The organism is Paenibacillus sp. FSL R5-0470 (assembly GCF_037975205.1).
Taxonomy (GTDB): Bacteria; Bacillota; Bacilli; order Paenibacillales; family Paenibacillaceae; genus Paenibacillus_AQ.
The window spans coordinates 3,748,078-3,863,420 of the sequence record NZ_CP150238.1 but is presented as its reverse complement, the minus strand read 5'-3'; the positions used below and the strand labels follow the sequence as shown (position 1 = coordinate 3,863,420).

Here is a 115,343-nt window from a genome sequence, read left to right as displayed (position 1 = left end):
AACAGAATAACGCGCAGTATGAAGCTTTTGACAACCTTTGGTAAGACCTTCTCTGCATCCTGTGTCTCCGTCAAGGTTAGCCCAATCAACTCTGACCCACCGTAGGAGAACATGACGACAAGAAGGGCAGAGAAAATGGGGGCCCAGCCTCTCGGGAGAAATCCACCATAGTCTGTAAAGTTGTGTAAGTAAGGCGTAGCCTCAGACATAGGCAACAGTCCAAAAATTAATGAGCTTCCTAAGATAATGAAGATGATGATCATTGCGATTTTGATCCCGGCTAACCAAAACTCCGTTTCTCCATAACCACCTACACTCATCATGTTGATTCCGATAATTAGAGCTCCACTTGCAAGACTGAGCAGCCATAAAGGAACATCCGGTAACCAGTATTGCAAGAAGCTGCCCGCTGCCAGCACTTCAATCACACAAACGGTCAACCACATGAAGCAATATAACCAGCCCACGATAAAGGAGAGTCGTTCTCCAAAAGCCTCACGGATGAAGTCCTTCATATTCCTATTCGGGTACACCGTAGCCATTTCGGCTATTGCCCCCATGACCACTAAGAGTAGCAGGCCTGCTAATACATAAGTAAGAATTACCGCAGGTCCGGCAATGCTTATGGTCTCAGAACTTCCTTTAAAAATCCCCGTACCGATTACTCCGCCCATCGCCATAAAGCTGATATGCCGAGGAAGCAATTTCTTCTGTAATGATGCTTCGTTTGACTTCACAATTAATGCCTCCTAAGCTGTCTTCGAAAAATTACACCAAGCATCAGTTTATCCTGAAACGGACTAGTTGAAAAGTAAAAATAACACACATTTTTATGAAGAGACATGACTTTTCACTGGAGTGTGATATTTATCATGAAGAATGTGATGAATTTAACATCTTAATTTTTAATTTTATTGCTAAATAAAAGTAGCTAAATAAGCTTAGGTAACACATGGAAAATGCAAGATTTGTCACTTCGCGACTTGCAAAATCAAGATACAATCGTTGAAAAAGTCAAAAGGATATTATACTGATGACATTCTGAAAGGGGCTATGTCGGTGGTACAGTTACCAAAAGTGAACGAACTCGGATTTTTTGAGATTCGTCTGGAATCAATTGGAGGGCTAGGCGCGAACTTAGCTGGTAAAATGCTTGCAGAAGCAGGCGTTGTCGGTGCTGGAATGAATGGAGTGAGCTTTTCATCCTATGGTTCTGAGAAAAAGGGATCAGCGGTAAAGGCACATATCCGTTTTTGTGATTTGAACACACATATTCGTGACACTTCACCGGTAGAACGACCTCACGTCGTAGGCATATTCCATGAAGCGTTGGCAAAGACCGTCAACGTGACTAGCGGAATTTATGATCATAGCACGGTGCTAGTGAACTCGGCTAAGTCGCCAGAGGAATTGAAGTCCTCCCTGAACATGATGGCAGGAACTATAGCTGTCGTTGATGCTACATCGATCGCATTAGATGAGAAGAACCGCGTAAACATGGCAATGTTAGGTGCGTTGTTCCGGATGTGTGATTTCTTGGATCCTGAAATTATGAAGGGTGTTATCGAGAAATCACTTGGCAAAAAATATCCGCAGGCTGTTCAGTCCGCACTAACTACTTTCGAACGTGGATTTAATGAAGTTACCTTCATGCATTTCCCATTACCAGAAGGTGCGATTATGCCTGAGTTCGTTCGGTCCGATATTTCGGCCTTAGGTTATGAAACTCAGCCTATTGGTGGTACCATTACGAATCCTGGCAGCAGCTTTTTAAAGAATCTAAGCATTTCAAGATCCGGTTTATTGCCTCATTTTAAATTAGAGGATTGTATTCATTGTGCGCAGTGCGATACGGTTTGTCCTGATTTATGTTTTGTTTGGGATGAGCAGCCTGATAAGAAGGGACGTCCGCAAATGTTCCTGCAAGGTATTAATTATCAATACTGCAAAGGCTGTTTAAAATGCGTAGAAGCTTGTCCTACAACGGCTTTGTCTGGCGAACGCGAGGAAGATGGCTACGCTGAGAGCCATACAGTCCGGCATATTTTTGATCTTGTTACTGAGGCTTAATTAACGGAGGAAAGGTGGAACACATGTGGCTATTGATTATGAAAAAGAAGTAGGCTCTACGAAGGTAGAGCAGAAATTCCTATATGAATCCGGTAATGAAATGGCGGCTTATGCTGCCCATCAAATAAATTATCATGTCATGGGTTATTTTCCGATCTCCCCATCGACAGAAGTCGCTCAATTTCTTGATACCATGAAAGCGAACGGTCAGCATGATATTATGCTTATTCCATCAGATGGCGAACACAGTTCTGCAGGAATCTGTTATGGAGCTTCGACGGCTGGTGGACGTGTATTTAATGCTACCAGTGCTCAAGGTTATATGTTCATGCTAGAGCAATTGCCGGTACAAGCTGGTACACGGATGCCTATGGTAATGAATTTGATCTGCCGCTCGATTTCCGGTCCGCTTAATATTCATGGTGACCATTCTGATTTGTATTTTGCGCTAAATACGGGCTGGCCGATTCTGATGTGCCGTGATCCACAATCCGTTTATGATATGAATCTGATGGCACTTAAGCTTGCTGAGCACGCCAAAGTGCGTCTTCCAGTAATGGTAGCATCAGATGGGTATTTTACTTCTCACCAGAAACGTCGCGTACAGGCATTTACTCACCGTGAGGATGTTCATAAATTCGTTGGCCCACAACCACCGGTAGGCTTCACAGATACACTAGACCGCAATAATCCAGTTACCGTAGGTCCTTACATGAACGAACCTGATTATATCAACAACCGTTATCAGCAGTCGGTAGCGATGTATAATGCGGGTGAAGTCTTCGAAGAAATTGCTAAGGAATTCGCTGAATTGACTGGACGCCACTATCCAATGATCGAAGAGTACCGGATGGAAGATGCGGAAGTAGCCGTATTCTTGATGAACTCTGCCTCAGAGATTATTAAAGATGTTGTGGATCAGCTTCGTTTGCAAGGGATCAAAGCAGGTGCAATTTCGCCGAATATGATTCGTCCTTTCCCACAGAAGCAAATGGCTGAAGCGCTGAAAAATGTTAAGGCAATCACCGTGGGCGACCGTGCGGATTCGGTTGGTGGTCACGGCGGTAATATGGTAAATGAGATCAAGGCAGCCTTGTTCACCTATGGTAACACTACTACAAAGGTAATTAGCCGTATTTACGGGTTGGGCGGTAAGGACTTCTACGCAGAAGATGGTCATGCATTCTTCCAATTAGCATTGGATGCCGTTGCTGCAGACCGTGTTGAAGTTCCATTTGACTACTATGGTCACAATCCAGGTGCTCCGGACAAAGCGCCACAGCGTCTATTGAAGCCGATGGACTTTGATTCGCTGAAGACAGGATTAATTACGGTTAAACAGGATGAAGCAACAGGGAAACTAAGTGTGCGGATACCCCCACTGCGCAGCTTGACGAAGAAACCTAAACGGCTTGCACCAGGTCATGGCGCTTGTCCAGGCTGTGGAATTTTCTCAGGACTGGAGACGTTCTTCAAAGGCATCGAAGGGGATATCGTAGCGCTTTATCACACGGGCTGTGCGATGGTAACAACTACGGGCTATCCATATTCTTCTCATAAATCTACGTTTATTCATAACCTGTTCCAAAATGGTGCAGCTACCTTATCCGGTGTCGTAGAAATGTTCTGGGAACGCAAACGCCGTGGTGAATTGGACGGACTTGGGCTTCAAGACGACTTCACATTTGTAATGGTAACTGGTGATGGCGGTATGGACATCGGAATGGGGCCTGCAATTGGAGCTGCACTACGCGGTCACAAAATGATTATCGTAGAGTACGATAACGAAGGTTACATGAACACAGGTGCACAGCAGTCCTATTCCACACCACTGGGTCACCGTACATCTACATCAAGCATTGGTAAGAATCAGCAAGGTAAAGTTACACAGCATAAGGATACTGCGCAAATCATGGCAGCTACTAACATTCCATATGTCTTCACAGGTTCCGAAGCTTACCCGCAGGATCTTGTGAAGAAAGCGGCAAAAGCACAATGGTATGCTCAGAACGAAGGACTTGTGTACGGTAAAATCCTGATCGCATGCCCACTGAACTGGATGTCTGAGGATAAAGAGGGTACCAACATCGTTTCGCTGGCTGTTGAATCTTGCTTCTTCCCTCTATATGAAGTGGAGCACGGTTCTACGAATATTACGTACAATCCAGAGGATAAGGGCAAACGCGTTGAGCTCTCCGCTTGGTTGAAGACAATGGGCAAAACCCGTCATTTACTGAAGCCTGAGAATGAGCCGGCTTTACGCAGCTTCGAGGCAGAAGTGGAGCGTCGCTGGAATCGTCTGAAAGCGAAACATGAGCATCCTGATTTGTAAAATATAATGATTCATAACCCGGCAGTTTAGTCTGTCGGGTTATTTTTTAATTAACTTTATAGAACAGATTTGTCATTGACATTAAATACGTCAAAATTATCGCTAATACTTCGTATGTGGATGCTGTACAGGAGATTCAGGGGGGGTCAAGGGTTCGGAAGATCGGAATGCTTATGAACAGAATTCACAAAGCGTCCTTTTTTAGATGGGAGATCTCTGATGTCATGATTCAATTTGTAGCCAATTATCCGGATTCTTTTTTAAGGACTGAGTAACAATTTTGGTTCGTAAGACATGCTGGGAGTCCTCTTGGTGCCACCTTGGATGTGGTATTATATGGAGAATGTAGGAGGGAGGAGGACTGATTTTAATGAGCTGGATCTTTTGAATTTGTTTTATTGTTTCTTTACTAGTTTCCTATTGGGATCAGCGAAAAACATTGAGATTAAAGGATTGGGCGTTAATTATTGGGGCTTTTTTACTTTGTGAGTTCTACGTCAATTTCTTTGGGTTACTGATTCCTGTAGGTTTTATCATTGGATTGATTGTTATGAAAAAAAAGAAGCAGTTTCTTTTTTCTAAAGCACTTATTTTTGGGTTGATTAGTGTATGTGTTATTTTCTATGGTCCTAAGATTAGTTTAAGTGAAATCCATGAGCTAACGAAGGCTAATAAATATACTGAGCAATTTAATCAGATTAAGTCCGTTTCACAATTTTCCATCGAGTCAGATATTAATGAAGTTCTTAAGGCGGCTGCGAGTCATTTGAAAGAAAAGAATCCAAAGTCAGAAATACCTGTAGAGGAACCTCATGTAGCCTTCAGTATATGGGTTCTCCAGCATAGAAATGTAGCAATTAAGGATTTAGATTGGTTACGGTATGAGGCTCCGTTAGAATTACATTATTATTGGCAATCTAACCGCCCAGATCAGCGGGTTACATTGGAATACGTTTTTTTTAATGAGGTTGGATACATGGGTGTGTTTGAAAGAGAGAATGAGAAGGAACCCTACTATCTGCGGAAGATATATGAGTTTGATCGGTTGAAAACATTTAATCCACAGATCCCTTGATCATATAAAAAAGAGTTGATCACCAAACTACGTCTATTTAGGGATTACTTGTGCGTAAAAAGTGGCTATCGGACACAGTTGGCCTTAAACGCAGCTTTTTCACACATTTCAAATATTAACGGACCCCAGTACAGCTATTAGCATGAAAAACAACAAAAAAGAGCCCTTTTCGAAGGAGTAGGGACACTAAAGTCCGAAACTCTTCTAAAAAGGCTGAAAACTAGCGAATAATGTCAACTGGGTTCGACAGCCTCTGGGAATATAACCTAAATAAACAGAGCAGCGAATCTATGAAAATAGAATAATACACAAGCAGTCAAATGTTTTCTGCAGAAAAAAGCGAGAGAAGACCCAATGCATTTAGCACGAGTCTGTCTCTCACATATAGGGGACTTTTAATAGTGTTGTGAAGTAGAGTTATCTTCCGCCTCTAGGCATCATGGTGTTATCCACGAATACATCTTTAACAGAATAGGTGTAGCAATGGCGAGGTACGGGTACACAGTGGTGACGTCTTACGATTTCAATTGGATGAATCACATTTACTACTTGTGGGTGGAAGTGATCTTGATAAACCACCTTAGGTGGGTCAGTAACCGTTTGGGCTGGGCATTTTGGACATTCAGACATTTCCTTCAGCTCCTTTTGTGTGTGGACTTACCGTATTATACGCACAGAACAAAAGCCTGCTTGGTTGTTTGTCTATTGTATTTAAAAATGGGTATTTGCTTAACGCTTGTAAATTTCACGCATTACATGCCGTAATTCCGGGATAATTAACCGTTCCATAGCCAGTTTTACGGCTCCAGTAGAGCCAGGCATAGAAAAGATAGCGGTCTTTCCCATGGTGCCGGCAATGGCTCGACTAAGAATAGCTGCCGAACCGATGTCCTCTGTAAAGCTTAGCATCCGAAAAATTTCACCGAAGCCAGGTAATGTTTTATCTAGCAAAGAGGCAACAGCTTCATACGTCGTATCCCGTGGAGAAATCCCTGTTCCACCTGTCAGGAGTACAGCTTCTATTCCGGCGTGGTCAACACATTTATACAATAGCTCACGAATATCCTGATAATTATCTTTCGTAATGGTGCTGCCTATCACTTCATACCCGGCTTCTTCGAGCATAGATTTAATCAAAGCTCCTCCGGTATCTGTTTCAATAGTTCTGGTGTCCGAGACAGTAATGATATAGCAGGAAACGGTTTGAGGCGCTTCTTTCCGATGTTCTTCAACAGATGACAAATGGCTCAACTCCTAGATTAGAGATGTTATCATGATAGGGTATGGCAGAAGTAAAGACAAGCTTACTTGTACTCACAGAATTCAGCAGGAATTTGGGGTGCCGCTTGCGTGCTTCGCGCGCATGTAGTACACTCGCTACACATAACTGTAATTTGCTGGGGAGCGATGAAACATGGAACAGGTCGTACCTGTGTATATATTGTCAGGATTTCTGGGGAGCGGCAAAACAACACTGCTGCAGCGCCTACTAGATCATTGGAAAAATCAGGGTTTACGCCCTGCAGTCGTGATGAATGAACTGGGTGAAGTGAATTTAGATGGATTGCTAGTTGAGCAAACTGTCCCTATGGCAGAACTACTTGGTGGATGCATATGCTGTTCTATCCGAAGTGATCTTAGTACAGAACTCGCAACACTGATCAAGAAAGAGACTCCGGATGTCGTAGTGATCGAGGCAACAGGCGCTGCCAATCCGCTGGAAATTGTGGATGGCGTAACCGAGATTTCGTTGTATCAAAAAGTAGAACTAAAAAGCTTGATCACCGTCGTTGACGCCGCGCATCTTCTTGAACTGTATCGCGCACAACAGGGGGCAACTTATCGTTTGATGCAGGAGCAGATTCGCTGCGCTTCTGTCTTGCTATTGAATAAAATTGACCGTGTAACCGCTGAAGAGGCGGAGGAGGTTAACGCTGTACTGCGGAAATGGAACGCTTATGCACCCATTCTGCCAACTGTGCGTTGTGAGGTGAAACCGGAGGAACTGCTGCGTGATGCAGGTGGAGTTCTTACGGATAAACAGCTGGAAGAAGTTGAGGACGCGAGCGAAAGCTTCATGCATGATGAAGATGAACACACTACTGGTGGCACACATACTAGCCACGATCATGTGATGGCGTACACACATTATTTTAAACGTTCAGTAAACAGTGAAGAATTCGAACAGTTCGTTAAGGAATTGCCGCGTGATGTTTATAGAGCTAAAGGTATTGTGACCTTTAATGACACCTCCAGCCGGTTTCTTTTCCAATATGCCTATCGTGAAGCTGATTTTATGAAAATCACACCACAGGGCGAAGTGCCTGACGTTGCCGTATTTATCGGTGAACATTTCTCATCAAATGAACTGCGCACTAGGTTACTGGAGATGGAGGGACGTACCTTCGTTCGTCCTAGTACAGTTAAGAGAAGTCTATAATCAGATCTCCTTGTCAGAAGTTGTAATGGTTCATTCCTAATCTTGTAGGTTAATAGTATCGCATACCCTATAAAAATACAGGAGGTTTAAGGCTATGACCCGAATTCAATATCAGGAGTGCATTGACGCTTGTTTAGAAAGTATGAATGCCTGTAATTATAGCTATGTCTCAAGCCTAAAAGAATATGATCTTGCTTCTCTGCGTGAAAGCATGCGGCTAGATCGTGAATGTGCGGATATTTGTTCATATGCCGTACAAGCGATGACTCGCCAAAGTCCGTTTGTAGCCGGAATTCTCCGTCTGTGTGCCGAAATTTGTGAAGCCTGTGCAGATGAAAGCAGCAAGCATATACATACACATTGTCAGGAATGTATTGATGCCTGCCGTAGATGTGCTGAGGCATGCCGTTTGATTAGCGATGCGGTTGAAGTATACGCGTAAGGTTGTATACCCAACCTAACTATATAATAAGCAAATGACCAGACCATTGCTGTGGATGTACAGCATGGTCTGTTTTTCTTTTTAGCACAAGGCTAGATTAAATTTCGTTTCTAGAAGAGGAAATATGTAGGGAACTGGAGAATTAACAGTAGATATGAAGCGAACATAAACTTCTCCGAATCACCTGGATGATATCAGTTTATTATAGCTCTGGCAGGCCGAACAGAAGTGGAGGGGAAAGATGAAGCATACACAAGTACCAGAGAGTGAACAATCCAAGGAGTTATTTGCGTATTTTGGACTAGCAGTTTATTATGGTCAAGCTCTAGAACAGCAGTTGACCAATTTGTTATTGCTCACCAAATTATCACAAGGGAAGACGCCCACTGAAGCAGATCTGACTGATTTGTATCAGCGAAAACTCAGCAATTCACTCGGTCAACTCATCAAAGAAATCCAGCATCACTTTCCTTTCTCAGAGCAAGAAACCGCTCAGCTAGAAGAAGTGTGGAAGCAGCGTAACCATATCGTTCACGATTATTTCAAGGAACGGATACAAGAAACGTTCACCCCCGCTGGAAGGGCGAAAATGATTGAGGAGTTAAAACGATTCAAAAATAAAGCAAGAAGGCTAGAGATCAAATTACAAGGCTATTGTACAGAAATGTTCACGAAACTGGGGTTAGAAGAGGAGACTTTACACTAATAACCCTTCTAATCCACACTCCTCAACAACCTCGGGTCTAAAATGAATCTTAGAAGCTCTAACGCAGCGTGACAGTGCAGATAGAGCTTCGCCTAATGCCGGAAGCATCTCTGGCGTTAGGTGTTCACCCGGTTCCCACCACCAATTCATAATGTTCAATGTTTGGCTCTTCTTATCCATCACCGGTTCAAATCTCGCAATAAAACGATCATTATATAATAAAGGCAGTACATAATAACCATACTCCCGTTCCAAGGCTGGTTTATAGACTTCCCAGCGGTAATGAAATCCAAATAATTGTCGGATCAGCTCTCGATCCCATATCAAGTTATCGAGTGGAGCTAAGACAGCCGCAAACGAATGACTTGAATGACTCTCAGCATCTTCAGACTCCTGCTGTATTACAGCTTCTAAAGTTAGAGCGTCCATGCTACGGATGTAGAGTGGAAGCTTAATACCCTCCACTAGAACTTCTCTGAGATTGTCCGCCATTAACAATCTTTGAATCGCTTCACTACGTTCCTTGCTCTTTAGACCAGAAATTCCAAGCCATCCGTCGCCAGATTTATTCCATAACAGTCCGATGCTACCTATTCTACGCAGCACATACCAATCATTAAATTGTTCATCAGTGGGGTTAGGGTCTTCAATGTTTAAAAGATTATGAGGAAGCAGGCGTTCAGTGAAATCATAATACCGACGGGTATGAACACGATGATGAACGACTACTTCCCCCCAAAAGTACATACTTTCCAAAGCGGCCCGGGTTAATCTAGCCGGAGCCCATGCCCAATCCACCTTATCCTTACCATCTAGATCCAGAGAGGAGAGGGGGCCGCGCTTTAATAGCTCTTCACGAACCTGTTCTACTGTAGCCATTACTGGCTCATTGGCCCGATGACGTGTGGCTGATGCCTCTCTTCTGCGTTTGAAATAAGGCCAGTCCTCTGTACAATAAATGGACATGTTCTTGTCCCAGCCATCTATTAGAAGTCGGTCTTGATACAGTAGCTCTTGGGCTTGCTCAGGTGTGAAACCGGGAACTCGTGCTTGGAGGACAAGCTCATGGTTATGGCCTGCGATGTTAAGTGGATCATATTGGATACAGCCTACGTGACGAACGTAATCATAAACACTAAGTTTACCGGCAGGAAGAGCGCCCCTAGTTAACTTTTGGTGAGCCAGGAGAAAAAGTCGAGCTTGCTTCTTAGTTATAGTGTATGTACGCATCAAAAGCCTCCTTCATCTATATGTATTATTTTTCATTTTACAGAACAAACGTTCTAATATCAAGTATAGAAAAACCCTGAATCACAGGATGTGACTCAGGGGATCGATTACATCTTCTCTAACGATGGTTGCAAGCTGCCTAACGAAGGTCGGGAGGGTGCACCATTGTTATTGTCTATGCTGTTAGAACCAGCACCTACTTGTAGCTGGTACATCCGGAAGTATCTACCTCCGAGTGCCATCAGCTCATCGTGGCTACCGCGCTCTACAATCTCACCATGATGTAGAACAAGAATCTGATCTGCACTGCGTATCGTGGAAAGACGGTGTGCGATGATGAATGTGGTGCGTCCTTTTTTGAGGACTTCTAATGCATCTTGAATGACGCTTTCTGTCTCCGTGTCGATATTGGAGGTAGCTTCATCAAGAATCAGAATAGCTGGGTCGAAGGAGAGCGCTCTGGCAAACGAAATCAATTGCCGCTGACCTGCAGAAAGGGTGCTCCCTTTTTCAATAACCGGTTCATCAAAACCTTGAGGAAGGTGGGCCAGCAATTTATCTGCTCCGACTTCCCGTAAAGCCCGTTCAACCCGTTCGCGTGAGATTCGTTCATCCCCCAGGCTGACATTGGAAGCAATAGTACCAGTGAAGAGGTAAGGGTCTTGAAGAACAATCCCCATGTGATTGCGTAGCCATTGCTTCGGAATATCTGTAACCTTCTGGCCATCAATCGTGATTTCACCTTTCTGTGGATCATAGAACCGGAATAATAAGTTGATGATCGAGCTTTTTCCGGAACCGGTGTGACCTACTAGAGCAACAGTTTCGCCTGGACGTGCTTCAAAGGAAATATCGCGAAGGACGAAGTCTTTTTTATAAGCAAAAGATACGTTCTTAAACTCCACTTTTCCTTTATAGCGCGGCATGGAACCATCGGTAACATTCTCCCCAGGCTCATCCATAAGAGTAAACACACGACCCGCAGACACCATAGAAGTGTCGAGATTTGCAAGCTGATTCACCATACCTGTAATCGGTTGGAACAAACGTCCAAGCACATCGACGAAGGCGTATAGAACACCTAAAGATACAAATGTAGAACCCGTAATACTGCCATGTCCGAAATACCAAAGCACCATCACAAAAGAGAGACTGCGTAGAGAGTTCACCAGGTTGTGGGAGGTGAAGGCATTCAGATTCAGCATTTTATTCTGATATTTCAAGTAGTCATCGTTCAGATGCTCAAATTCTTCACCAAGCTGCTTCTGACGGCGGAATATACGAACAATGGACATTCCTTGAATCGATTCATTAATGATAGCGTTGATCTCACTCAGACGTGAGCGGATGATCGTATTGTATTTTGTAGCGATTTTGCGGTAGAGCACGATCCAAAGAATAAGAATCGGGATGATGAACAAGCTGATCAGACCTAGCCGAACATCGAGCAAGAACAAGGCGATGTATACACCAGTAATATTAATAATACCAGTACTGAAATTAGAGAGAACGGCAATAAATAGATCCTTAATCGCCTCGGTATCATTAGTTACACGTGAAACTACCTTACCTGCTGGCAAGTTGTCAAAAAAGTAAACCGGAAGTCGCTGGATATGCGCATACACATCTGTTCGTAGTTTTCGGATTACCTGATTCGCCGAAGATTGCAGCCAATAGGTTTTACCGAATTCGGCAAAGATCGAGATGACCAGGAAGATAGCGTACAAACCGACCAGCTGATAAATACCAGGGAGCTCAGGTTTGTAAAAATCAAACAGTTCATCCGCTGAAAGTTTAACAGCAGGATAGATGACTTCGTCCTGGCCGCGCGTGATATGCATTTCACCATTACTGAACTTTCTCTCACCATCGGATTGTGTTACGGCTTCATTGATAAAGTAGAAACTTCGTCCCGATTGAAGAATGCGAATTTCTTGACCCTTAGCTTCCCCGGGTTCAAAACGGTCTCCGCGTTTGTAATAAGCGTTGTTATACTGAACTGCCTCATCTGGTGATGCAGTACTAAAATAAGGCTTTTCGATGGCCAACATATGATTGTCAATCATGCTTTTGGCAATAAATGGACCTGCCAGTTCAGCCGCTACCCCGATGGAGAGGAGTAGAAGGGCTGCGATAAAGGTTTTTTTTGCGGTCAATGCGTATTCAAGCAGGCGTTTGCCTGTACTCTTTGTCAACGGTGACACCTCCTAAAAGTTTTGCTTAGTCATAGCTAGTATGTCTTTTAATCATTCGATAAATTATTCTCTACTTGCTGCCGGTCATACTGCTCGCGGTACCAGCCATTCAGATCCAGCAGTTCTTGATGCGTACCACGTTCCACGATATGTCCGTTATCAAGTACGACGATCATGTCGGCATGTTGAACAGCAGAGAGGCGGTGCGTAGAGATCAATGTAGTCTTTCCCGCACGCTCTTGGCGAATATTCTCAATGATCTGAGCTTCAGTACGAGCGTCAACAGCGGATAAGGCATCGTCCAGAATCAGTACATCTGGATTTGCGATAAAGGCTCTGGATAAGGATACACGTTGTTTTTGTCCACCGGATAAGGATACTCCACGTTCACCAACCAACGTATCTAAACCATCGGATAATGTTCCTAAGTCATTTTGGAAGGCGGCAGCTGTGATAGCTTTCATGATCGTATCGTCATCCGCGTTGTCTAGACCAAATTGAATATTCTGACGTACTGATTTGGAGAACAGGATCTGTTCTTGAGGAACATAACCCATCCAGCTGTGTAGCTGATCCAATGAAATTTGTTGAATCGGAACTCCAGAGATGAGAATTTCACCATTACCTGTCGGATATTCACGAAGCAGCTGTTTGAGGAGCGTTGATTTACCGCTTCCCGTACGACCGACTACACCTAGTGTTTGCCCTTGGTTTAAGGTCAGACTGACATTGCTTAGATTGTCAATCGTCGATGAGGGATAACGGAAGGTCACATCGTTAAGTTCAATTCGGGTAGGATTAGCAACTTGAACCGGATTGGCCGCACTTTGAACATCCGCTTTGGAGTTTAGCGTCTCATCAATACGTTCGAGAGAAGCACCACCACGTTGCATGATGTTAATAAGCTCTCCAATAGCGAACATCGGCCAAACGATCATTCCGAGGTACATGTTAAAGGAGACAAGATCCCCTAGGGTGATCTGATTACGGAACACAAGATATATCCCATAGGTAAGACCGATAATGTAGCTGAGCCCTACGCAGAACCGAATCGTCGGTTCGAAGAAGGCATCGACACGGGCGACGGCCATGTTCTTGTTGTATACATCTTCTGTAATATCCGAGAATCGTTTCTCATCAAGTCTTTCTTGTACATAAGCACGGATAACTCGCACACCTGAGACAGACTCGAGAACCTGATCATTCATATCTCCGAACGCATCTTGTGCTAAGCTGTAACGATCATGAATCGCTTTACCATAAAAAATCATAGCTATTGCAATTAGTGGTAATGGTAAGACTGCTGCAAGTGTCAGCTTCCAGCTGACAAGAAAACCCATTGCGAATAGTACGACAGTGAGGTAAATTGTAGAATCCACCAGGGTGAGCATCCCGAATCCAACGGTAGCTGAGACAGCTCTGATATCATTGGTTGCCCGAGCCATCAGGTCGCCGGTTCTATTGCGTTCGAAAAACGACGGGGTCATGGTCATCAAATGATTCATAAATCTCGAGCGCAGCAGGCGCTCTACGAGGTTTGAGCCTCCGAATAATTTGTGCATCCATATGTAGGTAATCCAATAAATGACTAGCAGTAAAATGAGGATCATACCGATGTACTTGGCTAACGATGCTGTAGTAATAGAACCGCGTACTATGTCGTCAATGGCATTGCCTAGCAGACGTGGGGGGAATAATTCAAGAACACCTACACCAATAAGTAAGATAAGGCCAATCAGGTAACGCCTTTTTTCTCGGCGAAAGAACCAGCCGAGATTACGGAGAACGGAGAACAAGTAAATCCCTTCCTTTCGAGTTAAAGTACTAGCTGTGATGTTGGAAAAAAGCGCAAGTGGTTATCTCAACAGCAACGAAAAAACGACGTTGTCGTCCTTCAAAGATGACAACCGACAAAAAAGGCATATCATCCGAAAACGGACGATATGCCTGTAATTTACAGCTATCATGCGCACGGTGCTATACAGCACCAGGCATGTGAGAGACCTTTAAGAACTAAAGTTATACGATCAATTACACTCGCAGGGAACTTCAGGATGGTTTCACCACTTGGGCTGCTTCGGTATTCGGTTGATTGGAAATTCCAACAATAGTTATTTGATATGGCTGTAACTTCGTAAACACCGCGCTCACCCCTTTCATTGATTTAATAATAACTTTTGGTAATAACTAGTAGACCGTTAGTTATGTTCAGAGTTTATCACTCGCTTCGCAAAGTTGTCAAACTAATTTTTGAGGAGCTTGGGAAAACATTAATTGTATAAAGGTATTTGAATATCGATTCATTTTCAGTATGATTAGACTATACAAAGGAGCTGAGAGAGATGAACATGGAAATTAGTCAAGCAGCGGCAGCTTGGTTTAAAAGAGAACTGGATCTTAAGAATGGAGACTATATTCGTTTATTTCCCCGCTATAGCTCGGGAGGTGGACTTCACCCTGGTTTCTCACTGGGTATCGGGACGGAGGCACCAGGACGTCCGGCAATACAAGTTGAACAAGACGGTATTGTGTTCTACATGGAAGAGCAGGACTTATGGTATATGGAAGGTTACGGCTTAACTATTGTGTATTCTGAGGCAGACGATGACATTGAATATAAGTATGAAGCCAAATCGGTGCCTGGCGGAGTACAGGTTTAAATGTCTTAATTTTGTTTTTTTACTAATGTGAAAAGCCCTTGCCAAAAGGCAGGGCTTTTTCTAGTGTTGATTTAATCAGTGCGAATTGCGAAACGTTTCTTCCTCCATAGCAAAATCGAAATCGTCAATGTCGTATACTTGAACAGGGACTCCACCTTCAATAATGCGTTGAATCAGCTCGAATTGATCTGTAAGAATAGGCACCTTCTCACGTTGTGAGGACAATAGAAGCTCCGTTTCGATAGGATCAAACGTTTCGCCGTAGACAGCGGTATCCATGCTGTTAATGATGGTAATCTTAGATTGTCCGCCTAGTAGAATACCAGAGCTTTTTGCCCAAGGAACGGCCAGACAGCGGTTGATTTTTTTAGCATTAAGTGGCTCTTCAAAATAGGCAATGAGCTCACCAATCTTGAGTTTAACATGCTTGTCATCATCTGGACGGTTCATTAACGGATCATCACTGTCCCGCAGTTCGTATAATTCCATCACGGTCGTATAAGGCACTATATATTCTACAGGGCTGCTCGATATGAGAAGCTGGCCGTAAATCGCCATCATGACGGCTTCCGTCACAAATTGTCTAGACATCTTTATCCTCCTGAAGTTCGGGTACTGCTATCGTACTTATGGACTTAAAAATATAAAAACACTGTAGAGCGCAAAAGTCAACTGTACTTAGCAACTCAGCAAAGAGAAAGGACAGAATATCCCTGTGAAGCAATGGAAATCATATTTTACTTTTGTACGGCCTTACATGAAATGGATTGTGTTTACGCTCTTTATAGGTATGATCAAGTTCAGCATCCCGTTGACACTGCCTATGATTCTGAAATACGTAGTCGATGATCTGCTGATGAACCCTGCCATGAGTGCCCAGGAGCGGGTATCGCAATTGATGCTCATCCTCGGAGGCGCTTTTGTTTTATTCGTAATTGTAAGGGGACCGGTGGAGTATTACCGGCAGTATTTTGCACAGCTGATCACAAGTAAGATATTGTTCGATATGCGGAATAAGCTATACAGTCACTTACAGCGGTTGTCGTTGCGGTATTATCAGAATACAAAAGTGGGCGAAGCGATTTCAAGATTTATAAATGATGTGGAACAGACCAAAAATTTAGTAGAAGTCGGAATGATGAATGTATGGCTGGATTTATTTACGCTAGTGTTTGCGCTTGGTTTTATGTTTTATTTGAATCCAGTGCTGGCGCTAGTATCTATCGCTGTACTTCCGTTTTACGCCTTTGCGGTAAGTAAACTATATAAACGACTTAAGGTGTTAACGAAAGACCGTTCACAGGCTCTGGCTGGCATTCAAGGCTATCTTCATGAACGGATTCAAGGAATTTCGATCATCCGCAGCTTCACCATGGAAAAAGTGGATCAGAAGCAGTTCGAAGATATCAACGGTAACTTTCTCAAAAAAGCGATGGCTCAAACTCGTTGGAATGCGATTACCTTCGCGATTATTAACACACTAACGGATATTGCACCACTGCTAGTCATCGGATACGGTGGTTATCAAGTGATTCATGGCAATTTGACTGTGGGAACCTTTGTTGCTTTCTTCGGCTATCTGGACCGGATGTATGCGCCTCTGCGTCGATTGATTAATTCCTCGACAGTGCTCACGCAAGCCTCGGCTTCCCTTGAACGGGTGCTTGAGCTGCTGGACGAGCCTTATGATATCGTGGATAAACCGGGAGCAAGACCTCTGACGAATGCACGTGGTGAAATTGATTTTCATAATGTTTGGTTCAAATACAACGAAGAGAATGATTGGGTACTGAAGGATATTAATTTAAGTATCAAACCTGGTCAGACGGTCGCTTTTGTTGGAATGAGTGGTGGCGGGAAGTCCTCTCTCATAAGCTTGATCCCGCGATTCTATGACATAAGCAAAGGTAGTCTCCAGATGGATGGTCAGGATATACAGGGTTTGACGCAGGAGAGTTTGCGAAGAGCCGTTGGGATGGTGCTTCAAGATAATTTCTTATTTAGTGGGTCTGTACGAGATAATATCTTGTTCGGCAATCCTAATGCTACAGAGGAGCAAGTCCTCTCGGCGGCGAGAGCTGCCAATGCGCATGATTTTATTGAGCAGCTGCCGCTAGGCTATGATACAGAAGTGGGAGAACGTGGAGTGAAGCTGTCCGGTGGGCAAAAGCAACGGGTAGCCATAGCAAGGGTGTTTCTTAAAGACCCAAAAGTTCTTATATTAGACGAAGCTACGTCAGCACTGGATCTGGAATCAGAGCATTTAATTCAACAAGCGCTGCAATCCCTCTCGTCGGAACGTACTACACTCATTGTTGCGCATAGACTGTCTACCATTACACATGCTGATCAGATCGTGGTGCTTGAGAATGGTGAAATCACAGAACGTGGTACACATGAGGAACTAATGGGACTGGACGGAAGTTATGCGAGATTGTTTAACGTACAGCATTTGGATACATGATAAGATCTAACATTATAATAAATTACTTAGGTGGTCTTCTCGGGAGAGAGGGCCATTTTTTTAAATCCATTTGAGTCTTTTTGAATATCACGTGCGTCTAAAAAATATAAGCAACATGAAAGGTAGTGAGAACTTGAATACAACAGAGCTGGAGGAAAAGGCGATAGCGGGTGATGAAGACAGCTTTACTGCATTGATAGACGGGATGCAAGAGCGTCTTTACCGTATGGCGTACTCCTATGTGAGGAATAAGGATGATGCGCTGGAGATTGTACAGGAGACCGTTTATAAAGCGTTCATCTCAATTCATAAACTGCAGCAACCTCAATATTTTAAAACTTGGCTCACAAAAATAGCCGTCAATTGTGCCTTGGACTTTATCAGAAAATCTAAAAAAATCGTGTATATGGAGAAAGATCCCGAAGGCAGCTACGCTTCAGAACCCATAGAGGATGTCATTGATCTTCAGGAGGCGCTAAGAGTCCTTGATAAAAGATCAAGAATGATCATTGTGATGAGGTATTTTGAAGACTTGCCCATAAAGGAAATTGCCGGGGTATTGGACATGCCAGAGAGTACAGTGAAAACCGTCATCTATCGGGGATTAGGGAAATTAAAAATTAATATGAAGGGGAGTGAGTACTTTGGATAATCAACTTGAACGTTTACAGAAAGCATACAACGATATTGAAATCCCCGAAGAACTATCACAAGCTTCTCGAAAAGGTATTGAAAGAGGAAAACGCTATAAACAACAGAAAAGAGGAATAAAAATGAGCGGATTAAAATGGACAGGATCAGTTGCAGCAGCAGTTATCATTTCTTTTACAGTGGGTGTAAATACGGTACCCGCCTTCGCGGATAGTATGAATCAAGTGCCCGTTCTAGGTAAGCTGGTAAGTGTATTGAAATTTACGGATGGAAGTGCAGGCGGCGGCACGATTCAGGATGGAGTAGATGTCAATTTCATTTCGTTGAAACATCAGAAGAACAGTGATCAAATGATTTTAAACTTTGCAAATTCGGACAATACACAAGACCTTGCAAGCTCTTATAACGTAAAATTCACTGACAATCCTTATACAATGACCGTAACCGTGAGTGGGGCAAGGAACTTCTCAGCTGTTAAAGATCTTGAGACATTAAAAGAAAGCAAGTATGTTCAAGATGCTTATCCTTTAATTACATTGGATGACTCGATGATACGTTTCAATGTAACCTTCAAAGAGCCAGTTGCTTATGAGGTAAAGGAATATAAGGATCCGGCACAGGTGGCGATTACATTGAAGGATAAGAAGGGTGACGTGGAAGAAGGAACTTCTATCTATTCACTTAGAACAAGCTCAGAGCCTTCCGGCGAGAGTCAAGGTATGGCTGAAGAGATGTTATACGGGTTAGAGAACGTGCGCGTATTAAAGGATCAGAAGGGATTATTCCTAGTGGAAGCTGGGTATTTTAATACAGAAGCAGAAGCTTTGGCCCAACTGAAAAAAATTCAAACAGAGCATGGGGTTGGTGATCTATTGTTTGTAGAAAAACGATCGTCTCAGGAGATTCCACAATCCATTTCTCAGGCTGAATAAAAATAAAATAGAGCAGCGATTCTCTCGATAGTGGAGAATTGCTGCTCTATTTTTGTGTTGAATGGTTGCTCCACCTTTTACATTTTGCCAATCAAGAGCGACAAAATACCGGCTGCGATAAGCGGTCCTACAGGGACACCCTTGAACAATGCAACGCCAATCACTGTTCCGATCAGGAGACCCGCAACAACTGTGGGCTGGTTGGTCATAAGGATGGCTCCGCGCCCACCAAGATAAGCGACGAGAATGCCGATCGCAATCGCAAGAAGAGACTTCCAGTGGAGGAAGGACTGACCGACCATCTGCAGCGATATTTTTCCGCTGGCCAAAGGCGTCATGACCCCGATCGTAAGAATGATAATCCCGATAGTTAAACCATATTTCTCAAGCCAAGGGAAGGTCTGCTGCAGGCCAAGAACTCTTAGCAGTAGTAGGACGACCATTGCTATTGTTACAGGGGAATTACTGCTTATAATACCGAGCGCAGCAAGACCAAGCAAAAGCAAAGAGGTCATGTCCATCTTAAACGTTCAACTCCTTATTGTGAGAACTGCGCTTCGCAAGAATGTGATCTGCGATAAGTTTACCATGCCCACGTCCTGTCTCAATAAATACTTCATTCGCATTGCGGCCTGAAGCGATTACTCCTGCAACATAAAGACCTGGAACATTACTTTCCATAGTTGAAGGATTAAAAGCTGGCTTATCCATATCGTCATCCATAACTACGCCGGCAGAAGTGAGAAGCACCCGGCTAGGCCGGAAGCCAGTTAAAGCAAGGACGAAATCATTATCTATGGATTTCTTATCTCCATTGTGACTGGTAACGATGACCGAATTAGCCGTAATTTCAGTAACACGTGATTCCAGATGTAGAGTGATTTTACCCTTTTGTACCATCCCTTCAAAGATTGGCCGAACCCAAGGCTTAATATTCGAGGAAATGCTCTCACCACGATAGACCATATCGACTGTAGCTCCAACGCGCATAAGCTCCAGTGCTGCATCTACCGCGGAATTACTGCCACCAATGACTGTAACTTTCATCCCTGTATATGGATGGGCTTCACCGAAATAGTGGGTAACTTTAGGAAGTTCTTCCCCTGGAATACCGATCATATTCGGTTGATCAAAATAACCTGTAGCGATAACGACATTTGCAGTGATTCGTGTGTGATGCTCACCACGCATATTGGACGTATGTACAGCATAGGTTCCATCTTCCAGAGGCTCAATGGATAACGCTTCTTCGTAAGCGGCGATATCTAGACCATACTGCTTCGCAGCCCGGCGGTAATAGACAAGAGCTTCATGGCGGTATGGTTTATCATTGGTCGAGGTGAAAGGAACGTCTCCGATTTCTAATAACTCAGCGGTACTGAAGAATTGCATATTTGTTGGATACAAATAAATGGAGTGAACGATAAAGCTTTTTTCAATAATGAGACTGGACAGTCCTTGGCGCTGGCATTCGATAGCTGCCGAGAGGCCGCAAGGACCTGCACCGATAATAATTACATCTTTCATACAGTGGGTTACCTCCTGATCGTTACTATCTTTTCTTTAAATCCTACCCTAAATTCATTCATTTTGCCATAAGCATAAGATTAAACACAATAACCATTGCAAGTATAATGTTGATTGTTATATAATTAGATATATATCTAATGTGTATCTAGCTTATGAAGGTGAAGGAGTGTGATTCCAATGCAGTTAGAAAAAATAGTGAACTATCATAAAGCTTTGGCTGACCCAACACGTCTTCGTTTATTGTTGCTTCTGTCACAAGGAGAAATGCACGGACAAGCGCTGGCTGAGAAATTGAATTTATCACAACCAACGGTAACTCATCATGCAGCGAAATTGCGTGAAGTAGCTCTAATAAAGGAACGACGTGACAAAAATACAGTTTATTTTAAGTTGAATCCAGATTTCATTAGTAGTGGCGCTGAGGCTTCACTTCAGTTTATTTTTTCGAAAGGAGCGAGAAATATGGAAGAGAAATCACCTGAAAATAGTCTAAAGGAGTCTGTGCTGCGTAACTTTTTTTCGAAGGATGGGCGGCTTCGGCAAATCCCGGCACAATATAAGAAGAAACTGATCGCACTTCAGTACATGGTTGAGAAGCTAGAGCCAGGGGTAGTTTATAGTGAGAAGGAAATTAACGAGTTTATTAAGCAGTTCCATGAAGATTTTGCTACCATTCGGCGTGAATTTATTATGCATCAGTTTATGTATCGTGAGAATGATAAATATGAACTTAATCCCCAAGAAATTTGGACACGTTGGGAAGATGTCAAATAATGATCATAAAGTTGTTAACAATTTGTGTCTGTTGGAAATATGCTGATTAAGAGGGAGGAATTCGAATATAATAGAATTGTAAGCGTTAACAAAGATAGTTTTTCGAAAGGAGACTTGTCTTATGTTTTTCAAACGCGCAAAAAAACAATCACAATCCGATCACGTCACCGTTACCTTAAATCAAGTCAAGCAGGCGATCAGACAGTTTGAAGAAGATATGCCTGCGCTAATTAATAGAACAGCCTTAATCCTTGAAGACAAAAGAATAGATTTGAGCCGACTACAACGATATTTAGGTGGAGTTCCAGACCAGAATTTCTATATGTCACGTGAGACGTATGAAGTTTTCGAGGAACAAGATAAGCTAGTTCCGTATTACCTTGATATGGTTCAGTCCGCTGTCGACAATTACATCAGTGATACAGGTCAGCTGCCACTTGTTGAAGATGCTTGGTTACCTGAAGTCCATTATCGATTGCTAGCCACAGAAAGCTATCTCAAAGAGACCCCTCCTTTCCCACTGTATATCACGGAAGAGGAAATGATGCTGACACATCGAGCGGAGCATTTTGAGTAAATGAATAAATCAAATAAAAAGCCTATAAAGACTGTTCGGTAAAAGGGGAGACAGCTGTTCCTTTTTACAGAATGGTCTTTTCATTGTCTCCAAAGGCATAGTACAATAGATTACTGAAAGTTCAATTCTGAAAATCAACAGCATATAAGGGGAATCGCTTGATGAAAGAAGTACAAGCCGTATTATTTGATTTGGATAATACTTTAATGGATCGTGACCATACATTTCGCAGTTTTAGTACTCAGTTTGTTCAGGATTTTCTAGGACATTTGGAAGCTGAAGATGCGCAGAAGGTAGTAGAAGATATGATTCACAGAGATGCTGATGGTTACCGTGATAAGGACGGATTCTTCGTAGAGCTAAGCGAGGTACTGCCTTGGGAAACACCAGTTACGGCTGAACATATTCGTGCATATTATGATGCAAGTTATATCAATCATGGTGCTACGATGAAGGATGCTGTGGACGTTCTGAAGTACTGCAAAGAGCGCGGTTATATACTTGGTCTGGTTACCAACGGCAAAGTAGATATCCAGAACACCAAAATTGATACCCTTGCCTTGCGAGAGTACTTCAAGGCTATTGTCATTTCTGGAGAAGTAGAAATCGCTAAGCCTGATCCTAAGATTTATCAACTTGCATTAGACAGATTGGGAGTTACTGCGGATCAGACATTGTTTATTGGAGATCACCCGGTGAATGATATCTGGGGTGCAGGGAAAGCAGGGCTACAAGGCATTTGGCTTCAAAGAAAACATGCCTGGGACGAGCAATTGGACATACAACCTTGGAAGATAATCTACGAGTTGAATGAGCTTAAGTCCATTTTGTAATTTTATCAAAATTTATAGTTGACATTATACGGCAGCGCCGTTTATGATAACAGCATCTTATTTCGGAAGGAGACGATGTTTTATGACAGTTTTAAATGTAATGAACTCAACTGTTGTGGATACGTGTCTTCCGGGAACAGCGGCTGCCGAATAAGTTATTCGTGCAGTTTAGCAGGTAAGCTCTATTACGCTTATTAGAGCCGCGGGAACCGTATTGGGTCCGGCGGCTTTTTTGCGTATATAGAATCGATAGGAATTGTAGTTAATTGTCTATTTCTCTATATATCGCACGGGAAAATGAACTTATCCTTGTTTTTAGGATGAGACATTTTCCTGATTCTGTGTACACTTTTTGTCCTTTTCGTCCTAGAGGAGTTCATGAAGTGTGACCGCCGCCGGAGTCTTAAATTCCGACGGCTTTTTGTGTTCTCGGAAAATGCTAGCAGTACATGGTAAATAAAAACAAAAACTTAAACAGATCTTTAGGAGGATTCAAATGACTAACATACAGCAATATGGTTGGAATGAAAATTGGAGTTCAAAATGGGATGAACAGTGGAAGGAGACGGAGGATAAACGGCTTGTTCCCGGAAGAATTGTAGGCGATTTTGGCAGTAAGTATAGGGTGATGACTGATTTGGGAGAAACATGGGGGGAGCTATCAGGCAAGCTGAGACATACGTTTGTCGCTTCTGGTGATTTTCCTGCGATCGGCGACTGGGTGGCTCTTTCAATGCAGGATGGTGGCGAACATGCGATTTTACATGGGATATTGCCTCGGCATAGTGTCATCTCCCGCAAGGTAGCTGGTAACACACAAGAGGAGCAGATTGTTGCCTCGAATGTAGACACTTTATTTCTGGTCAGTGCTTTGAATGATGACTTTAATGTTCGGCGGATGGAGAGATACTTAATCATGGCTTGGAACAGCGGGGCTAATCCAGTCATTCTACTGACCAAAGCAGATCTTTGCCTAGATGCAGAGAGTAAAATTGCCGAAATGGAAAGCGCCGCTCCAGGTGTGCCTGTTCATGCGGTTAGTGCACTGCAAGATAATGGCCGTGAGAAGTTGCTGCCTTACATTGGGAGTGGACAGACAGTAGCTCTAACGGGCTCATCAGGCTGCGGCAAATCTACGATGGTCAACTGGTTATGTGGAAAGAATCTTCAGCTTACACAGGATGTAAGAGAAGGAGATAGCCGTGGACGTCATACCACTACCCACCGTGAACTGTTTATTATGCCGGACGGAGGAATCATAGTAGACACACCAGGGATGCGTGAGCTGCAGCTGTGGGAAGATGAGGGTGGATTAGATCTGGCGTTCAGTGATATTAGCAGCTTAGCTGCTGCATGTCGGTTTAGTAACTGTAGACATGAACGTGAGGAGGGCTGTGCGGTACTTGAAGCGGTTCATAACGGTGAGCTCGAAGAGAAGAGACTGCTGAACTACCGAAAGACACAGCGGGAGCTGTTGTACCAGAGCACCAAAGAGGTGAAGCTCAAGAGAAAAACTGCAGCTTCTTCTAAAGTTCATTCGACAAGGACTAGAGGGTACGGTTGGCGTAAAGAACTTGATGAGTATTAGAAGAACTTTATAGACAGCGACGGAGCCAAGAGTAGTGTTCCAATAGGCTAGATAGTCAAAAAAAGGGTGACCCTGAGCTCAGGGTCACCCTTTTTTATTAAATTCTCTTATAGATTATATTAGAACGATGCTGCAGTTTCCTTAGCCAATTGCAATCCGTTCTCAATAATTTCAGCGGATTGTGCAGGAAGTTGGTTGTGACCTTCGATGATTACTTGAGTAATATCTTTGATACCCCAAAGGTTAAGGTTACCAACGATGAAGTTTACAGCCATTTCAGCACTTGCTGCAGGACCTTCGGAATAAATGCCACCTCTAGCGTTCAGTACGATTGCTTTTTTACCTGTCAAAAGACCAACTGGACCTTCAGCAGTGTAAGAGAATGTTTTGCCAGCTTGGCAAAGGTAATCGACATAAGTATGCAATACAGCTGGTACAGTCATGTTCCACAGTGGGAAACCGAATACTACTTTATCAGCAGCGATAAACTGTTCCAGATATTTATTAACTACAGCAGCACCTGCTGCTTCTTCAGCTGTTAGTTCGTAACCTTGAGCAGCTTTGTACATACCAGTGATCAGGGTATTGTCGTAGTAAGGAAGTTGCTCTGCGAACAAATCAAGTTCAGTGATTTCATCTTCTGGATTGTTAAGTTTGTAGTTCTCCAAAAATTCATTGTAAAGCTTAACACTTACGGATTGTTCTGCTGGACGGTTGTTTGCTTTGATAAATAAAACATTAGACATTATGATTGCTCCCTTGGATGTGTGTATTTAATATTAACTATAAATAATATAGCATGTATTTTTTTGTTTGTAAATTATTTTTTTGTGATTTTTTTTGGTGGGGAAAGAGTATTTTATAAAGGAACAAGAGTTTGAAAAATAGAAATCCCGGTTAATAAACTTACAAGGAAACAGGAAAATATTCCCTATATTCATAAGGATCTGAATGAATTAAAAGGAGCGATGGACATGTCCATTGATCGGTTTATCATTAAGAAATTGGATAGCTGTCACGAAGAGCATACACGCCAAAATTTAGTGAGACTCTTTAAACTTCGAATACAGAAAGCTGAAAAAGCAGAGAATAAGAACTATAAGATTAGCTGATATTGTCCCATACTGGTGTAATCATTCATTACTAAAGCTGCAAAACTTAAAAACAGCAAGTCTCTTTCAGAGACTTGCTGTTTTGTCTGCCAAAGGATAAAAGAAACTTTACAAAAAAACTACCCCTCTATTAATAGAGGGATAGCGCCAATGAATCATTCTCACTATAACTGTGCAATATAGCCTCAGAGCCTTTAATTTCGATACTAATTAATGAATTCAGGCATTTCTGGATAGCATTCTTGCCCTTTTGAATTTTGAGCTCCAACGTACTGTTAAGTAATCTAAGTACTTTTTGAGTGGGCTGTTTATTTTCTGTTGTGAAATACACAGGTACAAGTTTGTTCTGAAATGTGATGAGCATTCTCATTTTGAAGACACCTCGCTAAAAGTATTTCATGTTAATGATAATACCCTTTGTTTCTTAATTTTACCTTAAAATTAGCTTATGATAACATAAAGATTGTTAGATTAATATACATATATATGAAATACAGGAAGGATACAATGATGTGAATGACAATGGATTGGCCGATTTAACGCATTTTTTATTTCCAGATGAAGTAATGGGGCAAGCAGTTCTGGATCAGTTACATACAGGTTTAAACGCAGAACGGATCTGTAGATTGAAATATAAAGAGAAGGAGGAAATGAAGGATCTGTGTCTGCAAATACATAAAGACCGGATACTAGTAATCTGCAATAGTAACCCGGAAACCCTGCCCTATGAATTAAAGGATGAAAGTGAAACGGAGAGCTTTTGTCTTCAGCTGTTCGAATGTGAGAACATGAAGGAGCTCTTTAATCACGGGATTCCGGCATTACTAATGTCAAAAAGAAAATTTGAGGAGCTGAAAAAAAGCTCATGCTCATCCACGCTGCAAATGCTCTCAGATTGTTTAGCAGCAGAGACAGGGGATGATGTACATTCCATCCAACTAGCACGGGTAATGAAGTGCTTCATGGCGGAAGGAGAATTACGACTCTGTACGTCCAGTGACAGTGGATGGAGCTTCCAGAAAGCACGCTTCTTAGGCGATCATTCCAGTGGCTGGTTGTTACGAATGAGCAGTGATCCATCCAAAGACTGGCTTATAGCCCTCCCGATTACAAAAGCTCAATTATGTGGGTCAGTAACAAAGTGGGTGTTACATTCTTCCGCATTTCTCACTCCACAATAGCAGTTGAATAAGGAGGGAGGGTAAGTTGATCTGAATTCAAGATCGATTTGACAGCAATCGTCTTTAGGATCTTGGAGTAAGAGAAACCCTCGACATTGGGTTGTAGTACAATAGTTTGTTCTTCTCCAGTAAGGTTATGAACGACGAGCACCTGATCCTGTGTTGTTAGTCGTTCGTAAGCCATAACCCCGGGATTGCCAGAAGCAAAGTCACGGATTCCGCCATCCCGGAGCGCAGGAATCTCATTTCTTAGCGAAATAAGCTCGCGATATCTTTCTAGCATTGAACCACTGTCATTCAGCTGGCTCTCAACATCAACGTTTATCGCACCCGCATTATTACTTCCGGCCTCCCAAGTAGTCTGCCCCTCTCCTTGATCAGCTGCACTCCATCTCATAGGCTCTCGAAGTCCTTCATCTGGCTTCACACCGCGCATTCCAATTTCTTCACCATAATAGATAAAAGGATTCCCAGGCAAAGTTAATAGTAGGGCTGCTGCCATTTTTGCATGATTCGGGTTATTGTCTAATTGACTCATGACTCTGTTTTGATCATGATTCGTCAAGAAAGTAGCATCGGTAAATTGGTTAGCGGATATTTTGGAATACAATTTATAGGTTCGTTCCAGCGTAAAGGCCGTTCCGCTGTCTTTTTCAGTTTTTACAGAGTTCACCAGTGTTTCTGCTAAGCCAAAGTTAAAGCTTGAATTAAAAGCTTGATCTAAATAAGCTCCGACAGTGACAGCAGAATTCTCCCAGACCTCGCCAACTATATATGCCTCTGGATTTACTTCATTCATAGCCTTGCGGAACTCCTGCCACCAGGATACATTTTTAGCGGTAGTAGCCTCACTTTTATCACTCAAAAGATCTTCGTAGATATGCTTCGCAGCATCTAGTCGGAAGCCATCCACACCTTGCTCCAGCCAAAATTTTCCGATGTCCTTCATTTCAGTACGAACTTCTGTATTATCGAAATTCAGATCAGGCATGCCTTCCCAAAATCCGCCTAGATAATGACTGCCAAGTATAGAATGCCACGCACTGCCACCGCCAGCAGCGCTGGCTCCATTTGCGGGACGACCTTGATCTTCAGCCCAGACGTACCAATCGCGATATTTGCTGTCACTGTTTTTAGCCGAGTCTACGAACCATGGGTGTTCTTTGGAGGTATGATTCACAACCAAATCCATAATTATTTTTATTCCTCGTTTATGTGCTTCTTTAATTAGCTCCTGCATATCCTCAATCGTCCCATAATCAGGATTAATTGCACGATAATCGGTTACATCATATCCATGATAGCTTGGTGATGGGTTGATGGGCATGAGCCAAATCCCGCCAATCCCCAAATCAGTCGTGGTTTCAGGATTCCCATCATTTAAGTAATCCAGCTTTTGGGTGATCCCTTTTAGATCTCCAATGCCATCGCCGTCTGAATCATAGAAGGAACGAACAAATAATTCATAATAAACAGCGGAAGGTTGTTCATCCGTCTTATTTATCAATGCTTGAGGTGTAGCGGTGCTCTGAATGGAGTCTGCTTTAGGGGAGGGCGTGGCAATGGATGTTTTGTTGCTTTGATTACCAGAACAACCGGACAGCAGTAATGTCGTTAGACTGATGCCCACCAGAGAGCATATTGTGATTTTTTTGGTTTTGAATGTAACACCTTTATACATATGTAATAACTCCTTCTATTGCAAATTTTCTAATTCTAGAAATGGAAAGCGCTTTATTTCCTATAGTACTCGAATGCATCCCCATGGGTAAAACGTTTGCACAGATACAAAAACAGCAAATTAAACGATATTTATCCATTCCTTCAATAAAAGTCGCTAGTATCATGGTTATTCTTGGATTTCCCTAGGTTATTGGAGGTTTTAACCTTTTCATAGGCATCTGCATATGCTTTAAGCAAGGGCGAAGGACCCGGTAAGAAAGGAGAATGAAGAATGAAGATTAGGAAAAAGCTGTCATTGTCGCTCATGATCATTACTTTATGCTTTTCAGTGCTTGCCGGTTGCGGCGGAAAGTCAGAGTTGGTAAAGGTGAAGATTGGTGAAGTCACCCGTTCTGTCTTTTATGCACCCGAATATGTTGCCTTATCACAAAATTTCTTTAAAGACGAAGGACTTGACGTAGAGCTACAGACGATCCCCGGTGGAGATAAAACCATGACTGCACTCCTCTCAGGTGCCATCGATGTTGCATTGGTAGGTTCTGAAACCTCCATTTATGTGTATCAACAGGGTTCGGATGATCCGGTCATTAATTTTGCACAGCTGACTCAGAGGGATGGAACGTTCCTGTTTGCCCGTAAAGCTGACGGAGCGTTTAACTGGGATAAAGTGAAGGGTTCTACCTTCCTGGGGCAAAGAAAAGGCGGAATGCCACAAATGGCAGGTGCGTTTACTTTATCTAAAAAAGGAATAGATCCTACCAAAGACATTACCTTGATCCAAAATATTGACTTTGCTAATATTGCCGGTGCTTTTGCTTCAGGTACAGGCGATTATGTGCAGCTGTTTGAACCACAGGCTTCAATCTTTGAACGTGAGAACCGAGGGGCAGTAGTGGCTTCGTTTGGTGTGGAAAGCGGCTATTTACCGTACACCGTGTTTATGTCTAAGAACAGCTATATTAGTAAAAATGGAGACACGGTACAGAAGTTCACAAATGCGATCCAGCGTGCTCAGCTTTGGGTGAAGGAACATAGCCCTGAAGAAATTGCGGATGCGATAATGACTTATTTTGATAAGACAGATAAAGATATCGTGGTTTCTGCAGTCAAACGTTATAAGGAACAGGATACCTATGCGGTTAATCCAATTATAGATCAAGAAGAATGGAACAATTTGCTTGATGTGATTGATAATGCTGGTGAGCTTAAAGAACGCGTTCCCGCTGACAAAATAGTGAATAACAGTTTTGCTGAGAAAGCTGAGAAGAGCATAACGAGCAGCACTTCAAAATAAGAGAGAACCAAAGATCCTAAATAAGATGTGTAAATTGAAGGAGGGGCTGACAATGCTTCCAGTAGTGCAATTAAAGGGAGTAACGCATGCCTATCTTGGCGACCGTGAAGCTTCACTGGCCGTTGAGGACCTGAACCTTAATGTCGAGCAAGGAGAGTTCGTTAGCTTAGTCGGACCAAGTGGTTGCGGTAAGACGACTCTTCTATCGATTATTGCAGGACTGCTGCAGCCATCTCAAGGCGAAGTGTTCGTAAATGGAGAGCCCATTATGGGACCCTCACCAGAGGTTGGGTATATGCTGCAGCAGGATTATCTTTTTCCTTGGCGGAGTATTCTGGATAATGCCATTCTAGGACTAGAGCTGACTGGAAACTTGAACGAGGAGAGCAGAAAGCGGACGTTGGAGCTGCTTCGAGAGATGGGCTTAGAGGGCAAAGAGCACGCCCTTCCTACTCAGTTATCAGGTGGGATGCGGCAGAGAGTGGCTCTGGTACGCACCTTGGCAACGAATCCTGGACTCCTTCTACTAGACGAGCCGTTCTCGGCACTTGATTACCAGATCAAATTACAGCTGGAAGATTTGGTCTCTGAGACCTTACGCAGCAGGGGGACAACTGCAATATTAGTTACTCATGATCTATCTGAGGCCATTGCGGTAAGCAGCAGTGTTATTCTTCTACAACGAAATCCAGGGAAGATCCGAAAAGTATTTTCAGTGCCAGAGCAAATCCGGTCAGCACCTCCGCTATTTGCACGTGATCAGCCAGGCTTTTCGGAGCTTTTTCATGAAATATGGAAAGAGATGGAGATTGCAGGGAGGGAAAGCTAATGAAGCATACGGAGCAATCGGGGTTATTAGCTTCCCGTGAACAGTGGCTACAACAATTGCATGGCGATTATAAAAAAACGAAGCACCGCTGGCGCAATCAGGTGATTGTTGTAAGGAGCAGCCTGTTACTGCTGTTTTTTGTTCTCTGGGAAGCTGGCGCAAGAATGGGCTGGATTGATGAGTTATTATTCAGCTATCCCACAAAAATCTTCCGGCAGATCTGGGGAGATATGGTCAGTGGAAGCTTGTGGCCGCATCTGGGGATGACGGTAGGTGAGACTGCGGTAGGCTTTGTACTAGGAACGCTATTAGGGACACTTCTTGCTGTGATCATTTGGTGGTCTCCTTTTTTATCAGCAGTGCTTGATCCGTATATGGTCGTATTTAACAGTATGCCGAAGGTGGCGCTGGGGCCGATTTTTATCGTCATGTTCGGAGCCGGATTCACTGCTATCGTTGTTACTACTTTATCTATAACGGTGATTATAACGACGCTTGTTGTGTACAATAGTTTTTGCAGTGTGGATCCGAATCTGGTCAAGGTGGTTCGTTCCTTCGGAGCTTCTAGAGTTCAGGTGTTCTTTAAAGTAATTCTTCCAGCCTCGTTCCCGACGGTGGTCTCCACCTTAAAGGTGAATGTGGGGATGTCATGGGTAGGAGTTATCGTAGGGGAGTTCCTGGTCGCTAAATCGGGTCTGGGTTATCTGATTATTTATGGTTTCCAGGTCTTTAATTTCACGCTAGTGATGTCCAGTCTTTTGATTATCGCGGCCGTGGCTACAGCAATGTATCAATTAGTGGTATATCTTGAGAAGCGGCTGTTATCCCGGCGATGAACCTTATGTAATATTGTGTCCGTACACAAAATCTTGTAACATGTCTATATCTTTACCTATTTATTGGGTTAGTGCTTGTAAGGAGAGATAAGGCTTATGGGATTTCGTGTGATAAAAACAGCAGCAGCTACGTTATTATCCGTACTAGTTGCGTCTGCAGTGGGTATACCTAATGCGCAGAGTGCAGGCTTGCTGGCAATTTTGGGTGTAGAGGTTACTTTGAAAAGGAGTTTCCGAACGATAACGGCTCGTTTTTTAGCCTCGCTCGTGGGACTCTTTTTTGGCTGCATCCTATTCTGGCTTCTAGGGTTCCATTACTGGGTGCTCGGGCTGTATGTACTCGTGGGCTTTCCGATGATTGTAAAGTCTGGCTACAAAGAAGGAATTGTCACCAGCTCGGTTATCGTGTTTCGCGTGTTTGGACAAGCTGAACTATCGCTCCATGTCCTGTTGCAGCAAATAGAGCTTCTGGCTATTGGGCTCGGTTCAGCAGGGCTGGTAAACTTGATTTACATGCCTCAGACTGGTGGGGTCATTTATGGAATCCGTAAGGAAGTGGATCGCTATTTTTCGGTTATTTTTACCCAAATGGCCCGAACGCTTCGAGATCCTGCGTATATTTGGGACGGCAAAGAATTAATTGACGCAGATAATACAGTGCAGCGGGGATTAACGGCAGCTACCCGTGAGATGGAGAATCATGTTATTCATCCTGATGAAGCATGGAATGTTTATTTCTACATGCGGAAGGAGCAACTGGAATCGATTCAAAGTATGATGCAGCTGCTTTCTCAAGTGTATCGCCATTTACCGCATGGGGAGATGGTTGCTGAGTTATTTGACCAGCTTAGCGGGGATGTGCTTGCGGAAGAATATACTGGACGAACTGAACATTTACTGGACGAACTAACAAGAGAATTTGAAGAAATGGATCTGCCAGAGACACGTGAGGAATTTGAAGTGCGCTCAGCTATTCTTCAGTTATGCAGGGAACTGGCACTTTATTTAAAGATCGCTAAGCGGCATAAAATCCCGGTCAGTTACAAGCCGGAGAAACGTTTGAAGATTCGAAATAAGGCTTAAATTGAGGCTTTAATAAACTGAAGTATTAACTATCTCTGTCAAAATCACGATAAGATATGTATGAGCTAAAAGTTGATCACAGGATATGATTAACGATTTTATGGTGAGTTCAAATAATAGCAGGAAGTTCGGTAGTCGAATTTTCCGCATTGGCAGGTGAGGCGTATGGACAAAGTTATGGAATCATTTATAGGAAAACAGCTTATAGCTAACCTTTTTAATGACAAAGGAGTATTTGTTTTACCCGCATTGACTTTATTAAGTGCTGAGCATATACGATTAATCAATCAACATAAGATCACCCTAGAGTCTCATGACGTCGTACAGCTGGATAGCGCGGAATTTTTCCAACTTGCAATCGATGATTGCACAGCTGCGATAGAAAATATTTTTGAACAGCTTCGTCATAACAAAAACAAACGAATTCCTATGCTTGAAGTTAGAAATGAAGTCATTCCGTTTATTCAGCAGGTAAGCGAAAAGAATGACTTCTACGGCGTATTGGCTGCACTGCAGTCCAAGGATGATTATACATACAGACATAATGTAGCGGTTGGTATTTTATCTACGTTGCTAGGTAAATGGCTAAAATTAAAGCCTGAGGATTTGAGTATGCTGACGATCGCAGCGACCCTTCATGATATCGGAAAAATGAGGATTCCGGATGAATTATTAACCCGGCCGGGCCCGTTGACCGCTGAGGAGTATCAGCTTATGAAAAAGCATACGACCTATGGATACGAGATGATCCGGGACACTATTGGAACCAATCATTTGCAAGCGCTCGTCGCCCTGCAGCATCATGAAAGAATGGACGGCAGTGGTTATCCATTCGGCGTACTTGGGAATCGGATCACTGATTTCAGTAAAATTGTTGCAGTAGCAGACGTGTTCCATGCGATGACATCCGACCGGTTTTATCGTAAAGCTTCACCTCTTTATGAAGTGTTGCTGCAGATGGAGGAAAACGTATTTGGCAAGCTTGACCCTTATATTTGTAGAGTCTTTATTAATAAGTTAATGCAGTCAATGATAGGGAATGAAGTGGAATTGACAGATGGACGGACAGGAAAAATCATTATGATTCTTGCTACTGATCCACTGCGTCCCCTCGTGAATATTGATGACGATTTTATTGACCTGAGCAAACATAGATCTATTGGAATTGTGCGCGTAATCCCGCAATAGCGGGCTTTATAAGGTTTTTTTAACGTTCAGAATGGATATGTATCAGGCTGGACCATTTTTATAATCTACTCATATCTGTACAAATTTTGAAATAAAATGAACTATAAGTCTTCTGATAAGACCCTCTGGAGGGCTTACTCAAATTTATTTATAGACTAACAATCAACAAATGCCTAGAACCTGCATACACTTGATAGTGAATGATTGTATGGAGGAGGTTTAAAGATGTCATTAAGCCATAAACGTCAAACAAGGGAGATCATTACGAAGGCAATTTGCGGCAAAGGTCGTAAGTTCTCTACAGCAACCCATACCGTGACTCCGCCACATCACCCGACTAGTATTCTGGGGGCTTGGATTATCAACCACCAGTACGAAGCGGTTGCCGCCGGGAACGGAATCGAAGTAATTGGTACTTACGATGTAAACATCTGGTACTCGTACGACAAGAACAAGCAGACCGAGGTAGCTAAAGAAACGGTCTCCTATGTGGAGCTCATTCCGCTCTCCTACCTGGACACGAGACACCGCACTTCTACCGTTGAGGTCTCTGCGGAGGCAACGCAGGAACCCAACTGTGTAGAAGCGGGCGTATCGCCAGGCGGAGGCAGTGTGACACTTCGCGTAGAGCGCGAATTCGAAGTGGAGTTGGTGGCTGAGACCAAAGTCCGTGTGTATGTCACTGAGCAAAGCGATGATCCAGAAGACAAGGATTATGATTTTGAAGGTGATAGCTTCGATTACGATGATCTAGACCCTGACAATCTGGATGATGAACTGTAAGGAAGGATACGCCGCCGTTAACTGAGTACTGATGGGTTATGGTCCATTATATGTAGGGAGGGCGGCGGCGTAGAGGGCGAATGCCCTCCTTTTTTTTATTTATTTTTAGAATTAAAAATGGAACCTGAGTGGATTAAGAACAACCTGGTTCGTATGAATGGGCAAGAAGTGCTACTGCAGGGCTTTCAATCTTGGGCTGCGATGGATGGAGGGGCAGGAGAATGAATGAGGGGTTTAAGGTGTATTCGGGATTGTCATCAGCACAGAGAGAGTCCAGATTATTTCGGAGCGGGATTGAAGCGATGCTCACTTCGTCTAGTAAGCAGGAACTGTTGCGAATGAAGGGCTCAGAAGCATCTCTGCGGAGAAACCAGACCTCTGGTGAAAGAAATCGCTTAGAAGATACATATGATACTCTGCCTTCCGATAAGGCCCATAAACAGTGCTATAACATACTCGTGTATAATTTGAGCGTTCTGCAGATCACTCCACAAGGAGCAGGCCCAGGTATGCGCGCAGCCTCCGATTTGCTAGCCGGGGCTGTGCGAATGGATAGTGTCGATAGCAGCGTATCAATGGGGGCTGCACCAGGAGTATGGCGTGGAGTAATGAAATTACTTCAGCGTATTGCTGTTCGGACTTTGTACAGCTTGGGGCTGGATAGCGGTGAGGTCATGCTGAGGGCAATGGGGAACCGGAGGTATGTCGTGGAGGGAGTCACTCCACTACTACAGAGTTCCGGCAAATCATTGCCAGAGCCTTATCGTTCCGCAGCATTAGCGCTGGAACGGAGCCTTGCTCTGGAGCAGCCAGGCCGCAGCGGCCTGCTCATGGGCATGGACCCGGAGTTTATCATCCTCCGGGAGTCCACGGGCCGCGTTGTGCCTGCGTCGCGGTACCTGCCCACGGACGGCGTCGCAGGCTGCGACGCCGGCCCTCCCGGGACGCGCGGCGCGCGCCGGCTCGCCGAGCTGCGCCCCCAGCCGCGCGGGGAACCACGCGCGCTGCTGGCGCAGCTGATGTCCGCCGCGGCTACGGCGGACCGGCTCATCGCCGACCGCACGCTGCGCTGGCGGGCGGGAGGCATGCCGCTGACGGGCTGGGCCCTCGGCGGCCATTTGCACTTCAGCGGCGTGACGCTGACGGCGCCGCTCTTGCGCGCGCTCGACAACTATCTCGCGCTGCCGATGCTTTTGCTTGAGGACGTCCGCGCGGGAGCGCGTCGTCCTCGTTACGGCGTGCTCGGCGATTTCCGGATTCAGCCGCATGGCGGCTTTGAGTACCGGACTTTGCCGAGCTTCCTGGTATCCCCGGTCATCGCTAAAGGCGCGGTCTATCTGGCTCACCTTATCGTGAGCCATTATGAAGACCTGACGCTGCGCCCGCTCGACCTAGAAGACCTGCATATCGCCTACTATGACGGCGATAAATCCCCGCTGCGCGACGCAGTACCCCCTCTGCTGGCGCAGCTACGCTCTCTTGGCGGCTACGAGAAGGCCGCCCAATACATAGAGCCTTTATTTCAGTATATCGCCTCTAAACGAACGTGGGATGAATCTCGCGATATCCGTGAGCTGTGGTGCAGCAAAGTTAAAGCTTGAACTTATATTTCAAAATATTAGAAAGTATTAGTTTTTCACATATCCCTCATATCTAATATTTCTCGCATAAACGCTTACCGTCCTAATAAGGACACCGAAGGCGTTTATGCTTGTCTATATGTACATGATGCTCCAAGAGCCGATATCTTGAAATCCAAGTCGTTTGTAAATGACCCCAGCATGAGGGTTGTCATAAAAGAGGCATAAAGATTTCCCTTCAGAGAGTAAGTCTGTGCATAGCTGTGCAACTACGCTTGTAGCTAATCCTTGCTCTCTGAATGCTTGATGAGTGGCAACCCCTACGATCATAGCTGACATGGAATTTTCCGCTGATGTTGAGGCCGTTGTAATCACCTGATCTTCACGTTTCATATAATACGTACGGCCAGTGCCAGTCGCCAATGTTTTACGTAGGCTAGTTCTCGATCCATCCCGACTGCTTTCAAACTCTTCTATTGTATCAGTAAGCGAACAAATCGCTTCCACATCCTGGATGGTTGCTTTATTAATGTTATCAACGGAAGAAGAGTACTGTTTAATTTTGGTATTCATTTCCTTAAGCTCAGCAAAGTACAATTGCTTTTCTTGTTTAAAGTTAATTACTCCGTCAAAAGCTTTTACCACTTCGGTTACACCAGAAATCATATGAATTTCGTTATCTTGTCGCATGATTGTAGCGAATCCTTCCACATCAAACGGCCCATCCGCGTAAGGAAGATAGCTTCTATAGAAACGTAATAGAACGGCTTTTATAAGGCCGTCAGATGGATCTATCTCTCCCCACAATGCCATAAAATCCTGTTCAAACCCGAAATTCTCTACATCTCCAATGATGAACAAATTAAGAGCAGGCTCTTTCTGTAGCAATGCCATTAGAAGTTCCCGATCATCCTCCGTAAGTCTTCGTATCATTTGATATTCTCCTTTTATTTTCTTATGATCTAACGCTCTGTGTTAAGATTTTACAATATTAAAATGCAGAAGAATACACCTCTTTCTAATGAACGATGGATGCTTGAAATATTTACAAAAGGTACTACCCATTGAGCTTCAGTAATAGTGTCGGATTTCGTGATTTTTTGTCTGAGGATCGAGAAGAGTGAACTTCTATGCGGTTGCTGGGTGACCTTGTACGCCAATTTTCTGTTATAATGAAGGACAGCAATAAATAGGCATGGAGGTTGACCATGGCACAATATACGCCGATGATTGAGCAATATTTAAAAGTGAAGGAAGGGGCAAAGGATGCCTTCCTATTTTTTAGACTGGGCGATTTCTATGAAATGTTCTTTGAAGATGCCATTTTGGCTTCCAAGGAGCTTGAAATTACGTTGACAGGTCGCGAAGGCGGGGGCGCAGAGAAGATCCCGATGTGTGGAGTACCTTATCACGCCGCCGAGGGTTATATTCAACGCCTGATTGAAAAAGGATATAAAGTCGCTATTTGTGAGCAATTAGAGGATGCTTCTGTCACAAAGGGAATGGTGAAACGGGATATCGTACGTGTCGTGACACCTGGAACAGTTATGGATGGAAAAATCATTGCCGACAAAAGCAACAATTATCTTGTTTGTGTAACCGAAAGTGATGGGATGATGGCATTAGCTGCATGTGATTTAACTACAGGTGAATTGTATGTTACTTCAGTGTTATCTGGTGCAGAGTGGCTGCGCGATGAGATTGGCATTTATGAACCGGCTGAGATCATCGGAGACCCGACGTTATTGGAGCTTTTACGTAGTGAAACGCCTCTGTTGGCGAAACCTGTTGTGTACACACCTTGGGAGAAACGTGAGGAGGAGCTGGCACGTCGACAATTCGGTGAAGCCGCATGGGTTCGTCTGGAGAAAGAACGTGGACAATGTCTAGCACTGCTAATCTCCTATCTAAACGAGACACAACGGCGTTCAATGGGACAACTTAGTCAAATTTCTCCTTATGAACCAGGTAATTATATGATTCTTGATCCGTTCACACGCCGAAATCTGGAGCTAACAGAGACGGTCCGAGAACGTTCTAAAAAAGGATCTCTTCTATGGCTACTAGACCGTACCGAAACATCCATGGGTGCGCGATTGTTACGTCGCAGAATAGATAAACCGCTATTGCAGCGCGCTCCGATCGAACGTCGTCTAGAAGCAGTTGATTATTTGTACAATCAGTTTATTGTTCGAGAGGACCTGCGTTTAGCGTTGAAGGAAATTTATGATTTAGAGCGGCTGGTAGGTCGTATTGCCTTTGGTAGTGCGAATGGTCGTGACATGAATGCCTTAAAGCTATCACTGGCACAAATCCCTGCTTTGAAGGAATTATGTATGACTTCGGGATCTGCAACCCTACGCGAGATCGGTGCTAGCATGGATGAATGTGCCGAGATACGGGAGGATATAGATCGAGCAATTGTCGAAGATGCGCCGGTGTCCGTGAGAGACGGAGGAATTATCCGTTCTGGTTATCATGCCCGGTTGGACGAGCTGCGGGAAGCTAGCAGTAATGGTAAACGTTGGATCGCCGAACTGGAAGCGAAAGAACGCCAAGCCACTGGCATCAAATCACTGAAGATCGGATATAACAAAATCTTCGGTTATTTCATAGAGATCACCAAATCCAATCTGTCTTCGTTGCCGGAAGGGCGTTATGAACGTAAGCAGACGCTTGCAAATGCAGAGCGATTTGTTACACCTGAGCTTAAAGAGAAAGAGGCACTGATTCTTGAAGCGCAAGATAAAATGACAGATTTGGAGTACAGCCTGTTTACTGAACTGCGTGATCGAATCAGCGGCCAAATTCCGCGACTGCAGAATCTTGCAGAAAAGGTAGCTGAGATTGATGTGTATCAATGTCTGGCAGCCGTCAGTGCCGAGCATCGCTTCGTAAAACCCGTCCTATCGGATGGGTACGATCTTCGACTTGAAGGTGGTCGTCATCCTGTCGTGGAGGCTGTGTTAAAGGATTCGGCATTTATAGCAAACGGAAGTACGCTAAGTAAAGAAGATGGAAATATTCTTTTGATCACTGGTCCTAATATGGCTGGGAAAAGTACCTATATGCGGCAGGTTGCACTCATTTGTATTATGGCTCAAATTGGCTGTTTCGTTCCGGCCACCAGTGCAGAAGTTCCGCTAATTGATCGAATCTTTACTCGTATTGGGGCAGCTGATGATTTGATCGGAGGTCAGAGTACATTTATGGTAGAAATGGCCGACATACAGGTCATGACAGAAAAAGCAACAGCCCGGAGTTTAATTATCATTGATGAGCTTGGTAGAGGAACATCGACGAGTGAGGGCATGGCGATTGCACAAGCGGTAATTGAGTATGTGCACGATACCATTTCTTGCAAAGCTTTAGTTTCGACGCATTTTCATGAATTGGCCCACTTAGAAGAAAGCCTTAAAGGGCTTAAAAATTATTCTATGGCCGTACAGGAGAGCGGGGATAAAGTAAACTTCCTGCGTAAGCTTGTTCCGGGAGCAGCAGACAGTAGCTATGGGATTTATTGTGCACGCCTAGCAGGGCTTCCTGAAGGGATCATTGATCGTGCTTACGGTCTACTTCAGAGTATCGAGCAGGCGGCTCATCCAGGTGGTTCCTCTATTCATTATGGGGGTGGACTAGAAAGTCAGGCCGCTGCAAAAGAGGTCGCAACTACATCTATCCAACAACCCGATAGTGTCATCGCAGAAACTTCGGGGATTCCTGGAGACTCCTATTCATCAATAGCAGATGAAGTAGTTCAACTGTCTATCTTTGGCGAGGAAGAACCACGTAAGCATCGGAAGGGTAGTGCAAATCAGTCGGCTGTAGTAATTGAAGTACAAGAGAATCCTGCGATAAAAGAATTCATCACTTCTGTGCGTAACGCAGATCTTATGAATATGACTCCGCTTCAGGCTATGAGTCTGCTGAACGACCTGAAGATGAAAGCAAAGGATCTTTAATTATTGATTGCCTAAATAAGAGGTGAATGAAATTGGCCAAAATTCATATATTGGACGAGCATATTGCCAACCAGATTGCTGCGGGTGAAGTTGTAGAGCGACCAGCTTCTGTTGTGAAGGAGCTAGTTGAGAATGCTATTGACGCAGGAAGCACAAGGATTGAGGTTTCGGTGGAGGAAGGCGGTTTACAGAGCATCCGAGTGAAAGATAACGGCTCAGGGATCGAGCCTGAGGATTGCGAGACCGCTTTTTATCGCCATGCTACAAGTAAAATCGCTAATGGGCGTGATCTATTCCAGATCACTAGCCTAGGGTTCCGTGGTGAGGCGCTCCCCAGTATTGCTGCGGTATCCAAAGTCTCTCTTCTAACGGCTACTGCCGATGACGGCAAAGGACGCCTGATTGATATTGAGGGTGGTAATTTAATTCGGAATGAAGATTCCCCTTCGGGCCGTGGGAGCGATCTAGCGGTGCGTGAATTATTTTTCAACACACCGGCACGGCTGAAATACATGAAGAGTATCCAGACGGAGCTTGGTCATATATCGGATGCCATGTATCGAATGGCGTTAGCCCATCCGGGAATCTCTTTTACCTTGCATCATAATGGCAATCAGCTGCTGCACACGCTTGGTAATGGTGATCTGCTGCAAGTGATCGCAGCGGTGTACGGAACCTCCGCAGCCAAGGCTATGTTGCCGATTACGGCAGAGGACTTGGATTATCGTATTTCTGGTTATATAAGTCGTCCGGAATGGACACGCTCAAATCGAAACGCAGTGACTACCATTGTGGGAGGACGATATATTCGCAGCAATGGTCTAAACGCAGCGATCATGCGTGCTTATCATACTTTACTTCCTATTAACCGCTATCCACTGCTGGTGCTCGAACTGGACATGCATCCTTCACTTGTGGACGTCAATGTTCATCCAGCTAAGCTGGAGGTTCGGTTTAGTAAGGAGAATGAGCTTTACACGTTTGTTGAACAAGAAATTCGTAAAGTGTTGTTAGGGCAAAGTTTGATACCGCGTCCAGGTAAAGAAACCATTGGGCCAAAGGGCAGCAGTTCATTTATACAGGAGCAGTTTGCTTTTTCTAAAGGGTCAGTTCCGGCACCCCCACCGTCTGAGGTGGGCAAGGATCCAGTTCCTCAGGGATCTGGTAGTTCCTTTAGTAGACAACAACCATCAAATGTTGAACAGAGCGCCAGTGAGTTCAGAAAAGAGAGGCAGATTGATACTCCGATGACCCGTGAAACGGCTCCATCCTACGGGTCAGGATACCAGTCTTCCTCTTCACAAGGACGTCAAAATAATGTGAGCAACAACTATGCTAATGGGTATCGCCCGCAAGAAGCTTCATCCCTGCAGAAGCAGATTCCTTCTGCCCAAGCGTTATGGGCACCGCCAGTCGATGAAGAACCTGGGCTTCCTGCCTTCCCGGAACTAAATTATATCGGACAGCATCATGGGACTTATATTATCGCTCAGAATGACGGCGGGCTGTATCTCATTGATCAACATGCGGCTCACGAACGCATAAATTACGAGTTTTTTTATGAGAAGTTCGGTCGTCCTGAAGACGCTTCTCAGGATCTGCTTTTGCCAATTACGCTTGAGTTCACGCCTTCGGAAAGTCGTCAACTTAGTGAACGTTTACATTGGTTTCAGCAGGCTGGAGTGTACCTTGAACATTTTGGAGGACAGACTTTTCTGATTCGATCTTTGCCGTATTGGTTTCCTGAAGGCGAGGAGAAGGCGATCGTTGAAGAAATGGCGGAGTGGGTCTTGAGTGAACGATTGATTGACCTAGCAAAGCTACGAGAGAAATCGTCTATTCTATGCTCGTGTAAAGCCTCCATCAAAGCCAACCAGAAACTAACAGAACAGGAAGTCGAGGCCTTGTTGTCTCGTCTGGCAGCATGCAGACAGCCGTATACTTGTCCACATGGGCGTCCGATTGTGATTTCTTTTTCATCCTATGATTTAGAGAAATTGTTCAAACGGGTGATGTAATTGTACGATTAGAAATTTGTTGTAAGTATGACTGGAGGCAACATGATTATAACTACGGGTTATAGCCCGATAATGGATATTGTAGAGCGAGCTCAGAATCTCGCAGAAAGAACGGGCTGTAAATACGCTCCACGCGAGAAATTCTCTATACCCAAGATGGTGGAACACTATGGAGATGAGGATATACTAATTCTTTCTCAAGAAGCCGTTCGTTTACACCGATTAGGGATGGAGCCAATGGAGTTTCACCCAAGCATGGGCTTCGTTCGTGCGAAACGGATTCTGAAGGGTGATATAGAACCGATGCTTGTCGCTGCTCGAATGCTTCCCGGAGATAGCGTACTAGATTGCACAGCGGGTCTAGGTGCTGATTCGTTGCTATTTGCTGTGCATGGTGGTGAGTCCTCAGAGATTACCGCTCTGGAGAGCTCATTGCCGCTGTTTGCACTGCTCTATGAAGGGATGCGGCATTATACCTCTGGGCAAGTAAGGGTTAATGAGGCCTTGCGTAGAATTAATGTCGTTCATAGTGAACATTTGGACTACTTACGTGCTCTACCGGATCGAAGTGTAGATATTGTGTACTTTGATCCTATGTTCCGAGTGCCGCTGACCGGTTCTGCTTCGATTTCCCCCCTGCGGCAGTTTGCTAATCGTGCAGCATTATCACTAGAGAGTGTAGCTGAGGCGGTAAGAGTGGCCCGTAAAACTGTTCTTTTGAAAGAAAAGGCTCTGAGTGGCGAATTCGAAAGGCTTGGCTTTACAGAGCTGCTCCGGAGCAACTCCAAAACATCGTACGGGGTGATACACATTGACAACAAAAGAGAGACATAAGGTTCTAGTCTTATTAGGACCAACAGCTGTAGGTAAAACCAGGTTAAGTTTGGAGCTTGCGGCTGCATATAACGCAGAGATTATTTCTGGCGATTCGATGCAGGTTTATCGTGGTATGGATATTGGTACAGCTAAGATTACTCCAGCTGAGATGATGGGAATTCCTCACCACTTAATCGACATTCATGATCCACAGGACCCATATTCTGCTGCTGAATTTCAGGAACAAGGTAGCAGACTTATCGAAGAGATAAGCAGTCGTGGGAAACTTCCATTTATTGTTGGGGGAACGGGTCTCTATATTGAGTCCTTATGTTACGGTTTTCAATTCTCTGAAGCTGTGGCTGACGAAGCTTTCCGTAAAGAACAGGATCAATTTGCAGAAGAACATGGAGCGCTTGCATTGCATGCCAGACTTGAAGCCGTTGATCCGGTCAGTGCAGCGAAATTGCATCCGAATGACCGTCGTAGAATTATACGGGCACTGGAAATTCATCACCAGACAAACACTACACTTTCCGCTTCTCATGCAGCTCAAAAAAAGGAGTCGCCCTATGACTTATGCCTTATCGGTTTGACAATGGACCGGAAAATACTATATAAACGTATTGAGGACCGAATTGATAGCATGCTTGCGGATGGTCTTGTTGCTGAGGTGAAGGGACTGCTGGAAAACGGCTACAGCAGAAGCCTTGTGTCCATGCAGGGACTGGGCTACAAGGAAATTGCCGCTTACCTCGCAGGGGAACTGACGCTTGAGGAAGCTGTGATACTGCTTAAACGCGATACTCGCCGATTCGCCAAAAGACAGTTGTCATGGTTTCGCCACATGAAGGAAATCGAGTGGATCGATGTCGAAGGTGAGCAAAACTTTTCTGAGAATTTCTCGAAAATACGTGCTATAATAGCAGGAAAGTTTCTCTCAGGTCTTGAATATACTTCTGAACAATATAATTGAACCATTGGGGGTACGTCATATGAACAAGTCCATTAACATCCAAGATACATTCTTGAACCAACTACGCAAAGAAAATATCCCTGCTACAGTATACTTGACCAACGGCTTTCAAATCCGGGGAATTATTAAAGCATTCGACAATTTTACAATCGTTATTGACAGTGATGGACGCCAGCAAATGGTGTATAAGCACGCGATTTCCACTTTTACACCACAGCGCAGTGTGTCACTTATGCAGGACAATAGTAACGAAGAATAACATTAACAAAATTGAAGTGAAACCTTTCTTGTTAATAAATCGTTTGAATAGAGTGTGAGAGAGCAACCTGAGAAGGTTGTTCTTTTCATTCAGAGAAGTCCATACATGATTTATTCAAGGAAGGGAGTCAGGAGGCATCATGTCTAGAGATGATACATCAAGGACGAACAACAATAGAAATAGAGGATCGTCCAGTTCCAATTCAAAACCAAAACCGAAAAGTAAGAAGAAAAAGAAGTTTTTGACTAAAAAGCGTGTGCTGTGGAGCTTGTTCTTTGCTACAGCGTTGGCCATTTTCTGTGCGCTTGGCGGTTATCTGTTCATTATGCTGAATGGGCAAAAACTTCTCCTAGAGAACCAAGACAAGCTGACCGTAAATGAAACTACAAAAGTATATGACCGCAATGCTAATTTAATCGGCGAATTATCGCTTGAGAAAAGCGATCCTGTAGAGTATGAGAAGATTCCACCGTTATTGATCAATGCCTTTGTGGCCACAGAAGATAAACGCTTCTTTGAGCATTCTGGTGTGGATTTATGGTCAATCGGCCGGGCAGCGGTAAAAGATATTGCTGCACGCAGCATGGTAGAAGGTGGTAGTACCATTACTCAGCAGCTGGCCAAAAACATCTTTTTGACACGGGATAAAACATTTTTCCGTAAAGCGACTGAGGTATCCATTGCTGTAGCATTGGAGAACCAGAAATCTAAAGAAGAGATCATTACGATGTACCTGAACCGAATAAACTTTGGGGGTACGATCTACGGAATTAAAGCAGCATCGGAAAGATATTTTGGTAAGAGTGATCTGAATGATCTGAAGGTTTGGGAAATTGCAACATTGGCTGCGATGCCTAAGGGACCTTCTCGTTACAACCCTCTGCGTAACCCAGATCTTTCAAAGGAACGTCGTGCAGTAGTACTTCAGCTCATGTACGAACAAGGTTATATTACGGAGCAAGAGAGAGACGAAGCACAAGCCGTGGATTATAATTATAAGCCACCTGAAAAGAAACAGCGTTATCAAGCTTTTATTGACTTCGCAGTGGAAGAAGCAGAAGAGAAGTTTGGCTTATCCGAGGATGATCTGAATATTGGTGGTTACAAGATTTACACCACGATGGATAAGCACGCTCAAGAAACCGTAGAGGATGCTTTTGCAAACAGTGATAACTTCGAGAAGAGTGTAGACGATGAGCTGGTACAAGGTTCTATGACCATCGTGAATCAAGAGAATGGCGGCATTGTCGCACTTCTAGGTGGACGGAATTACGAGAAAAAAGGCTACAGCCGTGTAAATGGCAGCCGACGTTCTCCAGGTTCAGCCTTTAAACCAATCGTTGCTTATGCTCCAGCACTGGAAACTGGAAAATACGACATGAATTCTACACTTAGCAACGAGAAGCAGTGTTTCTCGAACTATTGCCCAACTAACCTTCACGGATATTCGAAGAGTATCAGTATGAGTGATGCTATACAGAAATCGGAGAATATTCCTTCGGTCTGGTTGCTTAATGAAATTGGAGTGAATACCGGATTTAAATTCGCCAAGAAATTGGGGATTGGTCTGGAAGATGAAGACAAGAACCTCTCACTGGCTCTCGGAGGTATGAGCAAAGGAACGAATACACTGGAAATGGCGCAAGCCTACAGTGCTTTTGCAAATGGCGGTGAACTACGAGAATCCTATTCCATTAAATCGATCTCGGATAGTAGTGGAGAGACCGTCTTCAAGGCTAATACAACGCCTGACCGTGTTATGAGTAAGGAAACGGCTTATCAAATGACCGAGATGATGCAAAGGGTTGTAGAGAGTGGTACGGGTAGAAAAGCAAGGATTGACCGTCCTGTTGCCGGTAAGACCGGTACGACTCAAAGTGGATATTCTGGAATCAGCTCGAACCGCGACGTATGGTTCGTAGGTTACACACCAGAATGGACAGCAGCGGTGTGGATGGGTTATGACAAGCCAGGCAAGAAACATCTGCTTAAGAATAGCAGTGGGCTTGCCGCAGCATTCTGGGGTAAAGTGATGGAGGAAGCGTTAAGGGATGTTCCTAAGAAGTCCTTCCCACAGCTAGATAATGAAATCGCTCCTGCACCTACAGAAACACCTGAACCAGCTAAGAATGTTAGTGGTCTTACTGCAGCTTATGATCCATCTACGATGACAGTAAATCTGGGCTGGCAGGCAGTTCCTGTTGCGGGTGTAGAATATCGTATTTATCGGAGAGAGACATCCGAGGCTGATTTCGGTCTACTGTTAAATACGGTCACGACTAGTGCAGGAGACTTTAGTGCAATGCCTGGTCTGGTTTACGAGTATTATGTTACTTCCTACGATCCTGCAACCCAAGTAGAAAGTGAACCATCGAATGTGGTTACAGTCTCTGTGCAGGATGAGATGCCAACACCTGAGCCAACCATTGATCCTAATCTCCCGACACCAACCCCTGAGAATGGTGGAGACAATGGCTGGGATAATGGCAACGGTGGTAATAATGGTGGTGGCAACGATGGAAGTGGGAATAATGGTGGAACAGGAACCTTGCCTGAATTCACTACGCCTCCACCGTCAGCAACACCGATACCTACCGCTCCGCCAGATGTACCTTCTGGAGGCGGAAGTTCGGGGAATGACAGTGGTAATGCAACACAAAGCCCTGATCAAGAGGCTAGCAATGTGAATGGTGATTCTTCTGTTCAATAGTGATGCTTTGAATTTATGAAGTTAGCTTTTCTTTTCCTGAGGCTGTCTCAAAAGTAGTGAATGCTACTTATGGGACAGCTTCTTTCTTTTATAACTCCATATTTTTCTAATCGAATCTGTGATAAAAATTTGCTGTATTTTGCGGGATGTTTTGAGTGTATCCTCTAAATGTGGTAAGCTGAAGAAACCATACTGGAGAGGGTAATTTCTATGAAACGTAAATTCGGAGACCGGGCCAACTGGCGCCGGATTACGCGTCGCCATTTTGCCTGCCGCTATGTGGAGAGCCGGGAATTCAGCGGATATATTACGCTTTATACCATCTACGGGCTGAAAGAACCACTGTGGAAGAGCTATGGACGGCATACATATCGTATTGCGGATAAAGGTTATTCCTGGCTGCAATATTTCCCAAAAGACAGTCACTATATTGTGACGGCTATGTTCGACGAACGGCAAAATATCATTCAATGGTACATAGACACCTGCAAGGTGCAGGGCGTCACAGACCAAGGCGTTCCATGGTTTGATGATTTGTATCTGGATGTGGTTGTGCTTTGGAACGGCGAGGTTTTCTTGCTTGATGAGGATGAATTAGAGGAAGCGCTGGAGAGGGAAGATATTTCCGAGAGTGATTATAAACTCGCCTGGGAGACAGCCAATACTATTTTACGCGGCATCGATGCTCATGCTTTCCCTTATTTCTCACTATCTTTGAAGCATCGTGCCGAATTATTTCATCATGGAGAATTCAGGAGGAAATAAAGAAATGGAATGGTATGTCTACGGAAGAGGGTCTTCCCCGATTCGGATTGTTTCCAAAAAACGCAGATTCTGGACGAAACGAACGTTGCTTATCGCTTTATCGATAATTGTGATTGCTGGATTGTTGTGGTGTGCTTATGCGTTAAACAATATTAATAAAGCTGCCACCACAGATCCTATGCAAAAGGCGGATGTTGGGATCATTCTTGGCATGTCGATGTGGGGGGATGAGCCTAGCCCAGGACTTAAGGAACGGCTGGATTACGGACTGAAGCTTTATCAAAAAGGGATGTTCCCACATCTTATTGTATCTGGTGGTTTAGATAAACCTGATTTACAATACACAGAAGCTCAAGGAATGCGTAATTATTTGGTTGCTAAAGGAGTGCCAGATAGCGCCATTTACGTAGAGAATGAAGCTACCAGCACTTACGAGAATCTTTTGTTTAGTAAAGAGATTATGGCACGTGAAGGTTTGTCTTCAGCAATAATTATTACGCATACTTATCATGGGTGGCGGGCTCATGAAATTGCTGACGAGCTTGGATTTGTGAATCCTGAGCTGGGACTTACAGAATCCACCGTTCTATCGATGACAAGACATAAAACACGTGAGATTCTAGCCTATACGAAATGGAAGCTTCAGCAGCTATTCCTGTGATTTGTCCAAAAAATCCCGAATCTTCTAATAACACTTCATTTACTGGAATAGACTTGATTAGAGAAGTCAGCCCTGGATAATGAGGTGATACCGATGAGCGGACGCGTAGCAGCGGCCAGTGGACGGGAGGAAGAAAGACCGTCTCGACAAATCAATATTGTATTGCGGAGTCAAGAGCCTCCGGCTATAACTAACCCTTCTGGAGAGAGTCGGCCGGTACCTCCAAAAAATCACGGCCACACTAGCCTGTTCCAAGAGTTAACGCAAGAATTGGAAGGTTTAGTGGGTCTGGACAATATCAAAGAGCTAGTCTTTGAAATTTACGCCTTGTTACAGATTACTCAAATGCGAACTGAGGCAGGACTAGCAAGCGGTGGGCAAGCTTATCACATGGTTTTTAAAGGGAATCCCGGAACTGGCAAGACAACCGTGGCTAGAATCGTGGCTAAGCTGTTTCAACGTATGGGTGTACTGACCAAAGGACATCTCATTGAGGTGGAGAGAGCCGACCTTGTAGGAGAATACATCGGTCATACAGCACAGAAGACTCGCGATCTGGTAAAAAAGGCTTTGGGTGGTATTTTGTTTATCGATGAGGCTTATAGCCTCGCTCGGGGTGGAGAAAAGGATTTTGGAAAAGAAGCGATTGATACGCTCGTCAAGGCCATGGAGGATCATCGCAGTCAATTTATACTTATCTTAGCGGGGTACTCTGGGGAGATGGAGTATTTTTTGATGAGCAATCCCGGATTGCCTTCACGGTTTCCGATACAGGTGGAATTTCCTGATTATACGATCGATCAACTGCTGCAAATTGCTGAACTCATGGCAAAAGATCGCGACTATATTTTGATGCCACAGGCGATACTCAAGTTAAAGCAGCATTTGTTAGTAGAGAAGACGGAGAGTCTTCATGCTTTCAGTAATGCGCGGTATGTTCGCAACGCCATTGAGAAAGCTGTTCGGGGTCAGGCTGTAAGACTGTTAAACCAGTATGAAAGTACCAGCCCAGGCAAGCAGGAATTAATGACGCTTCGAACTGAGGATTTCAAATTATGAATTACAGGATACTATCACCGTCATAAGGAGCATGACATACATGGCAATAACAACGCATGATACGGAAACAGATGTACAAGATCGAGCGATATTGGTAAGTCTCGTCACAGATAAAATTAAAAGAACCGGAATTGATCCAGAGCTTTCACTACAGGAATTAGTGCAATTAGCCGAAACCGCTGGTGTTGAAGTTCTGGATGTGCTGCGTCAAAACAAGGAAACGCCTGATTCTAGATGGTTTATTGGTAAAGGTAAAGTAGAAGAGCTACGGATGGCTGCTGATGCTCTCGGGGCTAATACAGCTATCTTTGATCAAGAATTGTCCGGAGCCCAAGTACGGAACCTTGAGGAGGCGCTGGATCTTAAGATTATTGACCGGACGCAGCTTATTCTGGATATTTTTGCGGGGCGTGCGAAGACGCGAGAAGGAATTATTCAGGTAGAGCTGGCACAATTGTCCTATCTGTTACCCCGGCTTTCCGGACAAGGGAAGAACTTATCCAGACTAGGTGGAGGAATTGGTACCAGAGGTCCAGGTGAAAGTAAACTGGAAACCGATCGCCGACATATTCGTGATCGGATTACGGAGCTGAAACGCCAGCTGGATGAGGTTGTTAAGACTCGTGAGCTACATCGAGAGCGTCGCCGCAAGGCGGGAGCGGTGCAAGTCGCACTTGTTGGGTATACGAATGCAGGGAAATCAACGCTGCTTAAGCAACTAACCGATGCGGATGTCTATATTGAAAACCAGTTGTTTGCCACACTGGACCCTACTTCACGTGTGCTTGAGCTAGCAGGTGGTAAAGAAGTCGTGCTTACGGATACTGTAGGCTTCATTCAGAATCTTCCGCATGATCTTGTCGCATCTTTCCGTGCAACGCTGGAGGAAGTGAATGAGGCCAATTTGGTGCTACATGTGGTGGATGCCTCTTCACCAATGCGTGAGGAGCAGATGGAGATTGTCCAATCCATCTTGCAGGATCTAGGTGCATCTGGTACACCGCAAATCGTACTTTTTAATAAAATTGATCTATGTCAGCCTGAGCAACTGGAAATGTTGCCTACAGGTACAGGATACTTGAAGATCAGTGCATTTAATCCTGAAGATTTAACACGGATTACCGAAATGATCGCCGATGAATTGGCTGGCGACACACTCAATTTCCGCATTCCCGGAGATCGAGGTGACATTTCTTCCTTGCTGTACAGGGTGGGAGAGGTTCTGGAAACGACATATGATGAGAACGATGTGCTCTATAACGTTCGTCTTAATAAAGAGGATTATGACAAATGGGGTTACATGCTTGCTGATTTTGTGGACCAGCAGTAATCTTGTCAGTCATTCCTAAGGTGGAAATGCTTCGTTTATAGGTATAAAATAATAGCTAATCTAGAAAGCGTCAGTTTACTGCCGCTTTCTGTCATTATGATGGCAAGTAAATGTAAGGAGCGAATATGAACGAATGGTAGTTTTTGCAGAGGATATTTTGAGCGCGGCAGAGGCCGCAGAAGTTGAAATAGAAGGCGCTGTCAAAGCCCTTGATCGTATTGTAGATAAGAATCAGTGGAAGGTTATAGAAGCGTTCCAGCGTCATCAAGTCAGTGATTTTCACTTTGCCGGTTCAACGGGGTATGCGTATAATGACCGTGGCCGTGAAGTGTTGGATCTTGTCTATGCTGACGTTTTTGGTGCGGAATCTGCACTGGTACGCCCGCATTTCGCTTCAGGAACACACACCATATCAACAGCCCTATTTGGTGTACTGCGTCCAGGAGATGAGCTGCTATACATCACAGGACGTCCGTACGATACCTTACATAAGGTAATTGGTCACACAGGGGATGGGACAGGTTCACTCGCAGATTTCGGAATTACTTACCGGGAGGTTGCTCTTACTGCAGATGGCAAGATCGATTGGGAAGAGGTAGCTCTCGCTATTAACGAAAATACTAAAGTGATTGGAATCCAAAGGTCACGAGGATATGATTGGCGTGCTTCTTTCACAGTGGCTGAAATTGGTGAAATGACTTCGAGGGTAAAGGCGTTGAAACCGGAAGTGATTGTCTTCGTAGACAATTGTTATGGTGAGTTTACCGAAGAGCTTGAGCCTCCACAGGTTGGTGTGGATCTAGTAGCAGGATCGTTAATTAAGAATCCGGGTGGCGGTATTGCTGAGACAGGCGGTTATATTTGTGGCCGACAGGATCTTGTAGAATTGGCAGCTTATCGATTAACCGCTCCTGGCATAGGTGGTGAAGTAGGGGCTATGTTAGGAACAACACGTGGGCTTTACCAAGGGTTGTTTATGGCACCGCACACGGTCGGACAAGCTTTAAAAGGGAGTATTTTTGCTGCATCCGTATTTCAGCGTTGCGGGTTTGAGACAAAGCCAGCGTGGAACGAGCCTCGTACAGATTTGATTCAGGCGGTTTCTTTTGATGGACCAGAACACTTAATTGCCTTTGTTCAGGGCATACAACGCGCTGCGGCTGTGGACAGCCATGTGGTACCAGAGCCTTGGGATATGCCAGGTTATGAACATCCTGTTATTATGGCTGCAGGTACGTTTATACAAGGTGGAAGCTTGGAGTTATCTGCAGATGCGCCTATACGGGCTCCTTATATTGGCTATATGCAAGGCGGGTTAACCTATTCACATGTTAAATATGGCGTTTTGATGGCACTTCAAAGTATGCGTGAAAGAAAATTGCTGTAAGAATATCTCACATACCATTGACACGCTGTATTAGGAAATGTACAATGAGATCAGAAAAAGATCATTGGAAGGTTGGATGAGTCATGGGTGATGAAATCCGCAGAAATATGGCATTATTTCCTATTGGAATTGTAATGAAGCTGACTGATTTGTCCGCGAGACAAATTCGTTATTATGAGCAGCACAGTCTGATCGTACCAGCACGTACGTCGGGGAATCAGCGTTTGTTCTCTTTTAATGATGTTGAGCGCCTATTAGAAATTAAAGCTCTGATCGAGAAGGGTGTTAATATTGCTGGCATTAAGCAAGTAATGAATCCTGTCTCTAAGGAATCTGAGGAAGCTACTGTTATTACCCCTGATACAGAGGTAAGACGTAGAGAGTTATCCGATTCCCAGCTTCACCGAATGCTGAAGCAAGAACTAGTTTCCGGTAAAAGACCGGGACAAGTGTCTCTGATTCAAGGTGAGTTATCCCGGTTTTTTAATAAATAATAATATATAGAAGTTCGAAAGGGAGAGGATCACATGAGCTTTTCTAAAGAGGATATTTTACGCATTGCCAAGGAAGAGAATGTTCGTTTTATTCGTCTGCAATTTACGGATCTATTAGGTACTATCAAGAATGTAGAGATTCCAGTTAGCCAATTGGAAAAAGCGCTTGATAATAAAATGATGTTTGATGGTTCTTCCATCGAAGGTTATGTACGGATTGAAGAATCTGATATGTATCTCTTCCCTGACCTAGATACATGGGTAATCTTCCCTTGGGTGACTGATAGTCGTGTAGCTCGTCTGATTTGTGACGTCTACATGCCAGATGGTACACCTTTTGCTGGAGACCCGCGTGGTATCCTCAAACGTTGTCTGAAGGAAGCAGAAGAAATGGGTTTCACAGCTATGAACGTTGGACCAGAACCTGAATTCTTCCTATTCAAGACAGACGAAAGAGGCAATCCTACTACGGAATTGAACGACCAAGGCGGATACTTTGACTTAGCGCCAACGGATTTAGGGGAAAACTGTCGTCGTGAAATCGTACTGACCCTTGAAGAAATGGGCTTTGAAATCGAAGCTTCCCACCATGAAGTAGCTTCGGGCCAGCATGAAATTGACTTTAAATATGCTGACGCGATTACTGCTGCTGACCAAATTCAAACCTTTAAGCTCGTCGTGAAAACGGTAGCCCGTCAACACGGCCTGCATGCAACTTTTATGCCTAAACCATTGTTCGGTATCAACGGATCTGGTATGCACGCTCACCAATCCTTGTTTAAAGGCAAAGAAAACATGTTCTACGACGAAAGCGACAAACTGGGTCTGAGCAAAACTGCACGTTACTACATGGCTGGTATTTTGAAGCACGCTCGTGCTTTTGCAGCGATTACTAACCCAACAGTGAACTCATACAAACGCCTTGTTCCTGGTTATGAAGCACCTTGCTACGTAGCTTGGTCTGCAAGTAACCGTAGCCCAATGATTCGTATTCCGGCTTCTAGAGGTCTTAGCACACGTGTTGAGGTTCGTAACCCGGACCCAGCAGCTAACCCTTACCTCGCACTTGCTGTTATGTTGAAAGCAGGTCTTGACGGAATTAAACGTAAGCTTGATCTTCCGGCTCCGATTGACCGTAACATCTATGTGATGTCTGAAGAAGAGCGCATCGAAGAAGGCATTCCAAGCTTGCCATCCGATTTGAAAGAAGCACTTAGCGAAATGATCCGTAGTCATGTTATAACCGAAGCTCTCGGCGAACATGCTTTGGCTCACTTCTACGAGCTAAAAGAAATCGAATGGGATATCTACCGCACACAAGTTCACGAGTGGGAAAGAGCGCAATATATGACTCTTTACTAGAACTGTTAAACCCTTGACACCATTGGTGTTAAGGGTTTTTTTCTGTGTGGGTAAGGTTTGGAGGTTTTGTGGAAGGTTAATGAGCGCCCCCGTAATGCCCCCTAAAAATGTAGTTTCATTAAAGGATACTTCTCATATGAGCTTCAAATTTCTCCATACTGCTTTCATTTATTTTCTTTGAAATATGTGTGTATGTGTCCGCTGTGATTCTCATACTACCGTGACCTAAACGTTCTTGTACGTACTTCATATCGTTACCAGCCTCAAGTAAAAGGACAGCATGAGTGTGACGAAGAGAATGGATCGGCATCGCTGGGAGACCAATACGTTTCAAAATTCGCAAAAAAGAATTGAATAGAAAGGATTTCGGCTAACCCGTGACGAAGCCGCGGCATGTATTAAGCCACTTTATATCACAGGTGGACCCGGATGGCGTCCGGAACGTCCGAAAGACTGGGCAATTCCACCGAAATATCGATGTGCGGAACTTAAAGTTCATGTGGAAGCTACAGAACAACCTATTGCTTATCTTCATGTGCGAAACGCAATACCACCCGTAAGAAGGTGAAGAAGGAAATATCTCCTTTGAAGCAAAAGATATTCGCTGAACACAAACCAGGAAAGGGTACGGCAGATAGAGGGGAATTTCCGCGATTAGATTGCTTGAGTCGTTTGGACTAATGATCTAAAGAACTTCACTGCAATGTTTACTGGTGCTCTTAATGGCTATGCTGCACAGGGGTCTTATCATCCGAATGATCGATTTGAAGATTATAAGATTCGTATAACAACGAAGTTATTGCATTATTGGTTATCAGGAATGCTGAACAGTAGCTACAAGAGGCAAAAAGATATGAAAAAAAGAGCTGTTTTCACAGCCCCTCTGGAATAGAAAATTACTCAGGCATGATCCAAACAATCTCACATATCCGGACAAAGAACTTTCTACCTCTAGTATCTAACACAACATGGTCTGGTTTGACATCAACTACACATCCGCTGACTCCACCACGAGTAGTTTCTAACACAACTTGTTTTCCAATAACAGATTTTAAGGTTTCTACAACATATGGATCAACAGGGTATACCACGATGGGTTGTGGCATTTGGTGCATTTGATGCATTGAATTCATTTGGTTCATTGGATAGTTCAACATATTACCTCCCAATTGGTTATACGTCATCCTATGCTGATGCCTAGCCAATGTACTGGGCAGTAACCCATTTTCAAAATAAGGGTAAGCCATTAATCGGGATAGCCCCAGTAGCGGAACCTCATTTATCTTTAGGAGTTTTGGGTTTACCTGTCTGAGGCAAGGCAACACCAAAAACAATTCCTAAACCAATACCTAATGCATGTTGTGGAATGCAAATCCAAAAGCAACAGCAAAGCAAGTTTCGTTAGTCCCAGGGAGGGAAAAGACATGGAAACATGGGATAAATACCGTTGTGAGTGCGGCAGGAAATACGCTAACGGATGAATAAGCTGCAGATTCTGTTCCCTATCGACTACAACCTTGAAATTATCGCTGATTTTGAACGGGATATACAAGGGAGCTGAAAAGCAACTGCTTCAATGGAGGAGAGATTACAATACTCGGAGCACAGATCCGGGCTGGTGAAATGATTGAGTGGCTTGAGAAATCCGGAATTCCTTGGTTAAGGTAGACGAAAGGGATGATTCAGGAACATGTTGAAATCCTACGCCTGCAGCTTACTGGGATGAGTTATGAAGAAGCAGTGAACCAGCTGCAGGCCGATGTACAACAAGGAACTTTATTCTGAGGGCATAGCCCATAAGGAGAGATAAACGAAATGGCAAAACAAACAACTCTCAAGAAATCAGGACTGATACCGGAAGACAAAGTAATCATGCATTCATGCTACGAAGCTCGGAAGGGAAAATACAAGGATAAGGTTTGGACGGTGAAGTCGGAACCGTGTGACTTGTGCGGATCAGAGGTAGTGCTGCTGGAAGGTTTTAATGGCGGGTTTGCCACTGAATATCTAAAGAAGGTAGAGGGTTAACCACCCTCTCCCATATAAAGGAGAGGACAAATAACCAGTATGTATTGAAAGAACAATTATGCAAACAAGTTGCTCAGCGCAGGGGTTGGACAAATGCGGAGACTATAATCGGGGGATGCTTGGTGACCTTAAACGATCGATGACGAGATAAATTAAACCCAACCAAGGTATGAAAATTGTCAGTATGACAGCAATAACAATCTTCCATATTTCGGATTTCTTTTTCCACATAACTCTAGCAACTAAAATTGGAACAAGTATACGTAGTGCATATATTCCAATACCAATGAGTATATATTCCATTTCATATTCTCCTTATGTATTATTTATTCTCTTTTTACTATCGGTTGGAAAATAAATCATTATTAACATTGCTTCAATTTATTCGAAAATACGACGAAGAAATGAGGCAAAGCCATGAAGTCCATAACCATCATTCAGCCGTGGGCAACACTGATAGCTCTCAATGAGAAGAAGTTTGAAACGCGCAGCTGTCCCACAAAGCACAGAGGACCACTCGCTATCCATGCAGGGAAGAAGATTGATAAAGAAGCCTGCGAGGTGCCAGAGATTAAAGCAGCATTGGCTCGGAACGGTTATACAGTGGACAACTTACCGACTGGGGCTGTGGTAGCTGTTTCAGAGTTAAAAGATTGCTTCAGAATCCGGCGAGATGTGCTGGGCGGAGTGATGGCCTTAGAATCAGACACTCGAAAAACTCACTTCAATACTCTTGATAAAGAGTATTCCTTCGGATGGTTTGATCAAGGACGCTATGCTTGGGAATTGGCAGACATTAAGCAACTGCTGGCTCCGATTCCAGCCAAAGGGCAACAACAGATTTGGAACTGGGAAGGAGTGCAGTTATGAGTGAATCGGGAAAAATTCCCTTATCCAGCATGACACCAGAATGGATAGAAGAGATAAAGAGAAATTTTAAAGCAGGTTTTCCATGGTGGTTCATGATTGAAAAGGCAGAAATTGCGTATTTAATTCACTCACTAGAAGAGTCACAACAACAGAACGCGCGTTGGAAAGAAGCTATAAATGGGTTGATGATGGCTGACACAGATGTTCAGAGGGATTTAGCAGAGGCACAGCAGACCATAACCCGGCAACAGGCGGAGTTGGATGAACATCAAGGGCAAATGAAAATCCTGACCGAGTGGGCGAACGCAGAGGAAATGAATGTTTCTGATTTGATTTCTGAGCGAAATGATCTACAGGAAGCACTTGAAAAGATTAAATCCGCGGCGCCAAATCCTTTTTATCATATGGCTTCGGATGCTCTGAAGTGAAATATGGAAGGGAGCAACAAGTCATGACACAGGTAAAGGATAAGACAAACATTTGCACCTGAGAGAGGGCAGAGGCGGCATTTATCACGCTTAGTATTGTTAAGTAGACACATAAGGCGTAACAAATGTTATTCGTTTTTCTTCTGTATCAGCTTCTCTATATAAATCCAAACATAGTAAGTAATCCAAAATGCCATCATGGTTGCTAATAATGCATAAGACCTTTTATCGTATGGAAGAGTGAAAGCCAAGATGATCCCTAGAATGAGGAACGGTGGTGAAAGGGTGAAATATTTCTTTTTATGCAATTTAACTATCTCCTTATTATTAATTAGTTATAAGTACATTATCACTATTAACAAATTATGGGGAGTGTGGACATGATCCTATGCGATCTACCATATGCACAACGCAGAGCCCTTGGGATTCTATCCTGCCGTTTGATCAGCTATGGAAGGCATATGAACGGATCATTAAGGATAACGGGGCAATCGTCTTATTTGCTAAAGTCCCATTTGATAAGGCACTTGCAGCCAGCAATATGAAATTATTCAAATATGAATGGATATGGGAAAAGAACAAGGCTACAGGACACTTAAACAAAGGTCTGATGCCGCTGCAAGCTCATGAAAACATACTAGTCTTATATAAAAGGCTGCCGACCTATAATGCTCAAATGAGTTAGGGACATAAACCAATGAAGGCAGCGACTAACAACCTTAAATCATCTGTTATGGTGATGGAATTCCGTGGTCAAACGAGGCTGGAAAGACTGAGAGATTGCCGCGCAGTGTCTTGTACTATCCGGTAGTTAACAACGATGATCCTGAACTAATCCATCCCAATCAAAAACCAGTGGAGTAGTGCGAATATCTCATACGCACCTACACCAACCCTGGGGGAACCGTCCTAGATAATTGTGCTGGAAGTTGTACAACGGCTGTGGCTGCATCAAGGACTGGAAGAAAATATATCGCTATAGGGCGTGATGAACGACATGCTGCAGACGGAATGGAACGGTTGAAGAATATGCAATTAACGTTGTTCTAAGGGGCGAAGGCCATCGTCCGACAGCATAAACCCAGCAACGCGGGGGCCGCACCAGATCATTAAGGGAGTAGGAGTATCCCTCCTCTCCCAAAGGCACAGTAGACGCATACTGCGACATAAAAAAAGATAAAAGTGATTATGCACCCTTATCTTTTTCAAGCAATTCTATTATTCTGTCTAATTTTTTCTCTATGCTAGCATTTTTATCTGAAACCTTGTTTTTAGTTAGATAATCTCTTTTTAACAGTAAAACCAAGGGAATCGCCCAAACAAATGCCAATGGTATTAAAAAAATATATTGCAAGATAACACCTCATTAATAGTTATTGTTTTATTATAACAAACTAAAACTAAAAAAAAGAACTTATTTGAAGTTATTTACTGCGCAGTACGAAGATACATGACATTAATGGATAGAGGAGGTTACAGTACTCCTCACCCAAAGTTTATGACGCAGTAGACGCATACTGTGAAGCAAAAGTATTTACAACTTAGATTTCTCTTTATACTTTGACCAATTTATCCAAGATAAACTTATAAAACCTAACGCCATAAGCAGAATTTGTATTGGATCTCGATAAATATCGAATACAATTCCGATGCCAACAGAGAGAGGTATTAATATAAGACAAATAATAGAAAGCCATTTATTAATATTTTGATTTTCCTTCTTTATGTTATTCATGTTTATCCCCTTTCAAATAAATGATAATTATTAACAAATGTATTATATCATGTCAACTTAGGTTGATGTCCACATGCTGCACGGTACGAAAATACTGGGACAGAGATGGGTTAATAGCCCTCCTCTCCCACAAGGAGGATATAAATGATGGAGTTGGCTGTACTGAACTTATAAAGGTGCTGAGACACATGGATAAGCATGACATTGTATACGTTTTGATTAACATGCTGCATGGAAAGGTAGAAATGGCAACACAAAACGATTCTGAGGCATGGGCATTTAATTGGGATATGAAGGGAATTCGAATACAAGTGTTCATGAACATGAATCTGATTGCAAGTATAGAGCGTACAGTATCAGCGCTGGATTAATTTAGGGGGCTGAGACCCCAATCAAAGGAGACGATACACGATGAATACTTATGAAGTATGGGTCCAGTGGAGCGAATGGGATGATCCTTGGTGCAGACGAACAGTACAAGGTGAAACTGCTGGGAAGGCTAAGTATTCATTTTGGGAATACCTTCAGGATGGATTGTGGGAAGAGAAGTTCGGTACAGTAGTCAAGAAATTGCGCTGCCGGAAGATCGGCGGTTTCAAGGTCAGTGACTTGTTCACCAATCCAGCGACCTTCCGGGAGATTTGTGAGCGCCGTGCAATTGACTTCGCATATCAAGGAATGAAGATCGAGGTTGACGGGCAATGTGGCGTGATAGTGGGCGGCATGAAAGTCACGATGTTTGAGAGAACAATCTGCATTGACTTGAATGACATCATAGAAGGGCAAGCACATAGCTTGAGTAGTTACAAAAAATGCTTGGATGAAGACACTTGGGACAGGTACAAAGTGCAGATCGAAGAGATGGAACTTGACTATTAGGCCGAAGGCCATCGAGTCAGACCGAATAATTCCAGTAAAATGGGGCCCGGGTAATCATTGATCTTACCCATTAAAGATATACCAAAGTAATCCATAAGCTATTCCGAAGTAAGCAATCACACCCAGTAAAGAGATGGATAAAAGAATAATGATAACTTTCTTACCGTTCATAAAATTCACCTCATATTTAATATAGCACGGGTTGAGAGAGGAACAAGAGACTTTGATAATCCGAAAGCGAGGAAATCATAATAAGCGATTGGTACTCAGGAATCAAAAGCAAGCAGATTGAATCTACAGGCGGTGGGCAAGGAAAGATTAAGAGATCACAACTCACGGAGAAAGAGAGAGTAAACGTCATACATCATTTTAACTTTTCCAATTAGTAGTGGAGAATAATGTTAGAATATCTTATATATAGATATCCAATGCTTTCCTGGGAGGAGCACTAATATGCGCATATTCATATATATAGGACTGGCTTTTTTTGTGATCTCTGGTATATGTGTTGGCGGATTTACGACAGGTACTCAGCAAAGAGGGAATTTTTATTCGGAATCCAAAGAAGACCGTAAAATTAAAAACAAAGTAGCGAATTGGTCTGCTTTAGGAGTGGTTCTTTCCTTGGCTATAGCTGGACTAGTATATTTGTTGTGATCTTTACCACACTCAAGTTCAAGAGTGGTAAAGATTGCAATACATGACTTTTTACAAGAACCTTTAGACCCTTTATGTCTTTGCCGTTGAGTTTTTTTATATTTATAGTTCTAGTAAAATGGAATTTAATATAACAGTCACAATTATTCTTATCATCTGACATTATTTTATATTTTTCTTGCAAAGGTATATCTTTCATAGGATAATATGGGTATATTTTCCTAGCAAAAGTTGGAAATGGATATTATCTGAGAGGAAGTAGAATATTGAAAACAAAGAAACCTTTTTTTAAAAAATGGTGGTTTTGGCTTATTATTGTTTTTGTTGTAATAGGGGTGATTGGATCACAGGGGAATGATAGTGAACCCACAGTATCAAAATCAGAACCAGCAGTGGCAAAGGTAGATGATACTGCAGCAACAGAGAAACCGGTCGAAACGGAAAAGCCTACCAGCAAGCCTACTGAAGAGCCAAAGGAAACGATGATAACTGAAGTTGGACAAACCATCACAACTAAGAATTTTAAGCTTACAGTTGAATCTCTGGAAAAGCCTAAGGGAAATGATTATGTACAACCATCAGAGGGTAATGAATTTGTAGAAATCGGAATTATACTTGAGAACATTTCCAGTAAAGATTATATGGTAAGCTCTATGCTAATGTTCAATGCATACCAAGACAGCTTCTCCATAAATGAAGATCTCTTGGCTCATACTTTGGATAGTCAAGTAGGAACAATGGACGGCGCTTTAGCTGCAGGAAAGAAAATTCGTGGCAAACTAGCTTACCAGCTTCCTAAGGATTGGAAAGAACTTGAAATCAATACTGATTTTACGGTTTTAAGTTTTAGTTCTGATGGAGAAATCAAAATCGTTCTTCAAAATAAATAGGATATCTCACATATAAGAGTCTCGCCAATGCTGGCGGGGCTTTTTTTATTGTTAAACCTGATAATCTGCATTTACATAAAGTACCAAACCGATTATATTGAAAGAAAAGCGTAATGGATGAGGGGTGTTATATTTGGCGAAGATTTTTAATGAAAATACAGTTTCATTTAAACAAAAGTTATCTCCGATCCCTGAGTTTGCTTGGCATACGAGTGAGAGGTTAGCTGAAATCGCTAATTCTAAACATCTTGTCTTCGACATAAGATCGCTTGATCCAGATAAGTATTCCTTTCCTTATCATTTTCATAGAAACGCTGAAGAAATATTTGTGATTTTGACGGGAAAAGCGATGTTAAGAACTCCCGAGGGTTTTAGTGAGGTTTCTGAAGGTGATGTACTATTTTTTGAAATGGGACCTGAAGGAGCGCATCAACTTTATAATCATACGGATGCCCCTTGCAAGTATCTTGATCTCCGAACGAACCAAGGCATAGATGTTTGCGAATATCCGGACTCAGGTAAAATCAACATTCTCCCCTATCAAGAAATTTATCAGGCGGATCAACAAGCGGACTATTATAAAGGAGAAGAGCAGGTAAGGGAGAAATGGAACGGAATGGAGGATCACGCTTGATTCAAGATCGATGGTTCACAGTCACGAAAATTGATCCAATTACTTATGCAATCAGTGAATATGGGCATTGGGAAAAGGTGCACTCTTTTTTGTTGTTAGGAAAAGAACAAGCGGTGTTGATTGATACAGGATTAGGCATCGATAATATAAAAAGAATAACAGATCAGTTAACGGATTTACCTATCGCTGTCATCACTACGCATGTGCATGCAGACCATATAGGCAGTCATGGACAATTTGAGACGATCTATGTTCATAAAGAGGATGAGGATTGGCTGATTAATGGAATACGAGGTTTGTCCCTTGCCCAGATCAGAAAAGATATGAGCCGAGATATTACTCTTCCTGTTCCTGAGACGTTTGATCCTAATACGTATACACCTTATCAAGGGAAACCAACAGCTCTATTGCGAGAGGGAGAAGTGCTTGATTTAGGCGGGCGTAGATTAGAAATTTACCACACGCCGGGTCATTCGCCAGGTCATATTAGCATCTTTGATCATACCAACGGGTATCTGTTTACAGGGGATTTGTTGTATGATGTTACGCCAATTTATGCTTTTTATCCCTCTACTAGTCCGGCAGATTTAGTGGCTTCTTTAGAAAAGATTGCGCAAATTCCAAATGTATCTCAAGTATTCGGCTCTCATAATACGTTGGGTCTAGATCCAGCTATTTTGCAAGAGGTTATGAAGGCAGTTCGTGAATTACGTGAACGGGATCTTGTTGCTCATGGTACGGGCATTCATCAATTTAACGGATTTAGTGTGCAATTTTAAAATGAATGTTGGATGCAGCGAAAACGGCCCCCCAAAAGGACCGTTTTTTTGTCTTTCCTTAAGGTTTTCAAAATTTCTAATTGGGAAAGGTAAAGTGAAGTAATAATAGGCGGAAGGGGGGCATTCATTCGGATACGATCGACCTGAAGAACGCATGTAATTGTTGGACTTGGGAGTAAGCTTCTTTGTACTGATTATCGGATTGTTGAATGGGTAGTAAGCCTGGCAAGAAGGAAATACTATACACAGGTATTTCATTGCTGTTCATGTATATTTTAAGCGTAAGTTCCTCGATAACATCAGCCTCTTCGTCACCGCTATTAACCACATTAATATCCGCACTTGAAGCAGTTGATTTGCTGTTTTGTTGTCGTTTAGATACTTTTGAAAGGGTTAGTGCGTTAACAACAATCTCTGATCCCATTATATTGTCGAACGAGTATAGCTTTGCTATTGCCTTTTTGCTTGTTTTCGGATTGCTGGTACCTATTGCTATTTTTTTATAAGGTTCATTAAGGGCGATCAAGTGCGATTGATTGGGCGGAATGAATGTTTTGGTGAATATAATATTAAAAGATGAGGTTGCGTTTAACAGCTTAGAAAGTTCAGAAGAAGTAGATAGTTTTTTTAATTCTATAATAACGGCACTTAGAATTAAGATTCCTCCTACAATGGCAAACATATACATCAAGAAAATCAGCATGTAATCACACCTCCAAAGATCTCAGTAGAGCAAGATTTATTGCTTATTGAAAGATATGCCTGAATTCTCTCTACTAGTATCTGTTAAGAGCGAAAATCGTGGGAATTTAGGAAACGACTACTGATTAGAAAAAGAGAAAGCACCCAGAGATCTGCCGATTTTGCGAGCTGAGTGCAAAATTGGGGCAACTGCTGGAGTGCTTTGTTGAGAGCTTTTTAAAATAAATATGTCAAAATCATAAGAAATTGAAGGCTGTGATTTGATCGGTATAAACAATTAGCTGTTTGTATTCGATCGGAGATTCATAGTGAGTATAGGGTCTTACAGAAACATCATTAAGGACTACAAAGTTATAGCTGAAATTTTTATCGGGATGTTCCGCACCTAAATAAGATATGTATTCATCTACAATGACATCATCCATTAGAGATTTTAAGTCAAAAACATCCTCTTTATTGGAGGTGGAAGGGGAGATGGTCCCTTGAATACTGCCGAATGAGGTGAGTAAATTTACTTTTTTTCCACTCGCTTGATCGTTATTTAACAATAAGCCAGAGAGTTTAACAAGTGCATCGACTTTAAAATCGACGAGGGTTCTAATTTTTGAGTTGTTCAAAACGAGACACTTCCTTTCAATTTGAAACCCTGTTAACATTATTCGACATATAACCACATAATTCCTATTAGGTCATCAAAAATACATAAATACAAACACGCCCCCTCCATTGAACCATGAGTGAGGCGTGTTTATCTATAGAGATAGATTTAATTCCTGATCGTTACTCGTGTTCCAATAGGAACAATCGCAGCTAGTGCTAACACATCTTTATTGTACATACGAATACAACCGTGGGATACTTCGTGCCCTATGGATGAGGGATCATTATTTCCATGTATCCCATAGTGAGGCTTAGATAGACCCATCCAAAAGACCCCAAATGGACCACCTGGATCGGGTTGTTTGTTAATGATTGTGAATTCACCGAGTGGTGATTGAGTTAACATTTTACCGATTCCGACTGGGAAGCCCCTGATCACAATGTCGTTATCAAGAAGATAAAGCATACGCTGCGTCAGATCAACTATAATCCGGTAATTTGGCATTGTGCAACACTCCTTTCTAATTAAGATATGAGGAGGATGCCTAAACGGTTATTCATTAAAAATGGTCATTTTAGCCTATGAGAACAAATGTTCTGTAATTGATGAATGGAGTTTGATAACAATAAAAAAGCTGTTCTGCATTTGCAGAACAGCTTTTTTTAAAAAATAAAAGAAAGTATATATTATACGATATACCCTATCCTTATACTTCTCGTAGAAACGGATACCGTCCTAAAGGACGGTATCCGTTTTCGCTTGGTAGGAGTGCATACTTAGTGGATATCTCGAAATAATCCGATAACTCTGCCGAGAATGGTCACGCGATTAAGGCGAAGAGGCTCGTACGCCGGATTCTCCGGCTGAAGACGTATATGATCACGTTCTTTATAAAAAGTCTTAACGGTTGCTTCATCTTCTTCGGTCATAGCTACAACGATATCTCCGTTATCAGCCGTTTGTTGTTGACGAACAATAACATAGTCGCCATTCATAATCCCAGCTTCGACCATACTGTCACCTTGAACCGATAACATAAATACTTTGTTATCTCCAACATAGTGAGTTGGAAGCGGGAAGTAGTCTTCAATATTCTCAGTAGCAGTGATAGGAACCCCGGCGGTAACCTTACCTACGACAGGAATGCGAGCGACGGTTTGCGCGAAATGATGGACATTCTCGGAATCCTCTTGGCCAAGCAATTCTATCGCACGAGGCTTCGTTGGATCTCGACGGATAAGTCCCTTCTTCTCTAGCCGATCTAAATGACCGTGAACTGTGGAGCTGGAAGCAAGACCAACAGCTTCTCCAATCTCCCGGACGGAAGGAGGATAACCCTTGCTGCGGACTTCGCTACGTATAAATTCCAGGATCGCCAGCTGGCGACTTGAAATCTTTGACATTGGAATCAACCCCATATAGTAATGTTTGGGAAAATTATAACATAGAACTACCGTTCGCACAAACATAAGTTCTAACTATTATAAATATTAATTCGAAAGAGTTAATAAATGGTAGTCTTGTATTGATTGCGTTTCCTTCATCTAAACGATAAGAGTGATTCTTTATATGAAGAATATGGTAAATAGTAACCTCTGAAAAAAAGAGAACAATTGTTCTAAAATAGTATTGAACAAAACACATGTTCGTGTTATTATAATTTCAAAAGTAAGAACAAGTGTTTGGAGGATGATATTCATGTTAAAATACAGTACATACCGCAGCATCTACGATAAAGCCCCAGTGGTTGAATCTTTAGGACATAATCCTATTACCCGTTATTCAGCTCAGATTAAAGAAATTACAGAGCTTTTGCTTGAAGGCTTGATGCGTTTGTTCCGAAGAGATTTTGTTATTAAACTGACATTGATCATTGTGCTCGTACTATCAGGACTTACAGTAGTAGGTAATGTATTTGCAGGATCTACTACTTTAATGAAGGATGAGAAGCGCGTAGTGGTTGAACGTGGAGATACACTTTGGAGTATTGCTCTTGAGAATAAACCTTCTGATATGAAAACGGCTGTATATATAGAAGGAATTAAAAAATCCAATGGCATTAAAGGTAGTCAGATTAATGCTGGAGATATTCTCACTTTACCTATTTATTAATATTCTAAGAACATAATAAGAGGACATGAAGAGCTTGCAGGGAGTAAACCTTGACAAGCTCTTTTTCTCATGGCAGAGTTAGAATTAATTTATAAGGGGAGGGAAAGTTTTGAATATTGATGAGTTGGTCGCGCGTATTAACGAATTGGCACGCAAACAGAAGAGCGTAGGCCTTAATCAAGAGGAAACGGCGGAACGCGCCAAGCTTCGTGAAATTTATTTGGGGAATATTCGCAATAACTTCCGAGCACAATTGAATACGATTGAATTGGTCGATAATGATGAGCATGAACAAGGTAACAAGGGGCGTAAGCATTAACACCCTGTTCCTTTTCATAGATATTACTGGATGACTAGGGGGAACGCATATGGCCCGTTCTTGGGAAAGAATGGTTCAACGCAACACGCAGCAAATTAATAAGCAAAGAAAGAAACAGGGGAAGGAAACGATTTACGCATCTAAATCTAAATCTCCTGGTAAGAACAGCGAAACCTTTAAAGGCCGTAACATTGCATTTCCAGTAGTGTTATTAGTGCTTGGTACTATGTTTTGGATGATTGGTTCAGTGGACCAAGCCAAAGGTAATGGTATGCTTATGAACTGGCTAGGAGTCGTTTTGTACTACTTACTAGCGGCACTTCTGTTCTTCCGACGTCCGTACTTGAAGGTAGAGAATGCTAGACTATCTACTATAAAATTCAACCGCGAACGTTATCTGCCAGCTTCTGATATTGAGAAAATCATCCTTTCGCGTGGAGCTGTTGTAATTAAGCATAAAGGCAAACGCACGAAATGGATTTTTACCAGACTTATGAATCGTTATGATACCAATGCAATGGGGACTCGACTGGAAGCATTCGCAAAAGCTCACCAGATTGAAGTAGTTCACGAATAGAAATTAACCAGCCATGGGAGAGGGAGACCTGTAATGCCAATTTCCGCCGTACTATTTGACCTTGATGATACACTGCTCTGGGATGATCGGAGCGTTAATGAAGCATTTCGTTCTGCATGTGAAGCCGCTGGGGATACGATTGATCCACAAGAACTGGAACTTGCGGTGCGTAAAGAAGCCATTGGACTATATGAATCCTACGAAACGAACCCGTTTACAAAGATGATTGGGATTAATCCGTTTGAAGCACTTTGGGGGAACTTTACTGCAGGTGAACAGCCGGAATTCCGTCAATTGGAGCAGCTTGCACCGGGATATCGTAAAGAGGCATGGCGTCGTGGTCTTGCAGCACTTGGTGTAGAGGACGAAGCTCTTGCTGAGACATTAGCTGCCAAATTCGCAGTAGAGCGTAGAAATCGACCTTACATCTATGAAGAAACGATTCAGGTGCTTGAAGAACTGAAGGGAAAAGTGAAGCTATTGCTTCTGACTAATGGATGCCCTGCATTGCAACAAGAGAAACTAGATGGCGTACCTGAAATCGTTCCTTTCTTTGATCACATCGTGATTTCTGGAAGCTTCGGAAAAGGAAAGCCGGATAAGGAAATTTTTCTGCATGCCCTAGAACTTTTAGATATTGCACCTGAGCAAGGAGTTATGGTCGGAGATAAGCTTACAACGGATATTCGTGGTGGGCTGGCAACAGGTTTGACTACAGTTTGGATTAATAGAAAAGGCAAACAGCCAGATCCGGAAATTCAGCCGGATTATGAAATCAAACATCTTGGAGAGCTTCTTTCATTAGTCCAATCTTTATAAAATTTCATTCATTTAAGCTTTAAGAAGGCAGTGAGTTCCTAGGTATCTAGGCGACTTGCTGTCTTTTTTATATCTACATCATATTTAATATGATAGATGAGAATTATTAGTATATGATTTAAGTCACAAGAGTTTAACTGAATTGATGCGAAATACTGAAAAACCAATAATAATGTGTATAATAGATGGAGAATGTATAACATGAATTGGTAGATTCTTAGTAATCAATTCGACTGGGAGGAATCTAAATGAAGATTTCAAGAACAATAGTTCCTTTATTATTAGGTGCAACACTTTTAGTATTGGGAGGATGTTCATCAGACCAAACTAAACATTCTGGCGTACATAATATGAATATGAACATGGACATGTCTATGGAACCTATCAAGGTCGAGTTACATTGGAATCCTGAAGAGGTTGTTGTAAATCAGAAGGTGACCTTTGAAGCAGTGGTGACGCAAGACAACTTGGCAGTAGATGATGCGAAAGAGGTTCTGTTCGAAATTGTGAGTAAAGATGATAGTGAACAGAAAATTGAATTTAAAGGGAAGCTAGTCAGTGATGGAATCTATCAAGCAGAGGGAACACTAACGAAAGAAGGACAATATATCGTTACATCACACGTAACTGCTAGAACTCAGCATTCTATGCCTAATAAAGAACTCTCTGTAAAACCATAATTAAAAGAATTGCAATTCCTATGATTACAGATAATGCAGAGTGGAAAGGAAGGCTTTTCGAAATTCCTTTATTCTGCTAAACTTACTCTAATGTTTTACTGGGGGGACTATACGTTGGCTAAATATACACTTGAGGAAAGCTTACAACAAAGAATATTAATTCTAGATGGTGCAATGGGCACAATGATCCAACAGGTGCCTCTGACAGGTGAGGATTTTGGTGGGGAAGAATTGGACGGCTGTAATGAAATGCTAGTATTAACTCGTCCAGAAGTAATTCAGACGATTCATGAGCAGTATCTTGAAGCAGGTGCTGATCTCATTGAAACGAATACATTTGGTGCAACGTCTGTTGTACTTGCTGAATATGATATTCCGCAGCGGGCTCGAGAAATTAATCTGGTTGCAGCAAAGCTAGCCCGTAATGCCGTTGATAAATATGATACACCAGATCGTCCCCGCTATGTTGTAGGTGCGATGGGTCCTACAACAAAGACACTCTCTGTTACGGGAGGCGTGACTTTCCAAGAGCTCGTTGATAGCTACGAGGAACAGGCAGTGGCATTGATTGATGGTCAAGTAGATGCGTTATTGCTAGAGACCTCTCAGGATACGCTGAACGTGAAAGCTGGAAGTATAGGTATTCGAAATGCATTTGAGAAGACGGGTATCAAATTGCCAGTGATGATTTCGGGAACAATAGAGCCGATGGGTACCACACTTGCTGGTCAGAACATTGAAGCATTCTATATTTCTTTAGAACATCTGAAGCCTATCTCAATAGGTCTGAACTGTGCGACGGGTCCAGAGTTCATGCGTGATCATATTCGTTCACTTTCTGCAATCTCTTCAGCGGCTGTGAGTTGTTATCCGAACGCTGGGCTGCCAGATGAGAATGGGCATTATCATGAATCTCCTGATTCTCTTGCGCGTAAAATTGCTGCGTTTGCAGAAAAGGGATGGCTTAACATTGCGGGAGGTTGTTGCGGAACGACACCGGAACATATCCGTGCTATGTCGGAGGCACTTTCACAATTCCCTCCACGTCCGCTTGCAGGAAATCATCCACCGGCACTTTCTGGGATTGAACCTATATATATTGAGAACGACAACCGTCCATACATGGTTGGTGAACGTACGAATGTATTAGGGTCGCGTAAGTTTAAACGTCTTATCGTCGAAGGTAAATATGAGGAAGCCTCAGAAATTGCCCGTGCACAGGTGAAGAGTGGTGCTCAAGTTATCGACGTCTGCGTGCAAGATCCGGACCGTGATGAGATTGAAGATATTAAGCTGTTTCTAGAATTAGTTGTAAAAAAGGTTAAAGTTCCTTTGATGATCGATACTACCGATCCGAAGGTTATTGACCTGGCGTTACAGTACTGTCAAGGTAAGGCGATAATTAACTCAATTAACCTTGAAGATGGTGAAGAAAAATTTGAGCTGGTCACTCCATTGATTCATAAGTATGGCGCAGCTATCGTAGTGGGTACGATTGATGAGACAGGACAAGCAATTAAGGCTACGGACAAACTGGAAGTTGCCAAACGCTCCTACGACTTACTAGTGAACAAATACGGATTAGCTGGAGAAGACCTTATTTTCGACACGCTTGTGTTCCCTGTAGGAACCGGAGATGAACAATATATTGGCTCTGCTAAAGAAACTATTGATGGGATTCGTTTAATCAAAGAAGCACTTCCAGGTGTTCATACGATCTTGGGGATCAGCAACGTTTCCTTTGGATTACCGGAAGCAGGACGTGAAGTGCTGAATTCAGTATTCCTCTATGAGTGCACTAAAGCTGGATTGGATTATGCGATCGTAAATACCGAGAAGGTAGAACGTTATGCGTCTATTCCTGCTGAAGACCGTCGTCTTGCGGAGGAATTAATTTATAATACGAATGACGACACGCTTGCTGCTTTTGTAGCCGCCTTCCGAGGGAAAAAGGTTGAGAAAAAAGAGAAAATTTCTAACCTGTCACTAGAAGAGCGTCTGGCTTCATATGTTGTTGAAGGCACCAAAGAAGGACTTATTCCAGACCTTAATGAGGCGCTTACCAAATCAGGACCTTTGGAGATTATCAATGGCCCGCTAATGGCCGGGATGTCAGAGGTTGGACGGCTGTTTAATAACAATGAGTTGATTGTTGCTGAGGTGCTGCAAAGCGCTGAAGTAATGAAGGCTTCTGTTGGTCATTTAGAGCAGTTTATGAAGAAGGATGAGACATCGGTAAAAGGTAAGATCATGCTGGCAACTGTAAAAGGCGACGTGCATGATATAGGTAAGAATCTGGTGGAGATCATCTTATCCAATAATGGTTATCAGATCATTAATTTGGGTATAAAAGTACCACCTGAGACCATTATCGAAGCGTTTCGTCGTGAAAAAGCCGATGCGATCGGATTGTCTGGACTACTCGTAAAATCGGCACAGCAGATGGTGCTGACTGCGCAAGACCTACGCACGGCTGGGATTGATGTGCCTATTATGGTAGGTGGTGCTGCCTTGACTCGCAAGTTCACCAAAACACGTATCCGGCCGGAATATGATGGGCTGGTATTATATGCTAAGGATGCTATGGATGGACTCGATATTGCTAATCGGCTTATGAATCCTGTTGAACGGGAGAAAATTGCCGAGGAAATTCGAGTGGAAGCAGAATCCGCAGTGGCAGTTGCTCCTAAGCAAGAGCTTCCTACGCTGACTAGAGCTGTACGCTCCAAAATTTCTCCAGATGCACCTGTATTTGTTCCACCCGATTTAGAGCGCCATGTCATTCGTAATTATCCATTGGGGCATATTATCCCTTATGTGAACATGCAAATGCTGCTCGGTCACCATCTGGGGCTACGAGGTTCTGTAGAGGCGCAATTAGCTGCTGGTGATGAGCGGACTGTGGAGTTGAAAGGTACTGTCGATGACATTCTACATCAAGCGATGCTGGAAGGTACGATTACTCCTCATGCGATGTATCAATTCTTTCCGGCACAATCAAGTGGTAACGATATTATCGTGTATAATCCACAGAATACAGCCGAGATTCTGCATACCTTTACTTTTCCAAGACAAGGTGTTGAGCCTTATCTCTGTCTAGCGGACTTTTTGAAGTCGGTCGACAGTGGAATGATGGACTATGTTGGATTCCTCGTGGTAACTGCGGGACACGGTGTTCGTGAGCTCTCTACAGCCCTTAAGGATAATGGAGATTATTTACGCTCACATGCGTTACAATCTGTAGCGCTGGAAGTAGCAGAAGGATTAGCGGAGCGTGTTCATCACATGATGCGTGATACATGGGGCTTCCCAGATCCTGCAGATATGACCATGAAACAAAGACATGGGGCAAGATATCAAGGGATTCGTGTATCCTTTGGTTATCCTGCATGCCCAGATCTGGAAGATCAAGGACCACTATTTAAACTGTTATCCCCAGAGGATATCGGTGTTCACCTTACAGAAGGCTTTATGATGGAACCTGAGGCTTCCGTTTCGGCGATGGTATTCGCTCATCCAGAAGCGCAGTATTTTAATGTAGAGAAGCTGTAATTCTTTCATTTATACACCCGGTCTGTAGGGGGATTGTATCCCTTTCAGCGGAACCTCCCGTAACTGGGGGGTTTTTTGCTGGAAGAAGGACGTTTAGAATAGACAAGAGATAGTTCAGCCAATAAGAAGAAGGGAGGAAGAGGGATGGAATTATATTTTTTAGGTACGAATGCAGGGGTACCAACTATACAACGCAATGTAACTTCGATTGCATTAAGACTTCTGGAAGAACGCCGTAGCATTTGGATGTTCGATTGCGGGGAAGGTACTCAGCATCAGGTTCTTCGCTCACCGATTCGCCTAGGGAAGCTGGAAAAGCTATTTATTACACACTTACACGGAGATCATCTATTTGGTCTTCCAGGTTTATTATCTAGTCGTGGTTATCAGGGAGGGACTTCTCCTTTAACGGTTTATGGTCCACCTGGATTGAAGGCATACTTAGATATATCCTTAGCTGTGAGCCAATCCCGAATTCCATACAAGATTGAGATTGTCGAGCATACAGGAGGAACGGTATTTGAGGATGATGGTTTTAAAGTGGAGGCAGCATTATTAGAGCATCGTATTGATAGCTATGGTTACCGGGTAACGGAAAAGGATAGTCCTGGGAGCCTCAATACGGAATTACTAAAGAGTTATGGCTTAAAGCCTGGACCGTTATATGGAAAATTAAAAAAAGGTGAAGATGTTATAACGGATGACGGTGTTCGTATCTGCGCTGCTGATGTCGTTAGAGAACCTAAAAGAGGGCGTATTGTTACGATCTTGGGAGACACAAGACCTTGTTCAGGAGCTTTAGAACTCTCCCTTCATGCAGACCTTATCGTTCATGAAGCAACCTTTGCTCATGATCTGGCAGAAATGGCGTATCAATACCATCACAGTACCGCACGTCAAGCTGCAGAGCTAGCAAAGGAAGCCAATGCAGGCCAACTATTGTTGACTCATTTCAGCTCTCGTTACAGTTCGTCTGAAGAGTTGATTCCTTTGCTGGAAGAAGCTGAACTCATTTTTCCAGAGACATTATTAGCGGAGGAATTCGGCACATATCCAATATATCGAAGACAAAACGGGCAATTGGGGAAATGATTATTTTCCGGGAAAGCGCAGGAAATGACAGTGCTATGCTAAAAAATGCTGGATGAGTCTCTCGTTCGATTTCATTCGACGAAGTGTGTTAGATTTAAAGTAATTACAGCGTGAAAGAGGTACGAATGGCTGGAAATCTTGCCGAAAACAATCGGGCAATACCGCCAACAAAAAGTATTATTAAACATTCTAAATCCAAGCTGGGCTTAGGTTAAATGTTTATTAATACTATTATTCATTTATGACATTAATTAAATTTCTTATGGAAATAGAGGGATTTATAATGGAACAGATTAAAGGATTATTGATTGACTTAGATGGTACGTTATACCATGGGCATAAAATGATTCCTGGTGCTGATTTACTGATTAAAGGTCTGCGTGAAGCGGGCATTCCTTTTTTATTTGTTACCAACAATTCATCGCGTACAGCGGCTAATGTGGCTGCACATTTATGTGGAATGGGAATAGATGCGAAAGCTGAGGAGGTATGTACCTCATCAATGGCGGCCGCACGTTACATAGCTGAGGAATCACCTGGGGCTGCAGTGGCGATACTTGGAGAAGAGGGTTTGCATGTGGCTTGTACCGAAGCTGGGCTCCGCATCGTCACAGACTCTCCCGATTATGTACTGCAAGGCATCGATCGCTCCTTCAACTATACGTCGCTCTCGCAAGCTTCGCGCTGGATTCTGGGAGGAGCAAAGTTTGTACTCACTAACCCAGACTTAATGCTGCCATCAGATGATGGCATTATGCCAGGCGCAGGTACGATCGGAGCAGCCATCGAGGCTGCTAGTGGAGTGAGTCCGGTAGTGATTGGCAAGCCGGAATCCCATTTAATCAAATTTGCGACAGATCTTCTTGGTATCGAGCCTGAACATGCAGTGGTTGTCGGTGATAATATGCGTACAGATATAGCAGCTGGAGTAAATGCGGGCTGTCGTACAGTTCTTGTATTTACCGGATTAACCAATGCAGAAAATCTTGACCACTATAAAAACCTTACCGGAATCTCACCGGATGAAATTTGTGCCGATTTAACTGAACTTAAAACGTTTCTCGGTGTATAATAGCTAGGATCTTATTACTTCACCAACCTAGAAGGGACGATGAGCTATGCCGGAATTGCCGGAAATGGAGAATTATAGAAAGCTGCTTAGTCAGCATATTATAAATGTGCCAATATCTGATGTAATCGTGAACAGAGAAAAATCAATTAATATGGAAACAGAAGCTTTTAGAAATGCATTGATCGGTGCGCGTGTTGTTTTTGTTGAGCGGCGTGCCAAGTATATTTTGTTTCACCTACATGATGGAAGAAGACTACTTCTACATTTGATGCTTGGTGGAATACTTTTTTATGGCACGGAGGAAGAACGGCCGGATCGTAACACACAAGTCGAAATCGCATTTGGAGATCATATCCTTTACTTCATTGGACTTCGCTTAGGCTATATACATTTGCTGTCGGTGAAGGAAAGCGAAGCCACAATGGGTAAACTTGGACCTGAGCTGCTGGATCGTCGGATGACGCTGGAAAGATTCACTGCATTATTAAAGGGACGGAGAGGTGCGCTCAAAAGCCTGTTAGTAAATCAGCATGTGATGGCTGGAGTCGGGAATTGCTATGCTGATGAGATTGCCTTTGAAGCTAGGCTTTTACCTTCTGCACTAGTACAAAATTTAACAACTGAATCTATAGCCCGTCTTTATGAGAGCATCCAAAAAGTACTGACTGAGGCGACTGAAATTGGTGGGTACATGGAAATGCCGTTTATGACTGGGGATACTATTACAGGTTCATATAATAATCAATGCAAAGTGTATGATCGTGAAGGCGAGTCTTGTCTTCGTGATAGGGGAACGATTATAAAAACTGAGCAGTCTGGACGCAAAGTGTTTTATTGCCCAAACTGCCAGCATGACGAATAGCCCCAAAATAGGGGCACATGTTAGCATTCGCGGTGGTTATGGGAGAGCTGCCCGGTTCGCTTGGGAGAGCGGTGCAACATGTTTTCAATATTTCCCTAAAAATCCGCGTAGTTTGAAACTTAAACAGGTAGATGTAAGAGATACGAGGGATTGTGCGCTCTTTTGCCAAGACAAAGGGATTGCTTCGATTGCTCACACACCCTATGGGATTAACATGGCGGCTAGTGTAGATGATGTTACTCCACGAAAGGTTTATGTAGCCTCTCTCTTAAATGATCTAGAGATTGCAGAAGCTTGTGGTTCATTAGGCATCGTTGTTCATTTTGGACATTTTGGTGGAATGGAGCCGTTACAAGGCTATCAAAATATTATACAATGTATGAATGATGTGCTTCAGTCCTGGGATGGACATACTAAGCTGCTTATAGAGAATCAAGCGGGCAACCATGGAAATGAAGGAATTACACTTGAAGAACTCGTGAAAGTTCGAGAGCTTAGCCAATTTCCGGAGAAAATTGGATTTTGTTTGGACACCTGTCACGCTTACGCAGCTGGTATCTGGAACCCTGAGCGAACGGAAGCCTTCCTTGAACGAGGAGAGCAACTTGGATTTTGGCGACATCTTGTTGCTGTTCATTTAAATGATTCTAAGTTTCCTTTCGACTCAAGACGCGACAGACATGCTGGAATCGGACAAGGACATATTGGAGCGCAGGGGCTGAAAAGCTTATTGTCCTCCAAGCTTTTACGAAGCTCAGCTGTTGTCATGGAAACGGAGAAGGGTGCGGATGGCAGTCACCGAAAAGAAATTGCTACTGTGCGTGGTTGGTTTGAAGCGGAGGCGTAATTGTGATTCACATCTATATGGATGATCTTCGAAAGGTACCTAAAGGGTTCGCTCTGGCTCGTTCGACGGAAGAATGTCTTCTAATGCTGCGTGAGTGCGAGGTGGATATTTTATCACTGGATTACGATATGGGGCCGGGTGATTATTCGGGTGGAGAAGTTGCCAGACGGATCGTACTGGAAGGACTGTTCCCCCGAGAAATCTATTTGCACACTTCCAGTCTGTGGGGGCGAAAAGAAATGTATGAGATCTTATATACTGCTAAACCTGAGGGGATGCTTTTGGTAAATGGTCCCCTAAGTTCTGATAAGCTTCGCGATATCGCCGAGGAGACGAACTTGAAATGAAGGTAATGAATGAAGTGGAATTACTGGAGGCGCTCAAGAGTTCAGGAGAACCGCTTGTAGTATTCTTACACACTCCACTGTGCGGTACTTGTAAGGCTGCTGAACGGATGTTAGAGGTGGCGGCTCATCTATTGCCTGCTGAACTTCAAATGGTTGCAGGCAATGTGAACATGCTGCCGAATTTGGTACAACAATATCGTATTACGAGCGTTCCTGCACTACTTGTAGCTTCTGCAGAACGGGAAGATGATCCGAAAGTTTATTATTCCATGGTTTCAGTTGAGCGAGTACTGGAATACATAAGGAGTGTTATATCATAATCATTTCATTACAACATTTATCTCTCCGCAGGGAAGAAAACTTAATCTTGGACGATGTGTCGCTAGAAGTTAAAGAAGGTGAGAACTGGGTCATTTTGGGACGGAATGGCTCCGGTAAAACCACAATTTTAGAGATGATGACTGGTTATTTGTTTCCTAGCAAAGGGACTGTAGAAGTGCTGGGTTATAAATATGGACAATGTGATATACGTGAGGTTCGTAAAGAAATTGGCTATATCGGGCCTTCCTTGATGGAAAAGATGTCATTAAATGATCCGGTGTGGGAAGTCGTAGCAACAGGTGCTTACGCTTATTTACGTTTCTACGAGACGATCCCCACCGAAGTAAAAGAGAAAGCAATCAGCATGCTGGAAGATATGAATCTAGGCAATATGGCATTTCATCCTTTTGGGACCTTGTCACAGGGGGAACGTAAAAAAGCTATGCTGGCAAGATGTCTTATGGCTGACCCTAAGCTATTAATTATGGACGAGCCATGTGCGGGCCTTGATCTATATGAAAGGGAAAAAATGCTGGCTGAAATAGACAAGCTGAGACAGCGTAATGTTTCTGTAGTATACGTAACTCACCATGTGGAAGAAATTGTCCCGCTTTTCACGCATGTTGCATTAATTCGTGAGGGTAAGCTAGCTGGATCTGGACCGAAAGAAGAAGTATTAACGAAAGAAATGATCTTGGCCACTTATGATATTCCTGTTGATGTTGAATGGGATAGCGGTCGTCCCTGGATTAAAATTAGACCTGGAGGCAAAACGATTTGAACGATTTAAGACAAGATACCGAAGAGCAGAACATTGCTCCGGAAGAAGAAGTGTATTCCCGATATATTTGTACAGCTAATCACGGCTTTGCACCTTATGCACAAGAAGAGCTTCGCCGTTTATTTGGTGCTGTGAAGAGTACCTTGTTATTACCAGGAGAAATCTTTCTGGCTACATTGCAATGTGAACCAGAGGAAGTAACGCGCTTACTCACACAGAATCTTCCCATTTTCCTGCGTCATATACAGCCTGTTCAGTTTCAGGATGAAGGAACCATGGAAGCTCTACAGCGTTTGGCGGTGTATTTAAGTCGCCACACTGAGCTTGAGGGTGAAAAGATATCCCTAAATGTTCGTAAAGGTGATCCTTCCTTTTGGCAGGACAGTCCAGGAGAACTTCGTGAATGGCTCCAAGAGCAATTGCAGAACTTAGGCGCAGAATTTACTGTGCAAGATCCAGCCTGGGTTATTTCAGTCTACGCAGACGGGAATGCCTTATATGCAGGTGTGTCCAGACCAGAAGCGAATTTATCTAGCTGGAATGGCGGTGCCATCCGTTTCCGTAAGGAGGATGGACAAATCTCACGTGCCAAGTTTAAACTAATGGAAGCCGAGAAGGAGTTTGATATTCCTTTTTACAGTTTCCGTAATGCGTTAGATATTGGTGCTTCTCCAGGTGGGTGGACTTCTTTCTTACTGGAACGTGGAATGAAGGTTACAGCTGTTGACCCTGCGTTAATGCATGAGTCCCTTCGTAATTATCCGGGCTTGAAAATCCTTCGTAAAAACGCAGGAGAAGTAAAATTCCGGGACAATGAATTTGATCTGCTCGTGTGCGATATGAGCTGGAGTCCTAAGCTGATGGCGAAGCTAGTAACAGGGTTACTCCACAGTCTGTCACCGGGTGGAACAGCCATTGTGACCGTAAAACTAATGCATAAGAAACCACTTGCGATGATCAAAGAAATTATTGCGATGTTTGAAGGGGAGCGCATGCAGATTCAGCGTGCAAAGCAGCTGTTCCATAATCGTGATGAGATCACACTTTATATGATTAAATACTAATCAAACAAATTTTGAATTTCTAAGGGAAAGTATCCCGTTATTAATGTTAACCGTATTTTGCGGTAAGAACATTAATGGCGGAAGCTTTCTCTTTTTTTATTGCGAAAAGGAGGAGTTAAATTGCATTTTGAGACGAAACTTAAGATTGGACAGGTTATTGATGACAGATACAGAATTACGGGCCATATTGGTTCAGGTGGGATGAGTAATGTTTATCTTGCGGAAGATTTACGTCTAAAGGGTAAACGATGGGCTGTAAAAGAAAGCTTATGCTTAGATGAGCTGCATTCTGACATCCAAGCGGAAGCCGATATGTTAATTACACTAGATCACCCACGATTGCCGCGTATTGTCGATTTCTATCTTCCAGATCGAGAAGGGTATTCCTATTTAATCATGGACTATATTGAAGGTGTGAGCTTGAGTCAGCTAATGAAGGATAATCCCGGACCTTTGCCAAGTGACTTCATCATTCAGGCGGCTAAACAGCTTTTAGAAGTCCTTCAATATTTGCATAGTCATCAACCACCGATTATCTATCGTGATCTAAAGCCTTCAAATATCATGTTGACACTGCAAAAAGAGCTGATGTTAATTGACTTTGGGATCGCACGAAGCTACAAACACGGTATCTCTGAAGATACGGTTAAGCTTGGTACGGTTGGCTTCGCGGCACCTGAGCAATATGGAAGTGGGCAGAGTCAGCCGGTATCCGATTTATATGGACTAGGAGCATTAATTCTCTATATGGCAACTGGAGGGCAATGTAGTCAATGGGAGTTTGGGATGGAGAATAGGCTTTATAACCATATACCATCTGGCATTATTCCAATCATAAGACGCTTATTACGACATCACGCTGAGGAGCGTTATCAGAATGCAGAAGCAGTTCTACAGGCACTAATTCGTATGGAATCTGAAATGGATAGAGGAAATGATTTTACTATTTTAGTCCCACATTCTCTAGAAAAGCGTAAAGCAATCGTTATCGCCTTACTCGGAGTTGCCTCAGGTCTTGGAACAACACATACTTCATTCGCAGTGAGCAGCTTACTTGCGCAGAAGGGGGCAACTGCATGGGTTGATTTTTCTCCTGATTCATCGGTTTATGAACGCATTCGCAGCATGTTACAGACACAGATTACAACTGTTGCATCCAAGGATGAGATATCTGCTTTTTCATGGAAAGGGGTGCATTATTGGAAACGTCCTATTCACGGAAAAATGGCTGATTTGCTGAGAGGGGATTATCAATTTGTAGTGTTGGATCTTGGCGTTGGGGAATATGAAGGGGCGCTTGATGAGTTCAAATATAGCGATATGCCGATTCTAATTACTTCTGGTGCAGATTGGCGACTCGAAGATTTACTAGTGTGGCTTAGGCGTAAAAGGTTACAGCCTGAAACGAATTGGAGGGTGGGGTTACCACTCGCAGAACCCTCAACTGTACATCTGTTGCAAACCGCTATAGGTACAGATAAGATTTATGGACTACCTTTTCAGCAAGATCCATTCAAGCCTAAGGGGAAGTTGGTAGAAGTGATCAATGAAATGTTTGAGGGAGTATTAGATGTACCCAGTAAGGGGAAAAGCCGTAGTTTTTTTCAAAAGAAAGGCTGAATAAAGCGGTTCTCTATGCTTCCTCTTTTTACTCAACTAACTTTTAGTTCAGTGTTGCATTAAAGTGTGTTAAAATATATATTTATACGTGTTTTGAAAAATATAAGAAAGTATAAGTTTTACACTATACTTTACCTTTATATTTCTTGCATGAACGCTTACCGTCCTACAGGGACGCTGAAGACGTTTCTGCTTGAAATATAAGAAAGTATAAGCTTCACACTATACTTTATCCTTATATTTTTACGAGAAACGGTTGTCGTCTTTAAAAGATGACAACGTCGTTTCTTCTTATTACGCATTATTTAAGTATAGACAGGAGCTTGCGGAGAATTTATGAGTTTACTTAGTGTAGAAGACGTTTCCCACAATTTTGGGGATCGGACGTTGTTTAAAAATGTTTCTTTCCGGTTGCTACCGGGTGAGCATGTAGGAATCGTAGGAGCAAATGGCGTAGGAAAATCGACGCTTATGAATATTTTGACTGGAAAACTGTTGAAGGATAGTGGAAAAGTAGAGTGGACGCCTCGCGTCCGTTACGGTTACTTGGATCAGCATACGATCTTAACGCCAGGGAAAACCATCCGTGATGTATTGAAGGACGCTTTCTTGCCACTTTTAGAGCTGGAACAGGAAATGCTAACTATAACTGAAAAGATGGGCGACGCTTCTCCTGAAGAGTTAGAGATGTTACTCGAGCAAATGGGGGACATTCAGGAACAGCTGGACATCGGAGATTTTTATCTTATTGATGTAAAAGTGGAGGAAATGGCGAATGGTCTTGGCCTATCCGTTATTGGACTTGACCGTGATGTCGCTTCACTAAGTGGGGGTCAACGCACAAAGGTTCTGCTCGCGAAGCTTCTGCTTGAGAAACCGAATGTACTATTGCTGGATGAGCCTACTAACTATTTGGATGTTGAGCATATTGACTGGTTAACTAACTATTTGAAGCAATATCCATATGCATTTATATTGATCTCTCATGATACGGAATTCATGAATAAAGTCGTAAATGTGGTCTATCACCTGGAGTTCGGTAAACTTACTCGATACACTGCGAACTACGAGAAATTCCTGAATATGGCCGAGATGAATAAGATCCAACACATAGATGCTTATGAGAAACAACAGGATTTTATTAAGAAACAAGAGGATTTCATTCAGCGTAACAAAGCTCGTGCCTCCACATCTGGACGGGCGAAGAGCCGTGAGAAACAGCTGGATCGTATGGATCGAATTGATCGACCAGAAGAAGCTGCAAAACCTACCTTTAAGTTTAAAGAAAGTCGGGCCAGCGGGAAAACAGTCTTCGAAGGCATTGATTTCGAGATTGGTTACGACCGTCCGTTGCTTCCTATGCTGAACATGACCATTGAACGGGGAGAGAAGATCGCTATAACTGGTTGCAATGGTGTCGGTAAATCGACGCTACTGAAGACTATTCTTGGCGTGATTCCTACGTATAGCGGTAAAACTTATCTAGGAGATTATCTGAATTCAGCGTATTTCCAACAAGAAGTGAAAGCAGCTAATCTTACACCTATTGAGGATGTCTGGAATGAATTTTCTAGTCTAACTCAGAATGAAGTGCGTGGACATCTAGCTCGATGTGGTCTGAAAAATGAGCATATTACCCGACCGCTTAGCATGCTGAGTGGTGGCGAACAAGCTAAGGTCCGTCTCTGTAAGCTGTTGATGCGTGAGAGCAACTGGGTTCTGTTCGATGAACCTACCAATCACCTTGATGTTATTGCCAAGGCAGAGCTGAAGCGGGCATTACAAGAATATAAAGGCACAGTCCTGCTCGTCTCCCATGAACCTGATTTCTATGAAGATTGGGTTACGAAAATTTGGGATGTTGAACAGTGGTCAGCAGTACAAGTATAGAATCATCATACTCCCGGGGAATAGCAGACGATCTGCTGTTCTCCGGTTTTTGGATACGGGGAGGGAAACCGAATGATTCATACAGATGGTCGTGAAGATCGTTATTCTCGTCAGGTGCGATTTGCGCCATTTGGAGCAGAGGGACAAGAAGGGCTCGCGCAGTCTAGTGTTTTAGTAGTGGGCGCAGGTGCGCTTGGTACTGGGATTGCAGAGACGCTGGTACGCTGCGGGGTAGGCAAAATTATTTTAGCTGACCGTGATTATGTAGAGTGGAGTAACCTTCAGAGGCAACAGCTCTATACAGAGGTAGATGCTATTGAACGTATGCCTAAGGCTGCTGCTGCGCAGCGCAGACTTCAACAGATTAATTCTGAGGTCGTTATTGAAGCCTATGTTATAGATGTTCGTGCCGAAGAGTTGGAAGGGCTTGTTTCAGGGGTTGATCTGATCATGGATGGTACAGATAATTTTGATACTCGGCTTATTATTAATGATATGGCGCAAAAGCACGGTATTCCTTGGATCTATGGTGCATGTGTAGGCAGTTATGGAATAACCTATACGATTTTGCCAGGAGAAACTCCATGTCTCCATTGTCTTCTAGGTACAGTACCGCTAGGAGGTGATACCTGTGATACCGCAGGTATACTTCCGCAAGCAGTACAACTAGTTACGGCAAATGCAACGGCAGAGGCGCTGAAACTACTAGGTCAGCGTAAAGATCAATTAAGAAACAAACTGTTAACGTTTGATGTGTGGCGGAATGAATACCATGAAATTGGAGTGAAAGCTGCCAAAAAGAAAAACTGTCCTTCTTGTGGGAGTCATCCGATCTATCCCTATCTAATGGCAGCGAATACCGAACGAGGCGATGTTCTTTGTGGAAGGGATACAGTACAAATTCGACCTGCGAGACCACAGAAGCTTAACTTGCAGGAAACTGCGGATCGTTTGTCTCGTTTAGGAAGCGGAAGCGTGGACAGCAACGCATATCTGGTTTCTTTTATAGAAGGGCCTTATCGGTTAGTAATTTTTGCGGATGGTAGAGCGTTGATTCATGGGACAAAAGATATTGCTGCTGCTCGGAGCTTTTATCATCGATATTTTGGATAAAGAAGCTGTAAATAGGTGTTCAGGCCATTCCTTAGGAATGGTCTTTTTGTTTTCCGGGAATTCTATACGTACCGCAGTGATGCTGGTGCAAGTCATATGGATATGGGGGAACTTTGTGATTGAGCAAATAATATGGTATATGGCTGATAGCAGTAGTGGAGAAGAAGATCGAACCGTTATAGAAAGTGTGCTACAAGATATTGGACTTGAAGCAACAAAAAGCGAAGATCCCGAGGATCTCCGCTTATCCATATCAAAAGTAGAACCGGTACTGCTGCTTGCTGAGCTATGCGAGGTGGGGACTTGGGAAGGCTGGGACATAATTTCCGCTGTAAGAGCTGAGGGGATGATACTACCAGTAATGGTGATTTCCGGTGAACAATCTGAATCTGGAACTGGGGCAGTTTCGGCGTTCTCAGCCGGGGGTAATGAATATATGACAAAGCCTTTACATACCGGTGAATTCAAACACAGAATTCTAAATTTGTTAACCCTTACTGGACGGCGTCGAAATTTAAATCAAATACTGAGAGTCGATGGTTTAATGCTCGATCCCAGCCGCAGGTTTGTAAGTCGCGACGGGATCGAGTTAAAAATGACACCCAAAGAATTTGATCTATTGTATTATCTCGCTGCGAACCAAGGAATGATATGCTCTCGCATCGAGATACTTAAGGAAGTATGGGGTTACCAATTTCACGCAGATACCAATGTTGTAGATGTTTACATCAGACATATCCGTTTGAAAATGGATAAAGGTCACCGGAACAAGTTGATTCACACCGTTCGCGGAACAGGATATGTAATGAGGGCGCCCGAAGGCGGCACCACATCCTGAGACTATTTCTCTATTATAGTTAGAACTCTACAGAGTCGTTGTTTACAGTACGCGGCGAGCCTTTAAATATGTTTTTTTCCAATTACCGGAGTTAAGATCGGAAATCGTAACACCTGGTTTACCGTAAGTGTGCAGAATTTTGCCATTGCCAGCATAAACAGCAACGTGAGTTACATTTTTACCGTTTGCTCTGCTACCGCTGGAGAAAAATACTAGATCACCTACACGAAGGTCAGCTTTCGATACTGCTTTCCCTACTTTAGATTGATCTACGGATGTACGAGGTAATGTTACATTATATTGTTTAAAGATGTATTTTGTAAAAGAAGAGCAGTCAAAAACTTTAGTAGTAGAAGTGGATGCACCGAATTTGTAAGGCACTCCCATATATTTTTTCCCGAGATTCACTACGCTTTGACCTTTAGATACGGAAGCTGCTTCAACTTTCGTTGCGCCTACGCCTGTTGCCATCATTGTACCCAAGCCCATTGTAGTAACCATTCCTATAACAATCGCTTTTTTAATCCATTGTTGTTTATTCATGTTGTATTACCTCCAAGGTGTTAGTCTTTGTTGTTGTGTTTGTCTGTCTTGCTTGCCTGATTCGTAGTATAGCAGGTTATCTATGACATAAAAATTGGAAGAGGTGCAATAAAGTGAGGCTGGGTATGGGTTGTAAGCGTTTTATTAAAAATTCATTAAAAGTTACAAAAAATTAATAATTTGATGTAATATTATCTTAAAAAAGCCGGGAAACCCTTGGTACAAAAGAGTTTTCACGGCTTTTTCGAATTCGAGATAAAAGTTACAATGATGTTTCTAAACTATAAAATAGTAGCATTTTTAAGTTGAAAATGTTCCGTATGTATCTAGTCTTTACTCTGAATGATCAGCAACAATCCACTTCGAATGGTAACCGTCCCTGAGGATGAAACCAGTTTGTTACTCACACCAAGTGATTGTCCAAGCTTTAGTGTAGCGTCCGTCAATGGATATTGAAATCCGTCTAAGGTAATACCCGATACTTCTGGGGTTAAAGGCAGTAAAGACACGTAGGTATAGCCTAAATCGTTGATAACAGCCTGGGATCCTGTAAGGGTTATATAGTTATGAGTGTCCATGACGTAGCAGTTGATTTGACGTTGTAGGGCTCTTGTCATCATTTGAATACTAGCCAGGGAGTGGTCAATTCGAGTACCCGTAACACCTAATAGTAGAATAGAATCAGGTTGCTGATCCATTGCAATATCTAACGCCATCTCGCTATCTGTCAAATCTTTGTTCACGGCATCACAGGTGATAGTCTTCTTGCTTTTGGATTTAATATCTTGAAGCGCTTCAGGCGAAACGGAATCAAAATCACCTACTGCTATATCTGGTGTATATCCGTGTGAAATGAGAAATAGCGCTCCCTGATCCGCACCGATAATAAAATCATCTTCATCTAATAGGTTGAAATATTCTGGAGACAGTTCTCCACCTGCAAATATTACGACTCGTTTGGATGACATAACATCCATTCCTCCTCTTAAACCTCTTGTTGAGTATCCTGTCCAGTATAATGCAGATCGAAAGGTTGCACAATTGACCTCGACAACGCTAAAATGAGAGTGTGCGATCTTTTGAGTATAAATTCACATATATTTAGGTTTAACAACTGGGAGGTGAACGAAATCGTAAGCGTACTGTTTGTATGTCTGGGTAATATTTGTCGATCACCAATGGCGGAGGCTGTTCTGCGGCATAAGATTAATGAACGAGAACTATCTGATAAGATTCTTGTAGATTCAGCGGGAACTGGAGATTGGCATATAGGAAAAGAGCCGCATGAAGGAACAAGACGTATCCTTGATCAGAACGACATTAGCTATGAGAACATGTTAGCACGGCTAGTCGACAGTGAAGATTTTCAAAAATTTGACTATATCGTCTGCATGGACAAGTCTAATGGAGAGAATGTTCGGAAGATTCCAGGCGGGAAAGACGCCGAGCTAATGTTCTTCATGGATTTATTGCCTGAGGAGGAGCTGCGCGAAGTGCCAGATCCGTATTTTACAGGTAATTTTGAACAGGTATATGATTTGATCAACGCGGGCTGTGACATATTGCTGGAAAGAATGATAAGAGAAAAGCTGTAACCCATTCGGATTACAGCTCTCTCTGTATGATTCATATGGTAAATCGAGGGAAATTGCTGGATTTAACTGTAAGCGCAATCAAGTAATCTACATACTGTTCTTTAGATGTTCACTATTTACTACTATCAATAGGTCATTATGCGTTTAAGAAATAGAGTAGAGATTCTGGTAGCTCTTTCTGCCAGAAGCCCCAGAGATGAAGTCCGTCTTTCTCTCGGTAGGATACGGTTGCCCCGCGTGATTCAAGCAATGTTTTTGTTTCTCGATTCATCTGAACAAAATCATAAATGCCAGTATCCGTTTTGTAGTCTGTTTCCTGCAGACCAACGACCATATTAATGTTGAGCCAGGAGAGATCCTCTTCTTTAGCCAGCATGTCGCGGGATTCAGGATAGAATGCACCGGAAAGGCTGATGATACGTGTGAAGATTGCAGGATAAGCAAGTGCAAGGTGGAGCGATACACTGCCCCCAAGGGAGTCGCCTGCTAAGATTCGTTCGTCCGGAGTACGGCGCACAGGATATTTTTGTTCAATGAAGGGAATAATCTCTTCGGAAAAGCAAGATAAGTAGTGCTTGAATCTGCTTCCAAAAGGAGCGTATTCTTGAGTCCGAACAGCGACGTCTACTTCGACACCAACAATGATGAAGGGCTCCACGTCTTCTTCTATAATAAGACGTCCAGCGAGTGTAGCGATACGGCCAAAGTTAAAGAACTCTTCGCCGTCTTGGCAGTATACCACTGGGTAGCTCAAGACTTCGTTGTAGCCGGGAGGAAGATAGATGCGTAATTTACGTTCCTCCTGCAGATGTTTACTCCAAAGCGTTTCTTTTACAATTGTGCGTTTCAGAAAAACAGAATCGCTCATAGTTGCCACGTCACCTTTCTTGTCGAATTTTGCAATACACAACGGTTTGCTCTAAAATGAATAGCTGAGTAACTGTGTGATTAATCATTTACTTGTTCCAAAAGCTTTAAACTGTTATATAAAAATAAATCACCTGTTATACATACAAAATTTAAAGGAATATAAATTTTATAAGTATTTCTTTGACGAAAGTAACCAAACAGGTGTATAATAATATTATAACAGAGGCAGCTGATATTCAAATTTTTTTATTGAGGTGAAGATAATGAGTAAAGTTCCTTATGAAGTGTATACAGAGGACGTCGAGGCTCTAACGGTACTTTCCCCGGATGGAGAAATTATCAACAAGGATAAAATGCCTGATTTAACCGACGATCAACTGAAAGAAATTATGTATCGTATGGTATTTACCCGTACTTGGGATGATCGTGCAGTAAATCTTGGTCGTCAAGGCCGTCTTGGTTTCTACGCACCGGTATCCGGTCAAGAAGCTACTATGATTGGTAGCGAGTACGCTTTGGAGAAAGAAGACTTCTTATGCCCAGGCTACCGTGATATTCCGCAGCTAGTATGGCACGGACTTCCATTGTACCAAGCATTCTTATATTCCCGTGGACACCAACATGGTGGAGCTATTCCTGATGGCGTTAATGTATTGATGCCACAAATTATCATCGGCGCGCAAATCCTGCACGCTACAGGAATTGCAATGGGCTTTAAATTGAAGAAACAAAAGAGTGTTGCAATTACTTACACTGGTGATGGCGGTTCTTCTGAAGGCGACTTCTATGAAGGCTTGAACTTTGCTGGTCGCTTTAAACTGCCTGTTATCTTCTTTGTTCAAAACAACGGTTACGCGATTACGACTCCATTCGCAAAACAAACAGCTTCCAAATCGATCGCTCACAAAGCGGTTGCAGCTGGTATCCCGGGAATTAAAGTTGACGGCATGGACATCTTTGCAGTAATCAGTGCTGTTCGTGACGCTGCTGAGCGTGCACGTAATGGCGAAGGTGCTACATTGATCGAAGCTGTAACTTACCGTTTCCGTCCACACTCCCTTTCTGACGATGCAAGTAAATATCGTTCGAAAGAAGAAGAAGGACAATGGAGCGAAAAGGATCCAATCAACCGTCTTGCCAAGTATTTGGAGAAGAAAGGTCTTTGGACTGAAGAAGATACGCTGCGCGTGAAAGACGAAGCGAAAGCTACTGTTAACGAGCAGATTAAAAAAGCTGAACAAACCGAAAAAATGACTATACCTGGCTTGATCGACAGCATGTTCGAAGTAACACCTAAACATCTGGAAGAGCAAAAAGCCGATTTTGAATAAGGGGGATATCAGGCAATGGCACAAATGAATATGAAAGAAGCGATCCGCGACGCGATGCGCGTTGAACTGAATCGTGACCCTAACGTTCTTATCTTCGGAGAGGATGTTGGTAATGTAGGTGGCGTTTTCCGTGTAACGGAAGGGCTGCAAAAGGAATTTGGCGAAGATCGTATTTTTGATACTCCACTAGCTGAGTCCGCTATCGGTGGTCTGGCATTTGGTCTTGGTGTACAAGGCTTCCGCCCAATTGCAGAAATTCAATTCGTTGGTTTTATCTTTGAAGCACTTGATCAGATCGTTGTTCAAGCGGCACGTCTGCGCTGGCGTTCTGGCGGTAAATATAATGCTCCAATCGTATTCCGTACTCCTTTTGGTGGCGGAGTTAAGGCTGCTGAGCTTCATACAGATTCACTGGAAGGTTTGATTGCACAAAGCCCGGGTATTAAAGTAGTAATTCCTTCAAACCCATATGATGCTAAGGGACTTCTTATCGCGTCTATCCGCGACAATGACCCTGTATTCTTCATGGAGCATTTGAACCTTTACCATGCATTCCGTGCTGAAGTGCCAGAAGGTGAATACACTGTTGAACTTGGCAAAGCTAACGTAGTACGTGAAGGTGCTGATGTATCTATCATTACTTACGGGCTGATGGTACATACAGCTACCAAAGCAGCCGAGCAACTCGAAAAAGAAGGCATTAACGTTGAAATTATTGACCTTCGTACTGTAAGTCCAATCGACATCGACACTATTGTAGCGTCTGTGAAGAAGACTAACCGTGCTATCGTAGTACAAGAAGCTCAAAAGAGCTCCGGTGTTGCTGCTGAGGTTATTGCACAAATTAACGAAAAAGCATTGCTGCACTTGGAAGCACCTGTTCTTCGGATCGCAGGTCCGGACACGGTATATCCATTCGCACAAATTGAAGATACATGGCTTCCAAACCCTGCGCGTATTATTGCAGGCGTGAAGAAAGTTTTGGATTTCTAAAATATTTTTTCTATGAGAAACGGTTGTCATCCTTTATGGATGACAACGTCGTTTCTTCTTCTGAATTCTAACCATAAGGTCAGTCCCAATTTCACAAGGAGGTTTTCAAAGTGGCAAAGTTTGAATACCGATTCCCTGAACTAGGTGAAGGTTTGCATGAAGGTGAAATCATCAAAATGCATATCAAAGCCGGTGACAAGGTAACGGATGATGATATCGTAATGGAAGTTCAAAATGATAAGGCGGTAGTTGAGGTGCCTTGTCCAGTGAACGGTACCGTGTTGGAAGTTTTGACTAAAGATGGCCAAGTTTGCCGTGTTGGCGAAGTTGTAGCTATTATCGAAGCTGAGGGCGACGTGCCTGAGCAAGAAGGTCATGCTGCTGAAGAAGCTCCAGCTGCACCTGCACCTGCTGCACCAGCTCCTACGAATGCTAAATCAGCGAACTTTGAATATCGGTTCCCAGAACTGGGTGAAGGTCTGCATGAAGGTGAAATCATCAAAATGCATATCAAAGCCGGTGACAAAGTAACCGATGATGATATCATCATGGAAGTTCAAAATGACAAGGCAGTAGTTGAAGTTCCTTGTCCAGTGAACGGTACTGTGTTGGAAGTTCTGACTAAAGATGGTCAAGTATGCCGTGTTGGCGAAGTTGTAGCTATCATTGCTGCAGAAGGTGACGTTCCTGAACAAGCAGGTCATGCTTCCGCAGAAGCAGATGCAGCAAAAGGAAGTGCAAATACCACTTCTTCCCCTGCAGCAACTAGCCCATCTGATGCTAAACAAGGTGGATCTGTTAGTGCAGCACCTGCGCCTGACCGTGATGTGTTGGCTACACCAAGCGTTCGTAAATTTGCTCGTGAGCAAAAAGTGGATATCTCTAAAGTGAACGGAACTGGAAAAGGCGGCAAAATCACTCGTGAAGACGTTGAAGCATTCTTGAAAGGTGGTTCAGCACCTGCGGCAGCGGCAACACCTGCAGCGGCAGCTTCTGAAGCTCCTAAGGCTGCTAAAACTGAAGCTAAAGCAACATCTGCAGCAGCGAGCGGTAATGTTAGTCTTGAAGAAGAACGTGTACCTTACAAGGGCATTCGTAAAGCGATCGCCAATGCAATGGTTAAATCGGCTTACACTGCACCTCACGTTACAATTATGGACGAAGTAGATGTTACTGAACTGGTAGCATTCCGTACACGTATGAAACCAATCGCTGAGAAAAAAGGCGTTAAGGTTACTTACCTGCCGTTCATTGTTAAAGCATTGGTTGCAGCTTCCCGTCAATTCCCAGCGCTTAACGCTATGATTGATGAAGAAGCAGGCGAGATTGTTTACAAGAAATACTACAACATCGGTATCGCTACTGATACACCAAACGGCTTGATCGTTCCAGTTATCAAAGATGCTGACCGTAAGAGCATCTGGATGATCGCTAGCAGCATCACTGACCTTGCAGTTCGTGGTCGTGACGGTAAATTGTCTGCTAACGAAATGAAGGGCAGCACGATCTCCATCAGTAACATTGGTTCTGCTGGCGGTATGTTCTTTACTCCAATCATTAACTTCCCTGAAGTGGCTATCCTCGGAACTGGCCGTATCAGTGAAAAAGCAGTAGTTAAGAATGGTGAAATCGTAGTTGCTCCTGTAATGGCGTTGTCACTCAGCTTTGACCACCGTATTATCGATGGTGCGACTGCTCAAAACTTTATGAACTACATTAAATCGCTGCTCAATAATCCTGAGCTGCTGGTTATGGAGGTATAATTATGGTAGTAGGAGACGCTTCTCTAGATATTGACACATTGGTCATTGGTGCAGGTCCTGGTGGGTATGTGGCGGCAATTCGTGCCGCCCAGCTCGGCCAAAAAGTCCTCATCGTGGATAAATCGGAACTCGGCGGTGTATGTTTGAACCGTGGATGTATTCCTTCTAAAGCACTGATTGCTGCTGCACATCAGTTCGAATCTGCTAAGCATGGTGAAGTTTTCGGTGTTACTGCTGAGAACGTTAAAGTGGATTTTGCTAAAACTCAAGAGTTCAAAAACGGCGTAGTTAAGAAAATGACTAGCGGCGTGACTAGCTTGATGAAAGGCAACAAAATTGAAGTATTTAACGGCGAATGCATGTTTATCAGCGACACAGAAGCACGTGTGTTCAATGATCATGAATCCCCACGTTACCGCTTCAAACACTGTATCATTGCAACAGGTTCCCGTCCGATTGAACTGAAACCTTTCCCATTCGGTGGACGTATTCTATCTTCGACTGAAGCTCTTGAGCTTCCAGAAATTCCGAAGAGCATGATCGTAATCGGTGGTGGTTACATCGGCGCTGAGCTTGGCCAAATGTACTCCAAATTCGGTACTAAAGTAACAATCATCGAAGGTTTGGATACTGTACTTCCAGGCTTTGATAAAGATATGACTCGTCTTGTTGCGAAAAACATGGCTAAAACTGGCATCGAAATCGTAACTAACGCTAAAGCTGAAAGTGCTGTACAGAACGACAAGGAAGTTACCGTGAAATATTCTGTTGGTGGCGAATCCAAAGAAGTTACTGCGGATTACTTGCTTGTAACTGTAGGTCGTCGTCCTAACACTGATGGTGAACTTGGACTAGACCTGATCGGTCTTGAGCTCGACGAGCGTGGATTGATCAAGGTCGATCACCAAGGTCGCACAAGCATTCCTAACATCTTCGCTATCGGCGACGTTGTTCCAGGTCTGGCGTTGGCTCACAAAGCTTCTTACGAAGGTAAGATTGCCGCAGAAGCGATTGCAGGACTTACATCTGTTGTTGACTACAAAGTCATCCCAGCAGTTGTGTTTACAGATCCTGAATGCTCAAGCGTTGGTTTGACTGAGAAAGAAGCGAAAGACAAAGGCTACAAAGTGAAAGCTGGTAAGTTCCCATTTGCAGGGAATGGCCGCGCCGTATCTTTGAACAGCCCAGAAGGTTTCATCAAAATTGTTGCTAACTCCGAAAACAATCTTGTGCTTGGTGCACAAATCGTTGGTATCGAAGCTTCTAACTTGATCGCTGAACTTGGTTTGGCAATTGAAATGGGCGCAACACTTGAAGATATCGCTTTGACTATTCATGCGCATCCAACCCTTGGCGAAATCGTCATGGAAGCTGCTGAACTGGTTGAAGGTCACCCTATTCACGTAATGAAATAATTTCTCTACCCAATTGCTCTAGCAGGCACTGAAAGGCGGAACGCATTTGCGTTTCGCCTTTTTGAGTTTTCCACTTTTTTGAAAAAAGATATAATGGGAGGAGATGAAACAATTTGAGCGAATACACTATAAAATCATTCATCCGTATTTTAAAAACTTATATAGGGAGGACAAATGATGAAACCCAATAAGTTAAAGCCTGGTGATGAGTTGCGAATCATCTCACCTGCCAGAAGTCTGTCGTTAATCGCTGCTGAACAAAGGAAAATTGCCAAAGAACAGCTGCAAAAATTAGGTTTTCGGATATCATTTTCCGTAAATTCTTTTGAGAAGGATGATTTTGCTTCCTCATCGATCGATTCTAGAATAGAGGATTTGCACGAAGCTTTTTTAGATCCGAATGTTAAAGGGATTCTTACGACCATTGGAGGTTTTAATAGCAATCAACTGCTACGTTATATCGACTATTCCATCATTGCAGAGCATCCTAAACGATTATGCGGGTATTCGGATATTACTGCTTTAAGTAATGCAATCTATGCTAAAACAGGATTAGTTACATATTCAGGACCACATTTTTCTAGCTTCGCAATGCTTCACGACAATGAATATACCACCGAATATTTCCGTAAGCTGATGATGGACAACAAAGAAATAGTGGTGAGGCCTTCGAAGCATTGGAGTGATGATGAGTGGTATCTGGATCAGGAGAACCGTGTATTTATCAGAAATGAAGGTCCGTTCATTATCAATGATGGAGAAGCGAAAGGGACAATTATCGGTGGGAACCTCTGTACACTAAATCTTTTGCAGGGAACGGAGTATATGCCGAGTTTAAAAAATTCGATATTATTTCTTGAGGATGATTATGAGTCATCGCCTGCAACCTTTGATAGGGATTTACAATCGCTGATTCATCAACCAGATTTTCAGCATGTTAAAGGATTGGTTATTGGCAGATTCCAACAAGGATCACGTATGACTAAAGAACTGTTGATCAAAATCATAACTTCGAAAGAAGAGCTATCAGACATTCCTGTCATTGCAGACGTGGACTTTGGACATACATCCCCTATGATTACTTTCCCTGTAGGTGGACAAGCCTCACTTCGTGCTTATGGGGTTAGAGTAGAGTTAAGAATATCGGAGTAGTGAATTCCTCAGATTATTAAATAAATTTAAAAAATATCTTACCTTCTACAAAAATCGGATTTTTCAGATATAATATATGAGGTGAAATATTACGGAGGTGCAGTAATTTGAATAATGAGTTAGAACAAACCTATTTGAATTTTTTACAATATATTTTAGATAATGGTGTAAAAAAAGAAGATCGTACCGGAACGGGTACTATTAGTGTATTTGGTTATCAAATGCGATTTGATTTATCAAAAGGCTTCCCATTATTTACAACAAAACGGACACCGTTCCGTTTAATCGCAAGTGAATTATTATGGTTTATTAAAGGCGACACAAACATTCGTTATTTATTGAAAAATAATAATCATATTTGGGATGAATGGGCTTTCAAAAGATGGGTTGAATCAGACGAATATACAGGTCCAGATATGACTGATTTCGGGAATCGTTGTTTAATTGATGAAGACTTCAATCAAGTTTATCAAGCAGAGATGAAAGCATTTTGTGATCGTGTCTTAGAAGATGATGCGTTCGCAGCGAAGCATGGTGACCTAGGGAATGTTTATGGTAAGCAATGGCGAAATTGGACATCTTCTACAGGTGAATCCATTGACCAATTACAAGATGTAATTCATCAGATCAAAACAAATCCTGATTCTCGTCGTTTAATTGTAAGCGCATGGAACCCGGAAGATGTTATAAATGCTGGGGCAAAAGGGAGTAAAGCAGCGTTACCACCTTGCCACGTTATGTTCCAGTTCTATGTTGCAAATGGTAAATTAAGCTGTCACTTGCTGCAGCGAAGCGCTGACTCTTTTCTTGGAGCTAACTTCAATATCCCGTCTTACTCCTTACTTACACATTTAATTGCACATGAGTGTGGTCTAGAAGTAGGCGAGTTTGTATATAGCATTAGTGATGCACATATCTATTCAAACCATGTTGATCAAGTAAAAGAGCAATTATCAAGAGACTTAAGACCATTGCCTACCTTGGTTATTAATTCAAATAAGAAATCACTTTTTGATATCGAGCTGGAAGACCTTATCATTGAAGGGTACAATCCGCATCCTTCGATAAAAGCTCCGATCGCAGTATAAATTAATGGTTATCAAGATTTTTTGATCTATATAGGTAGGAAGGAGCGTGTATCATGAGTATTAGCTTAATATGGGCAATGGGCACCAATCATGTTATTGGAAAAGATAATGATATGCCTTGGCATTTACCGCTTGATTTCGCTTATTTCAAAGCAGAAACACTGGGAAAGAGAATGCTTATGGGCCGCAAAACGTGGGATTCGCTTGGAGGGAAGCCTCTAAAGGGCAGAACAAGCTTAATTATGACTAGAGATACTGATTATGCTCCTGAAGGTGCAGAGGTTGTACACACGCTTGAGGAAGCTCTCAGCGAGGGTAGAAAAGACGATGAGCTGATGGTGATCGGCGGTGCGGAAATTTATAAGCTGATGTTGCCGTATGCTGACAAGTTGATGTTAACGCAAATTGAACAGGATTTTGAAGGAAATACCCGGTTTCCTGATATTGACTGGAGTGTATGGAAAGAGGTTTCCAATAAGAAGGGAATTCGTGATGAAAAGAATCCGTATGATTACCGTTTTCTTGTTTATGAACGTACGGAATAGCAATAAAACGTTTTCTCTGACATAACATGTGAAATAGTACAAAAAATCAGTAGATTAATCCATTACTGTGCAAAAGTAATGAGTGCTACTATAATTAAAATTAGAAATGATAATCTACAGGTATAGAATGTGCAGGTACTTCATTGCGCTGCTCACGACCATACGAAGCCGCAATATGCTACAATGTACTATACTTCAACACGAAGAGAACGGATGGGGGAAACGTAAACATGTCTACACCTACAGGTTTTATGGAGTATAAACGGCAGCTCCCAGGTGATCGGGATCCTGAGCAGCGGGTAAAAGACTGGGAGGAGTTCCACCATCATTTATCCGAGGACGAGCTTCAGACACAAGGAGCGCGCTGCATGGATTGCGGAACGCCGTATTGTCATACAGGAATTGATATGGCTGGAGGAACCTCGGGTTGTCCAGTTCATAATCTAATTCCAGAGTGGAATAATTTGGTGTACCGCGGACTCTGGAAAGAAGCCCTGGAACGTCTGCATAAGACGAATAATTTCCCTGAGTTTACTGGAAGCATTTGTCCTGCTCCTTGCGAAGGCTCTTGCACAGTGGGTCTAATTGGACAGCCGGTGACCATTAAGACCATTGAGTTAGCTATTATTGATAAGGGCTTTGAAGAAGGCTGGGTTGTACCTAATCCTCCAGAGAAACGTACAGGCAAAAAGATTGCAATCGTAGGCTCTGGACCTGCTGGACTCGCAGCAGCAGCTCAACTTAATAAGGCTGGACATACAGTAACTGTATTTGAACGCAGTGACCGCATCGGCGGGCTGCTGACATATGGCATTCCCACTATGAAACTCGATAAGAGAGTTGTTCAACGTCGTGTAGATTTATTAGCTGCAGAAGGTATTAATTTTGTAGTGAATACAGAGATTGGCAAGGATATTCCTGCTCAACAGCTAGTGGATGAGTATGATGCGGTTGTTCTGTGTGGTGGAGCTACAAAGGCACGTCGTTTTAACGTTGAAGGCAGTGAGCTTAAGGGTGTTATGTACGCCATGGACTATTTAAATGGTACGATTAAGAGCTATTTGAATTCCAATCTTGAAGATGGCAACTATGTATCTGCTGAAGGTAAAGACGTGATCGTCTTGGGTGGCGGTGATACTGGATCTGACTGTGTTGCTACAGCACTTCGTCATGGCTGCAGCAGTATCACTCAATTTGGTACACATGAAAAAGCACCTCTTCAGCGTGATCCGATTGCTAACCCTTGGCCACAATTCCCGAATGTATATAGCCTAGACTACGCGCAAGAAGAAGCTAAAGCCATATTTGGGGATGACCCGCGTGAGTTCTCTATTATGACTACTAAATTCGTAGGTGATGATGAAGGTAACTTGAAAGAACTGCATACTGTACAGATCCGCCGGATCGTGGATGAGACAGGTCGTAAGATCTATCAACCTGTTCCAGGCACCGAAGCTGTATATCCTGCTCAATTAGCTTTGATAGCCATCGGTTTTGATGGGCCAGAACAAGATATTATTCAAGAGCTTGATCTTGAGACAGATCGTCGTTCCAATGTGAAAGCACGTTATGGTAAATTCAATACCAACGTGGATAAAGTGTTTGCTGCTGGCGATATGAGACGTGGTCAAAGCCTGGTTGTATGGGCCATCAACGAAGGACGCGAAGCTGCGCGTGAAGTGGATAAATACCTGATGGGTTCAACCGTTCTTGTTTAAAACGTTAAGATAATAATTGTCTAATAAGCCGTTTCAAAAGCAGTTTACCTGCTGGAGAAACGGTTTTTTAAATAAAGCGATGCTTGACGTAGATATCAGTATCATATAAATTAAATACATTATTCACATGATAAAAGCATTGACCAAGGATCTACGATTCAAGAAGCGTTAGAACAGAGAGGGAACCCACCGGGTGAAAGGTTCCTCAAACACGTGTGAGTGGTATCCTGCCTTGGTAGCTGTAGCGATAGTATCTACTAACCCGCTACCGGTATCGACCGTTATCCGATTTGAGGATTGCCAAATCAGAATAGATTGTATGTTGAGCTGGCAGTTAAATAAGGGTGGTATCACGACACATTCGTCCCTGACGAATGTGTCTTTTTGCATTTAGAGAGATAATTTCTGGGGGAGGGTATTTAAGATGCGACAAAGCAATTTATTATTAACAACACTGCGTGAGGTGCCTTCGGAAGCGGAGACAAACAGTCATCAGCTACTGCTGCGTGCGGGGTATATCCGTCAATTAGCTGCTGGAGTATATACCTATTTACCACTTGGACGGCGGGTTCTGCGAAAGATAGAAGCGATTGTGAGAGAAGAGATGGACCATTCCGGAACGCAGGAGATTTTAATGCCATCCATGCAGCCTGCGGAACTTTGGAAGGAATCAGAACGTTATGATGTTTATGGTAAGGAGTTGATGACTTTTAAGGATCGTCATGAGCGGGAATTCATTCTCGGTCCAACGCATGAAGAAGTAGTAACCACACTTGTGCGGAATGAGATCAGCTCCTATCGTAAGCTTCCTGTTACCGTGTATCAAATTCAGACTAAGTTTCGAGATGAACGGCGACCACGTTCCGGATTGCTAAGAGGAAGAGAGTTCTTGATGAAGGATGCGTACTCTTTTGACATAAGCTCTGAAGGACTTGATAAATCATACCACCAAATGTTCGCTGCTTATCACCGGATATTTAAGCGATGTGGATTGAAGTTCAGAGCTGTTCATGCAGATTCTGGTGCAATTGGCGGAGAAGGGGGCAGCCATGAATTTATGGCACTGGCTGATATCGGGGAAGATACGATTGCGGTATGTTCCTCTTGCGATTACGCAGCCAATCTGGAGCAGGCAGAAGCTGTGCGTCCTGTTAAGAAGGAAATGAATTTCGAAGTACCAGCGATAGAGAAATTCCATACTCCAAATTTACGTACAATTGATCAATTAGAGCAGGAGTTGGAGATCCAGCCAGAGCAGATTATGAAAACATTGATCTACGAAGGTAGCGGACAATTCTTTGCTGTAGTGGTTCGAGGAGATCATGAAGTTAATGAGATAAAAGTGAGTAAATATATCGGAGCAATGGAGATCAGGCTTGCTGACTATGAAGCTGTGAAAACCTTAACGGGTGTAGAGAGTGGGTTTGTGGGGCCTGTGGGACCTCAATTAACTGTACTAGTTGATGCCGCAGTTGCTGAGATGACGGAAGGTACGACGGGAGCAGGAGAAAAAGATTATCACTTCCGTAATGTTGTACCTGGTAGAGATTTTGGGCTTGAGCATGTGGGGGATTTTCGCAATGTAGCGGAAGGAGAAGCTTGTCCACATTGCGAGGATGGCGTTCTTCATTTTCATCAAGGCATTGAAATCGGACATGTCTTTAAATTAGGTACCAAATACAGTGAGAAGCTTGGAGCTTCCTTTTTAGATCGTTCAGGCAAAAGTCAGCCTATGATCATGGGTTGTTACGGAATTGGAATCTCGCGACTATTGTCCGCAATTGTAGAACAGAATCATGATGATCAAGGAATAATGTGGCCAGTTGCATTAGCACCTTATCAGGTTCATATTTTGATGATGTCCATAAAGGACTCGGAGCAACTGGAAGTTGCAGAGGAGCTTTATAATCAACTTACTAAGCTCGGTTTTGAGACGCTGCTAGATGATAGGGATGAACGTGCTGGCGTTAAATTTAAGGATTCAAGTTTGATTGGTATACCCGTAACGCTAGTAGTCGGTAAGGAGGCTGCACAAGGTAGGGTGGAGTATCTAGAAAGAGCCTCCGCTGCGGGTAAAGAAGTCTTAGAAAAGTTAGAAGCAGTTTCTCGTATCCAAGAATTCTTTTCGCAGCTGAATTAAACTTCTATAACTCAAACTGAAAGCCATTGTTCAGGGCGGGAAAGTGGTGGCGGTAACTTTGTGAGATCATCACCTATTGCCGCATTAATCTGACCCTGAGTTAGAAAAATGCTCTCTGATAGATCAGCGCCCCTAAGGTCTGTGTCACGGAAATCTGCACCAATAAGATCTGCACCTCTAAGATTAGCGCCTTTAAGGTCAGCGGCAATCAAATAGGCTCCCCTCAGGTTGGCGCCCCTGAGATCTGCATTTTTAAGATTTGCGCCGACAAGGTCAGCACCACGGCTGAAAGTTCTCGATGCTTTTTTTAGTTTACGACGAGCCTCAGTACGCACAAGTTCACTGACTTGCAGCAGTAACAGATTAATCTTTGCTCGATGAGCGTCAACATTCACCTTCTGTAGAGAATCAGGGTTAAGTAAAGTGAGTTGTTCCGTCTCATCGAGTGCTGTTTGCAGCTCAACATGTATTGAATGGGTTATATCTAAGTTCAATGATTCATTTAAGTACCATAGCAATTCGTGCAAATGCCACATGACCGTAAATACCTCGAACATTTGCTTTGCAGTTTTTGGATTCTTCCGCCAGTCCTCACCGGTATAAGTAACCTGAGAAAGCTTTTGCCCAGCCCCAAAACAGTCATATACAGTACAACCACGAAATCCAAGCGCTCTTAAATCTGTATGTACACCACAGCGAAAGTCTGATTGAAGGTTATGGCACGGCTGGCCAGCTGCTTTATCCATAGCAAAATCCACTGAAGCTGAAAAAGGTAGTGCGGAACAGCACAAACCGAAGCAGCTCTCACATTCTGCTTTTAAATAGTGACCGTTTTTGTCCTTATAAGGTTCTGTAAATTTGTGATTTTCAGACACGTTTTGATTCCTCCGATATATAAACCTCGTTTACCAAACTATTCTAATTCATAGAAAAGACAAAGGGAAGTCTGAATTTTACCTAGGCCTACTAACCAATCCATTAAAAAAAACCGAGGTTAATGGTATAATAGAATACTGGACGCATTTTGGACTTAAGAACGAAAAGGTAAGGAGCGATTGTTTTTGAAGACACTCATTATTGCGGAGAAACCGGATATGGGGCGGAATATCGCCGCCGCAATAGAACCGAAGGCCAAAAATTACCGTTCCTATCTTGAAGGGGAGCAGTACATTATTACTTGGGCAATAGGGCATCTAATCGGTTTGGCCGAGCCGGATGCTTATGATGTCAAATACAAAAAGTGGAATATTAATGATCTGCCCATTATTCCAGACCAGTTCAAACTGGTTCCTAATGCGCGGACAATCGACCAGCTCAAGGTAATTGGAGATCTTGCGAAACGTAGCGATCTTCTAGTGAATTCATGCGATGCCGGGCGAGAAGGGCAGCATATCTTTTCACTCATTCAACGACATTTGAAGCTGGAGCATCCTGTGAAGCGGTTGTGGATTTCGGATCTGACGCCAGAGACCATTCGCAAAGGATTCCAGGAGCTGAAGGATGGATCGGAGTACGAGAATCTAACGAAAGCAGCAAAAGCTCGCAGTGAAGCGGATTGGCTCATCGGTATGAACGGATCACGTGCTTTTACTACAAAGCATAATGTGCTGCTGTCCGTGGGTAGGGTTCAAACTCCCGTACTCGCGCTGATTTACGACCGTCAGAAGACGATTGAGGCGTTCTCTTCCCTAAAGTTTTTTGAGGTGGAGGGACATTTTACTCAGAATGAAATGACCTATAAAGGGATGTGGCAGGGGGATCGGCTGACAGACGGGGATAAGGCGGAGGCGCTGGCTGCCAAGGTCAAAGGAAAACCGGGCCGGATTGAGTCTTACGAGGTTAAGGAAACAAAAGAGTATCCAAATAAGCTGTACGATTTGACGCTGCTGCAGCGTGAGGCGAATGGAAAGTACGCTTTTTCCGCAAAAAAGACGCTTGATATTGCTCAAGCGTTATATGAAAAGCATAAGGTGATCTCTTATCCGCGGACGAACTCCAACTATGTTACAGAACAGAATATTCCTGAGATGCATAAGACGTTATCTGCGCTGCAAGGGACGGCTTATGATGAGTGGGTGAAGGGTGCGAATCGCAATCTCGTTCATAAAGGGAATAAATTCATCTGCAACCCCTCGAAGGTTGAGGATCACCACGCGATTTTGCCTACATATCGTAAAGCATCAGGACTTAGTGCAGATGAAGGAAAGCTGTATGATTTGATTGTGCGGCGTTTTTTGTCTCAGTTCTATCCGGCAGCGGAGTATAAAGTGCATACGGTGATGACCGAAGTAGAAGAGGAAAAGTTCAAAACCACAGTCAAGGAATTATTAAGCCTCGGCTGGAAGGTCATTTACGCGGACCAGAAGAAGGATAAAGCGAAGACTTCCAAGGGTAAGAACAAGGATGACGAAGAGGACGAAGAGATCGAAGTGAACGAACCATTTTCTATTGCTCCGGCAGAAGAAGTGGTTTGTAGTGAGGCTATTGTTAAAGAGAAAGATACTCAGCCACCCAAGCATTACACAGAAGGTACGCTGCTTCGAGCGATGGAAAGTGCCGGAAAGCAGATTGAGGATGAAGAGCTTCGCGATGCTATGAAGGATTCAGGGCTTGGAACTCCGGCTACCCGTGCAGCAACGATAGAACGGCTGAAGAATGTCGGATACATCGAAATGCAGGGCAAAAAAATTGCCATCACACAAAAAGGACGAACAGCCATTGAGCTGATTCGTGGAGCGGGAATTGAGCTGTTGACTTCACCGGAAATGACCGGACAATGGGAACGTCGTTTGAACGAAATATCGAGAGGAACGGCGTCGGACGGGCAGTTTATGGAGAATGTAAAAAGATTCGCCTGCATGATCGTAGACAAAGTACGAGTACAATCCCGGGCGTCCAAAACCTCTTTTGAAGGGGAGACGCCTTCTGTCAATACAAGTGCTAAAGGGCGAAGTGCTGGAAGTACATCTCGTAAAACCACCGACAAACCTGCGGCGCCGCGAAAGCGCAAGGCAAGTAGTGAAGAGGAATCTGCCAATTCAGGACCTAAGGTCATCGGAAACTGTCCGCGTCCCGGCTGCGGTGGAATGATTTTTATGGGTAAAAAAGGCTACGGCTGCTCTCATTACAAGGAAGGCTGTAAATTCGTGATTTGGAAAGAGAATCAAGGTCGTACACTCACGGATGCACAAGTGAAGGCGTTGATTGAGAAAGGTCGGACTGGCAAGCTAAAGCTTACCAGCGAAGACGGTACACCTCTGGAAGGCAAGCTAGTGCTTCAAAATATGGATACGGGCCAATTAGCAATTGAATCATAGTCGAACGGAAAGAATTCGTGTACGGTAAAAAGGTGTCTCTAGCCATGATGGATACATGGCAGAGACACCTTTTTAATCATGCCTTATAATTATTCAGCGGATTTAGCCAGCTGCGCTTCAATCGCTGCAGTTAACCCTTCATAGGAGGAGTCAGGAAGCAGGGTGCCGTTTACCATAAATTTAGGTGTACCATTAACCCCGTACGATCCCGCGATCTTGAAGTCTTCTTTGACGTCGAACATATAGGTATGATTCTTGAGATCTGTTTCGAATTGAGCGTAATCAATACCTTCTATGTTATCTTTGACGAAATTTAGAATGAACTTCTGTGTGGCCCATATTTTGCTCTCATCGCCTTGATTGGCGTACAGCTTATGGAGAAATTCCCAGAACTTCTCGTTGCTTTGCCTATAAATGGCTTCACCTGCACTTGCAGCAAGATAGGAATCTCGATCCAGAAAGGCAAAGTTCATGAAGAAAAGCTCAACTTTTCCGGTATCCACGTAGTCCTTAACAAACGTATCCAGATATTTCTCCGTCCAGTTTTTGCAGGCAGGACATTTGAAATCTGCAAATTCGATGACTTTGATTTTGGCATCAGGACTACCAAGATGAGGTTGCTTTTCATATTTCAGCCCATCAACAACAATGCTCCCCTTCACATCAGTGTAGTTCGGTAAACCCTCTGTACTGTCCGTCTTGTCATTTAGAATGAAGACAATAACAGCGACAAGGATTATAACAACTATACCTAAGAGCATGGGAAGCATTTGTTTGTTAGTTCGAGAATGGTTGGACTTCACTTTCTTGTTCATATCTCATCTCCTACCTCATTTAGGAATTATACAAAAATAGTATAATCATCCCAGAGGTAGAGTAGATATGTCATTTGTAACAATGTCTGAGGTTACTTTGCACCTAGAGTTTCTGCAGGGTAGCAGTACGAATAACAGGAGGCACCTCATGGATGGAGGAAATGGTCTTCACTGCTTGTTGCATTTCTTGCTCCAATTCAATAAGGTTATAGCTCCATTCATTCTGTTGCTTCAGATAGATACTGTTAATGCCTGCGGTTACTGCCGGAAGTACATCTGTACGTAAAGAGTTACCAATCATCCAGGTGCGTTTGCGGTCAAAGCCTTGCGTAGTCAAAATATTTTCAAGTGCCTCAACATTTTTATGTTGACGAATATAGATCCGGTCATCAAAGTAAGCATCTAGCTTCATTTGCTCAATTTTACGTTGTTGGATCGTATCGTCTCCACCTGTGTACAGGAATAAATGGTGACCATCCTGCTTCAGAGTATCCAGCGTTTCAACCATACCAGGGTAAGCTTCGATTTCTTGATCATAGACGCTTAGTCCAAGCTTGTGTAACTGTTGTTCTTGAAAACGGTCCGTCGGACGATTATATTTTGCGCAGAAATAGCGGTAGGTAGCGATTAGGGATTTAGGGAAATTATCGCTGGCAAGACCACTTGTGTTGACCGTGTGCACGTCAATTTCTATTTGTTTGTCGCGTAGGTCACTGGTGCTCGGGCCAAATTCGTTAAACCAATCAGTCATTAGCTCAAAATATTGCCCTAAAATCAGATCGAAATATTTGTTGCAGTGGACCAGTGTATCATCTAGATCGAAAATCACCTGTTGTGTCATGTATTTCATATCTCTCACTCCTTGGATCTGTATCTGTATAGTGTTCTATAGATAAATATAAGACTCTAGGAACATTTGCAGCTCTGATGCGCCGTCAGGGCGAATACTGAAACGTTCATCTTGTTCACCTCTAAGATGGATGCGGAGTAGGCCGGCTACTCGTAGAATCATAAGGTGATGCATCAGCATTTCTCTGGATTGATTAAGATCTGATTGCATCTCCCACAACGACTTGGGTTCATGTGCGACATAGCGAAGCAATCGAAGTCTGGTGGGGTCGGAAAGTGCCTTGGTCATGCGCAAAAGCACCATAGGTGGTTCATTTTCGTCTTCTAAAGGTACATCTACAGGGTATTGTACGATCACCATGGTTTTGTAGAAGCAGTAGGTGTTAATCGGACGATTATGAACAGTTGGTAGTAATACAATCGTCTTTAGATCCGTGATCTCCTCGAAAACTACACCGCCAGATGCGTATTCAATTAGAGAAATGGGGTCCATTTTGCTTTCAAGCATTTTTTTCTCAGAAGCATCTTCAATTAATAGCGGTAATATTTTGTGCTCCACATGGCGGAAGTATTGCTCATACCAGAGACGCAAGAGTGGACTATAGCTGCTCCGAATCCGCAAAGCATCTTCAATCGTAAACTCCTGAATGAGCGGAGCGATTTGCTGATAACATTCTTCTATGGAGGCTGAATCCAGATCATCTAAGAAATGCTGCACTGAAGTTGCGGGTCCTCGAATGTAAACCCAGGCATATAGCACATCATAATCCGTAAAAGGCCACTCGGCGGCTTGCATTAAAGCTGTTACCTTATGAGGAGAAATGCGATCTTCCACATCACTTATCCAGTGGGGACCAATGTCCAAATTGGAGATCCATTTTCTAGTTACATATAACATAAAACTGTCCAGCAGTTCATAAACCGGCGATACGTCGATCTTTAATTCGTACTCCATGTCTCATGCACCCCCAGGAAATCCGTAACATCTTCATATTATCTCTTGTTTTGAAGAGGGTTGTCCACTATAATGTTCGGTGTTTGCCAATTGGCGTTAGAACAAATTAGCGTTATTAATCATAGGGGGATATCATCTGTGTCAGACCGGCCAAAATTATCTATTCGAAGTAACAGCAAAATGAATTTCATGATTCTTATTACCGCTACAATAGCGGCTGGACTCAGCCAAGGAATGCTGCTTCCCGTATTATCCATTCTATTGGAGCAGAAAGGAGTTTCCTCTTCGCTTAATGGACTTAATGCAGCTGCTTTATACATAGGATCATTCGGAATGACCTTGATTGCTGAAAGAGTTCTCGGAGCGATTGGATTCAAAAAATTGATTGCTGGCGGGATAAGCTTAGTCTTAGTAAGCTTGCTTTTATTCCCCTTTTTTCCTGGAATCAAAATATGGTTTGTGTTACGTCTACTTGTAGGTGTTGGTGATGCAGCTATCAATTATGCCGCCCAGCTATGGGTGCTGCTAATGACGCCTGCCGAGCATCGTGGACGAAATCTTTCCCTGTATGGGATGTCCTATGGCCTGGGCTTTAGCTTGGGGCCACTTGGAATTAGTCTGCTGCGCTTTGGTCAGGCAACACCCTTTATTGTTCTAGCTTTTCTTTTTTTGCTGGTCCTAATACTAGCCGTTACATTACTTCCGGATTCACGTCCAGATAAAGTTGAGAGTGGAGAAAGTCAGGTACGCCGTTTTGGACGTTGTTACAGTCTAGCGTGGTTCGCTTTAATTCCTGCACTCCTATACGGTTTCATGGAAGCAAGCTTAAACAGTAATTTTCCAGTGTATGGCCTCCGGATCGGATACAGCACGGATCAAATTGCAGCCTTATTGCCTTTTGCGGGCATTGGAGGACTGTTGTTACAATTCCCGCTAGGACTGTGGAGCGACCGTTTTGGTCGAAAGAAGGTATTGATTCTTACTGGGATTGGAGGCGGGATTGCCTTCGCATTACTGCCATTAGCAGGTGACCATTTCAAAGTGACTATGGTGCTGTTGATGATTGCTGGTGGACTTGTAGGCTCCTTTTTCTCGTTAGGGCTTAGTCTGGCTGCGGACATTTTACCACGACATTTACTGCCTGCTGCAAATGTGGTTGCTTCTTTTCATTTTAGTATAGGCAGTATTATAGGTCCAGGGATCGGCGGTTTGCTCATGCAAGTCGGCTGGGGCGGGGGGATTTTCGGCTTGATGGGCGCTTTATATATCGCCTTCGGATTGCTTGGGTTATTTTTCTCGCCACGGCAAAAAATTTGAGGTAAGATAAGAACGAGTGCTCGCATGGAAATTCATCTGGCTTTCAGAGTACACTATAGATTATAGATAAAGACAGGGAGAGGCTGAACTATGATCACAGTTGAACACTTAGCCAAGGCAGTTGGGGAAGATAAGAATCCAGTTCTACAGGATATAGGGTTTCAATTAGAACCGGGTGAGTTCGTAGCAATACTTGGAGCTAGCGGTAGCGGTAAGACCACTTTACTGCGCTGTTTAGCGCTGCGTGAGAAGTGGGATAGAGGGAATTTTAGAGTGGACGGTACAGATATAATGGCGAGTGCCTTTACAGGTAAAAGAAAAATCCGCCGCGAGTGGGCATACCTGGAGCAGAATGCAGAGCTCAATCCTAACCGTACTGCATTGAAAAATGTACTGATCGGCCAGTCTTCACAAACGCCGTTATGGCGAATGGTCACTGGGATGGTACGTTCAGATGATTATATGGGTGCAATGGATGAACTGGACGCCCTTGGCCTCCTGGATAAGGCGAAGATGAAGACAAGTCAACTTAGTGGCGGAGAAAGGCAGCGTGTAGCGATTGCTAGAGCGTTGACTCACGGTGCTAAAGTGATTTTAGCGGATGAACCGGTTACGGGATTAGATCCTAAATCCGCGGAGAGTGTATTGGAAACATTGCGAAAGCTGTGTAAAGAAACCGGTCTTACGGTTGTAACGGTATTACCGATTGAATTAGCGGAACGTTTTGCTACGCGTCTATGGGTACTAGAAGATGGCAGAATTAAGCATGATATAAAGGGGCGTAGATTAACGTTCCAAGAACGTGCAAATCTTTAAATATAGGACACGGATAAGGAAAAGAGTGATGAAGTTGAATATGAGAAGTCTTAGGTGCTTTGTAGCCGCAACGCTGACGTTATCCGTACTGTCGGGTTGTACTTTCATCAGTGATCCTGTTTCTAAGATGAAATCCCCACAATTGTCTGCTGACAAAGCAACACTTATGGCTGCTATTAATTCACTTAAGCCAGCAGGTTCCACGTTGATTCGTCCGACCAATGACGATGATAGTACCATCTTTACTGAGGATCTCAATAAGGATGGAGTTATGGAGACGCTAGTGTTCTATAGGACTCCAGGTGAAGCCGTACAGATTCACGGGATGATACTGGAGAAACAGGGCGACACTTGGGTCAAGAAACTTGTATTCGATGGCGACGGGTCTGTGCTGGAGTCGGTTGATTTGAAGGATATGACGGGTGATGGGAAGCTTGAAATTGTTACCGGCTATTCACAAGGTGAAGAAAAGGGTCTTGTCGTCTATAGCTATTCCAGCGGAACATTAGAAGAAGTGCTTTCACATCCTTATACAAAATATATGATTGATGATCTTAATGGGGATGGAATTGAAGACATAACCGTTGTTTACTTTAAAAGAAATGAATTTGCAACCATTTCGGTCTATCAGTACAATGATGGCTTTAAGGTACTCGATAAGCTTGATAATATCGACCCTTATTTTAATAATTATTACAATATTGTTGCAGGAAAAATCTCAGAGAATAAAGAAGGAATCGTATTGGATGCTGCGGTGGATTCCCAATCTGCCTATACCTCTATTGTCGTTATGGAGAATAACAAGCTGCGTGTGGTATTACCAGGCGATGCGCGGACTTATAAAGATCGTCGGATTGCAAGTGAAGATATTGATCATGATGGCATTATTGAAATTGGATTGCTTGAGGCGCCTAAAGGATGGGAGTATTTCGATCCAGCTGAAATTCCATACTTTACCTCCTATTATAAATGGGATGGGAAAGAAGGTCTGACCTTCGCAACCCAGCTATATCATGATCCATCGGATCGATTCAATATTAATTTTTCTCCGGAATGGCATGGAAAGGTGACAGTTGATACGAAATCGGTTCTGGATAAGAACCTTAAGTTTATCATGTCAGATACCGGTGAGACGGTTGCTGAGGTTTCCTTCTTTTCTCCTTCAGAATGGGATCGCGTAAAAAATGACGGTTGGGATTTGCTTGCACGTGATGCAGACAAGGTCATCGCCTACCGCGGTAAGTTAGAACAAAGTACAACAAAGGAAGGAAGCAATAAAATTGCTTCCCCTATAGAAAGGAAGGGAATAGATGAGTAAAGTACTGATACTGGAAGATGAGGAGTCCATTCGTAGTTTTATTGTCATTAACTTGAAGCGTAATGGGTTCGAAGTGATAGAGGCTGCGGATGGGCATGAAGCTCTTCACAAGTTAACCACGATCCCTGATATTGATATCGCTCTGTTGGATGTAATGGTTCCGGGTATTGATGGATTTGAAGTATGTAGACGGGTCAGAGAAACCAATGAGCGTTTGGGTATTATTTTTCTGACAGCCAAGGTTCAAGAGCAAGATAAAGTGTATGCATTGTCTGTAGGAGCGGATGACCATGTTAGCAAGCCATTCAGCCCGACAGAACTGATTGCTCGAATTCAATCTTTGCTGCGCCGAGTGAACGTTCATCGTGAACAGTCAGCGAAAGTTTCATTCGTTTCAGGGCCATTTACCTTGGATCTTATTTCCAAACATTTTAAACGTGATAATGAAGCGATTGAACTGACGCCAACGGAATTTTCGTTGATTCAATTCTTCCTCGAAAAAGAAAATACACCGCTCAGTCGCGATCTTCTGCTGGATCATGTGTGGGGCAAGGAGTATATGGGTGATCCCAAAATTGTGGATGTGAATATTCGTCGTTTGCGTCAAAAAATAGAGAATAATCCGTCAGAGCCAGAATTTTTGCAAACGGTATGGGGACACGGATATAGATGGAAAGGCCAAGTACAATGATTAAGAAGGGGATGCGCAGACAAATTGTTCTACACTACATTCTTGTAGTTTTTTTGGCGCTTCTCCTCGTAGAAGTTATCTTCCTGCTTGCCATCAGAACGTATTATTATGACAGTGTATATAGCAAGATGAAAAATCACATTACCACGGCAGAGTCGTTTTTTCATAAATACGAGCTAGATGGCGATAACAACTCGAATCAGCTGCAAGTACTGCTGGATAGATTTGAGCTGCCCAATACAGAGCTAGAAGTATTGACCATGAATGGTGACATGATTACCAGTTCGACCGGTTTTCAGCCTGATCGTACGATTACAACTAGTGACGTCCCTGAAGCGGTAGGGGGCAGCATTGGCCGCTGGGTAGGGCGCCAGAGTGGTACTAACGAGAGTGTTATGGCTGTGTCCAAGATGCTGCAGGTTCACGGACGTGATACGTATATTCTTAGATATCTTACTTCACTTGAGGGTATCAACAACGATTTGCTTAATCTTACGTTACTGTCAATTGGTATAGGTGCAGCTGTTATGGCTGTAGTTATCGTGTTCAGCTTCGGACTTGCCAATTCAATCGTAAAGCCGCTCAATAACATTACGGCGGTATCAGCCCAAATGGCTAAGGGTAGATTTAATGTGCGGATTAAGGGGAATTACAAATTTGAGATTGGTGACTTGGCTTCAACGCTGAATTATATGGCTCAGGAAATTGTGCGCAGTAATCAGATTAAGGATGATTTCATCTCGTCCATTTCACATGAGCTTCGGACACCCCTTACTAGTATCAAGGGCTGGAGTGAAACCTTGGTCTCTGGTGGCTATGATCCGGAGGAGACGAAGCTTGGAGTCAGCATCATTTCCAAAGAAAGTGAACGCTTGATTGGTCTAGTAGAGGAGATTCTAGACTTTTCAAAGCTGCAGCAGAACCAAATGAAGCTGTCCATTGGGATTGTTGACGTGAAAGTCTTACTTCAGGAGACTATACTTAATATTTGGGCCAAGGCGGAGAAGAAACGGATTCACTTGCTTCTTGAATGTGAAGACGGGATCTATGTTAAAGGGGATGCCAATCGTCTAAAACAAGTTTTCTTGAATCTGGTAGACAATGCCGTGAAGTTTTCACATGAGGAGTCCAGTATAGAATTGTCTGCGAAGAGAATTTCGGCTACAGAGACTGCTATCATGGTTCGTGATAGTGGGATTGGGATTAGTGAAGCACATATCTCCAGAGTGAAAGACCGTTTCTTTCAAGTGGATGCGTTGAACGGGGGAACGGGCTTAGGTCTAGCCATCTCACAACAAATCGTGGAACTTCACCACGGGAAGCTTGAAATGGAAAGTGAGCTAGGTAGTGGAACTGAAGTTACCGTAATCTTGCCACTTACTGAGAAGCTGCCTGAAGTCAATTCAGATCATGTAGCACAAATAACAGCTACCTTACCTGAATCAGATGTCTAGGAGGTATGGAAATGGAAGTATGGGGGAATTCGATTAGGATCGTTCGTGGAGAACCTGATCGGACTGGTGATATCTTGAGGCTGCTGCAGGAAGCAGCAAATTGGATGGAACGAAATGGGATTAAGCAATGGACCCCCGGCCAATTTAACGAGAATGATATCACAGGCTATTTCACTGATAGGCATGTTTATCTTGCGATTAACGATGAAGCAGTAGTTGGAATGTTCACATTACAATTTAGTGATCCTCAATACTGGGGAAGCAAAAACGATGAGTCTTATGCATATTTGCATAGATTAGCTGTAGCGGGTTCACACCGCAGTCAGGGACTTGGTCAGCATATGCTTAAATATGCTGCGGTGCGAGCCAAAGAACTTGGCTGCAGAGGACTCAGATTTGATACCGTCGCACATAACATTAAACTCAATCGTTATTATCAGAGCATGGGTTTTCATTACATGGGTACTAACGATATGGGAAATGGTCGTTTAGTGAACCTGTATGAGCATTTTGAGGAACAACCTGATTCCGATCGTCTGATTCTTAGATTTATTTCTGAATCGGACTTTGAGCACCTGAAACGATGGAGTGTCTCACCTGAGTATCTGAAGCAATGGGCTGGACCTTCACTAACTTTTCCTCTTGACGATGACCAGCTTACTAAGTATTTAGATGGGGCTAATCATCCAGCGAATTCTGATCGCCTTATTTTCTGTGCGGTGCATGAAGCTACTCAGCAGGTCGTGGGACACATCAGTTTTTCAGCCATAGACCGGGCGAATCGATCTGCACGTATTGGCAGAGTAGTAGTAGATACTGATTATCAGGGCAGAGGCTTTGGAACAAGGATGATGAATGAAATGCTCCGGATCGGATTTAAGAGCTTGGATCTGCATCGTATTTCTCTGGGAGCTTTTGCTTTCAACACCGTTGCCCTGAAAACCTATGAAGCATTGGGCTTTAAGCGGGAGGGTGTAGAGCGCGAATCAGCGCTGTTTGGGGAGCAATATGTAGATTGTGTGGAAATGAGTATTTTAGATCGAGAATGGTTAGCGCTCCATGAATCATAAAGGTTAACTTCTAACAACCGAAGGGGCTGTTGCTCTGGTCATGTTCGACCAGGACAACAGCCCCTTTTTATAAATATAAGAATATATAGGTTTCACACTATACATTATCCTTATATTTCTCACATAAACGCTTACCGTCCATTTGGGACGCCGAAGGCGTTTTTGCTTGAAATAGTATTTATATATATAATGGTTTTATGAAGGGAGAACTTCCCGTAGACGTCCTGTCTTCTCATAAACATCCTGAAACAGACGGGAGGGTTGATTTCGAACCGCTGGCTTAGGAGCTACGGTCTCATTGGGCCCAACAACTACGATATTATTAATACTTCCCTTGACGACAGCACCATCCTTAATAATGGCACCTTCGCCAATAATGGCATTTTCGATCTGTACTCCACGTCCGATTCGAACGCCAGGCATAATAACGCTTTGTTTAATTTGGCTCATTTTGCCAATTTCCACACCGTTGAAGATTACAGAACGTTGCAAGCTGCCTTCTTGCGTGCAGAATTCATTCACGAGAGAGTCCGTTGATGGAATCTGAACACGTGGTTTATGAACAGCAAGCTTAGTCCGGCGACTCCGGCTATACATCGGCCAATGAGCTTTGTCGAGCTTCATGCCATTGTTTTTTTGCAGAAGATCCATATGTGCTTCCCAGAGACTACCCACAGTACCTACATCTCTCCAGTATCCTTTGAAGCGGTAAGCGAATAAATCATCATTCTGATCAAGCATCGTTGGTATAACGTCTTTACCAAAGTCATGACTGGAATTCGGATTAGCTGCATCCCGCAACAAGTGCTCCTTCAGATAAGCCCACTCAAACAGATATATACCCATAGAAGCTAAATTACTTTTAGGTACTTTTGGTTTTTCCGCAAACTCAGAGATTTTTAGTTCATCATTTACGTTCATCACTCCAAAACGACTAGCTTCATCCCAAGGAACCTCCATTACGGAGATGGTGGCTTTTGCAGCCTTCTCTACATGGTAATCCAACATTTTTCGGTAATCCATATGGTAAATATGATCACCGGATAGAATGAGAACATGTTCTGGATTACGGCTATCGATATACTCAATGTTTTTATAAATTGCATCAGCAGTTCCTGTATAGCTGTCTCTGCCTTCAACACCGGAAGGAAGCAGGGTGACACCTTTATCCTTTTGACTATGTAAGCCCCAAGGTTCACCTTCACCGATGTGTTCATGTAAGGATTCAGCTTCATATTGCGTCAGGACACCTACTGTATCAATTTTAGAATTTACACAATTACTTAGTGGGAAATCAATAATTTTATACTGTCCACCGAAAGGGACTGCAGGCTTAGCCATACTGGAAGTCAAGGGAGCCAATCTGCGGCCTTCCCCTCCTGCCAAGAGCATGGCGATACAATCTTTTTTGTTATTCATTTGTTATCCCTCCCATTTATTTTGTCAATGCTTGATATATAAACTCACGACAAGCACTTGAAACGACATAGGTGAAGTATATTGCTGTGTAAAAAGAAAAATTACAATTAATATTTCTTTATCAGAAAATCTTTTGTTTTCACATCAAATCATTTTCAAAATGGTAATATTCGGGTAATGTAATAGGTACAAGCATTCAAAAAAGGTGGTGTAGAATTGGCTGAAAAAGCAACAATCGATACCCTTCCGTCAGCATCTGATATTTATTTGTTCCATGAGGGCACCAATTATCGCAGCTATTCTATGCTGGGTGCGCACACTGCCGCTGAAGAAGGCGTTACGGGCGTGCGCTTTACCGTGTGGGCTCCTCATGCGACATATGTAGGACTAGCTGGTGATCATAATGGCTGGGATGGAACGCAGGACATGGACTCGTTATATAAGATACCCGATTCAGGATTTTGGAGTCGTTTTTTTCCGGGAATACAGCCGGGAACTTTTTACAAATACAGGATTGTTGCCAGTGATGGCTCCAGCTTCCTAAAAGCGGATCCTTTTGCCTTCAAAGCTGAGGTTCGACCGGCGACTGCATCCGTTGTTACGGATCTCAGTGGTTATCGTTGGGGAGATGCTGCATGGCGGAGAAAGAGTAAAGCTCCATATCATCAACCGATGAACATTTATGAGATGCATTTTGGAACTTGGCGTCAAAAAGAAGATGGGGAATTTTACAGCTATCAGGAAATGAATGAATTATTAATTCCTTATTTGGTGGAAATGGGTTATACCCATGTTGAGTTTATGCCGCTTGCTGAGCATCCATACGATTTGTCATGGGGCTATCAAGGTACGGGGTATTTTGCGGCTACGAGCCGATATGGTGAACCCCATGAGTTGATGTATTTAATCGATCATTTGCATCAAGCTGGAATTGGTGTCATTCTGGATTGGGTTCCGGCTCATTTTGCAAAGGATGCACACGGTTTAAGAATGTTTGATGGCTCGCCACTTTATGAATATGCAGATCCAATGTTAGCGGAAAAACCAGGCTGGGGAACCCTATCGTTCGACTTCAGCAAGCCTGAGATTTCTTCGTTCCTCATTTCTAATGCACTCTTTTGGTTTGAGTATTATCATATTGACGGGATGCGTGTAGATGCGGTTACCAGCATGCTTCGTCTCGATTTTGAAAAACAAGCTCATCAATATCGACGCAATGTGAATGGTGGTCTGGAGAATCTAGAGGCCATCAAATTTATTCAGAACCTGAATAAGGCGATATTTCAGTACTATCCTAAGGCATTAATGATGGCAGAAGAATCTAGTGCGTGGCCTGGAGTTACAGCGCCAGCTCATGAAGGTGGCCTCGGTTTTAACTACAAATGGAATATGGGATGGATGAATGACACATTGGGCTACATAGAACATGATTTTTGGGGGCGCCCTCATCATCATAATTTATTAACATTTCCAATATGTTATGCTTATGCCGAAAATTATGCATTACCGTTATCACATGACGAGGTTGTACATGGCAAGAAGTCGTTACTGGACAAAATGCCAGGTTCTTATGAACAAAAGTTCGCAGGACTTAGACAACTGCTCGGTTATCAAATATCCCATCCCGGAAAGAAACTTCTGTTCATGGGAGGAGAATTTGGTCAATTTATCGAATGGAAGGATCAGGAGCAGCTGGATTGGCTACTGCTGGACTATGACAGCCATCGCGGCATGCTAGCTTACACAGCTGCACTTAATAAACTGTATCGCTCGGAGAAAGCCCTGTGGGAGCTTGATCATTCCCAAGAGGGTTATCAATGGATTGATGCTGATGACAATGAACAAAGCGTAATTTCATATCTGCGTAAAGGCAAGAAGCCTGGAGATACGTTGCTGTTTATCATCAATTTTCAACCTGTCCAGCGTCAACAGTATCGTATAGGGGTTCCACGCCCAGGGACCTATGAAGAACTTTTTAGCTCGGAAGATGTAGCGTTCGGAGGTTCGGGTATACACAATTTGCCTCAGAAGAGCAAAAAGTTAGAATGGCATAATCAGGTGAACAGTATAGAGCTAACATTACCGCCTCTTAGCTTCCTGGTGTTTAAGAAAACGTCACGAGTGGGTAAGAGTAAAGAGGCAAATGAGTCATAGATTAAAGAACGAATAGAGAATCCGTACACTTTAAAGGGG

The 115,343-nt window shown here is 43.2% G+C and carries 109 protein-coding genes and 2 pseudogenes (1 of these 111 running past the window's edge); 82 read left to right on the top strand and 29 right to left on the bottom strand.

The window, feature by feature from the left end:
• Positions 1 to 737: the 5' portion of an amino acid permease gene (locus tag MKY99_RS16970; protein ID WP_076283478.1), read on the bottom strand. The gene continues 607 nt to the left of window position 1, outside the view; only the first 737 of its 1,344 coding nucleotides appear in the window; the start codon lies at positions 735 to 737; the stop codon falls past the left edge of the window.
• A 322-nt stretch (positions 738 to 1,059) separates the two neighbouring features.
• On the opposite strand from MKY99_RS16970, the gene MKY99_RS16965 reads away from it, so the two are divergent.
• The 3 genes from MKY99_RS16965 to MKY99_RS16955 all read left to right on the top strand — a co-directional run bounded on the left by MKY99_RS16965 (position 1,060) and on the right by MKY99_RS16955 (position 5,477).
• Positions 1,060 to 2,070, top strand: a complete 1,011-nt coding sequence (locus MKY99_RS16965) for a 2-oxoacid:acceptor oxidoreductase family protein (RefSeq protein ID WP_339265163.1) — start codon at positions 1,060 to 1,062, stop codon at positions 2,068 to 2,070.
• A gap of 25 nt (positions 2,071 to 2,095) precedes the next feature.
• Entirely contained in the window at positions 2,096 to 4,402 is a 2,307-nt protein-coding gene (locus MKY99_RS16960; RefSeq protein WP_339265161.1) for a thiamine pyrophosphate-dependent enzyme, read from the top strand.
• Positions 4,403 to 4,841: 439 nt separating this feature from the next.
• Positions 4,842 to 5,477, top strand: a complete 636-nt coding sequence (locus MKY99_RS16955; protein WP_339265159.1) for a hypothetical protein — start codon at positions 4,842 to 4,844, stop codon at positions 5,475 to 5,477.
• A 417-nt stretch (positions 5,478 to 5,894) separates the two neighbouring features.
• Here MKY99_RS16955 and MKY99_RS16950 read toward each other — a convergent pair whose 3' ends face one another.
• Both MKY99_RS16950 and MKY99_RS16945 read right to left on the bottom strand, forming a co-directional pair.
• Positions 5,895 to 6,107: a hypothetical protein gene (locus tag MKY99_RS16950; RefSeq protein WP_339265157.1), complete on the bottom strand. Its 213-nt coding sequence runs from the start codon at positions 6,105 to 6,107 to the stop codon at positions 5,895 to 5,897.
• 99 nt (positions 6,108 to 6,206) lie between these two features.
• Entirely contained in the window at positions 6,207 to 6,719 is a 513-nt protein-coding gene (locus MKY99_RS16945; RefSeq protein WP_081393012.1) for a MogA/MoaB family molybdenum cofactor biosynthesis protein, read from the bottom strand.
• A gap of 172 nt (positions 6,720 to 6,891) precedes the next feature.
• Here MKY99_RS16945 and MKY99_RS16940 point away from each other — a divergent pair, with 172 nt between their 5' ends.
• From MKY99_RS16940 to MKY99_RS16930, 3 genes are all read left to right on the top strand, one after another.
• Entirely contained in the window at positions 6,892 to 7,917 is a 1,026-nt protein-coding gene (locus MKY99_RS16940) for a GTP-binding protein (protein WP_339265154.1), read from the top strand.
• Between the two features lie 94 nt (positions 7,918 to 8,011).
• Complete coding sequence (locus MKY99_RS16935; RefSeq protein WP_042128424.1) at positions 8,012 to 8,359, top strand: four-helix bundle copper-binding protein; 348 nt, start codon at positions 8,012 to 8,014, stop codon at positions 8,357 to 8,359.
• Positions 8,360 to 8,600: 241 nt separating this feature from the next.
• Positions 8,601 to 9,065 (top strand): hypothetical protein, encoded by a 465-nt coding sequence (locus MKY99_RS16930; protein ID WP_042188942.1) that lies wholly within the window; start codon positions 8,601 to 8,603, stop codon positions 9,063 to 9,065.
• Here MKY99_RS16930 and MKY99_RS16925 read toward each other — a convergent pair.
• From MKY99_RS16925 to MKY99_RS16915, 3 genes are all read right to left on the bottom strand, one after another.
• Positions 9,057 to 10,295, bottom strand: a complete 1,239-nt coding sequence (locus tag MKY99_RS16925; RefSeq protein WP_339265151.1) for a winged helix DNA-binding domain-containing protein — start codon at positions 10,293 to 10,295, stop codon at positions 9,057 to 9,059. The genes MKY99_RS16930 and MKY99_RS16925 overlap by 9 nt on opposite strands.
• Before the next feature lie 107 nt (positions 10,296 to 10,402).
• Positions 10,403 to 12,490, bottom strand: a complete 2,088-nt coding sequence (locus MKY99_RS16920; protein WP_042188937.1) for an ABC transporter ATP-binding protein — start codon at positions 12,488 to 12,490, stop codon at positions 10,403 to 10,405.
• A gap of 47 nt (positions 12,491 to 12,537) precedes the next feature.
• Positions 12,538 to 14,286, bottom strand: a complete 1,749-nt coding sequence (locus MKY99_RS16915; protein ID WP_339265149.1) for an ABC transporter transmembrane domain-containing protein — start codon at positions 14,284 to 14,286, stop codon at positions 12,538 to 12,540.
• A gap of 546 nt (positions 14,287 to 14,832) precedes the next feature.
• Between MKY99_RS16915 and MKY99_RS16910 the strand changes: the two genes are divergently transcribed.
• Positions 14,833 to 15,150, top strand: coding sequence for a HesB/YadR/YfhF family protein (locus tag MKY99_RS16910; RefSeq protein WP_042188934.1), 318 nt, complete (start codon positions 14,833 to 14,835; stop codon positions 15,148 to 15,150).
• Between the two features lie 75 nt (positions 15,151 to 15,225).
• Here the strand turns inward: MKY99_RS16910 and MKY99_RS16905 are convergent, their stop codons facing one another.
• The gene (locus MKY99_RS16905) at positions 15,226 to 15,741 is read right to left on the bottom strand and encodes a hypothetical protein (protein ID WP_042128412.1); all 516 of its coding nucleotides are present in this window, start codon (positions 15,739 to 15,741) and stop codon (positions 15,226 to 15,228) included.
• Positions 15,742 to 15,865: 124 nt separating this feature from the next.
• Here MKY99_RS16905 and MKY99_RS16900 point away from each other — a divergent pair, with 124 nt between their 5' ends.
• The 3 genes from MKY99_RS16900 to MKY99_RS16890 all read left to right on the top strand — a co-directional run bounded on the left by MKY99_RS16900 (position 15,866) and on the right by MKY99_RS16890 (position 19,197).
• On the top strand, positions 15,866 to 17,614 hold the full coding sequence (locus MKY99_RS16900; protein ID WP_042188932.1) for an ABC transporter ATP-binding protein: 1,749 nt from the start codon (positions 15,866 to 15,868) through the stop codon (positions 17,612 to 17,614).
• 133 nt (positions 17,615 to 17,747) lie between these two features.
• Positions 17,748 to 18,266, top strand: a complete 519-nt coding sequence (locus MKY99_RS16895) for a sigma-70 family RNA polymerase sigma factor (RefSeq protein WP_042194048.1) — start codon at positions 17,748 to 17,750, stop codon at positions 18,264 to 18,266.
• Entirely contained in the window at positions 18,259 to 19,197 is a 939-nt protein-coding gene (locus MKY99_RS16890) for a DUF4179 domain-containing protein (protein WP_149647276.1), read from the top strand. Before MKY99_RS16895 ends, MKY99_RS16890 begins: the two co-directional genes overlap by 8 nt.
• A 77-nt stretch (positions 19,198 to 19,274) precedes the next feature.
• On the opposite strand, the gene MKY99_RS16885 is transcribed toward MKY99_RS16890, so the two are convergent.
• Entirely contained in the window at positions 19,275 to 19,718 is a 444-nt protein-coding gene (locus MKY99_RS16885; protein WP_042188929.1) for a DUF441 domain-containing protein, read from the bottom strand.
• A 1-nt stretch (position 19,719) separates the two neighbouring features.
• Complete coding sequence (locus tag MKY99_RS16880; protein WP_339265146.1) at positions 19,720 to 20,724, bottom strand: YpdA family putative bacillithiol disulfide reductase; 1,005 nt, start codon at positions 20,722 to 20,724, stop codon at positions 19,720 to 19,722.
• A gap of 180 nt (positions 20,725 to 20,904) precedes the next feature.
• On the opposite strand from MKY99_RS16880, the gene MKY99_RS16875 reads away from it, so the two are divergent.
• From MKY99_RS16875 to rsgA, 4 genes are all read left to right on the top strand, one after another.
• Positions 20,905 to 21,501, top strand: coding sequence for a metalloregulator ArsR/SmtB family transcription factor (locus MKY99_RS16875; RefSeq protein ID WP_042188925.1), 597 nt, complete (start codon positions 20,905 to 20,907; stop codon positions 21,499 to 21,501).
• A 121-nt stretch (positions 21,502 to 21,622) separates the two neighbouring features.
• The gene (locus MKY99_RS16870) at positions 21,623 to 22,078 is read left to right on the top strand and encodes a DUF3939 domain-containing protein (protein WP_042188923.1); all 456 of its coding nucleotides are present in this window, start codon (positions 21,623 to 21,625) and stop codon (positions 22,076 to 22,078) included.
• 161 nt (positions 22,079 to 22,239) lie between these two features.
• Positions 22,240 to 22,911, top strand: a complete 672-nt coding sequence (locus tag MKY99_RS16865; RefSeq protein ID WP_339265143.1) for an HAD family hydrolase — start codon at positions 22,240 to 22,242, stop codon at positions 22,909 to 22,911.
• Positions 22,912 to 23,407: 496 nt separating this feature from the next.
• Positions 23,408 to 24,499 (top strand): ribosome small subunit-dependent GTPase A, encoded by a 1,092-nt coding sequence (gene rsgA, locus MKY99_RS16860; protein WP_339265141.1) that lies wholly within the window; start codon positions 23,408 to 23,410, stop codon positions 24,497 to 24,499.
• A 119-nt stretch (positions 24,500 to 24,618) separates the two neighbouring features.
• On the opposite strand, the gene MKY99_RS16855 is transcribed toward rsgA, so the two are convergent.
• Positions 24,619 to 25,245 carry an FMN-dependent NADH-azoreductase gene (locus tag MKY99_RS16855; protein WP_042188917.1) on the bottom strand — a complete coding sequence of 209 codons (627 nt, stop codon included), beginning with the start codon at positions 25,243 to 25,245 and terminating at the stop codon, positions 24,619 to 24,621.
• A 496-nt stretch (positions 25,246 to 25,741) separates the two neighbouring features.
• Positions 25,742 to 25,981 (bottom strand): hypothetical protein, encoded by a 240-nt coding sequence (locus MKY99_RS16850; protein ID WP_042128392.1) that lies wholly within the window; start codon positions 25,979 to 25,981, stop codon positions 25,742 to 25,744.
• Positions 25,982 to 26,138: 157 nt separating this feature from the next.
• Here MKY99_RS16850 and MKY99_RS16845 point away from each other — a divergent pair, with 157 nt between their 5' ends.
• Positions 26,139 to 26,792 (top strand): hypothetical protein, encoded by a 654-nt coding sequence (locus tag MKY99_RS16845; RefSeq protein WP_339265139.1) that lies wholly within the window; start codon positions 26,139 to 26,141, stop codon positions 26,790 to 26,792.
• Here MKY99_RS16845 and MKY99_RS16840 read toward each other — a convergent pair.
• Complete coding sequence (locus MKY99_RS16840; protein WP_339265137.1) at positions 26,779 to 28,473, bottom strand: alpha-amylase family glycosyl hydrolase; 1,695 nt, start codon at positions 28,471 to 28,473, stop codon at positions 26,779 to 26,781. The genes MKY99_RS16845 and MKY99_RS16840 overlap by 14 nt on opposite strands.
• Positions 28,474 to 28,746: 273 nt before the next feature.
• Here MKY99_RS16840 and MKY99_RS16835 point away from each other — a divergent pair, with 273 nt between their 5' ends.
• The 7 genes from MKY99_RS16835 to MKY99_RS16805 all read left to right on the top strand — a co-directional run bounded on the left by MKY99_RS16835 (position 28,747) and on the right by MKY99_RS16805 (position 36,089).
• The gene (locus MKY99_RS16835; protein ID WP_076283503.1) at positions 28,747 to 29,769 is read left to right on the top strand and encodes an ABC transporter substrate-binding protein; all 1,023 of its coding nucleotides are present in this window, start codon (positions 28,747 to 28,749) and stop codon (positions 29,767 to 29,769) included.
• A gap of 52 nt (positions 29,770 to 29,821) precedes the next feature.
• The gene (locus MKY99_RS16830) at positions 29,822 to 30,598 is read left to right on the top strand and encodes an ABC transporter ATP-binding protein (RefSeq protein WP_339265134.1); all 777 of its coding nucleotides are present in this window, start codon (positions 29,822 to 29,824) and stop codon (positions 30,596 to 30,598) included.
• Complete coding sequence (locus tag MKY99_RS16825) at positions 30,598 to 31,434, top strand: ABC transporter permease (RefSeq protein WP_042188906.1); 837 nt, start codon at positions 30,598 to 30,600, stop codon at positions 31,432 to 31,434. Before MKY99_RS16830 ends, MKY99_RS16825 begins: the two co-directional genes overlap by 1 nt.
• A 96-nt stretch (positions 31,435 to 31,530) precedes the next feature.
• Entirely contained in the window at positions 31,531 to 32,517 is a 987-nt protein-coding gene (locus MKY99_RS16820; RefSeq protein ID WP_042188904.1) for an aromatic acid exporter family protein, read from the top strand.
• Positions 32,518 to 32,682: 165 nt separating this feature from the next.
• On the top strand, positions 32,683 to 33,705 hold the full coding sequence (locus tag MKY99_RS16815) for an HD-GYP domain-containing protein (RefSeq protein ID WP_081393013.1): 1,023 nt from the start codon (positions 32,683 to 32,685) through the stop codon (positions 33,703 to 33,705).
• Between the two features lie 225 nt (positions 33,706 to 33,930).
• Positions 33,931 to 34,488: an outer spore coat protein CotE gene (locus tag MKY99_RS16810; protein WP_036687755.1), complete on the top strand. Its 558-nt coding sequence runs from the start codon at positions 33,931 to 33,933 to the stop codon at positions 34,486 to 34,488.
• A gap of 608 nt (positions 34,489 to 35,096) precedes the next feature.
• Positions 35,097 to 36,089: a hypothetical protein gene (locus MKY99_RS16805; RefSeq protein WP_339265130.1), complete on the top strand. Its 993-nt coding sequence runs from the start codon at positions 35,097 to 35,099 to the stop codon at positions 36,087 to 36,089.
• Between the two features lie 114 nt (positions 36,090 to 36,203).
• Here MKY99_RS16805 and MKY99_RS16800 read toward each other — a convergent pair whose 3' ends face one another.
• The gene (locus tag MKY99_RS16800; protein ID WP_339265128.1) at positions 36,204 to 37,001 is read right to left on the bottom strand and encodes a GNAT family N-acetyltransferase; all 798 of its coding nucleotides are present in this window, start codon (positions 36,999 to 37,001) and stop codon (positions 36,204 to 36,206) included.
• Between the two features lie 275 nt (positions 37,002 to 37,276).
• On the opposite strand from MKY99_RS16800, the gene mutS reads away from it, so the two are divergent.
• From mutS to glnA, 13 genes are all read left to right on the top strand, one after another.
• On the top strand, positions 37,277 to 40,030 hold the full coding sequence (gene mutS, locus MKY99_RS16795) for a DNA mismatch repair protein MutS (RefSeq protein WP_339265126.1): 2,754 nt from the start codon (positions 37,277 to 37,279) through the stop codon (positions 40,028 to 40,030).
• A gap of 32 nt (positions 40,031 to 40,062) precedes the next feature.
• A complete protein-coding gene (gene mutL / locus MKY99_RS16790) occupies positions 40,063 to 42,048 on the top strand; it encodes a DNA mismatch repair endonuclease MutL (protein WP_339271688.1) in 1,986 nt (661 codons plus the stop codon).
• 42 nt (positions 42,049 to 42,090) lie between these two features.
• Complete coding sequence (locus MKY99_RS16785; protein WP_339265123.1) at positions 42,091 to 42,882, top strand: class I SAM-dependent methyltransferase; 792 nt, start codon at positions 42,091 to 42,093, stop codon at positions 42,880 to 42,882.
• Positions 42,860 to 43,840 (top strand): tRNA (adenosine(37)-N6)-dimethylallyltransferase MiaA, encoded by a 981-nt coding sequence (gene miaA, locus MKY99_RS16780; protein ID WP_076283510.1) that lies wholly within the window; start codon positions 42,860 to 42,862, stop codon positions 43,838 to 43,840. Before MKY99_RS16785 ends, miaA begins: the two co-directional genes overlap by 23 nt.
• Positions 43,841 to 43,859: 19 nt before the next feature.
• Positions 43,860 to 44,099: an RNA chaperone Hfq gene (gene hfq / locus MKY99_RS16775; RefSeq protein ID WP_042128368.1), complete on the top strand. Its 240-nt coding sequence runs from the start codon at positions 43,860 to 43,862 to the stop codon at positions 44,097 to 44,099.
• A 139-nt stretch (positions 44,100 to 44,238) separates the two neighbouring features.
• Positions 44,239 to 46,809 (top strand): PBP1A family penicillin-binding protein, encoded by a 2,571-nt coding sequence (locus MKY99_RS16770; protein ID WP_339265121.1) that lies wholly within the window; start codon positions 44,239 to 44,241, stop codon positions 46,807 to 46,809.
• Between the two features lie 210 nt (positions 46,810 to 47,019).
• On the top strand, positions 47,020 to 47,574 hold the full coding sequence (locus tag MKY99_RS16765; RefSeq protein WP_042128364.1) for a DUF402 domain-containing protein: 555 nt from the start codon (positions 47,020 to 47,022) through the stop codon (positions 47,572 to 47,574).
• A 4-nt stretch (positions 47,575 to 47,578) separates the two neighbouring features.
• Positions 47,579 to 48,235 carry a YdcF family protein gene (locus tag MKY99_RS16760; RefSeq protein ID WP_339265119.1) on the top strand — a complete coding sequence of 219 codons (657 nt, stop codon included), beginning with the start codon at positions 47,579 to 47,581 and terminating at the stop codon, positions 48,233 to 48,235.
• Positions 48,236 to 48,328: 93 nt separating this feature from the next.
• Positions 48,329 to 49,294: an AAA family ATPase gene (locus MKY99_RS16755; RefSeq protein ID WP_339265117.1), complete on the top strand. Its 966-nt coding sequence runs from the start codon at positions 48,329 to 48,331 to the stop codon at positions 49,292 to 49,294.
• Positions 49,295 to 49,334: 40 nt separating this feature from the next.
• The gene (gene hflX, locus MKY99_RS16750) at positions 49,335 to 50,624 is read left to right on the top strand and encodes a GTPase HflX (RefSeq protein ID WP_042188885.1); all 1,290 of its coding nucleotides are present in this window, start codon (positions 49,335 to 49,337) and stop codon (positions 50,622 to 50,624) included.
• 133 nt (positions 50,625 to 50,757) lie between these two features.
• Complete coding sequence (locus tag MKY99_RS16745) at positions 50,758 to 52,011, top strand: methionine gamma-lyase family protein (protein WP_339265115.1); 1,254 nt, start codon at positions 50,758 to 50,760, stop codon at positions 52,009 to 52,011.
• Between the two features lie 83 nt (positions 52,012 to 52,094).
• Positions 52,095 to 52,505 carry a MerR family transcriptional regulator gene (locus MKY99_RS16740; RefSeq protein ID WP_042128355.1) on the top strand — a complete coding sequence of 137 codons (411 nt, stop codon included), beginning with the start codon at positions 52,095 to 52,097 and terminating at the stop codon, positions 52,503 to 52,505.
• A gap of 33 nt (positions 52,506 to 52,538) precedes the next feature.
• Positions 52,539 to 53,867 (top strand): type I glutamate--ammonia ligase, encoded by a 1,329-nt coding sequence (gene glnA / locus MKY99_RS16735; protein ID WP_042128352.1) that lies wholly within the window; start codon positions 52,539 to 52,541, stop codon positions 53,865 to 53,867.
• 118 nt (positions 53,868 to 53,985) lie between these two features.
• On the opposite strand, the pseudogene MKY99_RS16730 reads toward glnA, so the two are convergent.
• Both MKY99_RS16730 and MKY99_RS16725 read right to left on the bottom strand, forming a co-directional pair.
• Positions 53,986 to 54,237: pseudogene (locus MKY99_RS16730) on the bottom strand (tyrosine-type recombinase/integrase); the annotation flags it as partial.
• Positions 54,238 to 54,763: 526 nt separating this feature from the next.
• Positions 54,764 to 54,982, bottom strand: a complete 219-nt coding sequence (locus MKY99_RS16725; protein ID WP_339265112.1) for a DUF2642 domain-containing protein — start codon at positions 54,980 to 54,982, stop codon at positions 54,764 to 54,766.
• A 700-nt stretch (positions 54,983 to 55,682) separates the two neighbouring features.
• Here MKY99_RS16725 and MKY99_RS16720 point away from each other — a divergent pair.
• From MKY99_RS16720 to MKY99_RS16710, 3 genes are all read left to right on the top strand, one after another.
• Complete coding sequence (locus MKY99_RS16720; RefSeq protein WP_339265110.1) at positions 55,683 to 55,895, top strand: hypothetical protein; 213 nt, start codon at positions 55,683 to 55,685, stop codon at positions 55,893 to 55,895.
• 417 nt (positions 55,896 to 56,312) lie between these two features.
• Entirely contained in the window at positions 56,313 to 56,765 is a 453-nt protein-coding gene (locus MKY99_RS16715) for an ASCH domain-containing protein (protein WP_339265109.1), read from the top strand.
• On the top strand, positions 56,762 to 57,193 hold the full coding sequence (locus tag MKY99_RS16710; protein WP_339265108.1) for a hypothetical protein: 432 nt from the start codon (positions 56,762 to 56,764) through the stop codon (positions 57,191 to 57,193). Before MKY99_RS16715 ends, MKY99_RS16710 begins: the two co-directional genes overlap by 4 nt.
• A 128-nt stretch (positions 57,194 to 57,321) precedes the next feature.
• On the opposite strand, the gene MKY99_RS16705 is transcribed toward MKY99_RS16710, so the two are convergent.
• The gene (locus MKY99_RS16705) at positions 57,322 to 57,501 is read right to left on the bottom strand and encodes a hypothetical protein (protein WP_081382781.1); all 180 of its coding nucleotides are present in this window, start codon (positions 57,499 to 57,501) and stop codon (positions 57,322 to 57,324) included.
• An 80-nt stretch (positions 57,502 to 57,581) separates the two neighbouring features.
• Here MKY99_RS16705 and MKY99_RS16700 point away from each other — a divergent pair, with 80 nt between their 5' ends.
• Both MKY99_RS16700 and MKY99_RS16695 read left to right on the top strand, forming a co-directional pair.
• The gene (locus MKY99_RS16700; RefSeq protein WP_339265106.1) at positions 57,582 to 57,878 is read left to right on the top strand and encodes a hypothetical protein; all 297 of its coding nucleotides are present in this window, start codon (positions 57,582 to 57,584) and stop codon (positions 57,876 to 57,878) included.
• A 191-nt stretch (positions 57,879 to 58,069) separates the two neighbouring features.
• Positions 58,070 to 58,135, top strand: a pseudogene (locus MKY99_RS16695) (hypothetical protein); the annotation flags it as partial.
• Positions 58,136 to 58,379: 244 nt separating this feature from the next.
• On the opposite strand, the gene MKY99_RS16690 reads toward MKY99_RS16695, so the two are convergent.
• Positions 58,380 to 58,547 carry a DUF4083 family protein gene (locus MKY99_RS16690; protein WP_231573285.1) on the bottom strand — a complete coding sequence of 56 codons (168 nt, stop codon included), beginning with the start codon at positions 58,545 to 58,547 and terminating at the stop codon, positions 58,380 to 58,382.
• Positions 58,548 to 59,116: 569 nt separating this feature from the next.
• Between MKY99_RS16690 and MKY99_RS16685 the strand changes: the two genes are divergently transcribed.
• The 6 genes from MKY99_RS16685 to MKY99_RS16660 all read left to right on the top strand — a co-directional run bounded on the left by MKY99_RS16685 (position 59,117) and on the right by MKY99_RS16660 (position 62,767).
• Positions 59,117 to 59,299 (top strand): hypothetical protein, encoded by a 183-nt coding sequence (locus MKY99_RS16685; protein WP_339265104.1) that lies wholly within the window; start codon positions 59,117 to 59,119, stop codon positions 59,297 to 59,299.
• Between the two features lie 40 nt (positions 59,300 to 59,339).
• Positions 59,340 to 59,807, top strand: a complete 468-nt coding sequence (locus MKY99_RS16680; protein ID WP_339265102.1) for a hypothetical protein — start codon at positions 59,340 to 59,342, stop codon at positions 59,805 to 59,807.
• A gap of 453 nt (positions 59,808 to 60,260) precedes the next feature.
• The gene (locus MKY99_RS16675; protein WP_339265100.1) at positions 60,261 to 60,464 is read left to right on the top strand and encodes a DUF5316 family protein; all 204 of its coding nucleotides are present in this window, start codon (positions 60,261 to 60,263) and stop codon (positions 60,462 to 60,464) included.
• 266 nt (positions 60,465 to 60,730) lie between these two features.
• Positions 60,731 to 61,354 (top strand): DUF4352 domain-containing protein, encoded by a 624-nt coding sequence (locus MKY99_RS16670; RefSeq protein ID WP_339265098.1) that lies wholly within the window; start codon positions 60,731 to 60,733, stop codon positions 61,352 to 61,354.
• Positions 61,355 to 61,487: 133 nt separating this feature from the next.
• On the top strand, positions 61,488 to 61,988 hold the full coding sequence (locus tag MKY99_RS16665; RefSeq protein ID WP_339265096.1) for a cupin domain-containing protein: 501 nt from the start codon (positions 61,488 to 61,490) through the stop codon (positions 61,986 to 61,988).
• A complete protein-coding gene (locus MKY99_RS16660) occupies positions 61,961 to 62,767 on the top strand; it encodes an MBL fold metallo-hydrolase (RefSeq protein ID WP_339265094.1) in 807 nt (268 codons plus the stop codon). Before MKY99_RS16665 ends, MKY99_RS16660 begins: the two co-directional genes overlap by 28 nt.
• Positions 62,768 to 62,891: 124 nt before the next feature.
• Here the strand turns inward: MKY99_RS16660 and MKY99_RS16655 are convergent, their stop codons facing one another.
• From MKY99_RS16655 to lexA, 4 genes are all read right to left on the bottom strand, one after another.
• A complete protein-coding gene (locus MKY99_RS16655; protein ID WP_339265092.1) occupies positions 62,892 to 63,470 on the bottom strand; it encodes a hypothetical protein in 579 nt (192 codons plus the stop codon).
• A gap of 235 nt (positions 63,471 to 63,705) precedes the next feature.
• A complete protein-coding gene (locus MKY99_RS16650; protein ID WP_042188853.1) occupies positions 63,706 to 64,086 on the bottom strand; it encodes a hypothetical protein in 381 nt (126 codons plus the stop codon).
• A 149-nt stretch (positions 64,087 to 64,235) separates the two neighbouring features.
• Positions 64,236 to 64,574: a L,D-transpeptidase gene (locus tag MKY99_RS16645; protein WP_339265090.1), complete on the bottom strand. Its 339-nt coding sequence runs from the start codon at positions 64,572 to 64,574 to the stop codon at positions 64,236 to 64,238.
• Positions 64,575 to 64,846: 272 nt separating this feature from the next.
• Positions 64,847 to 65,473 carry a transcriptional repressor LexA gene (gene lexA / locus MKY99_RS16640; protein ID WP_042188849.1) on the bottom strand — a complete coding sequence of 209 codons (627 nt, stop codon included), beginning with the start codon at positions 65,471 to 65,473 and terminating at the stop codon, positions 64,847 to 64,849.
• 295 nt (positions 65,474 to 65,768) lie between these two features.
• Here lexA and MKY99_RS16635 point away from each other — a divergent pair, with 295 nt between their 5' ends.
• From MKY99_RS16635 to MKY99_RS16550, 18 genes are all read left to right on the top strand, one after another.
• Positions 65,769 to 66,182 (top strand): LysM peptidoglycan-binding domain-containing protein, encoded by a 414-nt coding sequence (locus MKY99_RS16635; RefSeq protein WP_339265088.1) that lies wholly within the window; start codon positions 65,769 to 65,771, stop codon positions 66,180 to 66,182.
• Positions 66,183 to 66,291: 109 nt separating this feature from the next.
• Positions 66,292 to 66,501: a DUF896 domain-containing protein gene (locus MKY99_RS16630; RefSeq protein ID WP_042188845.1), complete on the top strand. Its 210-nt coding sequence runs from the start codon at positions 66,292 to 66,294 to the stop codon at positions 66,499 to 66,501.
• 49 nt (positions 66,502 to 66,550) lie between these two features.
• On the top strand, positions 66,551 to 67,078 hold the full coding sequence (locus tag MKY99_RS16625; RefSeq protein ID WP_042188843.1) for a hypothetical protein: 528 nt from the start codon (positions 66,551 to 66,553) through the stop codon (positions 67,076 to 67,078).
• A gap of 33 nt (positions 67,079 to 67,111) precedes the next feature.
• Entirely contained in the window at positions 67,112 to 67,897 is a 786-nt protein-coding gene (locus tag MKY99_RS16620; RefSeq protein ID WP_339265085.1) for an HAD-IA family hydrolase, read from the top strand.
• 248 nt (positions 67,898 to 68,145) lie between these two features.
• Positions 68,146 to 68,577 carry a FixH family protein gene (locus MKY99_RS16615; RefSeq protein ID WP_052404319.1) on the top strand — a complete coding sequence of 144 codons (432 nt, stop codon included), beginning with the start codon at positions 68,146 to 68,148 and terminating at the stop codon, positions 68,575 to 68,577.
• Positions 68,578 to 68,691: 114 nt separating this feature from the next.
• Complete coding sequence (gene metH / locus MKY99_RS16610; protein WP_042188840.1) at positions 68,692 to 72,129, top strand: methionine synthase; 3,438 nt, start codon at positions 68,692 to 68,694, stop codon at positions 72,127 to 72,129.
• A 144-nt stretch (positions 72,130 to 72,273) separates the two neighbouring features.
• Positions 72,274 to 73,221 carry a ribonuclease Z gene (gene rnz / locus MKY99_RS16605; protein WP_076298752.1) on the top strand — a complete coding sequence of 316 codons (948 nt, stop codon included), beginning with the start codon at positions 72,274 to 72,276 and terminating at the stop codon, positions 73,219 to 73,221.
• Positions 73,222 to 73,504: 283 nt separating this feature from the next.
• Positions 73,505 to 74,293 carry an HAD-IIA family hydrolase gene (locus MKY99_RS16600; RefSeq protein WP_076298751.1) on the top strand — a complete coding sequence of 263 codons (789 nt, stop codon included), beginning with the start codon at positions 73,505 to 73,507 and terminating at the stop codon, positions 74,291 to 74,293.
• 46 nt (positions 74,294 to 74,339) lie between these two features.
• Complete coding sequence (locus tag MKY99_RS16595) at positions 74,340 to 75,155, top strand: DNA-formamidopyrimidine glycosylase family protein (protein WP_339265082.1); 816 nt, start codon at positions 74,340 to 74,342, stop codon at positions 75,153 to 75,155.
• The gene (locus MKY99_RS16590; RefSeq protein WP_339265080.1) at positions 75,145 to 76,002 is read left to right on the top strand and encodes a deoxyribonuclease IV; all 858 of its coding nucleotides are present in this window, start codon (positions 75,145 to 75,147) and stop codon (positions 76,000 to 76,002) included. The genes MKY99_RS16595 and MKY99_RS16590 overlap by 11 nt, the downstream gene beginning before the upstream one ends.
• 2 nt (positions 76,003 to 76,004) lie before the next feature.
• Positions 76,005 to 76,349: a cyclic-phosphate processing receiver domain-containing protein gene (locus MKY99_RS16585; protein WP_076283543.1), complete on the top strand. Its 345-nt coding sequence runs from the start codon at positions 76,005 to 76,007 to the stop codon at positions 76,347 to 76,349.
• Positions 76,346 to 76,669 carry a thioredoxin family protein gene (locus MKY99_RS16580; RefSeq protein ID WP_339265077.1) on the top strand — a complete coding sequence of 108 codons (324 nt, stop codon included), beginning with the start codon at positions 76,346 to 76,348 and terminating at the stop codon, positions 76,667 to 76,669. Before MKY99_RS16585 ends, MKY99_RS16580 begins: the two co-directional genes overlap by 4 nt.
• Positions 76,669 to 77,451 carry an ATP-binding cassette domain-containing protein gene (locus MKY99_RS16575; RefSeq protein WP_339271686.1) on the top strand — a complete coding sequence of 261 codons (783 nt, stop codon included), beginning with the start codon at positions 76,669 to 76,671 and terminating at the stop codon, positions 77,449 to 77,451. The genes MKY99_RS16580 and MKY99_RS16575 overlap by 1 nt, the downstream gene beginning before the upstream one ends.
• Positions 77,448 to 78,515 carry an SAM-dependent methyltransferase gene (locus MKY99_RS16570; RefSeq protein WP_339265075.1) on the top strand — a complete coding sequence of 356 codons (1,068 nt, stop codon included), beginning with the start codon at positions 77,448 to 77,450 and terminating at the stop codon, positions 78,513 to 78,515. Before MKY99_RS16575 ends, MKY99_RS16570 begins: the two co-directional genes overlap by 4 nt.
• A 120-nt stretch (positions 78,516 to 78,635) precedes the next feature.
• Positions 78,636 to 80,135 (top strand): protein kinase, encoded by a 1,500-nt coding sequence (locus tag MKY99_RS16565; protein ID WP_339265073.1) that lies wholly within the window; start codon positions 78,636 to 78,638, stop codon positions 80,133 to 80,135.
• A gap of 336 nt (positions 80,136 to 80,471) precedes the next feature.
• Positions 80,472 to 82,025 (top strand): ABC-F family ATP-binding cassette domain-containing protein, encoded by a 1,554-nt coding sequence (locus tag MKY99_RS16560; protein WP_042188823.1) that lies wholly within the window; start codon positions 80,472 to 80,474, stop codon positions 82,023 to 82,025.
• 72 nt (positions 82,026 to 82,097) lie between these two features.
• Positions 82,098 to 83,138, top strand: a complete 1,041-nt coding sequence (locus MKY99_RS16555; RefSeq protein ID WP_339265070.1) for a ThiF family adenylyltransferase — start codon at positions 82,098 to 82,100, stop codon at positions 83,136 to 83,138.
• Positions 83,083 to 83,976, top strand: coding sequence for a response regulator transcription factor (locus MKY99_RS16550; protein WP_339265068.1), 894 nt, complete (start codon positions 83,083 to 83,085; stop codon positions 83,974 to 83,976). Before MKY99_RS16555 ends, MKY99_RS16550 begins: the two co-directional genes overlap by 56 nt.
• Positions 83,977 to 84,018: 42 nt before the next feature.
• Here the strand turns inward: MKY99_RS16550 and MKY99_RS16545 are convergent, their stop codons facing one another.
• Together MKY99_RS16545 and MKY99_RS16540 are read right to left on the bottom strand one after the other, a co-directional pair.
• Positions 84,019 to 84,519 (bottom strand): C40 family peptidase, encoded by a 501-nt coding sequence (locus MKY99_RS16545; protein WP_339241593.1) that lies wholly within the window; start codon positions 84,517 to 84,519, stop codon positions 84,019 to 84,021.
• Positions 84,520 to 84,845: 326 nt separating this feature from the next.
• Entirely contained in the window at positions 84,846 to 85,487 is a 642-nt protein-coding gene (locus tag MKY99_RS16540) for a thiamine diphosphokinase (RefSeq protein WP_339265066.1), read from the bottom strand.
• Positions 85,488 to 85,649: 162 nt separating this feature from the next.
• Between MKY99_RS16540 and MKY99_RS16535 the strand changes: the two genes are divergently transcribed.
• On the top strand, positions 85,650 to 86,114 hold the full coding sequence (locus MKY99_RS16535; RefSeq protein ID WP_042194033.1) for a low molecular weight protein-tyrosine-phosphatase: 465 nt from the start codon (positions 85,650 to 85,652) through the stop codon (positions 86,112 to 86,114).
• Between the two features lie 136 nt (positions 86,115 to 86,250).
• Here MKY99_RS16535 and MKY99_RS16530 read toward each other — a convergent pair whose 3' ends face one another.
• Positions 86,251 to 86,982 carry an alpha/beta hydrolase-fold protein gene (locus MKY99_RS16530; protein WP_339265064.1) on the bottom strand — a complete coding sequence of 244 codons (732 nt, stop codon included), beginning with the start codon at positions 86,980 to 86,982 and terminating at the stop codon, positions 86,251 to 86,253.
• Positions 86,983 to 87,247: 265 nt separating this feature from the next.
• On the opposite strand from MKY99_RS16530, the gene pdhA reads away from it, so the two are divergent.
• The 9 genes from pdhA (at position 87,248) to MKY99_RS16485 (ending at position 99,129) form a co-directional block, all read left to right on the top strand.
• Positions 87,248 to 88,315: a pyruvate dehydrogenase (acetyl-transferring) E1 component subunit alpha gene (gene pdhA / locus MKY99_RS16525; RefSeq protein WP_042188812.1), complete on the top strand. Its 1,068-nt coding sequence runs from the start codon at positions 87,248 to 87,250 to the stop codon at positions 88,313 to 88,315.
• A gap of 15 nt (positions 88,316 to 88,330) precedes the next feature.
• Complete coding sequence (locus MKY99_RS16520; protein ID WP_042188810.1) at positions 88,331 to 89,308, top strand: alpha-ketoacid dehydrogenase subunit beta; 978 nt, start codon at positions 88,331 to 88,333, stop codon at positions 89,306 to 89,308.
• Positions 89,309 to 89,418: 110 nt separating this feature from the next.
• Entirely contained in the window at positions 89,419 to 91,071 is a 1,653-nt protein-coding gene (locus MKY99_RS16515) for a 2-oxo acid dehydrogenase subunit E2 (RefSeq protein WP_339265061.1), read from the top strand.
• Between the two features lie 2 nt (positions 91,072 to 91,073).
• Complete coding sequence (lpdA, locus tag MKY99_RS16510) at positions 91,074 to 92,486, top strand: dihydrolipoyl dehydrogenase (RefSeq protein WP_042188806.1); 1,413 nt, start codon at positions 91,074 to 91,076, stop codon at positions 92,484 to 92,486.
• 177 nt (positions 92,487 to 92,663) lie between these two features.
• The gene (locus tag MKY99_RS16505; protein WP_339271684.1) at positions 92,664 to 93,638 is read left to right on the top strand and encodes a S66 peptidase family protein; all 975 of its coding nucleotides are present in this window, start codon (positions 92,664 to 92,666) and stop codon (positions 93,636 to 93,638) included.
• 107 nt (positions 93,639 to 93,745) lie between these two features.
• Positions 93,746 to 94,726 carry a thymidylate synthase gene (locus MKY99_RS16500; RefSeq protein ID WP_042188802.1) on the top strand — a complete coding sequence of 327 codons (981 nt, stop codon included), beginning with the start codon at positions 93,746 to 93,748 and terminating at the stop codon, positions 94,724 to 94,726.
• Between the two features lie 53 nt (positions 94,727 to 94,779).
• Positions 94,780 to 95,271, top strand: a complete 492-nt coding sequence (locus MKY99_RS16495) for a dihydrofolate reductase (protein ID WP_149647325.1) — start codon at positions 94,780 to 94,782, stop codon at positions 95,269 to 95,271.
• A 230-nt stretch (positions 95,272 to 95,501) separates the two neighbouring features.
• Positions 95,502 to 96,989 carry a glutamate synthase subunit beta gene (locus tag MKY99_RS16490; RefSeq protein WP_042188798.1) on the top strand — a complete coding sequence of 496 codons (1,488 nt, stop codon included), beginning with the start codon at positions 95,502 to 95,504 and terminating at the stop codon, positions 96,987 to 96,989.
• A gap of 424 nt (positions 96,990 to 97,413) precedes the next feature.
• On the top strand, positions 97,414 to 99,129 hold the full coding sequence (locus tag MKY99_RS16485) for a proline--tRNA ligase (RefSeq protein WP_339265058.1): 1,716 nt from the start codon (positions 97,414 to 97,416) through the stop codon (positions 99,127 to 99,129).
• A gap of 11 nt (positions 99,130 to 99,140) precedes the next feature.
• Here MKY99_RS16485 and MKY99_RS16480 read toward each other — a convergent pair whose 3' ends face one another.
• Positions 99,141 to 100,004, bottom strand: coding sequence for a pentapeptide repeat-containing protein (locus tag MKY99_RS16480; RefSeq protein ID WP_339265056.1), 864 nt, complete (start codon positions 100,002 to 100,004; stop codon positions 99,141 to 99,143).
• A gap of 186 nt (positions 100,005 to 100,190) precedes the next feature.
• On the opposite strand from MKY99_RS16480, the gene MKY99_RS16475 reads away from it, so the two are divergent.
• Positions 100,191 to 102,446 (top strand): DNA topoisomerase 3, encoded by a 2,256-nt coding sequence (locus MKY99_RS16475; protein WP_339265054.1) that lies wholly within the window; start codon positions 100,191 to 100,193, stop codon positions 102,444 to 102,446.
• A gap of 89 nt (positions 102,447 to 102,535) precedes the next feature.
• On the opposite strand, the gene MKY99_RS16470 is transcribed toward MKY99_RS16475, so the two are convergent.
• The 3 genes from MKY99_RS16470 to MKY99_RS16460 all read right to left on the bottom strand — a co-directional run bounded on the left by MKY99_RS16470 (position 102,536) and on the right by MKY99_RS16460 (position 105,065).
• A complete protein-coding gene (locus MKY99_RS16470) occupies positions 102,536 to 103,261 on the bottom strand; it encodes a DsbA family protein (RefSeq protein WP_339265052.1) in 726 nt (241 codons plus the stop codon).
• A 103-nt stretch (positions 103,262 to 103,364) separates the two neighbouring features.
• Entirely contained in the window at positions 103,365 to 104,111 is a 747-nt protein-coding gene (locus MKY99_RS16465; RefSeq protein ID WP_076283560.1) for an HAD hydrolase-like protein, read from the bottom strand.
• A 36-nt stretch (positions 104,112 to 104,147) separates the two neighbouring features.
• Positions 104,148 to 105,065, bottom strand: coding sequence for a helix-turn-helix domain-containing protein (locus MKY99_RS16460; RefSeq protein WP_042188782.1), 918 nt, complete (start codon positions 105,063 to 105,065; stop codon positions 104,148 to 104,150).
• A gap of 162 nt (positions 105,066 to 105,227) precedes the next feature.
• Here MKY99_RS16460 and MKY99_RS16455 point away from each other — a divergent pair, with 162 nt between their 5' ends.
• The 6 genes from MKY99_RS16455 to MKY99_RS16430 all read left to right on the top strand — a co-directional run bounded on the left by MKY99_RS16455 (position 105,228) and on the right by MKY99_RS16430 (position 111,731).
• Entirely contained in the window at positions 105,228 to 106,382 is a 1,155-nt protein-coding gene (locus MKY99_RS16455) for an MFS transporter (protein ID WP_042194031.1), read from the top strand.
• 90 nt (positions 106,383 to 106,472) lie between these two features.
• Positions 106,473 to 107,198 (top strand): ATP-binding cassette domain-containing protein, encoded by a 726-nt coding sequence (locus tag MKY99_RS16450; RefSeq protein WP_076283562.1) that lies wholly within the window; start codon positions 106,473 to 106,475, stop codon positions 107,196 to 107,198.
• A gap of 40 nt (positions 107,199 to 107,238) precedes the next feature.
• On the top strand, positions 107,239 to 108,516 hold the full coding sequence (locus MKY99_RS16445) for a hypothetical protein (protein ID WP_042194029.1): 1,278 nt from the start codon (positions 107,239 to 107,241) through the stop codon (positions 108,514 to 108,516).
• Positions 108,509 to 109,207 carry a response regulator transcription factor gene (locus tag MKY99_RS16440; protein ID WP_042128265.1) on the top strand — a complete coding sequence of 233 codons (699 nt, stop codon included), beginning with the start codon at positions 108,509 to 108,511 and terminating at the stop codon, positions 109,205 to 109,207. Before MKY99_RS16445 ends, MKY99_RS16440 begins: the two co-directional genes overlap by 8 nt.
• Positions 109,204 to 110,661: a HAMP domain-containing sensor histidine kinase gene (locus MKY99_RS16435; RefSeq protein WP_042188776.1), complete on the top strand. Its 1,458-nt coding sequence runs from the start codon at positions 109,204 to 109,206 to the stop codon at positions 110,659 to 110,661. The genes MKY99_RS16440 and MKY99_RS16435 overlap by 4 nt, the downstream gene beginning before the upstream one ends.
• A gap of 11 nt (positions 110,662 to 110,672) precedes the next feature.
• Positions 110,673 to 111,731, top strand: coding sequence for a GNAT family N-acetyltransferase (locus tag MKY99_RS16430; RefSeq protein ID WP_339265048.1), 1,059 nt, complete (start codon positions 110,673 to 110,675; stop codon positions 111,729 to 111,731).
• Between the two features lie 195 nt (positions 111,732 to 111,926).
• Here MKY99_RS16430 and MKY99_RS16425 read toward each other — a convergent pair whose 3' ends face one another.
• Positions 111,927 to 113,150 carry a glucose-1-phosphate adenylyltransferase gene (locus tag MKY99_RS16425; protein ID WP_076283564.1) on the bottom strand — a complete coding sequence of 408 codons (1,224 nt, stop codon included), beginning with the start codon at positions 113,148 to 113,150 and terminating at the stop codon, positions 111,927 to 111,929.
• A 216-nt stretch (positions 113,151 to 113,366) separates the two neighbouring features.
• Here MKY99_RS16425 and glgB point away from each other — a divergent pair, with 216 nt between their 5' ends.
• Positions 113,367 to 115,304, top strand: coding sequence for a 1,4-alpha-glucan branching protein GlgB (gene glgB, locus MKY99_RS16420; RefSeq protein ID WP_339265046.1), 1,938 nt, complete (start codon positions 113,367 to 113,369; stop codon positions 115,302 to 115,304).
• Positions 115,305 to 115,343: the final 39 nt, after the last annotated feature.

Bases quoted from the DNA above. Each gene is read 5' to 3' on its own strand.
- MKY99_RS16950 (WP_339265157.1), bottom strand. From the start codon at position 6,107: ATGTCTGAATGTCCAAAATGCCCAGCCCAAACGGTTACTGACCCACCT.
- MKY99_RS16940 (WP_339265154.1), top strand. From the start codon at position 6,892: ATGGAACAGGTCGTACCTGTGTATATATTGTCAGGATTTCTGGGGAGC.
- MKY99_RS16935 (WP_042128424.1), top strand. From the start codon at position 8,012: ATGACCCGAATTCAATATCAGGAGTGCATTGACGCTTGTTTAGAAAGT.
- MKY99_RS16930 (WP_042188942.1), top strand. From the start codon at position 8,601: ATGAAGCATACACAAGTACCAGAGAGTGAACAATCCAAGGAGTTATTT.
- MKY99_RS16925 (WP_339265151.1), bottom strand. From the start codon at position 10,295: ATGCGTACATACACTATAACTAAGAAGCAAGCTCGACTTTTTCTCCTG.
- MKY99_RS16910 (WP_042188934.1), top strand. From the start codon at position 14,833: ATGAACATGGAAATTAGTCAAGCAGCGGCAGCTTGGTTTAAAAGAGAA.
- MKY99_RS16905 (WP_042128412.1), bottom strand. From the start codon at position 15,741: ATGTCTAGACAATTTGTGACGGAAGCCGTCATGATGGCGATTTACGGC.
- MKY99_RS16885 (WP_042188929.1), bottom strand. From the start codon at position 19,718: ATGGACATGACCTCTTTGCTTTTGCTTGGTCTTGCTGCGCTCGGTATT.
- MKY99_RS16880 (WP_339265146.1), bottom strand. From the start codon at position 20,724: ATGAAAGATGTAATTATTATCGGTGCAGGTCCTTGCGGCCTCTCGGCA.
- MKY99_RS16875 (WP_042188925.1), top strand. From the start codon at position 20,905: ATGCAGTTAGAAAAAATAGTGAACTATCATAAAGCTTTGGCTGACCCA.
- MKY99_RS16870 (WP_042188923.1), top strand. From the start codon at position 21,623: ATGTTTTTCAAACGCGCAAAAAAACAATCACAATCCGATCACGTCACC.
- MKY99_RS16865 (WP_339265143.1), top strand. From the start codon at position 22,240: ATGAAAGAAGTACAAGCCGTATTATTTGATTTGGATAATACTTTAATG.
- rsgA (WP_339265141.1), top strand. From the start codon at position 23,408: ATGACTAACATACAGCAATATGGTTGGAATGAAAATTGGAGTTCAAAA.
- MKY99_RS16855 (WP_042188917.1), bottom strand. From the start codon at position 25,245: ATGTCTAATGTTTTATTTATCAAAGCAAACAACCGTCCAGCAGAACAA.
- MKY99_RS16850 (WP_042128392.1), bottom strand. From the start codon at position 25,981: ATGAGAATGCTCATCACATTTCAGAACAAACTTGTACCTGTGTATTTC.
- MKY99_RS16840 (WP_339265137.1), bottom strand. From the start codon at position 28,473: ATGTATAAAGGTGTTACATTCAAAACCAAAAAAATCACAATATGCTCT.
- MKY99_RS16835 (WP_076283503.1), top strand. From the start codon at position 28,747: ATGAAGATTAGGAAAAAGCTGTCATTGTCGCTCATGATCATTACTTTA.
- MKY99_RS16830 (WP_339265134.1), top strand. From the start codon at position 29,822: ATGCTTCCAGTAGTGCAATTAAAGGGAGTAACGCATGCCTATCTTGGC.
- MKY99_RS16825 (WP_042188906.1), top strand. From the start codon at position 30,598: ATGAAGCATACGGAGCAATCGGGGTTATTAGCTTCCCGTGAACAGTGG.
- MKY99_RS16820 (WP_042188904.1), top strand. From the start codon at position 31,531: ATGGGATTTCGTGTGATAAAAACAGCAGCAGCTACGTTATTATCCGTA.
- MKY99_RS16815 (WP_081393013.1), top strand. From the start codon at position 32,683: ATGGACAAAGTTATGGAATCATTTATAGGAAAACAGCTTATAGCTAAC.
- MKY99_RS16810 (WP_036687755.1), top strand. From the start codon at position 33,931: ATGTCATTAAGCCATAAACGTCAAACAAGGGAGATCATTACGAAGGCA.
- MKY99_RS16805 (WP_339265130.1), top strand. From the start codon at position 35,097: ATGAAATTACTTCAGCGTATTGCTGTTCGGACTTTGTACAGCTTGGGG.
- MKY99_RS16800 (WP_339265128.1), bottom strand. From the start codon at position 37,001: ATGATACGAAGACTTACGGAGGATGATCGGGAACTTCTAATGGCATTG.
- mutS (WP_339265126.1), top strand. From the start codon at position 37,277: ATGGCACAATATACGCCGATGATTGAGCAATATTTAAAAGTGAAGGAA.
- MKY99_RS16785 (WP_339265123.1), top strand. From the start codon at position 42,091: ATGATTATAACTACGGGTTATAGCCCGATAATGGATATTGTAGAGCGA.
- hfq (WP_042128368.1), top strand. From the start codon at position 43,860: ATGAACAAGTCCATTAACATCCAAGATACATTCTTGAACCAACTACGC.
- MKY99_RS16770 (WP_339265121.1), top strand. From the start codon at position 44,239: ATGTCTAGAGATGATACATCAAGGACGAACAACAATAGAAATAGAGGA.
- MKY99_RS16765 (WP_042128364.1), top strand. From the start codon at position 47,020: ATGAAACGTAAATTCGGAGACCGGGCCAACTGGCGCCGGATTACGCGT.
- MKY99_RS16760 (WP_339265119.1), top strand. From the start codon at position 47,579: ATGGAATGGTATGTCTACGGAAGAGGGTCTTCCCCGATTCGGATTGTT.
- MKY99_RS16755 (WP_339265117.1), top strand. From the start codon at position 48,329: ATGAGCGGACGCGTAGCAGCGGCCAGTGGACGGGAGGAAGAAAGACCG.
- hflX (WP_042188885.1), top strand. From the start codon at position 49,335: ATGGCAATAACAACGCATGATACGGAAACAGATGTACAAGATCGAGCG.
- MKY99_RS16745 (WP_339265115.1), top strand. From the start codon at position 50,758: ATGGTAGTTTTTGCAGAGGATATTTTGAGCGCGGCAGAGGCCGCAGAA.
- MKY99_RS16740 (WP_042128355.1), top strand. From the start codon at position 52,095: ATGGGTGATGAAATCCGCAGAAATATGGCATTATTTCCTATTGGAATT.
- glnA (WP_042128352.1), top strand. From the start codon at position 52,539: ATGAGCTTTTCTAAAGAGGATATTTTACGCATTGCCAAGGAAGAGAAT.
- MKY99_RS16725 (WP_339265112.1), bottom strand. From the start codon at position 54,982: ATGCACCAAATGCCACAACCCATCGTGGTATACCCTGTTGATCCATAT.
- MKY99_RS16720 (WP_339265110.1), top strand. From the start codon at position 55,683: ATGGCAAAACAAACAACTCTCAAGAAATCAGGACTGATACCGGAAGAC.
- MKY99_RS16715 (WP_339265109.1), top strand. From the start codon at position 56,313: ATGAAGTCCATAACCATCATTCAGCCGTGGGCAACACTGATAGCTCTC.
- MKY99_RS16710 (WP_339265108.1), top strand. From the start codon at position 56,762: ATGAGTGAATCGGGAAAAATTCCCTTATCCAGCATGACACCAGAATGG.
- MKY99_RS16700 (WP_339265106.1), top strand. From the start codon at position 57,582: ATGCGATCTACCATATGCACAACGCAGAGCCCTTGGGATTCTATCCTG.
- MKY99_RS16685 (WP_339265104.1), top strand. From the start codon at position 59,117: ATGGATAAGCATGACATTGTATACGTTTTGATTAACATGCTGCATGGA.
- MKY99_RS16680 (WP_339265102.1), top strand. From the start codon at position 59,340: ATGAATACTTATGAAGTATGGGTCCAGTGGAGCGAATGGGATGATCCT.
- MKY99_RS16675 (WP_339265100.1), top strand. From the start codon at position 60,261: ATGCGCATATTCATATATATAGGACTGGCTTTTTTTGTGATCTCTGGT.
- MKY99_RS16660 (WP_339265094.1), top strand. From the start codon at position 61,961: ATGGAACGGAATGGAGGATCACGCTTGATTCAAGATCGATGGTTCACA.
- MKY99_RS16655 (WP_339265092.1), bottom strand. From the start codon at position 63,470: ATGCTGATTTTCTTGATGTATATGTTTGCCATTGTAGGAGGAATCTTA.
- MKY99_RS16645 (WP_339265090.1), bottom strand. From the start codon at position 64,574: ATGCCAAATTACCGGATTATAGTTGATCTGACGCAGCGTATGCTTTAT.
- lexA (WP_042188849.1), bottom strand. From the start codon at position 65,473: ATGTCAAAGATTTCAAGTCGCCAGCTGGCGATCCTGGAATTTATACGT.
- MKY99_RS16635 (WP_339265088.1), top strand. From the start codon at position 65,769: ATGTTAAAATACAGTACATACCGCAGCATCTACGATAAAGCCCCAGTG.
- MKY99_RS16625 (WP_042188843.1), top strand. From the start codon at position 66,551: ATGGCCCGTTCTTGGGAAAGAATGGTTCAACGCAACACGCAGCAAATT.
- MKY99_RS16620 (WP_339265085.1), top strand. From the start codon at position 67,112: ATGCCAATTTCCGCCGTACTATTTGACCTTGATGATACACTGCTCTGG.
- MKY99_RS16615 (WP_052404319.1), top strand. From the start codon at position 68,146: ATGAAGATTTCAAGAACAATAGTTCCTTTATTATTAGGTGCAACACTT.
- rnz (WP_076298752.1), top strand. From the start codon at position 72,274: ATGGAATTATATTTTTTAGGTACGAATGCAGGGGTACCAACTATACAA.
- MKY99_RS16600 (WP_076298751.1), top strand. From the start codon at position 73,505: ATGGAACAGATTAAAGGATTATTGATTGACTTAGATGGTACGTTATAC.
- MKY99_RS16595 (WP_339265082.1), top strand. From the start codon at position 74,340: ATGCCGGAATTGCCGGAAATGGAGAATTATAGAAAGCTGCTTAGTCAG.
- MKY99_RS16590 (WP_339265080.1), top strand. From the start codon at position 75,145: ATGACGAATAGCCCCAAAATAGGGGCACATGTTAGCATTCGCGGTGGT.
- MKY99_RS16580 (WP_339265077.1), top strand. From the start codon at position 76,346: ATGAAGGTAATGAATGAAGTGGAATTACTGGAGGCGCTCAAGAGTTCA.
- MKY99_RS16560 (WP_042188823.1), top strand. From the start codon at position 80,472: ATGAGTTTACTTAGTGTAGAAGACGTTTCCCACAATTTTGGGGATCGG.
- MKY99_RS16555 (WP_339265070.1), top strand. From the start codon at position 82,098: ATGATTCATACAGATGGTCGTGAAGATCGTTATTCTCGTCAGGTGCGA.
- MKY99_RS16550 (WP_339265068.1), top strand. From the start codon at position 83,083: ATGGGACAAAAGATATTGCTGCTGCTCGGAGCTTTTATCATCGATATT.
- MKY99_RS16545 (WP_339241593.1), bottom strand. From the start codon at position 84,519: ATGAATAAACAACAATGGATTAAAAAAGCGATTGTTATAGGAATGGTT.
- MKY99_RS16540 (WP_339265066.1), bottom strand. From the start codon at position 85,487: ATGTCATCCAAACGAGTCGTAATATTTGCAGGTGGAGAACTGTCTCCA.
- MKY99_RS16530 (WP_339265064.1), bottom strand. From the start codon at position 86,982: ATGAGCGATTCTGTTTTTCTGAAACGCACAATTGTAAAAGAAACGCTT.
- pdhA (WP_042188812.1), top strand. From the start codon at position 87,248: ATGAGTAAAGTTCCTTATGAAGTGTATACAGAGGACGTCGAGGCTCTA.
- MKY99_RS16520 (WP_042188810.1), top strand. From the start codon at position 88,331: ATGGCACAAATGAATATGAAAGAAGCGATCCGCGACGCGATGCGCGTT.
- lpdA (WP_042188806.1), top strand. From the start codon at position 91,074: ATGGTAGTAGGAGACGCTTCTCTAGATATTGACACATTGGTCATTGGT.
- MKY99_RS16505 (WP_339271684.1), top strand. From the start codon at position 92,664: ATGAAACCCAATAAGTTAAAGCCTGGTGATGAGTTGCGAATCATCTCA.
- MKY99_RS16495 (WP_149647325.1), top strand. From the start codon at position 94,780: ATGAGTATTAGCTTAATATGGGCAATGGGCACCAATCATGTTATTGGA.
- MKY99_RS16490 (WP_042188798.1), top strand. From the start codon at position 95,502: ATGTCTACACCTACAGGTTTTATGGAGTATAAACGGCAGCTCCCAGGT.
- MKY99_RS16485 (WP_339265058.1), top strand. From the start codon at position 97,414: ATGCGACAAAGCAATTTATTATTAACAACACTGCGTGAGGTGCCTTCG.
- MKY99_RS16470 (WP_339265052.1), bottom strand. From the start codon at position 103,261: ATGAACAAGAAAGTGAAGTCCAACCATTCTCGAACTAACAAACAAATG.
- MKY99_RS16465 (WP_076283560.1), bottom strand. From the start codon at position 104,111: ATGAAATACATGACACAACAGGTGATTTTCGATCTAGATGATACACTG.
- MKY99_RS16460 (WP_042188782.1), bottom strand. From the start codon at position 105,065: ATGGAGTACGAATTAAAGATCGACGTATCGCCGGTTTATGAACTGCTG.
- MKY99_RS16450 (WP_076283562.1), top strand. From the start codon at position 106,473: ATGATCACAGTTGAACACTTAGCCAAGGCAGTTGGGGAAGATAAGAAT.
- MKY99_RS16445 (WP_042194029.1), top strand. From the start codon at position 107,239: ATGAGAAGTCTTAGGTGCTTTGTAGCCGCAACGCTGACGTTATCCGTA.
- MKY99_RS16440 (WP_042128265.1), top strand. From the start codon at position 108,509: ATGAGTAAAGTACTGATACTGGAAGATGAGGAGTCCATTCGTAGTTTT.
- MKY99_RS16435 (WP_042188776.1), top strand. From the start codon at position 109,204: ATGATTAAGAAGGGGATGCGCAGACAAATTGTTCTACACTACATTCTT.
- MKY99_RS16430 (WP_339265048.1), top strand. From the start codon at position 110,673: ATGGAAGTATGGGGGAATTCGATTAGGATCGTTCGTGGAGAACCTGAT.
- MKY99_RS16425 (WP_076283564.1), bottom strand. From the start codon at position 113,150: ATGAATAACAAAAAAGATTGTATCGCCATGCTCTTGGCAGGAGGGGAA.